The organism is Kitasatospora sp. NPDC049258, assembly GCF_040678895.1.
Classification (GTDB): domain Bacteria; phylum Actinomycetota; class Actinomycetes; order Streptomycetales; family Streptomycetaceae; genus Kitasatospora.
This window is the reverse complement of the sequence record NZ_JBFAQT010000003.1, coordinates 184,937-300,279: the sequence shown is the minus strand read 5'-3', so window position 1 is coordinate 300,279 and position 115,343 is coordinate 184,937. Positions and strand designations below refer to the sequence as shown.

The following is a 115,343-nucleotide window of genomic DNA, read 5'->3' as shown; positions in this document are numbered from 1 at the left end:
GGGCACGGTGTGCTCACAGCATCAGGCGATGCGGTCCAGGACGATCGGCTTCGGCGTGAAGGCGGTGCCCTCCGGCGAGATGGTGATGCCGCCGGCCAGCGCCTCCATGGCGTAGTCGTAACGCTCGGGGGTGTCGGTGTGCAGGGTCAGCAGCGGCTGGCCGGCCTTGACGGCCTCGCCCGGCTTGGCGTGGATCTCCACGCCCGCGCCGGCCTGCACCGGGTCCTCCTTGCGGGCCCGGCCGGCGCCCAGGCGCCAGGCGCAGACGCCGACGGCGTACGCGTCCAGGCCGGTGAGCAGGCCGGAGGCGGAGGCGGTGACCACGTGCTGCTCGCGGGCGACCGGGAGCGGGGCGTCGACGTCGCCGCCCTGGGCGGTGATCATGCGGCGCCAGTGGTCCATCGCGGAGCCGTCCCGCAGCGCGTCCGCCGGGTCCTTGCCGTGCACGCCCGCCGCGGCCAGCATCTCGCGGGCCAGCGCCAGGGTCAGCTCGACCACGTCGGCGGGGCCGCCGCCGGCCAGCACCTCGACCGACTCGCGGACCTCCAGCGCGTTGCCCGCGGTGAGGCCGAGCGGGGTCGACATGTCGGTGAGCAGGGCGACGGTGTTGACGCCGGCCGCCTTGCCGAGGCCGACCATGGTGCGGGCCAGCTCCTGGGCGTTCGGCAGGTTCTTCATGAAGGCGCCGGAGCCGACCTTGACGTCCAGGACCAGGGCGCCGGTGCCCTCGGCGATCTTCTTGGACATGATCGAGCTGGCGATCAGCGGGATCGCCTCCACCGTGCCGGTGACGTCGCGCAGCGCGTACAGCTTCTTGTCGGCGGGGGCGAGCCCGTCGCCGGCCGCGCAGATCACGGCGCCCGCACCGCGCAGCACGTCCATCATCTCGTCGTTGGAGAGCAGCGCCCGCCAGCCCGGGATCGACTCCAGCTTGTCCAGAGTGCCGCCGGTGTGGCCGAGACCGCGGCCGGAGAGCTGCGGGACGGCCGCGCCACAGGCGGCGACCAGCGGGGCGAGCGGGAGGGTGATCTTGTCGCCGACGCCGCCGGTGGAGTGCTTGTCGGAGGTCGGCACGCCGAGCGCGGCGAAGTCCATCCGGACGCCCGAGCGGATCATCGCGTCGGTCCAGCGGCTGATCTCACGGAGGTTCATCCCGTTCAGCAGGATCGCCATCGCCAGCGCGGACATCTGCTCGTCGGCGACCTCGCCGCGGGTGTAGGCGTCGATCACCCAGTCGATCTGGGCGTCGGACAGCTCGCCGCGGTCGCGCTTGGTCCTGATGACGGAGGGGGCGTCCATGGGTTCTCCAAGAGGGTGGGGCACGTACTCAGGGTGCGGGAGAAAGCGAAGAGTGTCGCGGGCAAGGCCCGGTCAGGGCCTTCCCGCGACACTCTACGCGCGTAACTGAAAGGGGTGCTAGAGCCGCTCCGGCCCGAAGGCATCGGGCAGGATCTCGGCCATGGTGCGCACCCCGGCGGGGAAGTCGACCAGCAGCTCGGGCCCGCCGTGCTCGTACAGCAGCTGTCGGCAGCGGCCGCACGGCATCAGCAGCTCGCCCGCGCCGTCGACGCAGGTGAAGGCCACCAGCCGGCCGCCGCCGCCGGCGTGCAGCGCGGAGACCAGCCCGCACTCGGCGCACAGGCCGAGCCCGTAGGAGGCGTTCTCCACGTTGCAGCCGGTGACCGTCCGGCCGTCGTCCACCAGGGCCGCCGCCCCGACCGGGAACTTGCTGTACGGCGCGTACGCGCGCGACATCGCGTCGCGGGCGGCGGCGCGCAGCGCCTCCCAGTCGGGTGCGGGTGCGGTGGTCACTTGCCCTGGCCCTTGCGGTAGATCTGGCCGTCCGCCTTCGGCGGCCGCAGCCGCTGCGAGGCCGCCGCGAGGACCACCAGGGTGATCACGTACGGGGTGGCCACGATCAGCGGGCGCTGCACCGAGTCGGTGGTGGCGTACCAGAGCGACAGGCCGCCGGCCACCACGATGCTGATCAGCGCCGGGGTGTACTTGCGGCGGTAGGACTGCCAGAGCGCGAGCACCGCCATCGCCACGGCGACGATGATCAGCAGCACGTGGACGTTGTCCGCGTCGCGCAGCTGGAGGCTGTCGGTGAAGCCGAACAGGCCGGCGCCCATGGCGAGACCGCCGGGCATCCAGTTGCCGAAGATCATCGCGGCGAGACCGATGAAGCCTCGGCCCTGGGTCTGGCCGTCCTTGTAGAAGTGCGAGGCGACCAGCGAGAGGTACGCACCGGCGAGGCCGGCGAACGCGCCCGAGGCGATCACCGCGAGGTACTTGTACTTGTAGACGTTGACGCCGAGGGACTCCGCCGCGGTCGGGTTCTCACCGCAGGAGCGCAGCCGCAGGCCGAAGACCGTGCGCCAGAGCAGGAAGTAGCTCAGCACCAGCAGGGCGGCGGCGATCACGATGACCACCGACAGGTTGGTGACCAGGCCGCCGAGGATGCCGGCGACGTCGGAGACCAGGAACCAGTGGTGCGCCTCGATCGTGTCCAGCCAGGGCGACAGCCCCGGGATGGTGATGTTCGGCAGCGACTCGGCCGGGGGCGACTGGTTGGCACCGGCGCCGAAGGCCACGTAGTCCTTGTAGTAGATCTTGTTGACGTAGGCGCAGATGCCGGGGATCAGCAGGTTGATGCCGACGCCGGAGACGATGTGGTCGACGCCGAAGGTCACCGTGACGATCGCGTGCAGCAGGCCGCCGAGCGCGCCGCCGGCCATCCCGGCCAGCAGGCCGACCCACGGGTTGACCAGGTAGCCGGCCCAGGCACCGCAGAAGGTGCCGGCGACCATCATGCCTTCGAGGCCGATGTTGACCACGCCGGCCCGCTCGGACCACAGACCGCCGAGACCGGCCATCGCGATCGGCACGGCCGAGCCGAGCGCCGCGGTGATCTGCCCGGAAGCGGTCAGGCCGTGGTTGCCGGTCAGGGTGGCGACCACCGAGACCAGCACCAGGGCGGCGGCGATCAGCAGCAGCACCACCGGCCAGGTGATCTTGTGCTTCTTGGCGGGCGCGCTGCCCGGCGACTTCGGCCGGGTCGAGGTTGCGGTGCTCACGCGGCCACCTCCTTCTTGGCGGCCGCAGCGGCCTGCGCGGCGAGCTCGGCGCCGACCTTCTGCTGCTGGCGCTTGAGGCCGTAGCGACGCACCAGCTCGTAGGCGACGACGACACAGATGACGATGGTGCCCTGCATGACGGCGACGATCTCCTGCGGGAAGTCACCCTGCAGCGGCAGCTGCACGGCGGTGACGTCCATGAACGCGAAGAGCAGTGCCGAGAAGACGATGCCGATCGGGCTGTTGCGGCCGAGCAGCGCGATAGCGATGCCGGTGAAGCCCAGGCCCTGCTGGAAGCTGGTGCCGTAGGTGTACGAGCTCTGCAGCAGGGTCGGCATGCCGATCAGACCGGCCAGCGCGCCGGAGACGGCCATGCTGATCAGCACCATCCGCTTGACGTTGACGCCGGAGGCCTTGGCGGCGCTCTCGGAGCGGCCGGTCGCCCGCAGGTCGAAGCCGAAGCGGGTGCGGTTCAGGGTGAGCTGGAAGCCCACACCGACGATCACCGCGATGATGAAGAAGCCCCAGAGGGTGCCGCCGGCCGTCTCGATCGAGAAGAAGTGGCTGGACTGCGAGATCGGCTTGGTCTGGATGCTGTTGGTGCTGGTGCCGGACTTCGGCGCGAAGATGCCGGGCACCAGCAGCAGGCCGACCACGGCCAGCGAGATCGCGTTCAGCATGATGGTCGAGATGACCTCGCTGACACCGCGGTAGACCTTCAGCACACCGGCGATCGAGGCCCAGATGCCACCGGCCAGCATGGCGGTGACCAGCAGCAGCGGGATCTGGATGAACGCCGGGAGCGCGATCTGGCTGCCGACGTACGCCGTGAACAGCGCGGCGATCCGGTACTGGCCCTCGACGCCGATGTTGAACAGGTTCATCCGGAAGCCGAAGGCGGCGGCCACGGCGGCCAGGTAGTAGGTGGTGCCCTTGTTGAGGATCTGCACCTGCCCGTCCGAGGCGGTGCCGTACGTGATCATCACGTCGAACGCCTTGAACGGGTCACGGCCCGAGCTCAGCAGCAGGACCGAGCAGATCGCCAGGGACAGCAGCACGGCGAGCACCGGCGCAGCCAGCCCGAGCACGATCCGCTCCAGGTCGAACCGCTGGGCGAGCTTGCCCTTGGCGGGGGTGGGACTGGTCATGTGGGTTACTCCCCCGCCTGCGGGTCGTCGGCGGTGTCGGTGGGCTCGGCCGAGGTGGTCTCGGCCGGGGTGTCCGCGGCCGTCTCGCTCTCGGTACCGGCGGCGGCGATGGCTTGGGCCTCGGCCAGGGCCTCGGCGTCCGACTCGATGTGGCCCTTGGCCGCACCGGTCATCGCGGTGCCCAGGTCCTCGGCGGTGACGGTGGCCGGGTCGGCGTCCGCGACCAGGCGGCCGCGGTAGATCACCCGGATGTGGTCGGAGAGGCCGATCAGCTCGTCCAGGTCGGCGGAGATCAGCAGCACCGCCAGGCCGTCACGCTGGGCGTCCCGGATCTGGCCCCAGATCTGCGCCTGCGCGCCGACGTCCACACCGCGGGTGGGGTGGGCGGCGATCAGAAGCTTGGGGTCGTGGCTCATCTCGCGGCCGACGATCAGCTTCTGCTGGTTGCCGCCGGAGAGCGAGGCCGCGGTGACCTCGATGCCGGGGGTGCGGACGTCGTACTCCTCGACGATCCGCAGGGTGTCCTTGCGGGCGCCGGCCGAGTCGAGCAGCACGCCCTTGGAGTTCGGGGTCTCGGTGACGTGGCCGAGGATCCGGTTCTCCCAGAGCGGGGCCTCCAGCAGCAGGCCGTGCTTGTGGCGGTCCTCGGGGATGTAGCCGATGCCGGCCTCGCGGCGGGCCCGGGTGAGCTTGCGGGAGATGTCCTGGCCGTCCAGCGTGACGACCCCGGCGTCCGGCACCAGCATGCCCATGATGGCCTCGACCAGTTCGGCCTGGCCGTTGCCCTCGACACCGGCGATGCCGAGCACCTCGCCCTTGCGGATCCGCAGCGAGACGTCGTCCAGGACCACGCGCTCGATGCCCTCGGCGTCCGCCTTGGCGATCCGCAGACCCTCCAGGCGGAGCATCTCGACGTCGGTGACGGTGGACTCGCGGCTCTCCGGGGAGGGCAGCTCGGCGCCGACCATCAGCTCGGCGAGCTGGCGGGCGGTGACGCTCTTCGGGTCGGCGTCGCCGACCGTGGTGCCGCGGCGGATGACGCTGATCGCGTCGGCGACCGAGAGCACCTCGTGCAGCTTGTGCGAGATGAAGATGACGGTGACGCCCTCGGCCTTGAGCTCCCGCAGGTTCGCGAAGAGCGCCTCGACCTCCTGGGGCACCAGGACCGCGGTGGGCTCGTCCAGGATCAGGATCCGGGCGCCGCGGTAGAGGACCTTGAGGATCTCCACGCGCTGCCGGTCGGCCACGCCCAGGTCCTCGACCAGCGCGTCCGGGCGCACGCCCAGGCCGTACTGGTCGGAGATCTGCTGGATCTTCGCCTTGGCCTTGGCTCCTATCCCGTGCAGCTTCTCGCCGCCCAGGACCACGTTCTCCCAGACCGTCAGGTAGTCGGCCAGCATGAAGTGCTGGTGCACCATGCCGATGCCGCGGGCGATCGCGTCGCCGGGGGTGTTGAACTCGACGAGCTCGCCGTCGATCTTGATGGTGCCCTCGTCCGGCTTCTGCATGCCGTAGAGGATCTTCATCAGAGTGGACTTGCCGGCGCCGTTCTCACCCATCAGCGCGTGCACGGTGCCGCGCTGGACGGTGATGTCGATGTCGTGGTTGGCCACGACACCGGGGAAGCGCTTGGTGATGCCGCGCAGTTCGACGGCAGGTGTCGCCGTCCCCGCGCTGGGGCTGCCGCCCGTGCTGGGGGTGGGGTCGGGAGCGCTGATGGCGATCTCCTGGGTGGTCGTCGGGCGCTTCGTTGCGCTGGAGAGATCAGGGGCGGGGACGGGAGGGGGCCCGGTGGGTACGCACTGCGTACCTGCCGGGCCCCTCCCCTGCGAGTCGGACGGCCGTCACCCCGCCGCCGGGCAGGCGGTGGCGGGGGACGGAAACCGGATCAGCTCTGCGGGGCGGTCGGAACCTTGGTGGCGCCGCTGGTGATCGCCTCACCGGCGGTCTTCAGCTTGGCCTGGATGTCGTCGATGTGGTTGCCGGTGGTGGCCAGCGAGACACCCTCGGCCTTGAGGTCGAAGTTCTTCACACCGGTGATGGTGTTACCGTCCTTGACCGACTTGATGTAGGTGTACACGGCGGTGTCCACGTTCTTCACCATCGAGGTGAGGATGTGGTCCTTGTACTTCGCCAGGGCGGGCTGGGCGGCCTGGTCGGAGTCGACACCGATGGCCCACTTGCCGGCGGTGGCCACGGCCTCGATCGCGCCGGAGCCGGAGGAGCCGGCGGCGGCGTAGATGACGTCCGCGCCCTTGTCGAGCTGGCCCTGGGCGGCTTCCTTGCCCTTGCCCGGGTCGTTGAAGCCGCTGAAGTCCGGCGGGGTGGTCAGGTAGGTGACGTCGACGACGATGCTCGGGTCGACGGACTTGGCACCCGCGGTGTAACCGGCCTCGAACTTCTTGATCAGCTCGGACTGGACGCCACCGATGAAGCCGATCTGGTGGGTCTTGCTCTTCGCGGCGGCGGCGACGCCGGCGAGGTACGAGCCCTCCTGCTCCGAGAAGGTCAGCGAGGTGACGTTGCTCGGCTGGTCGGCCGACGCGGAGTCGATGATCGCGAACTTGACGTTCGGGTTGTCCTTGGCGACCTTGTTGACCGCGTCCTGGTAGACGAAGCCGACCGCGATGACCGGGTTGTAACCGGCGGTCACCAGGCTGTTGAGGCGGGCTTCCTTGTCGGACTCGGCCTCACCGGTCTTGGCCTCGGCCTCGTTGACCTGGACGCCGAGCTCGGCCTTGGCCTTGTCGAGGCCACGGGCGGCGGAGTCGTTGAACGACTGGTCGCCACGGCCACCGATGTCGTAGGCCATACCGACCTTGATGGAGCCGGTGCCGGAACCGGAGGCGCCGGCGGAGGTGCTGTCAGTGCTCTTTGCGCCGCAGGCGGCGAGCGAAGCGATGCCCAGGGAACCCGAGAGCATCACCGCGGCGAGCTTGAGTGAACGGCGCAAGGGAGTATCTCCTTCTCACACACCCGTTTGGCGTGGTCGAGCGCCACCGTAACGCGCGTAGAACACGGTTGGGTTACGGCCTGCCGGGGCATTCGGGTTGTTATCAAAATGTGGTCCGACTTCAGGATGAATCCGGACATAGCGCCACAGTTGTTCAACCGAATGTCACTACCGAGTGATACCGGACAACCACCCTACGCCCAGCCGACCTCAACCGTCACAAACCGCGCCGGGCAAGGGCCGGGGCCGCCGAAGCGGCCCCGGCCCCCGATCGAACAAGGTCAGACCCGGCCGTGCTCCAGCGCGAGTGCCGAGAACAGCTCCACACCCACCGCGATCGCCCGCTCGTCCACGTCGAAGTCGCCCTGGTGCAGGTCCCGGACCCCCTTCTCGTGCGGCGCCCGCACGCCGAGCCGGGCCAGCGCGCCCGGGGCGTGCTCCAGGTACCAGGAGAAGTCCTCACCGCCCAGGCTCTGCTCGGTGTCCTCCACCACCGGCCCGGCCGACTCCGCCGCGAAGCGGGCCGTCATGGCGGCCTCCAGCTGGGCGATCGACTCGTGCTCGTTCACCACCGGGGGCACCCCGCGGTGGTAGTCCAGCGCCCACTTGGCCCGGTGGGTCTCGGCGATCCGGCCGATCAGCTCGTCCAGCGCCTCCGGGGCCTCGCGCCAGCCGGCCAGCTCCAGGCAGCGCACGGTGCCCTCCAGCTCGGCGTGCTGCGGGATCACGTTCGGCGCCGAGCCGGCGGCGATCCGGCCGAAGACCAGGCTGACGCCCCAGCGCGGGTCCATCCGGCGCGCCAGGGCGGCGGGCAGCTCGGCGGCCATCCGGGCCACCGCGGTGACCAGGTCGGTGGTCAGGTGCGGCCGGGCGGTGTGGCCGCCGGGGCCGTCCAGCCCGAGCAGCAGCCGGTCGCAGGCCGAGGTGATCGCGCCGACCCGCAGGCCGATCCGGCCGACCTGCACCTTGGGGTCGCAGTGCACCGCGAAGATCCGGCCGACGCCGGCCATCCCGTCCGCCTTGATGACGTCCAGCGCGCCGCCCGGCATGACCTCCTCGGCGGGCTGGAAGATCATCCGGATCGGCTGCCGCAGCTCCCCGGTGGCGGCCGCCCCGGCCAGCACCAGCGCGGTGCCCAGCACCACGGAGGTGTGCACGTCGTGGCCGCAGGCGTGGGCCCGGCCGGGGAGGGTGGAGCGGTAGGGCGCCTCGCTCTTGGCGTCCTCGATCGGCAGCGCGTCGATGTCGGCGCGGAAGGCCAGGAAGGGGGTGCCCGACCGGGTGCCCGCCGGCACGATGTCCACGATCAGCCCGGTACCCCCGGGGAGCACCCGCGGCTGGAGACCGGCCGCCAGCAGCCGCTCGCGCAGCAGCCGGGTGGTCCGGAACTCCTGGCGGCCCAGCTCGGGGTGGCGGTGCAGATCCCGCCGGAAGGCGATCAGCTCGGCCTCGTAGGCCCGTACCCGTGCGCGGAGGTCCGAGCCCGGACCGGCCGGAGCACGGTCGACGGCGGTGGCGAGGGCGGCCCGGCGGGCGGGCTGAGGATCGTTCACCTCAACAAGACTAGGCCGGTGGAGGGTTTTTGGCCCGACTTCCTCCGAAGTCGTCCCCGGATGGGTGCATACCGAACGCACTACTGGGTATGACATCTCGTTTCAGCCGCCTTCCCGGGTGGTCCCCGCCTGTGCAACGAACGCCCGGCCGGACGGACACGGTGATCGTCCGCACGGCGGTTTCGGCAACGGCTTCCCCTCCCCGTGGTCATGTCCGGGCAAAGCTTTCGGATGCGCTCTTGAGCTGCGCACATCAGTCCGAATAGACAGCTAGCGCACAGTCAACTTCCGTGCCGGCTGCGGTTCGTCCGCCGCCGGCCCGGTCCGTCATGCCCTCACGAAGGGCAGCTGACGGTCCATCGATCCGAGAAGTGGGGACCCGACGTGCCAGCAGCACGCAACCGGCTCTCCCGGAGCTTCGCCGTGGCACCCGCCGCGGCGCTGATCCTGGGAACACTCGCGATGGCCGCCCCGGCCACCGCCGCCACCCCGGCCGACGCGCCGAACGCCGCCCGGCAGCTCGCCGGGACGCACCCGGCCTGGGCCACCGCCCAGACCGACCAGGGCGCGGTGGCCGACGCCACCTCGGCCACGGCCCGGGTCTACCTGGCCGGCCGGGACGCCAAGGGCCTCACGGACCTGGCCAAGGAGCTCTCGGACCCGTCCTCGCGCTCGTACGGGCAGTACCTGAGCGCCGACCAGGCCAAGGCGCGCTTCGGCGCCAGCCCCGAGCAGGTCGCGGCGGTCACCGCCTGGCTCACCTCGGCCGGGCTCACGGTCGGCGAGAGCACCCCGCACTACCTCCAGGTCTCCGGCACCTCCGCCGCGCTGGCCAAGGCCCTCGGGACCGCCATCCACAGCTACCGCGCGCCGGACGGCAGCACCCGCCGCGCCCCCGCCGCGGACGTCACCCTGCCGGCCGGGGTGGCCGGCTCGGTGCTCGCGGTGGGCGGCATCAGCGACGCCGTCCACAAGGACGTCTCGCACGCGATCTCGGTCCGCGACGCCGAGGCCAAGGCCGACGCCGCGGCGGCCCCGTTCGCCGCGCGCGGCCTCGCCCCGGCCAAGAAGCCGGACGCGACGCTGCCGACCGAGCCGACCTGCTCCGAGGACGGCTACGGCTCCAAGACCGCCAAGGGCGCGCCGGAGGGCTACGAGAAGAACGAGCCCTTCGCGCCCTGCTCGTACACCCCGAGCCAGCTGCGCAAGGCCTACGGCGTCACGGAGGCGAAGGTGACCGGCAAGGGGGCCCGGGTCGCCATCATCGACGCCTACGGCCTGCCGAGCATGGAGCAGGACGCGAACCACTTCTCCACCGCGCACGGCGACCAGCCGTTCGCGCCGGGGCAGTACAAGGAGTACGTCACCCCCGCCCAGTGGGTGCACCAGGACGAGTGCGGCGGCGCGGACGGCTGGGCCGGCGAGGAAGCGCTCGACGTCGAGATGGCGCACGGCCTGGCGCCGGGCGCCCAGGTGGTCTACGTCGGCGCCAACTCCTGCTACGACGACGACCTGAACGCCGCGATGGCCAAGGTCGTCGACGAGCACCTGGCCGACGTGGTCTCCAACTCCTGGGGCGAGATCATGCACGGCACGAGCGGGGACATCGACCCCGCCGTGGTCGCCGCGGACAACCAGATATTCCAGCTGGGCGCGGTCCAGGGCATCGGCTTCACCTTCTCCAGCGGCGACTGCGGCGACAGCTCCCCGGGCGCCGCGGCGACCGGTGTGAACTGCCAGGCCGACTCCAACCAGGCGCAGGCCGACTGGCCGTCCGCCTCCCCGTGGGTCACCTCGGTCGGCGGCACCGCCCTGGAGCTCGGCGACAAGTCGGGCCGCTACGGCCACGAGGTGTCGATGGGCGACCAGCGCTCGGTGCTCTCGGCCGACCAGAAGTCCTGGAGCCCGTTCCCCGGCTTCTTCTACTTCGGCGGTGGCGGCGGCGTCTCCAAGGACTTCCCGCAGCCCTGGTACCAGCAGGGCGTGGTGCCCGACTCGATCGCGAAGAAGGCCGCCGACGGCACCGCCTCGGCGACCCCGCTGCGGGCCACCCCGGACGTCGCGATGAGCGGTGACCTGGTCGCCGCCACCCTGGTCGGCTTCACCGCGGGCGGGGTCTACAGCGAGGGCGGCTACGGCGGCACCTCGGTCTCCTCCCCGGAGTACGCGGCCATGATCGCCGACGCCATCGAGGTGCGCGGCGGCCGGGCGATCGGCTTCGCCAACCCGGCCATCTACGACCGGGCCCACAGCGGCGCCTTCCGGGACGTGGACGACTCGGCCGTGCACACCAAGTTCGGCAACGTGGTCGACCTCGGCGTGGTGAGCGGCTCGCTGCGGGTCCGGCTCTACAAGCTGGCCGCCGACTACGGCCTCAAGGCCACCTGCGGCTACGACACCGCCACCGGCGTCGGCACCCCCGGCAAGGACTACTTCAAGTCCTTCAAGCTGCCCCGCCACTGATCGACCCCGTTCGGACGGCCCCGGTGCGCACCCGCGCACCGGGGCCGTCCGGCGTCCGGGCCGGCGCCCTTGAGATGATCGGGACACAGGGCACCCGGACATCTCAAGGAGTGGCAATGACCGAGCGCAAGGTGGCCGTGGTCACCGGTGCCAGCAGCGGGATCGGCGCGGCGACCGCCCGCCGGCTGGCCGAGGACGGGTTCGAGGTGGTGGTCACCGCCCGCCGGACCGACCGGATCGAGGAGCTGGCCAAGGAGATCGCCGCGGCCGGCGGCGCCGCCCGGGCGTACCCGCTGGACGTGACCGACCGGACCGCCGTGGACGCCTTCGCGGCCGAGGTCGGCCCGGTGCACGTGCTGGTCAACAACGCCGGCGGGGCGATCGGCGCGGAGAGCGTGGAGGCCGCCGACCCGGCCGACTGGCGGGCGATGTACGAGGTCAACGTGATCGGCGTGCTGAACGTGACCCAGGCGCTGCTGCCGGCGCTGCGGGCCACCGGGGACGGCACCGTGCTGGTGCTCAGTTCCACCGCCGCGCTGGCCGCCTACGAGGGCGGCGGCGGGTACGTGGCGGCCAAGCACGCCGCCCACACCATCGCCGCGACGCTGCGGCTGGAGCTGGTCGGCGAGCCGATCCGGGTGATCGAGATCGCCCCGGGGATGGTGAAGTCCGAGGGCTTCGCGGTGACCCGCTTCCGCGGCGACGAGGCCAAGGCCGCCGCCGTCTACGCGGGCGTGGCCGCACCGCTCAGCTCCGCCGACGTGGCCGACACCGTCGCCTGGGCCGTGACCAGGCCCTCGCACGTCAACATCGACCTGCTGGTGGTCCGCCCGCGCGCCCAGGCGGCCAACCACAAGGTGCACCGGGAGCTGTGACCGGGGGCGGGGATGACCCGGCGGCGGGCCGCCGGGTCATCCCGGTCAGCTGACAGGAAGGTGTCAACGTCACAACTTGATAGCTCGTTCGAGTGAATTCTGCGCGCCCTCTGCCCAACTGATGAGCCCTCAACTACGGTGGTGCCGCTGCCAGGCCCGGCCTCCTACCGGTCGGCCCGTTCGCTTCCGCACCGGCAGTTCCCGCCATCCGTCGGCCCTAGTTTCGTCTCTGCCACCACGGTTCACCGGTGCCCCGGGCCGCCCGCCCGCGGACCGACACCCCCTTCCCGCCCTCACGAGGAGGACCCGCTGGCCAGCGACATCCCGCCGCAGCGTCTCGACGCGCGGACGGCACCGTCCTTGCTCGGGCTTCACCGCTTCAACGAGGCCGACGCCGGTGCCGCCGAGGAGGCCCTGCTGGCCTGCTGCGGCAGCCACCGCTGGGCGCTCCGGCTCACCGCCCACCGCCCGTACCCCGACATAGAGTCACTGCTGGCCGCCGCCAGCGAGGCCTCCTACGACCTGCGCCCGGCCGACCTGGCCGAGGCGCTGGCGGACGAGAGCTGGATGCCGCAGCCGCTGCTGGGCATGCGCGCACCCGGCAGCCAGGCCGCGCACACCGCGCTCCGGGCCGCGCACGCCGCGTACGAGGCCCGGTTCGGGCACGTCTTCGTGGTCTGCCTGGAGGGTGTGGTGCCCGAGGAGATGCTGGACACCGTGCTCACCTCGATCCGCACCCGACTGGCCAACGACCCCGACGAGGAGCGCCTGATCGCCGCCGACGAGCTCCGGCGGATCGCCCTGACCCGGCTGGAGCACCTGGTCGCCACCCACTCCGCGCCCGCGGCGCGCTGAAGTCGCACCGAGCTCCCGGCGGGCCCGCTCACCGCGGCCGGCCGTCCGGGCGCTGGGCGGCCCGGAGCTTGGCCAGCTGGGCCCGGACCACCTCCGGGTCGGGCTCGGCGGCCGGCTCCTTGTCCGTGCCCACCGTGGAGAAGACCGCCAGCGCGGTGCCGACCCGGGCCAGCAGGGCGTGCTGGGAGAGGGTGGCGGTACCCGATTCATTCGTCAGGGTGAACGCGGTGGCGGCGTCCGCTCCCTCCGGGGTGGGCGTGTCGGTCCGGGTCAGCCGGTGCCGGGTCTGCACGCCCCGGCCGGGTGCGGCTCCGCCGCCGGCGACCGAGGTGAAGCCGGTGCAGTGCGCCAGCACCTGCTCCAGCTCGCCCTGGAGCCGCTCGGCCCGCCCGGGCCCGAAGGCCAGCAGCCCGGCGTAGAGGGCCGCGTGCGGATCGCCCTTCCTGGTCACGCTGAGGTCCGCCTCCGCGGTGGGCCCCGAGGCCGCCTTGCCGGGGGCGACCGCGTCCAGCACCGGCTGGCAGGCGGGCCGGTCCGCGGTCTCCCGCTCCTGGTCAGGGGCGGTGTCCTGGCCCGGTGTCAGCAGGGTGACGGCGTACCCGGGGCCGAGCTCGGCATCGGTCACCACCGCGGCCCGCAGCCCGCCCGCGTCCAGCTCCCGGCCCGGCGCCGGCCGGTCCGCCACGGGTCCGGCGGCGGGGCCGACGGTGGTGCAGCCGGCTGCCAGCGCCAGCAGGACGCAGCAGAGCAGGCGGGGGGTGCGGTCGGGCACGGTCGGTCCTCCGGGAGAGGTGGGGCGACGGCGGACTCACGCACCGTAGCGCAGTCGCGCGGGCACCCAGAGTGACAATTCCCCGATTCGTTAGGCCGTGAGTGCCTGTTTGATCACACCTGAGGCCCCCGGGGGCGGTTGCCGACACGGCGTCGATAGGATGCTGGCGGCCGGTGGACCGTACCCGGCCGGGCTGACCGACACCGAAGCCGGCCGAGCCCCCAATCCGCTTCCGGAGGGTTTTCCGTGCCGGCTGGAACGCTGTACCGCGGCCGGGAAGGCATGTGGAGTTGGGTGGCTCATCGAGTCACCGGCGTCCTCATCTTCTTCTTCCTGTTCGCCCACGTCCTCGACACCGCACTGGTGCGCGTGTCCCCCCAGGCGTACGACTCCGTCATCGCCACGTACAAGACGCCGCTGGTGAACCTGATGGAGTACGGCCTCACCGCCGCCATCCTGTTCCACGCGCTGAACGGCCTGCGGGTCGTCGCCGTCGACTTCTGGTCCAAGGGCCCGAAGTACCAGCGGCAGATGCTCTGGTCCGTGGTGGGCCTGTGGGTCGTCCTGATGGCGGGTGCCTTCTACCCGATCCTTCAGCACACGCTTCGTACCTGGTTCGGGGGCTGATCGCGATGGCGAACGACATCACCGAGGACCTGGTGGTCCCCTCCGTCCATGCCCACACCGGCAAGGGCCTGGGCACCGGCAACCCCGCCGACGCATTCGTGGTCGAGCCCCCGCGGGCCCGCTCCGTGAAGACCCCTCGTCGCACCCGCACCAACTTCGAGATGCTCGCCTGGCTGTTCATGCGCCTGTCGGGTGTCGTCCTGGTGGTGCTGGTGCTCGGCCACCTGCTGATCAACATCGTCCTCGACGGCGGTGTCTCGAAGATCAGCTTCGCCTTCGTGGCCGGCAAGTGGGCCTCGCCGTTCTGGCAGTTCTGGGACCTGCTGATGCTGTGGCTGGCGATGCTGCACGGCTCGAACGGCATGCGCACCGTCATCAACGACTACGCGGAGAAGGACTCCACTCGTCTGTGGCTGAAGGCCCTCCTGGGTGTCACGACCGTCTTCACGGTCCTGCTCGGCACCCTGGTGATCTTCACCTTCGACCCCAACATCTAGAACGCGGCTCCTAGCGGCATCTAGTCGGTATCGAGACCGGACGAGGCTTAAGACCCCATGCAGATTCACCAGTACGACACCGTCATCGTCGGCGCGGGCGGCGCCGGCATGCGCGCGGCCATCGAGTCGACCCAGCGCAGCCGTACCGCCGTGCTGACCAAGCTCTACCCGACCCGCTCCCACACCGGCGCGGCCCAGGGCGGCATGTGCGCCGCCCTCGCCAACGTCGAGGAGGACAACTGGGAGTGGCACACCTTCGACACGGTCAAGGGTGGTGACTACCTGGTCGACCAGGACGCCGCCGAGATCATGTGCAAGGAGGCCATCGACGCCGTCCTCGACCTGGAGAAGATGGGCCTGCCCTTCTCCCGCACCGAGGCCGGCCGGATCGACCAGCGCCGCTTCGGCGGTCACTCCCGCAACCACGGTGAGGCGCCGGTGCGCCGCTCCTGCTACGCGGCCGACCGCACCGGTCACATGATCCTCCAGACGCTGTTCCAGAACTGCGTCAAGCACGGCGTCGAGTTCTTCAACGAGTTCTACGTCCTGGACCTGCTGATCAACGAGGGCAGGACCGCGGGAGTCGTCGCCTACGAGCTCGCCACCGGCGAGATCCACGTCTTCCAGGCCAAGGCGGTCGTCTTCGCCTCCGGCGGCACCGGCAAGATGTTCAAGGTCACCTCCAACGCCCACACCCTGACCGGTGACGGCCAGGCGGTGGCGCTGCGCCGCGGCCTGCCGCTGGAGGACATGGAGTTCTTCCAGTTCCACCCGACGGGCATCTGGCGGATGGGCATCCTGCTCACCGAGGGCGCCCGCGGCGAGGGCGGCATCCTGCGCAACAAGGACGGCGAGCGCTTCATGGAGCGCTACGCCCCCGTCATGAAGGACCTCGCGTCCCGTGACGTGTGCTCCCGCGCGATCTACTCCGAGATCCGGGCCGGCCGCGGCTGCGGCCCCGACGGCGACCACGTCTACCTGGACCTCACGCACCTCCCGCCGGAGCAGCTGGACGCCAAGCTCCCGGACATCACCGAGTTCGCGCGCACCTACCTCGGCATCGAGCCCTACACGGACCCGATCCCGATCCAGCCCACCGCGCACTACGCCATGGGCGGCATCCCGACCAACGTCGAGGGTGAGGTGCTGGCCAACAACACCGACGTGATCCCGGGCCTGTACGCGGCCGGCGAGGTCGCCTGCGTCTCGGTGCACGGCGCCAACCGCCTGGGCACCAACTCGCTGCTGGACATCAACGTGTTCGGCCGCCGGGCCGGCCTGGCCGCCGCCGCCTACGCGGACAAGGCCGACTACGTGCCGCTCCCGGAGAACCCGGCCGAGCTGGTCGAGGCCATGATCGACGGCCTCCGCGAGTCGACCGGTACGGAGTCCGTCGCGCAGATCCGCAAGGAGCTGCAGGAGTCCATGGACGCGAACGCCTCGGTGTACCGGACCGGTGACACCCTGAAGCGGGCCGTCACGGACATCGCCGGGCTCAAGGAGCGCTTCAAGAACGTCGCGATCCAGGACAAGGGCATGCGCTACAACACGGACCTCCTGGAGGCCGTGGAGCTGGGCAACCTGCTCGACCTGGCCGAGGTGCTGGCCGTCTCCGCGCTGGCCCGGCAGGAGTCCCGCGGCGGTCACTACCGCGAGGACTTCCCGACCCGCGACGACGAGAAGTTCATGCAGCACACCATGGCGTACCAGGAGGTTGCCGCCGACGGCACCACCTCGATCCGCCTCGACTACAAGCCGGTCGTCACGACCCGCTACCAGCCGATGGAGCGTAAGTACTGATGAGCACTCCGACTGTGGAGCAGCACTCGGCCGCTCTGGACGCGGCTGAGGCCGGCGGTGTCCAGCTGATCACCGTCACCCTGCGGATCCGCCGGTTCAACCCGGAGGAGCACCCGGACCCGGTGTGGGTCGACTACCAGCTGGAGATGGACCCGAAGGAGCGCGTCCTGGACGCGCTCAACAAGGTCAAGTGGGAGCAGGACGGCACCCTGACCTACCGCCGTTCCTGTGCGCACGGCATCTGCGGCTCGGACGCGATGCGGATCAACGGCCGTAACCGGCTGGCGTGCAAGACCCTGATCAAGGACGTCAACCCGGAGAAGCCGATCACGGTCGAGGCCATCAAGGGCCTCGCGGTCCTCAAGGACCTGATCGTCGACATGGACCCGTTCTTCCAGGCGTACAAGGACGTCATGCCGTTCCTGATCACCAACGGGAACGAGCCGACCCGCGAGCGGCTGCAGTCCGCCGAGGACCGCGAGCGCTTCGACGACACCACCAAGTGCATCCTGTGCGCCGCGTGCACCTCGTCCTGCCCGGTGTTCTGGAACGACGGCCAGTACTTCGGCCCGGCCGCGATCGTCAACGCGCACCGCTTCATCTTCGACTCGCGCGACGAGGGCGCCGAGCAGCGCCTGGAGATCCTGAACGACCGTGAGGGCGTCTGGCGCTGCCGGACCACCTTCAACTGCTCGGAGGCCTGCCCGCGTGGCATCGAGGTCACCAAGGCGATCCAGGAGGTGAAGCGCGCGCTCGTCACGCGTCGCTTCTAGCAGCTCCGCTTCCCGCAGCCGCTGCGTCGAGGGCCCGTCCGGTCGAACCGGACGGGCCCTCGGCCGTTGCTCCCCCGCCGTCAGCAGCTCCCGGCCGTCAGCGCCGGTCGCCGTCCCGGCCGGCGGCCAGCAGCGGGAGCAGCAGCGGCCCGACGAACAGCGCCACGGCCATGTACCGGAAGTGCGGGGCGGCGTTGGCCACGATCAGGTTGAGCTGGAGCCCGAGCAGGACGGCGCCGCCCACCGCGACGACGGCGAACGAGCCGCGCCGGCGGGCGTACACCGCGAGGGCCGCGTAGCCGAGGTAGCACCAGACGGCGCCGCGCCAGAAGAGCCAGTCCAGCTGGGGTGCCCGGAAGGCGTCGTGCAGCCAGATCGCGGCCCTCAGCATCGGCTGCGCCACCGGGTGCGGGCGCAGGGTGTCCGCGTACCGGCTGTGCTCCAGGTCGCCGCCGGGTGCGGTGAAGCCGAACAGGTCGGGCGAGGCCTTCGGGCTCTGCACCACCGTGTCGCCGGCCCGGGCCGCCGGGGCGCCCCAGATCGCCCAGGCGATGTGGCCGCGGCAGAGCCGGGCGTCGACCACGTAGTCCGGGTGGTCGAGGGCGATCCGGCTCCACATCGAGACCAGCTCGTCGCTGTGGGCGGCGGCCTGGTGGCGGTCCCAGCCCTCCCCCCAGTTGGTCAACGGGTCGATCGAGAAGCACTGGTAGCCCGCGGTGTCCCAGGTGGTCAGCGGCGCGACCGCGGCCAGCACGGCCTTGTCCTCGGTGCTGAAGGCCGCCGGGTCCCGGTGGTAGGCCACCGCGAGGTCGTCGTAGTTGAGCGAGTAGACCATGTACGCCGGGGGCCGGTGGATGCCCCAGATCGCCGAGTAGGCCCACAGGTTGAGGAAGAGCGGGATGGCCAGCGCGACGGCCGTCAGCAGCGCGATCCGGCGGCGCACCAGCGGGACGGCGGCCAGCAGCAGGGTCGCCACCACCAGCATCAGGCCGTAGCTGCTGTTGCGGAACAGGCCGAGGCCGAGCATCGAGAGGAAGAAGACCGCCAGGTCCAGCCGCAGCGCCCGGCCGCCGCGTCCGATGCTGCCGTCCAGCTTCCGGGACAGCAGGCGCAGCCCGGCGGCGAAGAGGAACACCCCGCAGATCGTGAACGGGACGTCCTTCCACAGGAAGACCACGAAGGTGCCGGTGGGCGGGAGGACGACGAGCGCCAGGGCGACCGGCGCGCTCCAGCGGGCGCGGGCGCCCAGCCGGGCCAGTGCGGAGACCGCGTAGCCGAGCCCGAGGGACATCCCGACGGTCTGCAGCAGCACCACCGGCGCCACGCTGTCGGTCAGCTTGAGGGACCAGAGGATGATCGCGTCGTAGAAGGCGGAGTGGTCGGCCGTCCAGTAGCCGGGGTCGGTGACCTGCCAGACGTACATCACGGAGTCGTAGCTCACGAACGCCGGGTAGGCGGCCAGCCACCAGAGCAGCAGCACCACCTGGCACAGGGCCGCGACCGCCAGTGGCATCCGCCGGCTCGGGCGGACCCTGCGGTGCTGGGCCACCGCCCGCTCCCGCAGGCCCGGTCCGCCGGTGCCCGGCGGACGTTCCAGCATGGTGTCGCCGGTCATCGTGCAGCCCCCTCCTGGTGCACCCCGGGCCGTGCTCGCCCTGGTGTCCCGCGCAGGCTACAGCAGCACCCGGGCCCGGCGTCAGGCGGTCGGAGCGGACTTTCCGGCGGAGGCCCGCAGGCCGCGGACACCGATGGCGCCGACGGCCGCACCGAGTGCGAACGACGTCACGGCGAGGGTCAGGTGCACCCAGAAGAAGGCGGTCGGCCGGGAGTGGTCGCCGTCGACGAACGCCTGGCCGCCGGAGTCCTTCCAGAGGTTCTTCACGAAGGTGGTCCAGATGATCAGGGACCAGACGCCGAAGGCGGTGAGGAACCAGGAGGTGCGGCGGCTGAGCTTCATGACGGTCCTTCGGACGGGGTGGGGCGCGGTCCGGGCCCCAGGGGGGAAGGTCCAGTATGCGCAGTCCGCCGGACGGATCAGTCACCGGCACCCGTTCGAAGGACCGGGGCGGCGCGGCGGGCCGGGCGGCGCCCGGCTGGGTACGGTCACCCAATGCAGAGCGTCCGTCACATCGCGTACAGCTGCGCAGCCGCGGCCCTCGGCCTGCTGTGCCTCGCTCCCGTCGCCGTGGCCGCCCCGCAGGACGGGCCGCCGCCTGAGCGCCCGCCGGTCGGCGGTGAGCTGTTGGGGAAGTCCGGCGTGCAGGTCGCGCCGTACGCCGGGGCACCCGCCCTGCCCGCGGACCTGACCGGCCAGTCCTGGGTGGTCGCCGACGCCGGCACCGGTGAGGTGCTGGCCTCCTACAACGCGCACCGGCAGCTGCCGCCGGCCAGCACCCTGAAGATGCTCTTCGCCGACGTGGTGCTGCCCAAGCTGGACCGGACGACGGTGCACCGGGTCGCGCCGGAGGAGCTGATGGCGATGGGGCCGGGCAGCAGCCTGGTCGGCATCAAGGAGGACTTGGACTACCGGGTGGACGACCTGTGGCGGGGCGTCTTCCTCAGTTCCGGCGCCGACGCCGTCCGGGTGCTCGCCGCGATGAACGGCGGGGTGGCGCAGACGGTGGCCGACATGCAGGCCCTGGCGCAGCGGCTGGGCGCCCAGGACACCCATGTGATCACGCCCGAGGGCTACGACATGGACGGCCAGCTCTCCTCGGCCTACGACCTGACGCTGTTCGCCCGCGAGGGGCTGCGCAACCCTGACTTCCGGATGTACTGCTCGACCCGGTGGGCGCAGTTCCCCGGGGCCTTCGACAAGGTGAGCGGGCAGCGCGGCAGCTTCGGGATCGCCAACACCGACCGGCTGCTGGGGCGCTACGAGGGGCTGATCGGGGTCAAGAACGGCTACACCACCAACGCGGGGGCGACCTTCACCGGCGCCGCCGAGCGCGGCGGGCGGACCCTGCTGGTCACCGTGATGCGGCCGAACAACAGCAGCCGGGTGTACGACGAGACGGCGGAGCTGCTCGACTGGGGGTTCGCGGCGGCCGGCAAGGTGACGCCGGTCGGCCGGTTGGTGGACCCGGCGGGGCCCGCGCAGGGCCCGGCGGCCTCGCCCTCGGCCGAGCCGGCCGAGGAGCCGCTCCAGCAGCCGATCCAGATCGCCCAGCCCCCGCAGGCCACACCCGTGCTGCCCGCCGCGGCGGCCAAGAGCGGCGCCGGGCTGACCGGCACGCTGGCCGGTGTGCTGTGCATGGCGCTCGGCGGCGTGGTGGCGCTGCGGGCCAGGGCGCTGCGCAGGCGGCGGGCGGCGGCGCTGGCCGCGGCGGCGGCGGAGCCGCTCGACGGGGCACGGGTGCCGGCCGGGGCGACGGCGATCGGTGGCCGCTGAGGCGCCCGGCGGGACCCGGGGCCCGCACGCGGGCCCCGGGCGGGGGTCACTGGGGGCGGCGGGCGCGGGCCGCGCGCAGGGCCCGGCGGGCGGCCCGGGTGGCGAACGGCGGGAGCACGTCGAGGGCGAGCCGGCGGGGGGCCGAGCGGCGCGGCGGAGCCGGCCGGGCGGGCGGGGCCGGCGGCTCGTAGGCGAGCCGGTAGACCCGGCCGCCGGCGATCATGTCCTCGTCCATCCGGTAGCCCTCGGCCACCCAGTCCCGCTCCAGCACCTCGCGCTGGGCCTCCTCCGGGTCGCCCCAGGTGCCGTAGAACTTCTCCGGGGTGAGCAGTATCGGGCGCAGGCCATGGGCGAAGACCGCCTCCCAGACCGCGGCCGAGACGCCGGGGGTGTGCTCGGCCCGGTAGTCGTCCAGTGCCACCAGGCCGTCCTTGGCCAGCGCCGCGCGCGCCACCTGGATGTCGCCCGCCACGTGCTCGTACAGGTGCGAGGCGTCGATGTGGATGAAGCGACAGCTGCCGTCGGGGATCCGGCCGTCCGCCAGGACGGACGTGGGGGCCTGGATCACGGTCGGCAGCAGGTCGTGGAAGGCCAGGTAGTTGTCCTCGAAGGCCTGCCTGGTGAGGGTCTTGCGGTAGGACATCGCCATCTCGGCCGAATTGTCGTCGTCGGGCGCATCGGAATCGAACAGGTCGCAGACGGTGAAGGTCTCGCCGTCCTGCAGATGGCTGCCGAGCAGGATGGCGCTGCGGCCGAGGTAGGCCCCGAGCTCCAGCAGGTCACCGGTTCGCCCGCGCTGGGTCTGCCGGGTGAGGAACCAGCCGAAGAGTTCTTGATCGGCTTTGAAGAACCAGCCCGGCACATCGTCCAGCGTTCGGGTGGCCGGGGCGGCGGCGGGGGTGGTGTCGGCACTGGTCACAGCTGTCTCCAGGCGTGCTGCAGGGGTGTGCTCGCCTCGACCGGGGCCCGGCGGGGGGAGCCGCTCGACTGTGACCGGGATCATAACCACTGCGTGGCCGGCGCGCAGTAGGACCATGTCATTGGTGTTCGGTTTCGGCTCAGTTCGCCGGGGCGTCGCCGGGGCGGGTGCCGGCGGCGGCCAGCGCGGCCCGCGCCTGGGCCTCGGCGCGGTCGCGGGCGGCCTCGGGATCGGCCAGTGCGGTCCAGGCCGCGCAGTACAGCAGGAGCCGGGTGACGAAGTTGATCCAGAGCAGCAGGGCCACCGGCACGCCGAAGGCGCCGTACAGGCTCTTGCCGGCCACCGAGCCGAGGTAGGAGGAGAGCAGCAGCTTGAGCAGTTCGAATCCGACCGCGCCGATCAGCGCACCCTGGAACAGGTCACGGCGGCCCTGGCCCGAGATCCGCGGGAACGGGCCGAGCAGGTAGGCGAAGAGCAGCAGGTCGGCGGCGACCGCGATCAGCAGGCCGACCACGGTGAGGACGGCCCGGCCGGCGCCGCCCGCCAGGCCGAGCTGGTCGGCCAGCCTCCGGGCCAGCGAGGTGGCGACGGCGGAGGCGCCGAGCGAGAACAGGCAGACCACGCCGAGGCCGAGCAGCACCAGGCAGTCCTTGGCCTTGAGCAGCACGGGGTTCCCGGCCTCGGCCGGGAGCCGCCAGACGTCCCGGATCGAACCGCGCATGGTGTCGACCCAGCCGAGGCCCGAGTAGAGCAGCACCACGCCGCTGATCACCCCGACGGTGGCCGCGTTGGCCACCAGCCCGGGCAGGTCGAGCGAGTCGGACAGGCCCGGCACCTGCTTGGCGATGTCGTCCTGGAGGTCTTGGACCCGGGAGTCGGAGAGCACCGCCACGGCGATCGCCAGGGCCACGGTGAGCAGCGGGAACAGGGCCAGGAAGCCGAAGTAGGTGACCGCGCCGGCCAGCCGGTTCCCCTTCAGCTCGGTGACGTGCGCGAAGGCGCGGTACGCGCGGGTGCGCAGCAGCCTGGCGACGACCGGGCCGATCACCGGCAGCTTGGTCAGGAATTCCAACGGTGCGCTCCCCGCCCGGCCGGGACTGTCACGGACGCCCCTGTATACCGTGCGCCGGGCGCCTGCGGGCGGGCGCCACCCCGGGGGTGTCACCCGCCCGGGCATCAGCGCCGGGCGAGCACCCGGCGGGCCTTGGCGAGCCCGCGCAGCCCCTGGAAGGAGAGGTAGCGGCCGTGGCTCAGCAGCTCGCCGCGCGCGCCCGCGGCGCCGCCGGGCGGCCGGTAGCCCGCCGGGCGCAGCGGCGCGCAGTGCTCGGCGGCGCGGCGGAAGAACTCCCGGCGGTCGCCGGGCGGGATCCGGCCGGGCTTGCTGACGATGGTGGCCAGGTGGTCGAGCATCCGCCCGTAGATCACCGGTCGCCAGTGCGCCAGGTCGGGGCGGCGGTCCAGGAAGTCGAAGACCAGGCGGTACTGGTCGAAGATGTCGAAGTGCCTGCGGCTCGCGGTGGCCAGGATGTTGCCGCCCTCCCGGCGCTGGCGGTAGTGCAGGCCGACCTCGTCGAGCAGGGTGATCCGCCCGGCGGCGAGCAGCGCCGGGAAGGTCCACGGGGTGTCCTCGTAGTACCCGGCCGGGAAGGTCAGGCCCTGCTCGGCGATGAACTCGCGCTTGTAGGCCTTGTTCCAGACCACCATCAGCAGGTCGAGCAGGTCGGGCCGGTCGGCCAGGGCGAAGACCTGCGGGCCGGGGCGGGTGAAGACCGCGGCGGAGCTGCTGCGGACCACCCGGCCGTCCCAGTAGGTGCGGGCGTAGTCGTAGACCAGGATGTCCGGGTCGTCGCCGGCCCGAAGCCGGTCGTCGAGGTGCCGCAGCAGGTCGGGGGTGAGGGTGTCGTCGCTGTCCAGGAAGAGGACGTACTCGCCGGTGGCGACCGCCAGCCCGGCGTTCCTGGCCCGGCCGAGGCCGACGTTCTCGGGCAGGTGGAGCACCGTGACCCGGGCGTCCCGCTCGGCGGCCCGGTCGAGCATCGCGCCGCAGCCGTCCGGCGAGCGGTCGTCCACCGCGATCAGCTCGAAGTCGGCGCCGGTCTGCTCCAGCACCGAGTCGAGGCACTGGGCCAGGTAGTCCTCCACCTGGTGGACCGGGACGATCACGCTGAAGCGGGGCATGGGATCACTCATTCCAGGACGGCGTCGAGGCCGGGCGCGACACGGGGGCGGCCGGTGCCGGGGACGGGCCAGCCGCACCCTAGCCCGCTCCGCCCCGCCGATGCACGTTCCGGACGGGCGCGACGATCCGCCGTAGCCTCCGGAAGGTAGGATCGCTGGCGGTAAGTGCCCGGTTCACCCGAAATCGGGCAGAGCGGTCGCACCACCTGATGAAAGGCTCTGCGCAGCCGATGGCACCCCGCCTCTCCGTCGTCGTCCCGATCTACAATGTCGAGCGCTACCTGGAAGAGTGCCTGGACTCGATCGCCGCCCAGACCTTCGGCGATTTCGAATGCGTCATGGTCGACGACGGTTCCAAGGACTCCAGCGCCGCCATCGCCGAGGCCTACGCGGCCAAGGACTCCCGGTTCCGGCTGGTCAAGCAGGTGAACAAGGGCCTCGGCGCGGCCCGGAACACCGGCTACCGGCACATCGGCGAGGGCACCGAGTTCCTGGCCTTCGTGGACAGTGACGACACCCTGCCGCCGAGCGCCTACGAGCTGATGATCGGCACCCTGGAGCAGACCGGCTCCGACTTCGCCACCGGCAACGTGCTGCGCTTCCGGGCGATCGGCTTCTATCCGTCGGGCGGCCACAAGAAGCCGTTCAAGGAGACCAGGCTCACCACCCACATCACCGACATCCCCACCCTGGTCACCGACCGCACGGCGTGGAACAAGGTGTACCGGCGCTCGTTCTTCGACGCCGCCGGGGTGCTCTACCCCGAGGGCATCCTGTACGAGGACGCCCCGGTCAGCGTGCCGCACCACTACCTCGCCAAGAGCGTGGACGTGCTCTCCGAGCCGATCTACCACTGGCGGGAGCGCGAGGTCGGCGAGATGTCGATCACGCAGATGAAGTTCAACCCCAAGGGCGTCATCGACCGGGTCAAGTCGATGGAGCTGGTCCGCGCCTGGCTGCAGGACCAGCAGGACCCGAAGTTCCGCCGCTACCTGCGCTCCTACGACGAGAACAACCTCGTCGAGGAGATCCCGATGTTCTTCTGGTCCGTGCTGGAGGGCGACCAGGCCTACCGGGACGCCTACCAGGAGTCGGTGAGCCGGCTGCTGCGCGCGATCGGGCCGTCCCAGGTCCGCAAGCTGCGCGCGCCGCTGCGGCTGAAGTACCACCTGACCGTGCAGAACCGGATGACCGAGCTGGTCGAGCAGCTGCGGTTCGAGAAGGACAGCAACGGCGCCGCGCCGGCCCGCGGGCTGCTGCGCCCCTACGCCGACTACCCGTTCCTGCGGGGCGGCCGCAAGAGCGTGCCGCCGGAGGTGCTGCGGCTGGACAACGCGCTGGTGATGCGCAGCCGGCTGTACGACGCGCAGTGGGAGGACGGCCGGCTGCGGCTGACCGGGCACGCCTTCCCCGAGCACCTGGGCGCGAGCACCAAGCACGACATGGTCAAGGGCCTGGTGCTGCGCGAGAGCGCGGGGCGCCGCGTGGTGGCGGTGCCGACCAAGGCGATGTACAGCCCGGAGGCGACGGCCAGCTCGCCGCACTCGCTGTACAGCTGCGACTGGGCCGGATTCACCGCCTCCATCGACCCGGAGCGGATGAAGCACCGCGGGCAGTGGAAGGACGGCTCCTGGCGCCTGCTGGTCGCGGGCGTCGGCAAGGGCGGCGTCTACAAGGGCCGGGTCTCCGGCGGCTGGAGCGACACCGCCGAGTACCCGCCGGTGCACTGGGTCGAGCAGGACGTGCGGATCGTCCCGTGGCTCAAGGACAACTACGTCAACCTGCGGGTCGAGCGGGTCCGCGCCCGGGTGGTCAAGGTCACCGGGGAGCGTGGCACGGTGACCCTGGAGGGCCTGGTCGGCTCCGGCGCGGACCTGGCCGACGCCCGGCTGCGGCTGAAGCACGCCGAGTCCTCGGACAACTTCCTGGTCTTCCCGCTGGAGCTCGGCGTGCCGGCCGGCCGGCAGGTGCCCTTCACCTCCAGCTTCCCGGTCGACGCGCTGACCGAGGTGCGCGAGGCCTGGGACGCGCTCGACCCGGCCTCCGCCGAGCGGCTGCGCGACCGCTGGGACGTGGAGGTGCTGCTGACCGACGGCAGCACGCTGCCGGTGGTGGTCGACGAGCGCTCGAAGCCCGAGCACCTGGACCTGCCGATCGGCGCCGGCGCCCGGGCGCTGTACTCCAAGCCGTCCCCCAGCGGGTACCTGCAGTTCGCCGACCAGGTGCTGCAGCCCGTGGTCGAGGAGATCACCGAGGCCGGCGACAGCGAGGGCTTCCTGCTCGGCGGCAGCTTCCCGCTGCCCGGGGTGCACCACTACGAGCTGGTGCTCCGCCACCGCTGGCGCGAGGAGGAGCACAGCTACCCGGTGGAGATCACCGACGGCCGGTTCAAGGCCGCGCTGCCGGCCGTGCCGACCGCGAGCTTCGCCGGCCAGGTGCCGCTGCGCAAGGGCACCTGGGAGGTCTTCTTCCGGCCGGTCGGCGCGCCGGCCGACAGCCTGTGGCCGCCGGCCCTGCTCGCCCCGTCCTGCCACGGCAGCCTGCCGCTGGAGGTCCAGGCGCGGGGCAAGCTGATCGCGCTGGAGCGCCGGCTGTACGACGGCCTGTCGCTGGAGTCGCACGACATACTGGCCCCCGAGGAGCGCAGCACCTTCCGGCAGCGCCAGCTGCGCGAGGCCTTCCCGGCGATGCAGCAGCAGCCGCTGACCGACACCGTCGTCTACCACGCGGCGCTGGGCAGCCGGTACGCCGGTTCGCCGCGCGCCGTGCACGAGGAGCTGGTGCGCCGCGGGGCGCCGCTGCGCCACCTGTGGACCACCGACGACCTGCAGACCGAGGCCCCGCAGAGCGCCGAGCCGCTGCGCCGGCTGTCCACCGAGTGGTACGAGGCGCTGGCCACCGCCAAGTACGTGGTGACCAGCACCCACCTGCCGCCGTTCTTCACCCGGCGGCCCGGCCAGGTGGTGCTGCAGACCTGGCACGGCACCCCGCTGAAGCGGATCGGCCACGACTTCGAGAAGGTCTGGTTCACCGACTCGGAGTACCTGGAGCACCTGGAGGCCGAGGTGCCGCAGTGGAGCCTGCTGGTCTCCGCGTGCCGCTGGTCGACCCCGGTGCTGCGCCGGGCGTTCCGGTTCGAGGGCGAGATCCTGGAGACCGGGTACCCGCGCAACGACCTGCTGTTCGCCTCGGACCGCGAGAAGACGGCCGAGCGGGTCCGCGAGCGCCTCGGTCTGCCCGAGGGCAAGAAGGTGGTGCTCTACGCGCCGACCTTCCGCGAGGACCGCCGCCGCCCGCAGGACGGCTACCAGCTCGACCTGCGGCTCGACCTGACGGCCGCCCGGGCCGCGCTGGGCGACGACCAGGTGCTGCTGGTGCGCGGGCACGAGGCGACCTGCGGCCAGGTGCCGGGGGCCGGCGACGGCTACGTCTGGGACGTGGGCAGCTACCCCGACATGGCCGAACTGCTGCTGATCGCGGACGTCCTGGTCACCGACTACTCCGCGGCGATGTTCGACTTCGCGAACACCGGCCGGCCGATGCTGTTCTTCACCTACGACCTGGAGCACTACCGGGACAACCTGCGCGGGTTCAGCTTCGACTTCGAGGCGCAGGCCCCCGGCCCGCTGCTGACCACCTCCGAGGAGCTGGTCGCGGCGCTCGGCCGGATCGAGGAGACGGCCGCCGAGTACCGGGAGAAGTACGCCGCGTTCCGCGAGGTGTACTGCGACCTGGACGACGGCCAGGCCGCGGCGCGGGTGGCGGACGCGCTGCTGAAGGGCTGACGGACCGACGATGCCCCGGGGATCGCCCGATCCCCGGGGCATCGTCGTCGGCACTCCCGCCGCCGGGCGCCGCCGGCCCGGTCCGCCGGGCGCGCCCTAGCCGAAGCGGTACCCGCGCCAGGGCCGCCAGACCTCGTCCGGGCCGAACCGGGAGAGGCTGAAGCCGGGCACCTCGAAGACCGCGCGAAAGCCCCGGGCCTGCTCGAAGGCCTGGTCCAGCACCGGCTCCGGGAGACCGTGCGCCACCGTCACGTGCGGGTGGTACGGGAAGGCCAACTCCCGTGCCAGCGGCCCCGACCGGACGTCCGCCTCGAGCGCCCGGCACTCCTGGGCGCCCTCCTCGACCCGGACGAAGACCACCGGGGAGACCGGGCGGAAGGTGCCGCTGCCCTGCAGCAGCATCCGGAACGGCCGGTGGCCGGCGGCGGCCGCCCGCAGGTGGTCCTCGATGGCCGGCAGGGCGCCGACCGGGACGGGCGTCGGCGGCAGCAGCGTGACGTGGGTGGGTATCGAGCGGGCCAGCGGATCACCGTGCCCGGCCCGGGCGTCCTGGATCTGCGCGCCGTACGGGTCCGGCACGCTTATGGACACGCCGATGGTGACGACCTCGTCGAGGCCGTCACCGTCGGGGGCGTACCGCACCGGCATCAGCGCTTGGGCGGCAGGAAGCCGATGCGGTCGTAGACCGTCGACAGGGTCTCGGAGGCGACGGCGCGCGCCTTCTCCGCGCCGAGGCCGAGCACCCGGTCCAGCTCGGCCGGGTCGTCCAGGTAGCCCTGGGTGCGGGCCTGGAAGGGCGTCACCCAGTCGGTGAACAGCTCGGCCAGCTCGGTCTTGAGCGCGCCGTACATCTTGCCCTCGAAGTGCTCGACCAGCTGGTCGATCGACTGCCCGCTGAGCGCGGAGTGGATCCGCAGCAGGTTGGAGACGCCGGCCTTGTGCTCCTCGTCGTAGGAGACCACCGTGCCGGTGTCGGTCACCGCGCTCTTGAACTTCTTGGCGCTGACCTTGGGCTCGTCCAGCAGGTTGACCAGGCCCTTGGCCGAGGAGGCCGACTTGCTCATCTTCGCCGTCGGGTCCTGGAGGTCCAGGATCTTGGCCGTCTCCTTGAGGATGTACGGCTTGGGCAGCGTGAAGGTGGGCGCGTAGCGGCTGTTGAAGCGCTCCGCGAGGTCGCGGGTGAGCTCCAGGTGCTGGCGCTGGTCCTCGCCGACCGGCACCGCGTCCGCCTGGTAGAGCAGGATGTCCGCGATCTGCAGGATCGGGTAGGTGAACAGGCCGACCGAGGTGCGGTCGCTGCCCTGCTTGGCGGACTTGTCCTTGAACTGGGTCATCCGCGCGGCCTCGCCGAAGCCGGTGAGGCAGTTCATCACCCAGCCGAGCTGGGCGTGCTCGGGCACGTGGGACTGGATGAACAGGGTGCAGCGCTCCGGGTCCAGGCCCGCGCCGAGCAGCTGGGCGGCCGAGATCCGGGTGTTCTCCCGGAGGGTGGTCGGGTCCTGCTCGACGGTGATCGCGTGCAGGTCGACCACCATGTAGAAGGCGTCGTTCTCCTCCTGCAGCGCCACCCACTGGCGCACCGCGCCGAGGTAGTTGCCGAGGTGGAAGGAGCCGGAGGTGGGCTGGATACCGGAGAGGACCCTAGGACGGTCCTTCACCGGACCGGTGACCGCTGCGTTGACCATGGGCGCCATTGTTCCAGCTTCACCGACCGCTCAGGAAACATCTGCCCCTGGAGGAAACGACAGTGTGACGGCACTCACCCTGATGCGCTCGATCCGCCGCCCGTCCAGCTTGGCCACGGTCAGCAGCGCACCGCCCTCCAGCGGCACCTGGTCCCCCGGCTGCGGCAGCCGGCCCAGCTCCCGCACCACGAAGCCGGCCACCGTCTCGTACGGGCCCTCGGGCAGGGTGACCCCGGTCTCCTCGGTGAAGTCGGAGAGGTTGAGCAGCCCGTCCAGCTCCACCCCGCCGCCGGCCAGCCGGCGGGTGGCGGTGGTGTCCTGGGCGTCGTACTCGTCCCGGATCTCGCCGATCAGCTCCTCGACCAGGTCCTCCAGGGTGACGATGCCGGCCGTGCCGCCGTACTCGTCCACCACGATCGCCAGGTGGTGGCCCTCCCGGCGCATCTCGCTCATCGCCTCCAGCACCCGCTTGGTGGCCGGCAGCAGCTTCACCGGCCGGGCCAGGTCGCGGACCCGGGCGGCCCGCTCGCCCCGGGCGCCGTAGAGATCGCGGACGTGCACGAAGCCGGTCACCGCGTCGTACGAGCCCTCCACCACCGGGTAGCGGGAGTGCGGCGCCGAGTCGGTCTCCGGGCGCACCTCGGCGACCAGCCGCTCGGCGTCCAGGAAGGTGACCTCGGTGCGCGGCACCATCACCTCGCGCAGCTGGCGCTCGCCGGCCGCGAACACGTCGGCGATCAGGGCCCGCTCGTCGCTGCCCAGTTCGGTGTTGGCGGCGACCAGGCCGCGCAGTTCCTCGGAGCTCATCGAGCCGCGGCCGGCGGACGGGTCGCCGCCGAACAGCCGCACCATCAGGTTGGTGGAGTGGCCCAGCAGCCAGATCACCGGGCGCAGCGCCACCGACATCACGTCGACCACCGGCGCGGCCAGCAGCGCGATCGAGTCGGCCCGCTGCAGGCCGATCCGCTTGGGCGTCAGCTCACCGAGCACCAGCGAGACGTAGGAGATCACCAGGGTGAGCCCGACCAGCGCGATGGTGTCCGCGACCGCCGGCGACAGCCCCAGGTCGACGAAGACCGGTGCCAGCTTGCCCGCCAGGGTGTCCGCGCCGAAGGCGGCGGACAGGAAGCCCATGCAGGTGACCCCGACCTGCACAGCGGCCAGGAAGCGGTTCGGGTCGGCGGCCAGGTGGGCGGCCCGGGCGGCCCGCCGGGTGCCGACCGACTCCAGTGCCCGGATCTGGCCCTCGCGCAGCGAGATCAGCGAGATCTCGGCGACGTTGAAGAGGCCGCCCAGCATGATGAAGACCAGGACGAGTGCGGCGTCCTCGATGGTTTCTGTCACGCGCCGAGTGTAGGAGAACGGCCGGGCGGCCCTTGGCCGCCCGGCCGTTCACCGGTGCTCGTGCGGGATCAGATCAGACCGAGCTCGGCGACCGCGTCGCGCTCCTCGGCCAGCTCCTGCACCGAGGCGTCGATCCGGGCGCGGGAGAAGTCGGAGATCTCCAGGCCCTGGACGATCTCGAACTTGCCGTCCTTGGTGGTGACCGGGAACGAGGAGATCAGGCCCTCGGGCACGCCGTACGAGCCGTCGGAGACGATGCCCATCGAGGTCCAGTCGCCGGCCGAGGTGCCGTTGACCCAGGTGAAGACGTGGTCGATGGCGGCGTTGGCGGCCGAGGCGGCCGAGGAGGCGCCGCGGACCTCGATGATCGCCGCACCGCGCTTGGCGACGGTCGGGATGAAGTCGTTCTCGATCCAGGCCAGGTCGGAGCCGGTGGCCTCGAAGCCGCTCTTGCCGGCGATCTCGGCCTGGAAGAGGTCCGGGTACTGGGTGGCCGAGTGGTTGCCCCAGATGGTGACCTTCTTGACGTCCTCGACGGTGACGCCGGCCTTCTTGGCCAGCTGCGCGACGGCGCGGTTGTGGTCCAGGCGGGTCATCGCGGTGAAGCGCTCGGCCGGCACGTCCGGGGCGTTGCGCTGGGCGATCAGGGCGTTGGTGTTGGCCGGGTTGCCGACCACCAGCACCTTGATGTCGTCCGCGGCGTTGTCGTTGATGGCCTTGCCCTGCGGGCCGAAGATGCCGCCGTTGGCCTGCAGCAGGTCGCCGCGCTCCATGCCGGCGGTGCGCGGGCGGGCGCCGACCAGCAGGCCGACGTTGGCGCCGTTGAAGGCCTCGGCGGCGTTGTCGGTGATGGTGATGTCACGCAGCAGCGGGAAGGCGCAGTCGTCCAGCTCCATGGCGACGCCCTCGGCGGCCTTCAGACCCTGCGGGATCTCCAGGAGACGGAGGTTCACCGGCACGTCGGCGCCGAGCAGGTGGCCCGAGGCGATGCGGAAGAGCAGCGCGTAGCCGATCTGGCCGGCCGCTCCGGTGACGGTGACATTGACGGGGGTGCGAGTCATTTCTGCCTACTCCAGCAAATCGCCGACGTGCCCCAGGCACGTCGGCGCGCTGGAGCCGAGGATGATCTCTCGACATCGAGAGAACCGGCTCAGGCTATCGCAACGGGCTCGCCCCGGGGGCGCGCGGGCGTGGCTGATGCGTCACACGGGCCCGCGCGGGGTGCCGCCGGGCCGGGCGGCACCGCCGGCCGGGTGTCCCGCCGTCAGGAGGTCCGACGGCGGGACACCTCGACCGCGGGACACCCCGGCGGGTGCCGCGGCGGCGGCCGGCCCGGGCGCGGCGCGGCCTCAGTGCCGCTGGCGTCCGATCAGCTTGCCGATGTTGTCGAGCAGCGGCAGGTGCAGCCACGGGTCGGGCTGCGCCACCAGGGTGAGCAGCACGATCACCGCGCCGAGGAAGGTCAGCACCGTGACATCGGTGAAGCGGCTGCGGACGGCGAGCAGCCCGACCTCGGGCAGCGCCAGCCGCAGCAGCGCCCCGAGCAGCAGCGAGGAGCCGACCGTCAGCACGCCGACCTTGAAGTCACCCGCGGAGGTGATGGCCAGGCCCACCGCGGCCACGGCCAGCACCAGCGTTATCGGCCACTGCCGGACCGGCAGGGCGTGGCCCCGGTCGAGCGCCGTGCCCGAGCCCTCCGGCGGCAGCGTCCCGGTGGTCCGCTGCGGCCGGCGCCGGGAGCGGCGCATCCCCTCACCCGCCACGGCGGATCAGCGGCCGGCGCGGCGCTCGGCCGCCTCGACGATGTTGTTGAGCAGCATCGCGCGGGTCATCGGCCCGACCCCGCCCGGGTTCGGCGAGATCCAGCCGGCGACCTCGGCGACGCCCGGGTGGACATCGCCGACGATCTTGCCCTCGCTGCGGCTGACGCCGACGTCCAGCACCGCGGCGCCGGGCTTGACGTCCTCCGGCTTGACCAGGTGCGGGACGCCCGCGGCGGCCACCACGATGTCGGCCTTACGCAGGTGGTAGGCCAGGTCGCGGGTGCCGGTGTGGCACAGCGTGACGGTGGCGTTCTCGGACTTGCGGGTGAGCAGCAGGCCGATCGAGCGGCCGACCGTGACGCCGCGGCCGAGCACCACGACCTCGGCGCCGTCGATCTCCACCTGGTGGCGGCGGAGCAGCTCGACGATGCCCAGCGGGGTGCACGGCAGCGGGCCCTGGATGCCGAGCGCGAGCCGGCCGAGCGAGGTGGGGTGCAGGCCGTCGGCGTCCTTGTCCGGGTCCATCAGCTCCAGGACGGTGTTCTGGTCCAGGCCCTTGGGCAGCGGCAGCTGGACGATGTAGCCGGTGCAGGCCGGGTCGGCGTTGAGCTCGCGGACCACGTCCTCCACCTCCTGCTGGGTGGCGGTGGCGGGCAGCTCGCGCTGGATCGAGGCGATGCCGACCTCGGCGCAGTCCTTGTGCTTGCCGTTGACGTACCAGCGGCTGCCCGGGTCGTCGCCGACCAGGACGGTACCGAGGCCGGGCACGACGCCCCGCTCCTTGAGGGCCGACACACGGACGGCGAGTTCGGACTTGATCGCGGCAGCGGTGGCCTTGCCGTCGAGAATCTGGGCAGTCATGGGTCCATTCTCCTGGATCGGCGGGCATGCCCGTCATGCGGGGAGCACGCGGCGCGGCCGGGCCCGTCCCGGCCGCCAGGGTTGCGGTTGCGCCACAGTTGTGTTCGCTCTGCGGACCCGGCTGGACAGCGCAGGGGGCGACACCAGACGATAAGCCCGGCCAATCTGTGCCGCCCGCGGCCTGGTGACACGCAGTCCGGGCCGATGCGGGGGACGACTCGGGGGACGACGACAGTGAGCAATCCGTACCAAACGCCGGATCCGTACGGGGGCTTCGGCCCGCCGCAACAGCCCCAGCAGCCGTACGGCACGCCGCCGCCGTCGCCGTACCAGCAGCCCGTGCCGCAGCCGGGCTACGGCTACCCCCAGCAGCAGCCCTACCCGCCGCAACCGGGCTACGGCCAGCAGCAGCCCTACCCCCAGCAGCCGACGGCCGAGCCGAACAGCATGGCGACGGCCTCCCTCGCGCTGGGCTTCATCGGCATCGTGATCTGCTTCTACGGGGCGATGCTCGGCCCGATCGGCCTCGGTCTCGGGATCGCCGGGCTGAACCGGGCGCAGCGCAGCGGCGTCGGGCGCACCCAGGCCATCGGCGGGATCGCGCTCAGCACCCTGGCGATCCTGATCGGCATCGCCGGTCTGGTCTTCTACGACACCCTGACCAAAAGCCTGACGTGATGCCCACCGCCATCTCCGGCCTGGCGGCCCGCTGGGCCGGTACCGCCGGGACGCTCAGGGGCGGCTGGCTGCGTGTGCTGGCGCGCGGCGGCGGTGCGCTGCTCGCCGCCGTGACGGTGGCCCAGCTGCACGACGCCCACGACCCCGGGGTGCTCTGCCCGCTGCGCCGGTTCACCGGCATCCCCTGCCCGGGCTGCGGCAGCACCACGGTCTTCATCGAGGCCGGCCACGGCCACCTGCTGGCCTCGCTGGCCGCGAATCCGGTGACGGTGGTGGCGGGTCTGGGTCTGCTGGTCGCGCCGCTCGGCGCCGGCCGCTGGTGGTGGGAGCTGCCGAACGGCCGGCGGAACGCGCTGATCGCCGCCGCCGCCGCGCTCTCCTGGGCCTGGCAGCTGCACCGGCTGGGCATCTCCCGGCCCTGAGAAAAACATTCCTGACAGGTATTGACCCACGCGGTGTCAGTATCTTCCGCTAATGTCCCACCCGGTCGGCACCTCAACTGCCCGTCCGTCGCAGGATTCCCTTCCTGTCCCGTCCCGCTGTCCCCTTCCTGCCCGGAGGCAGAGATGAGCTACCCGCCCGACCCGAACAACCCCTACGGCCAGCAGCCCCCGCCGCCGCCCGGCTACGGCTACCCGCAGCAGGCCCCGCCGCCGGCCCCCGGTTACGGCTACCCGCAGCAGGCCCCGCCGCCGGCCCCGGGCTACGGCATCCCGCCGCAGCAGGGCTACGCCTACCCGCAGCAGCCGGGTGGCGGCTACCCCAACGCCGGTGTGGTGCAGAACTTCTACGCGGGCTGGGGCAGCCGCGTGGTGGCGGCCATCATCGACCACCTGGTGATCGGCCTGATCCCGTGGATCGTGGTCTTCGTGGCCCTCAGGCCGTCGGTCACCACGACCTACTCGGCGACCGGCTACCCGCACACCGAGACCTCGGGCGGCGGCGGCTACTACGCCGGCATGCTGCTGGTGAACGTGCTGATCTGGGCCGGCATCGCCGCGATGAAGGCCACCGGCCAGTCGCTCGGCCAGAAGGCCGTCAGCATCCGGATGGTGCGCGAGTCCGACGGCCAGAAGCTGAGCTTCGGCGCGGCCTTCGGCCGTGAGGCGCTGCACATCCTGGACGGCTTCTGCTGCGTCGGCTACCTCTGGCCGCTGTGGGACGCCAAGAAGCAGACCTTCGCGGACAAGATCATGGGCACCGTGGTGGTCAAGGCCGGCTGACCGGTCGACCGTCAACGCCGAAGGCCCCGCACTCCGTTCGCGGAGTGCGGGGCCTTCGGCGTGGCTCAGTGGAAGAAGTGCCGGGTCCCGGTCAGGTACATCGTCACCCCGGCCGCGGCGGCGGCCGCCACGACCTCCTCGTCGCGGACCGAACCGCCGGGCTGCACCACGGCCTTGACGCCGCCGTCGAGCAGCACCTGGAGACCGTCCGGGAACGGGAAGAACGCGTCGGACGCGGCGTACGAGCCCTGCGCGCGCTCGCCGGCCCGCGCGACGGCGAGCTTGGCCGAGTCGACCCGGTTGACCTGGCCCATGCCGACGCCGACCGAGGCGCCGTCCTTGGCCAGCAGGATCGCGTTGGACTTGACGGCCCGGCAGGCCCGCCAGGCGAAGGCCAGCTCGGCCAGCTCGGCCTCCGACAGGGCCGCACCGGTGGCCAGCGTCCAGGTCGACGGGTCGTCGCCCTCGGCGTGGATCCGGTCGGCCTCCTGGAGCAGCACCCCGCCGGAGACCGGGCGGACCTCCAGCCGGGCGGTGGGGGCGTCGGGGGCGCGCAGCACCCGGATGTTCTTCTTGCGGGCCAGCACCTCGACCGCGCCGTCCTCGTACGCCGGGGCGACGACGACCTCGGTGAAGATCTCGGCGATCTGCTCGGCCAGCTCGACGGTGACCGGGCGGTTGACGGCGATCACGCCGCCGAACGCGGACAGCGGGTCGCAGGCGTGCGCCTTGCGGTGCGCCTCGGCCACGTCGGCGCCGATGCCGATGCCGCAGGGGTTGGCGTGCTTGATGATCGCGACGGCCGGCTCGGCGTGGTCGTAGGCGGCACGGCGGGCGGCGTCGGTGTCCACGTAGTTGTTGTAGGACATCTCCTTGCCGTGCAGCTGCTCGGCGCCGGCCAGGCCGCCGGTGCCGTCGCTGTAGAGCGCCGCGCCCTGGTGCGGGTTCTCGCCGTAGCGGAGCACGTTCTGGCGCTCCCAGGTGGCGCCGAGGAACGCGGGGAAACGCTCGTCGCTCGGTGCGTAGCCGGCCTCGAACCAGGAGGCGACGGCCACGTCGTAGGCCGCGGTGTGGGCGAAGGCGGCGCCGGCCAGCCGCTTGCGGGTGGCCAGGTCGAAGCCGCCGCCCTTGACGGCGTCCAGGACGTCGGCGTAGCGGGCCGGGTCGACCACCACGGCGACCGAGGGGTGGTTCTTGGCGGCCGCGCGGACCATCGAGGGACCGCCGATGTCGATCTGCTCCACGCACTCGTCCGGGGTGGCGCCGGAGGCGACGGTGGCCTTGAACGGGTAGAGGTTGACCACGACCAGGTCGAAGGGCTCGATGCCGAGCTCCGCCAGCTGGGCGCGGTGCGACTCCAGCCGCAGGTCGGCCAGCACGCCGGCGTGCACGCGGGGGTGGAGCGTCTTCACGCGCCCGTCCAGGCACTCCGGGAAGCCGGTCAGCTCGGAGACCTCGGTGACCGGCACGCCCGCGGCGGCGATCCGGCCGGCGGTCGAGCCGGTGGAGACGATCGCAACCCCGGCGGCGTGCAGGCCCTGGGCCAGCTCCTCCAGCCCGGTCTTGTCGTACACGCTGATCAGGGCACGCCGGATCGGGCGTACGTTCTCGGAGACGGGAGGAGTGGTGCTGGAGGCGGCGCTCATGCCGGGATCCATACCTTTCGGTCTTCGATGCGGTGACCTTCGCGGGCCAGTCGGCCCACGACGTCGACGAGCAACTGGCGCTCGACAGTCTTGATGCGCTCGTGCAGCGCTTCGCCGCCGTCCTGGTGGTCGGCGGCGAGGACCTCCACCACGCCCTGCGCGATGATCGGTCCGGTGTCCACCCCGCCGTCGACCAGGTGGACGGTGCAGCCGGTCACCTTCACCCCGTAGGCGAGGGCGTCCGGGACGCCGTGGGCGCCGGGGAAGGCGGGCAGCAGCGCGGGGTGGGTGTTGACGATCCGTCCGGCGAAGGTGGCGACGAACTCCGGGCCGAGGATCTTCATGAAGCCGGCCGTGACCACCAGGTCCGGGCGGCGCGCGGCGACGGCGGCGGTCAGCGCGCGGTCCCAGGCGGCGCGGTCGGCGTGGTCCTTGACCCGCTCGACGAAGCTCGGGATACCGGCCCGCCCGGCCCGCTCCAGGCCGGCGATCGCGTCCCGGTCGGCGCCCACGGCCAGGATCTCGGCGCCGTACGCCGGGTCGGCCGCGGCGTCGATCAGGGCCTGCAGGTTGGTCCCGGAACCGGAGACCAGGACCACCAGCCGGGCCGGGCCCGGGGTGCGGGGCGGGAAGACTTGGGCGGAAGCGGCGGCCACTGCGCGATTCTCCGTACGTCGTTGGCGCCCGCTGGTACATCCACCGTCGGTGGGGCCACTACGGGCGGCGCCAGGTCGAGCCGGCTGCCGGGCCCGCGGGGTGACCGCGCTGCCGCGACGGGCCCGGGGAACCCTTCCGAGCTGCTGACCGGCACCACGATAACGGCTGGTGAAAGGGCCACCGTAACCGCCTGGCAACGCTACGCGCGTAGTTGAGACGGGGATCTCGCCGGACCCACCGGAGCCAACCTGGTGGGGCGCCGCACGGCCGCGGCCGGGCTGCGGGATCATTGAGCGGCGGGCCGCCGGACGGCGACCCGCCCGGCGGTCACCGCCGCACCGACGAGTAAGGAATGGCTGACACCATGAGCGGAGACAGCACCGGCGAGCGCAACCCGTTCGCGCCGCCGCCTGCGGACGCCCCCGATCAGCCGTGGCAGCCCCGGCTCCCGACGGCGGCCCCGCCGAACCCGCCCCAGGAGGGCGAGGGTTCGGACGAGCAGCCGCAGGTCCCGCCGCCGCACCCGTGGAGCCCCGGCTACCGCGGCGGCTGGTCGCCGCCGCAGCCGGCGCCCAAGTTCGACCCGAACGACCCCGCCCAGCGGCGGGCCCGGTACGCCCTCAGCGCCGGTGTCGGCGGCCTGTTCTGCCTGCTCCTCGGCATCTTCTACGTCTCCCTGCTGCTCGGCGCGCTCGCCGTGTACTGGGCGGTCTCCTCGCTGCGGGCCGGGCGCACCGGCGCCGTCGCCCCGGCCGGTCCGCAGCCCTCCCAGCCGCAGGCCCCGGCCGCCCTGAGCGGCCTGTTCACCGGAGCGGTGGCGGTGCTCTTCACGCTCGGCTGGTTCGGCACGCTGATCTACTACAACGACTACGTGGTCTGCGTGCAGGACTCGCCGACCGCCGAGGCCAGCCACAGCTGCCGCACCAGCGACCCGGCGCCGACCTGGGTGGTCGCGCTGCTGGACCCCGAGTCGCTCTGAGCGCGGAGCAGCCCGTGACCGGTGACGAGGGCGGACCGCAGCCGGGCGACCCGACCCCGGTCGTCGGCGGGCAGACCGGTCTGGCGCACGGCCTGCGGCGCGGTATCGCCCGGGTGGGTGGTGAGCTCCGGCTGGAGACCTTCGGCGGCCTGGTGCCGGCCGCGCCGGCCACCGCGTCCCTGGCCGCGGACTGCTACGGCACCCGGTGGGCGTACCGGCACCACCCGGGGGCGGCCTGGGCCGCCGGCATCGCACCGAGCGCGGTGCTGCTCCGCGGCGCATGGCTGGGGCTGCGCCCCGGAAAGCCCCGCACCAGGTCCGGGAAGCTCGCGGCCGGGGCCGCCGGCGCCTTCCGCCTCTGGCTGCCGGCCCGCCTCGGCTACCCGGACTTCGGCACGGCCTTCGCCTGACGCCGCACCAGGGGCTGCGGACCGCGGGTGCGGGCCGGCTTGGAGCTCAAGCGCGACAGGGGAACGGCAGCCGCAGCTCGACGACCCAGGGACGGCCCACGTACCGGGCCGTGAGCCCGCACAACCCCGCCCCGCGGACGCCGGTGCCGGTCGGACCTCGGGATCAGGCGCGGCGGGAGAACGGCAGCCGCAGCTCGGCGAGCCGGGTGAGCACCCGGTGCAGGCCCGCCCGGGGGCGGGCCGTGTACCGGACGGTGAGCCGGCTCAGCCACTGCCACCAGCCCGGGGCCGTGCCGCGCAGGCAGCACCAGCGGGTCAGCAGGGCGCCCGGCAGCACGGCGCCGGCCAGCCAGAGCGCGACCACCGCGCCGGTCCGCCAGGGTGCCGGGCCCAGCTCGGACATCCGGCCGCCCGCGAGCGCACCGCCCGCGGCCCACCCGGCGAGCACCGCCGGCGCACCGGCCAGCAGGGCGGCGGCCAGCACGGTCGAGGCGGTGGCCCCGGCCGACCAGCGCGAGCCGCCCGCGCCGGGCCGCTCCCCCGCCGCCGCCCGGCCGAGCAGCAGCGCGGGCAGGACACCGGCCAGTGCCGGCAGGACGCACACCAGCAGCCACCCCGGGGCGCCGCCGGGCTGCGGCACCACCGCCAGCAGCGGGAACTCGGGCAGCGCGCCCAGGCTGGTCCCGGTCGGCGCCACCAGGGTGCCGGTACCGACCGCGAAGCCCGTACCCAGGGCGTAGCAGGCGGCCCACAGGAGCGCGTTCGGCATCAGCAGGGCGCAGGCCAGCAGCAGGCCGAGGAAGCCCGCCGTACCGCCGCCCAGGGTGTGCGCCGAGTGCCCGGCCCCGCCGAGCAGCACGGCCAGGGTCAGCAGCAGGCCGGCGCCGGCCAGCAGCCCGAGCGACCAGAGTCCGGCCGCCCGCAGCGCCGCGGCCGGTGCCCCGGCGGGCGGGCGCCACCGCGGCAGCCACTGCGGCAGCCACCGTGCCGGCCACTGCGCCGCCCCGGCCGGGGCGGGCGGCAGCGGCCGGCCGGCGCCGGCCCACAGGCCGGGCCCGAATCCGGCCGCCAGCACCGCGGCGACCATCGCCAGATCGGGCAGCGGCCGGGCCCGCAGCACCGCCTCCGCGGCCGTGCACTGGGCCACCGCGACGGCGGCCACCGCCAGGTAGCCGGCGGCCACCGCCAGCGGCGCACGCCAGCCCCGGCGGCCGCGCCGGCCCACCCGGAGCCCGGCCCGGTGGAGCACCAGGACGGTGACCGCGGTGAGCAGCAGCGGGGTGACGGTGACCGGGCCCGCCTCCCCGCCCCGGGCCAGCGGCGCGCCGTGGCCCAGCAGCCAGAGGCCGAAGGCCAGCCGGGCGGCGTCGGCGGCGGTGTCGTCCGAGTACGGCACCAGCACCCACAGGCCCAGCACCGGGACGGCCACCACGGCCAGCGTGAGAAGCGCCGTACGCGCCCCCATGAGCAGGTCGGCGAAGGCCGAGCGGGTGCCCAGTTCGCTCGGCAGGCCCAGGATCGGACGGCCCATCAGCTGCGTCATGGGCTTCATGCTCCCAAGCGGGACCGTTACGCCGTGTCAACGCGCAAACCTTCGCCGTGTCCCGGATTATCGGTACATGTGCCAAAACTCGCGCTGGAGCCGGATCGAGGAAACGCGGTGAACGCTCCCCCGACCACCGGAAAGCGGTCCAGGACCCCCGGCGCCGCGGCCCCCGACCGGGCCCGGGCGCCGCAGGGTGCCCGGCGGGATCCGGCCCGCCTGTTGCGGCTGCTCACCGCCCGTGAGGCGGAGCTGCTGACCCGGCTGGCGGGCGGCGAGGAGCTGGCCGTGATCGCCGCCGAGCTGGGGCTCTCCCCTGCTCTCGCCCGCACCCGGCTGCACCGGGCGATGCGGAAGCTGGGCGTGCGGACGACGGCGGAGGCCGCGGCGCTGGTGCACCGGGCGAGCGCCCCGCCCGTCCGCGCGCGCCCGGTGGCGAAGCCGGCCGCGGCGCCGGCGAAGCGGGCCCGGGCGGCCCGGGCGGCGAAACCGACGAAGGCCGCCGAGCCGGCCCGGGCCGCATCCACGGGCCGGGCGGCCCAAGCGGCCCGAGCAGTCCAGCCGGCCGAGCCGGCCCGGGCCGCCCCGCCCGTCCGGGCGGCCGGGGTCGACCCCGGGCCCGGGCCCGTCGCGTTCGCCGATTTCTGTCTCGCCGCCCACGACCGGCTGGTCCAGCAGACCTTCCTGCTGACGGCCTGCCGGCACCGTGCGGTGCACTGCGCCCACCTGGCCCTGGGCGCGGCCTCCCGGCAGTGGGCCGAGATCTCGGCGCTGCCCGACCCGGAGGGCTGGATCCGTGGCCGGGCCTTCGAGGCGGCGCTCTCCCCCTGGCGCCGCGGCGGCCCCCGGCGGGCGCACCTGTTCACCCTCCCGCACCGCCGGATCCGGGTCGGACCGGCCGGGGTCGGGCCCGAGGACCGGCTCACCCCGCGGGACAAGGCCCTGCTGAAGGCGCTCCGCAGGCTCTCCCGGCCGCGCCGCTGGGCGCTGGTGCTGCACGACGCGCTGGGTGTGCCGGTCGACTCGGTCGCGGTGCAGGTGGAGGCGAGTACGGCGGCCGCCGCCGGCCGGGTCCGGGCCGCCCGGGCGGCGCTGGCCAGGGAGGTGCCGGACCTGGTGGGCCCGGACCCGGCCGCGCCCGAGTTCGGCGACCGGCTCGGCGAGCTGCTGCACCGGGCGGCCGTGCACGGCTGCGCGACGCCCTGGAAGCCGTCCCCCCGGCTGCTGACGGTGGAGAGCCGGCTGCGGACGGGCGCGGTCACCGGCGGCGCCGCGCTGCTCACGGTGGCGGTCGGCGGTGCCGTGGTCGCCACCCTGCTGGGGATCGGCCCGGCCGAGCTGTTCCGCTCGACCCCGTCGGCCCCGCCGCCGCTGTGCTCGACGGCCGACACCGGCAGCGCCGGGCCGCTGCTGCCGGGCGCCGAGGCAGGGGTGCGCAGCCACTGGTGCGAGGTGGCCGGGGCCAAGCCGGTGGTGCTGGTCCGGGCGTCGCTGGTGTCTCCGTCGCCGGTGCCCGAAGCCGCGGCCTCGGTGGCGGCGGCCGCCGAGGTGCTGCCGGTGGCGGTCGGCTGCCCGCCGCTGCGGCCGTGCCCGACCGGTACGCCGTCCGGGCTGCCGAAACTCGCCGACCTGCTGCGCTGAGCACCCGCAGCGACCCCGCAGCGACCCCGCGGGGCACAACGCCGAGGGCGCCGCGGTCGGGTTCCGACCGCGGCGCCCTCGGGCGTGGCTGCCTTACTTGGCGATCAGCTCACGGGCCAGGCGAGCGGTCTCGGACGGCGTCTTGCCGACCTTGACACCGGCGGCCTCCAGGGCCTCCTTCTTCGCCTGGGCGGTGCCCGAGGAGCCGGAGACGATGGCGCCGGCGTGGCCCATGGTCTTGCCCTCGGGGGCGGTGAAGCCCGCGACGTAGCCGACGACCGGCTTGGTGACGTGCTCGGCGATGTAGGCCGCGGCACGCTCCTCGGCGTCGCCGCCGATCTCGCCGATCATCACGATGATCTTGGTCTCCGGGTCCGCCTCGAACGCCGCGAGGGCGTCGATGTGGGTGGTGCCGATGACCGGGTCGCCGCCGATGCCCACGGCCGAGGAGAAGCCGAGGTCACGCAGCTCGTACATGAGCTGGTAGGTCAGCGTGCCCGACTTGGAGACCAGGCCGATCGGGCCGGAGGTGGTGATGTCCGCCGGGATGATGCCCGCGTTGGACTGTCCGGGAGAGATCAGGCCGGGGCAGTTCGGGCCGACGATGCGGGTCTTGCTGCCCTTGGTGCCGGCGTAGGCCCAGAAGGCGGCCGAGTCGTGGACCGGGACACCCTCGGTGATGACGACCGCGAGGCCGATCTCCGCGTCGATCGCCTCGACGACGGCGTCCTTGGTGAACTTCGGCGGCACGAAGATGACGGTGACGTCGGCGCCGGTCTTCTCGATGGCCTCGGCGACGGAGCCGAAGACGGGCACCTCGGTGCCGTCGACGTCAACGGTGGTGCCGGCCTTGCGCGGGTTCACACCGCCGACGATCTGGGTGCCCGAGGCGAGCATCCGGCGGGTGTGCTTCATACCCTCGGAGCCGGTCATGCCCTGGACGATGACCTTGCTGTCCTTGGTAAGGAAGATAGCCATGATTCAGTCCTCTCCCTTACTTGTTGGCCAGCTCGGCGGCGCGGTCGGCCGCACCGTCCATGGTGTCCACCTGCTGCACCAGCGGGTGGTTGGCGTCGGTCAGGATCTTGCGACCCAGCTCGGCGTTGTTGCCGTCCAGGCGGACGACGAGGGGCTTGGTGACGGCCTCGCCCTTCTCCTCCAGGAGGGCCAGCGCCTGCACGATGCCGTTGGCGACCGCGTCGCACGCGGTGATGCCGCCGAAGACGTTGACGAAGACCGACTTGACGTCGGAGTCGCCCAGGATGATCTCCAGGCCGTTCGCCATCACCTCGGCGGACGCGCCGCCGCCGATGTCGAGGAAGTTGGCGGGCTTGACGCCGCCGTGCTGCTCACCGGCGTAGGCGACCACGTCGAGGGTGCTCATGACGAGACCCGCGCCGTTGCCGATGATGCCGACCTCGCCGTCGAGCTTGACGTAGTTGAGGCCCTTGGCCTTGGCCGCGGCCTCCAGCGGGTTCGCGGCGGCCTTGTCCTCGAGCGCCTCGTGCTCCGGCTGGCGGAACTCGGCGTTCTCGTCCAGCGAGACCTTGCCGTCGAGCGCGATGATCTTGCCGTCGCCGGACTTGATCAGCGGGTTGACCTCGACGAGGAGCGCGTCCTCGGCGATGAAGACCTTCCAGAGCTGCTGCAGAACCTCGGCGACCTGGTCGGCGACCTCGGCCGGGAACTTCGCCGCGGCGACGATCTCGGCGGCCTTCTCCGGGGTGCAGCCCTCGTTGGCGTCGACCGGGATCTTGGCCAGCGCGTCCGGGTTCTCCTCGGCGACGACCTCGATCTCCACGCCGCCCTCGACGCTGGCCATGGCCAGGAAGGTGCGGTTGGTGCGGTCCAGCAGGAACGAGACGTAGTACTCGTCCTTGATGTCCGCGGTCTGGGCCAGCATCACCTTGTGAACGGTGTGGCCCTTGATGTCCATCCCGAGGATCGCCTCGGCCTTGGCGACGGCGTCGGCCGGGTCGGCGGCGAGCTTGACGCCACCGGCCTTGCCTCGGCCACCCACCTTCACCTGAGCCTTGACGACGGCGCGGCCGCCGAAGCGCTCCGCGATGGCGGCAGCGTCTGCGGCGGTCTCGATGACATCGCCGTCAAGCACGGGTACACCGTGCTTGGCGAAGAGGTCCCTCGCCTGGTACTCGAACAGGTCCACGTGTTTGTCCTTGTTCGTGGTCGCGGATTGTGTCTCTACGAGCGTGCCACGGCAGGATCTTCGCTGCGGGTCGTCGGGGCTGCGCAGGTACGCAGAGTTACGGCCTTGCGGCCTGCACAGCGCCGGGCGCACCGTCAATCAACACGCGCGTCACGTCCGTGTGGCAGGTTATCCCCGTACGACGGGCGTGTTTCGCCCGGGGCCGACTCGGCTTTGGTGAGAACCGTCACAACGGGCCAGTTCGAGCGTGTCGCGCGGGGTTTTCGCAGCCCCCGGGCCGGGCCCGCGGTCACCGGCCTCGGCTCACTCGTTCGGGTGATGATGCTCAGTTGTCGGCGGGCACCGGCAGCGGCCGCTTCTCGATCGCGGCGGCCATGATGTCCGGGAAGGCGTCCGGGGTGCAGGCGAAGGCCGGGGCACCGAGCGCGGCCAGTGCGGCGGCGTGCGCGTGGTCGTAGGCGGGGGCGCCCTCGTCGGAGAGCGCGAGCAGGGCGATGAACTGGACCCCCGAGGCCTTCATCGCGGCCACCCGCTTGAGCATCTCGTCCCGGATGCCGCCCTCGTAGAGGTCGCTGATCAGCACCACGATGGTCTCGGACGGCCGGCTGATCCTCGACTGGCAGTAGGCCAGCGCCCGGTTGATGTCGGTGCCGCCGCCGAGCTGGGTGGCGAACAGGACGTCGACCGGGTCGGTGAGCTGCTCGGTCAGGTCGACCACCGAGGTGTCGAAGACCACCAACCGGGTGTCCAGGCTGTGCATCGAGGCGAGCACCGCGCCGAACACCGCCGAGTGCACCACCGAGGCGGCCATCGAGCCCGACTGGTCGATGCAGAGGATCACGTCCTTCTTGACCGCCCGCTGCGCACGGGCGTAGCCGACCAGCCGCTCGGGGACGATCGTGCGGTGCTCGGGCAGGTAGTTCTTCAGGTTGGCCCGGATCGTGCGGCCCCAGTCGATGTCGCTGTGGCGCGGCCGGTTCACCTTGGCGCTGCGGTCGAGCGCGCCGCCGAGGGTCGAGCGGGTGCGGTCGGCCAGCCGGCGCTCCAGCTCGGCCACCACCTTGCCGACCACCGCACGAGCCGTCTCGCGGGTGCTCTCCGGCAGCGCGTGCTTGAGCGAGAGCAGGGTGCCCACCAGGTGCACGTCCGGCTCCACCGCGGCCAGCATCTCGGGCTCCAGCAGCAGCCGGTCCAGGCCGAGGCGGGTGATCGCGTCCTGCTGCATCAGCTGGACCACGGTGGTCGGGAAGTACGCGCGGATGTCGCCGAGCCAGCGCGCCACCTGCGGGGCGGAGCCGCCCAGGCCCGCGGTGCGGGTGCCGGAGCGCGGCCGGCCCGGGCCCGGCTCGGCACCGGTGCCCCGGTAGAGCGCGGCCAGCGCGCCGTCCATCGCCGCGTCGCGGCCGGTGAGCGCGCAGCCCGTCCCGTCCGCCTCGCCACCGAGCACCAGCCGCCAGCGGCGGATGCGCTCGGCGGCCGGATCGGCCGGGGTTCGGTCGGTGGCGGCCTGGGCGGTGGTCATCTGACACTCCTTCGGGCTGTCGGTGGACGGTGCGGGACGCCGGGCCGGGTGGTCCCCTCCACCACCCGGCCCGGCGCCGGGATTCAGCCGGACCGGCGGTCCGCCTGGCGGGGGATCCGGACCGGGGCGGGCGGCAGGCCGAGCAGCCGGGCGAGGGCCGGCAGCGCCGCGTCGGCCCTGGCTTCGTCGAGCACTGCGGTGTCCGCGGCCGCGGGCCGGGCGGCGGAGCCGAGCGGGCCGGCCGCGACCCGCTCGCCGACGGTGCGCCGCACCCCCGCCTCCAGCGCGGAGAAGGTGCGCCGGAGCACCGGCAGCAGGTCGGTGAAGGCCTCCGGCCGGACCCCGACCAGCCAGTCGTCGAGCAGCGCCAGCAGCCTGGTGTCGTGCAGCAGCAGGGCGCCGCCGCCGGCCAGGAAGCCCTCCACCCAGCCGGCCGCGTCGGCCGGGGTGCCACCGGGCGAGAGCACCAGGCCGAGCCGGCGGCCGGCCTCCTCGGTGCCCAGCCGGCCGTCGTCCAGCAGCAGCCGGACGGCGCGGCCGCGCAGCAGCCCGGGGGCGCCGGTGGCCGGGCCGCCGGCGGGCTCGCGGGCGGCCAGCGCGTGCAGGGCCGCGGCCCAGCGGTCGGCGATCGGGTCCTCGGCGGCGTGCTCGGTGTGCTCGACATGCCCGGGGGCGCGCTCGGTGTGCTCGGCGGCATTTTCGGAGGCCAGCAGGCCCACGGCGGCGTGCACCGCGTCCAGGTGGGAGCGCATCGCGTTGGCGCCGTCCTGGTCCAGGCCGGTGCAGGCGGTCGGCAGGCCGACGCAGATCCGCTCGGCGAGGCCCCGGGCCACGTCGGCCAGGGCGGCGCCGTCGGTGCCGCGGACGTCGCCGTAGCGCAGCGCCCGGACCAGCGCGGGCAGCGCGGCCGCCAGCTGGGCGATGTCGGTGTCCAGCGCGGCCCGGTCGGCGAGCAGCCGCATCACCGCGGGCAGCGCGGCTGGCAGGGCGGCGAGCAGGCAACGCTCGGCGAGCGCGGTCAGCTCGGCCAGCTCGCCGGCCCGCTCCGCCGCCCCCACGGCCTTGCCGGTGGCGGCGCCCTCGACGGTGGTGCCCCACTGGGCGGCCTCCACCACCCGGACGGCGAACTCGGGCTCCCAGCGCAGCTGCCAGGTCTCCCGGAAGGTGCCGGTGGAGTTGACGGCCGACCGGCTCGGGGCGCCCCAGTCGATACCGAGCAGGCGCAGCCGGTGCAGCAGGGTGGAGCGCTCGGTGTCCAGCTCCCTGCGCAGGTCGAGGACGAGCTCGCGATCGGCCGGCTCGGGCTTCAGCCGCAGGCTGCGCTGGAGCCGGGCCAGGTCCCGCTGGAGCGGGACGGCGGGGGCCGAGTCGGGCACCTCGCCGAGGGCGTCGCCGACCACCAGCCGGTCGTGCACCAGGGCGAGGGCCACCTCGGAGCCGTCGCACATGACGGCCCGGACGGCGTCCAGCGTCTCGGTGAGCCCGGCGAGCGGTCGGCCGCGCATCGCGGCGAGCGTCTCGGCCAGCCGGACGGCCTCGATGACGTGCGCGGAGGAGACCGGGTGGTCCTCGGCCCGGAGCAGCTCGGCGACCGTGGTCAGCCAGCGGGCCACGGTGTCGCCCTCGGCGGTGAACAGGTGGTGGTACCAGCCGGGCGAGTCGATGCCGGCGCCGTAGCCGGTGTGCTGGGAGAGCCTGCGGTGCGTCCAGGGCACCCAGGTGATCTCGGTCTTCACCTTCTTCGGCAGGCCGGCCAGCAGCGCCTTGTCGTGCGCCACCGTCGGCAGCTCGCGCAGGGCCGGGACGTGCCAGGCCCCGCAGACCACGGCGATCCGCCGGTGCCCGGCCCGGTGCGCGGCCCGCAGCTGCTGGCGCATGTACGCCTCGCGCAGCGCGTCGCGGCGGCCGGTCGGGGTGCCCTCGCGCAGGGCGGTCATCGCCTCCGCGACCGCCTCGAACGGGGCGAGTGCGTCCGCGCCGGGGGCGCGGTGCTCGACCACGTCCTCCCACCAGCGCTCCGGGTCGTCGTGGCCGGCCGCGGCGGCGAGCGCGGCGATCGGGTCCGGTCCGGGGCCGTCGCCGGCGCCCTCGGCCTCGGCCGTACCTGTGCCCTCGCCCTCGCCCACGCCCACGCCGGGAGCGCCCCCCGGCGCTGCCGGCCCGGGGTCGGTGCCCGGCTCGGCGAGGGTGTGGGCGGCCGGCAGGTCGATGAAGCGGACCGGCACCTGGTGGTCGACCGCGTACCGCAGCGCCACCCACTCCGGCGAGAAGACCGCGAACGGCCAGAACGCGGCCCGGGCCGGGTCGTCCACCACGTGCGCGAGCAGCGCCACCGGTGGCACCAGGTCCTTCTCGGCGGCCAGCTCGACCAGCCGGTCGGCCTCCGGCGGCCCCTCGATCAGCACCACGTCGGGGCGCAGCTGGGCCAGTGCGGCGGCGACCGCGCGGGCCGAGCCGGGCCCGTGGTGCCGGATGCCGAGCAGCGTCGGTCCGTTGGTCATGTCGGCCTCCCTCCTGCGGAGAACTGCGGTCAGTTGGAGTGCTCGCGGGCGGCGCGGTAGAAGTCCTTCCAGCCGTCCCGCTCGCGGACCACGCCCTCGACGTACTCCCGCCAGACCGCCCGGTCGGCCACCGGGTCGCGGACCACGGCGCCGAGGATGCCCTGGGCCACGTCCCCCGCGCGCAGCACGCCGTCGCCGAAGTGGGTGGCCAGCGCGAGGCCGTTGGTGACCACCGAGATCGCCTCGGCGGTGGAGAGCGTGCCGCTCGGGGTCTTCACCTTGGTCCGGCCGTCGGCGGTGATCCCGGCGCGCAGCTCGCGGAAGACGGTGACGACCCGTCGGATCTCCTCGGCACCGCCGGGCAGCTCCGGCAGGTCGAGCGAGCGGCCGAGCTGGCCGACCCGGCGGGTGACGATGTCGACCTCCTCGTCCAGGGTCGCCGGGAGCGGCAGCACGACGGTGTTGAAGCGGCGGCGCAGCGCGCTGGAGAGCTCGTTGACCCCGCGGTCGCGGTCGTTGGCGGTGGCGATCAGGTTGAAGCCGCGGACGGCCTGGGTCTCGGTGCCCAGCTCCGGGATCGGCAGGGTCTTCTCGGACAGGATGGTGATCAGGCTGTCCTGGACGTCGGCCGGGATCCGGGTGAGCTCCTCGACCCGGGCGATCCGGCCGTCGGCCATCGCCCGCATCAGCGGGGACGGCACCAGGGCGTCCCGGCTGGGCCCGTGGGCGAGCAGCTGGGCGTAGTTCCACCCGTACCGGACGGCCTCCTCGGGCGTGCCGGCGGTGCCCTGGACGAGCAGCGTGGAGTCGCCGCTGATCGCGGCGGCCAGGTGCTCGGAGACCCAGGTCTTGGCGGTGCCGGGCACGCCGAGCAGCAGCAGCGCCCGGTCGGTGGCGAGGGTGGTGACGGCGACCTCGACGATCCGGCGCGGGCCGATGTACTTGGGGGTGATCACGGTGCCGTCGGGCAGCTCGCCGCCCAGCAGGTAGGTGGCGACGGCCCAGGGCGAGAGCCGCCAGCGCTCGGGGCGCGGGCGGTCGTCCTGCGCGGCGAGCGCGGCCAGCTCGGCGGCGAAGGCGTCCTCGGCGTGCAGCCGCAGGACTTCGGTCGACGTTTCGGTGGTCATCATCGGCTCCTGGCATACGGGCCGCCGGGCACAGCTGTCGCAGGGCACGGGCGGCTCAGAGGGGTGCGGGGACCATCGGCGCAGAGGTCGTACAGGCGTTCTCCACCTGCTGGAACCACCATGCACCGGGACACTGACAACCCGTCGGCACCGGGCGCCCGCGCCACCGCGGGCTACGGCCACCAGGGCTTGTGGCGCGCGGAGTTCGGGTGGATCCGCCGACACCGCGCGCCGTCCGGGAGCCTGCGCGGATCCGCGCGGCCGAGGGGTGTCCGGCCGAGCGCTGACGCCGGGTCGGTTGTCAGTGGCGGCGCCTAGCGTCCTCGGCATGGAGGAACGCTGGAGCACCGAACACGTCCTTTCCCTCGCACCCGACCAGGCCTCGCTGAAGGCCGCCGGCAAGCTCTCCGGGCCCGCTCCCTGGTCGGGGGCCGGCTGGGAGCAGGGGGTGCTGTGGGGGCTGTGCAAGGGCAGTGGCAGCACGCCCTACCGGGCGGCGGTCGAGCTGGCCACGCCCGCGTACAAGTGCAGCTGCCCGAGCCGGAAGTTCCCCTGCAAGCACGTGCTGGGGCTGCTGCTGCTGTGGAGCGCCGGCGCGGCGGAGATCGCCGAGGGGGCGGAGCGGCCCGACTGGGTGGCCGAGTGGATGGCGGGCCGTCAGGCCGCGGTCGAGCAGAAGACCGCCCGGCAGCAGGTCAGGGCCGAGACCGCCGATCCGGCGGCCGCGCGGCGGCGGGTGGAGCGGCGCACCGCCCGGGTCTCGGCCGGCGCCCAGGAGCTGCGGCTGCGGCTGGCCGACGGCGTCCGCCGGGGATTGGCCGACCATGCCGCGGGGGCGGCCGACTGGGAGCAGGTGGCGGCCCGGATGGTGGACGCCCAGGCGCCCGGGCTGGCCTCCAAGGTCCGGGAGTTGGCGTACACCCCGCAGCAGGGGCTGCTCACCGGGTACGCGCTGCTGCACCTGCTGGCCGGGGCCTGGGGCCGGGTCGACGAGCTGCCCGAGGAGCTGGCCGCCACCGTCCGCACCCGGGTCGGCTTCACCGCCGACACGGCCGAGCTGCTGGCCGGCCCGACAGTCCGGGACAGGTGGCTGGTGCTCGGCAGCCGGGACACCGCGGACGACCGGCTGACCACCCGCCGGCTCTGGCTGCGCGGCGCCAAGACCGGGCGCCCCGCTCTGCTGCTGGCCTTCGGCCGGCCGGGCCAGGCGCCCGAACTGGCACTGCCCGCCGGGCAGTCGCTGGAGGCCGAGCTGGCCTTCCACCCCGGTGCCCGGCCGCTGCGCGCGGTGCTCGGCCAGCGGTACGGCGCACCCGAGGCCGGGCCCGCCGAGCCGCCCGCCGGGCTCTCCCCCGCGGAGGCGGTGGCCGGGTACGGCGCGGCGGTGGCCGACGATCCCTGGCTGGAGTCCTGGCCGGTGGTGCTGAGCGAGGTGGTGCCGGTACTCGGGCCCGAGGGCTGGCAGTTGACGGACGGTCGCAGCGCGGTGGCGGTGCGCCGGGGCTCGGTGCCGGAGGCGGCGCTGTGGCGGCTGGCCGCGCTCTCGGCCGGGCACCCGGTGACGCTGTTCGGCGAGTGCGGGCCGGCCGGCTTCGCGCCGGTGACGGCCTGGGCCGGGCAGGGCCGGCCGGTGGGGGTGGGCCAGTGAGCCGCCCCGCCCGGCGGGGCCAAGGCCTTGACCCCGCAGTAGACCCCTCCCCGTACTCGGACCCGACCGGAGGCCGGCCATGACCACGCCCACCACCACCCTGGAGACCGCCGACGGCTGGGCGGAGCTGGAGACCGCCGCGCTGCTGGGCACCGACCGCCGGGCGCTGCCCGAGCCGGCCGGGCCGGCCGCCCTGCTGGCCGCGGCGGCGGCCGTCGACCGCACCGACCCGGCGGTCGCGCTGCTCGACCTGGCCGCGCTGGTCGCCGTCCGCCGCCGGGCCGGCGCCGTGGCGCTGCCGGCGCCCGAGCTGCCGCCGGCGGCCGCGCCGGACGCCCGTCCGGAGCTGCCCGAGGCGGCGGCCCGGCGGCTGGCGGTGCTGGTCGGCGGGCGCACCGCCGGCGCCGCGCCGGCCAACCTGGCCGAGCTGCTGCCGCAGTGGCTGGAGGCGGCGGTGGCGCACGGGTACCGGCTGCCGGGCTCGCTGGTGCCGCCGCTGCTGGACGCCGCCCGGGCCCGCAGCGAGCTGCGCGCACCCGCGGTCGCGCTGGCCGGGCCGCTGGGCCGCTGGCTGGCCGACCGGAACCAGGACTGGCGCTTCGTCCACCGGACGGCCGCCGAGCCGGCGGAGGCCGACGCGGGGCCGCAGGTCTGGCAGGAGGGCCTGTTCGCCGAGCGGGTCACCCATCTGGTCCGGCTGCGCCGGGAGCGCCCGCAGGACGCGCTGGAGCTGCTGGCCTCGACCTGGCCGACCGAGCGGGCCGAGGACCGGGTGCTGTTCCTGGACGCGCTGCAGGAGGGCCTGTCCGCGGCCGACGAGCCGTTCCTGGAGGCCGCGCTGACCGACCGGAGCAAGAACGTCCGGGCGACGGCGGCCGAGCTGCTCTCCACCCTTCCCGGCTCCGCGTTTGCCACCCGGATGGCGGAGCGCGCCCGTGCGGTCGTACGCCTCGAAGGGCGCCGACTGACCGTCAGCCCGCCCGCCGAGTGCGACGCCGGGATGCAGCGGGACGGCATACCGCCCAAATCGCCCACCGGACGGGGGGAACGGGCCTGGTGGTTCGGCGAGATCGTCGCCGCCGCGCCGCTGGCGCTGTGGGCCGCCGACACCGGCCTCGGCCCCGATCAGCTGCTGCGGCTCCCGGTCGGCGACGGCGGGACGGACTGGACGGACGACCTGCGGGAGGCCTGGGCCAGGGCCGCCGTCCGGCAGCAGGACGCCGACTGGGCCCGGGCCCTGCTCGGCCCGGTGCCGCGGCCCGGCCGGGCCGGGCGCACCGCGGGTTCACCCGCCCGGCTGCTCTCGGTGCTGCCCGCAGCCGAGCGGTCCGCCTGGACGGCCGCGTTCGTGCAGACCCACGGGCTGGGCGACGCCTTCCAACTGCTCGGCGCCTGCGCCACCCCGTGGACGCCGCCGCTGTCCACCGCCGTGGTCGCCGCCCTGGAGCGGGCCGCCGGCTCCGGCGCGTACCCGTGGAGCCACAGCGGTGTGCTGGGCATGACGGAGCGGGCACTGGCGCCCGAGGCCGCCCCGGCGGTGGCGGCACTGGCGGCGGACGCCGCCCCCGACACCGCCTGGGCGGAGACCTTCGACCGGCTTGCCGGGACGCTGCGGTTCCGGGCCGCGATGCTGGCCGAGCTGGTGGGCCGAGCCGGCTGAGCCGGTGGGCTTCACCGGCGTCAGCGGCCGTCGGCGGCCGTCAGCGGCTTTGGGCGGAGGTCAGCCCGCGTGGCGCAGGTTCGCCTCGACCCAGGCCACCACGTCCTGGGTCGGGGTGCCCGGGGTGAAGATGTCGGCCACGCCGAGCGCCTTGAGCTCGACGATGTCCTCGGGCGGCACGATCCCGCCGCAGAACACCTTGATGTCCTCGGCGTCGCGCTCGCGCAGCAGCTCCAGCACCTTGGCGCACAGGGTCATGTGCGCGCCGGAGAGGATCGACAGGCCGATGCCGTCGGCGTCCTCCTGGATCGCGGTGTCGACGATCTGCTCCGGGGTCTGGTGCAGGCCGGTGTAGATGACCTCCATCCCGGCGTCGCGCAGCGCCCGGGCGATCACCTTGGCACCCCGGTCGTGCCCGTCCAGCCCCGGCTTGGCGACCACCACACGGATCGGGCCTGACACGCCCATCACTGCCTCCTGGACCTCGTCGTCCACCACCCGGGCCGGCCTGGCCGGGCACGGGTGTGGCGTTAACCACTCTTAACAGACCTGAGGGGAGGGTAGCGCCAACCGCGCCCGGCGTCCGTTTCGCCTGTCGAGAGGAGGGGAAAATCACAGCACCGCCCACCCGTCACCCCCGCGCCGTCCGCCGCGGGGGCCCCGCGCCACCCTGCCCGGGGAGAGCCGTATGCACCGTCCGCCGCCACCCGAGGGCCCGCTGCCCGACCTTCCGACCCACTACCCCTTCCCGACCCACGGCCCGCTTCCGACCCACCACCCCCTCCCGACCGACCGCCCGCTTCCGCTCGGCCAGGCCCTTCCGTTCGAGCACGCCGCCGCCACCGTCCGGGGCGCCGGCGCGGAGGCCGCCGCGCTCGCCCACCACCTGATCCGCTACCCGACCGGCATCCCGGCCGAGCCCCGGCCGCACAGCTGCCCGGCCGCCGCCACGGAGCGCGCGGCGGGCACCGGCCGGCCGCAGCACGGTCCGGTACTGCTGCTGCACGGCCTGGCCGACAACCGCGCCGTGTTCGGCCCGCTCCGCCGCGAGCTGCACCGGCAGGGCTGGACCCACCTGCACGCGCTGAACTACTCGCCGCTGATCCGGGACGTCCGGGCCGCCGCCGTCCTGCTGGCCCGCCATGTCAGCTGGGCCGCCCGGGCCCACCAGGGCCGCCCGGTCACCCTGGTGGGCCACAGCCTGGGCGGGCTGATCTGCCGCTACTACGTGCAGCGGCTCGGCGGGGACGCGCTCGCCCCGACCGTGGTCACGCTCGGCACCCCGCACGAGGGCACCACCGCCGCGCTGCTGCCCATCCCGCTCCCGATCACCCGTCAGCTCCGGCCGGGGAGCCCGCTGCTGGCCGAGCTCCAGCTGCCCGCGCCGCGCTGCCGGGCCCGGTTCACCACGCTCCGCGGCGAGCTGGACGAAGTGGTCCGGCCCGGGCGAAGCGCCCTGCTGCACCACCCTGACCTGTGGTCCGACAATCTGACGATCCCTGGGGTCGGGCACATCGGCCTGCCCACGCACCCGCTGGCCGTCGAGGCGGTCCGGCGCGCCCTGGAGGCCGCGGAAGGAGGAGAACTGACGGAGCGACAGGCCTCCTGAGATGCACGCTTTGTCCTGAATCGGGGGAGAGGGCTACAGTCTCGGCTGTTTCTCCCGATTCCGCGGAGGCGGCAGCGTGACCCTCAACTCCCGTACCGGCGAACGCACCGGCGCTCGCACCGGCACCCGTGTCCGGCAGCGCGAACTGGCCCGCCGGGGCACCCGTACCGCCGTGCTCACGGTGGCCCTCCCGTCCGCGGCCACCCTCGGGGTGTTCAGCGCGGCCGCGGTGGCCGTGCAGCACGAGGGCGGGCACCCGCCGGCGTGGTCCGCCGCCGACGGGACGCCGACCGCCGCCCGCAGCGCACCGGCCGCCCCGGCACCGGCCGCCGACCCCGCCCGGGCCGACCGCACCGGCTCCAGACCCGGGCTGCCCGAGCCGGCGCAGCCCGCCGCCCCGCAGCAGGCACCCGCCGAGCGCCCGCACCACGTCCTGCCGGTCGACGCGCACGGCCTGAGCGCCGGGTTCGGCCAGGCCGGCGACCACTGGGCGGTCCGGCACACCGGCATCGACTTCCCCGTCCCCGCCGGCACCCCCGTCCGGGCGGCCACCGACGGCACGGTCACCACCCGCTGGAGCCCCGCCTACGGCTACCTGGCGACCGTCACCGACCGGGACGGCACCAGCACCTGGTACGCACACCTGCGCTCGTACCGGATCCGCAAGGGCCCGGTCCGGGCCGGGGACGTGATCGCCTACTCCGGCAACAGCGGCAACAGCACCGGCCCGCACCTGCACTTCGAGGTCCGCCCCGACGGCGCGGTACCGGTCGATCCGCTGCCCTGGCTGCTCGCCCACGGCCTCGACCCGCGCTGACCCGACCGGCACCGAGGCCGTCCGCGCCGAGCCGACCCGCGCCGAGGCGGAGAACGCCCCGAACTCCTCGAACTCCTCGAACTCCCCCGCGGCCGACAACCTTCCGCCGGGGCCCGCGCGTCTGTCCGCCGTGAGTCAAACAACCGAGGACGCCGCCTACGCGGCCTTCGTCGAAGCCGCCTGGCACCGACATCTGCGCACGGCGACGCTGCTCACCGGCGACCGGCACCGCGCCGAGGAGCTGCTCCAGGACTGCCTGGTCAAGCTCTACGTCCGCTGGCGCCGGATGTCCGCCGACGACCCGCACGCCTACCTGCGGCGGATGCTGGTCAACGGCAACGTCAGCTGGTGGCGGCGGCGCCGGCGCGAACTGCTCACCGACGAGGTGCCCGAGGCACCGGGCCCGAGCGCCGGGCCGTCCGCCCCCTCCGCCCACCGCGTCGACCAGCGTGAGGAGCTCCTGCACGCCCTGCGCGCACTCCCCGAGCGCCAGCGCGCGGTGGTCGTACTGCGCCATTTCGAGGATCTGTCCGAGAAGGACACCGCCGCCGCGCTGGGCTGCTCGGTCGGCACCGTGAAGAGCCAGAACGCCCGGGCGATGGCGCGACTGCGCGCCGCCCTGCGAGAGAACCAGGAGGCCACCCTGTGACCGAGGACGACGGGCGACTGTCCCACGCCCTGCTGGACCTGGCGGACCACCAGGTCACCACCGGCCCCGTGCCGGTCGCCGACCTGCTCCGCCGCGGCCGCCGGGCCAGGCGGCTGCGCGCCCTGACCGGCACCGCCGCCGCGACGGGCGCCGCCCTGCTCGCCCTCACGGTCGGCGTCGCCGCCGCACCCGCCGGCCCGGCCGGCCCGCTCGCGCCCGCCGTCACGGCCACCCCCGCGCCGGCATCGCACCAGGGATACCGGGTCACCCTGACCTACACCGTCGAATCCGGCCGCGTCGCACCGGACCACCAGCCACCCGGCGGCCACGCCGACCGGTACAGCGGCACCGTCGACCCCGGCTCCCACCGGGCACAGCTGGACGGCCCGCAGCGCTTCCGGTTCACCGACGGCGAGGAGTACGTCGAGCAGGCCGGCACCTGGCACGCGGGCACCGTGGTCTCCGCGCCCCGCGGCACCCTGCCGGTGGGGCAGCTGCTGACCGACGATCCGCAGGAGCTGCTGACCAGGCTGCGTGCGCTCGGCACGGTCACCCGCTCCGGGGGCGGCGGCGCGCAGGAGAGTTACACCTTCTCGTACCTCTCCACCACCTCGCCGTACACCGGGGAGCCGGCCGAGCTCACCGGTCACGTCCCCAACGCCGTGGTCGGCAGCGTGGAGCTCTCCGGCGGCAGGTACCGGAGCATCACCCTGCAGACCACGCTGACCGGTCCGGATCCGGCGAGCGCCGACCGGGAGCCGGTCACCCGGCGGATGGTGATCGTCTTCGCCGACGCCGGCGCGCCGGTGACGGTCGAGCGCCCGACACCCCCGCCGGCATGACGAACGGCCCGGGTCCGCGGCGGCGGAGCCGGGCCGATCACTCCGTCAGAGCTTCTCCACCGGCGCGTAGCGCAGCAGCAGCTGCTTGCGCCCGGTGCTCGCCCCGAAGTCGACCGTCGCCTGCGCCTTGTCGCCCACGCCCATGGTGGCCACCACGGTGCCGAGCCCGAAGGTGTCGTGGGTGACCCGGTCGCCGACCGCGAGGCTCGGCACGTCGCGCTCCGCCACCTTGCGGGCCGACTTGCCCCAGCCCGCCTTCGGCGAGCCCGCCGCGCCCCCGCCGCCCGGCGAGGACAGCCGGGAGGAGCCGGCCGAGGACAGCCCGCGGGCGGCCGGCACCGCCGCCGCACCCGTCCGCTTCCACTCCACCAGCGTCCCGGGGATCTCCTCCAGGAAGCGGGAGGCCGGGTTGTACGAGGGCTGGCCCCAGGCGCTGCGCAGCACCGAGCGGGTCAGGTAGAGCCGCTGGCGGGCCCGGGTGAGGCCGACGTACGCGAGCCGCCGCTCCTCCTCCAGCTCCTTGACCTGGTTGAGCGCCCGCATGTGCGGGAAGATCCCGTCCTCCATGCCGGTCAGGAAGACCACCGGGAACTCCAGGCCCTTGGCGGTGTGCAGGGTCATCATGGTGATGACGCCGCCGCCCTCCTCGTCGTCCGGGATCTGGTCCGAGTCGGCGACCAGCGCGACCCGCTCCAGGAAGTCGGCCAGCGAGCCGACCAGCGGGGTGCCGTCGCCCTCCTCGGCCTCGGGGCGCTCGCCCGGGTCCTTCTCGTACTCCAGGGCCACCGCGGCGAGCTCCTGGAGGTTCTCCACCCGGGTCTCGTCCTGCGGGTCGGTGGAGGCCTGCAGCTCGGCCAGGTAGCCGGTCTCCTCCAGCACGGCCTCCAGCACCGCGGCCGGGCCCGCACCGGACTCGACCACCTGCCGCAGCCCGGCCAGCAGCGCGTTGAACTTCTTCACCGCGTTGGCCGAGCGCGCGGCCATGCCGTACGCCTCGTCGACCCGCACCAGCGCCTGGGCGAAGCTGATCCGCTCCCGGGCGGCCAGCGCGTCGATCATCGCCTCGGCGCGGTCGCCGATGCCGCGCTTGGGCACGTTGAGGATCCGGCGCAGCGGCACGGTGTCCTCGGGGTTGGAGAGCACCCGCAGGTACGCCAGGACGTCCCGGACCTCCTTGCGCTCGTAGAAGCGCACCCCGCCGACCACTTTGTACGGCAGGCCGACCCGGATGAAGACCTCTTCGAAGACCCGGGACTGGGCGTTGGTCCGGTAGAAGATCGCCACCTCGCCGGGGCGGGCCTCGCCCTTGTCGGTGAGCCGGTCGATCTCGTCCGCGATGAACTGGGCCTCGCCGTGCTCGTCGTCGGCGACGTAGCCGACCACCTTCTCGCCCTGGTCGCCGGCGGTCCACAGGTTCTTCTTGCGGCGGTTGGTGTTGCGCTCGATGACCGAGTTGGCGGCGGTGAGGATGGTCTGGGTGGAGCGGTAGTTCTGCTCCAGCAGGATCGTGGTCGCGTTCGGGTAGTCCTCCTCGAACTGGAGGATGTTGCGGATCGTCGCGCCGCGGAAGGCGTAGATCGACTGGTCCGCGTCACCGACCACGCAGAGCTCGGCCGGCGCGATCTGCGCCAGCCTGGCGTCCGCCGGGTTCACGTACTCGCCGTCGACGGTCATCTTCGGCGCGTGCGCGGCGGCGCCACCGCTGAGCTCGCGGACCAGGGTGTACTGGGCGTGGTTGGTGTCCTGGTACTCGTCGACCAGGATGTGCCGGAAGCGGCGGCGGTAGTGCTCGGCCACGTCCGGGAAGGCCTGGAGCAGGTTGACCGTGGTCATGATGATGTCGTCGAAGTCCAGCGCGTTGGCCTCGCGCAGCCGCCGCTGGTAGAGGAAGTACGCCTCGGCGAGCTTCTTCTCGGTCGGGTTGGCGGCCTGGTCGGCGTAGGTCTCCTCGTCGATCAGCTCGTTCTTGAGGTTGCTGATCTTCGCGGTGAAGGACTTCGGCGGGAACTGCTTCGGATCCAGGTCGAGATCACGGCAGACCAGGCCCATCAGGCGCTGCGAGTCGGCCGAGTCGTAGATCGAGAAGCTGGAGGTGAAGCCCAGCAGCTTGGACTCCCGGCGCAGGATCCGCACGCAGGCGCTGTGGAAGGTCGACACCCACATCGCCCGGGCCCGCGGCCCGACCAGCTGCTCGACCCGCTCGCGCATCTCGCCGGCGGCCTTGTTGGTGAAGGTGATCGCCAGGATCTCGCCCGGCTGCACCCCGCGGGCGCCCAGCAGGTACGCGATCCGGTGGGTCAGCACCCGGGTCTTGCCGGAGCCGGCGCCGGCCACGATCAGCAGCGGCGAGCCGTGGTGCTCCACGGCCTGGCGCTGGGGGTCGTTCATCCCCTCCAGCAGCTGGGCCGGGTCGATCACGGTGCGGGCGGCGCCGTTGCGGTAGTACGCGTCGCGCTCGGCCTCGGCGGCGTGGTCGGTCCGGAAGAGGCCGTCCGGGATGGACTCCTCCTCGTGGTACGGGGCGTAGTCGTGCGGAGCCTCCTCGTACGGGGGCTCCTCGTACGGCGGGCCGTCGTGCGGCGGCTCGGCGGCGGCGGGGCGGCTCGACCCGACGGCTGGGTCCTCGAAGCCGGGGAGCGGGAGGTCGTCAAAGAGGCTACTCATGGCCCTCCGAGTCTATGACCCACCGCTGACAGCGTGGCCGATACCACCATTCCGTACGACGGGCATCCGCACCCGGACTGCCGAAACCCACTGGGTCCCGCCACCGAGAGGTGGCGGGACCCAGCCGGTTCAGCGCGACGACTGCGCGGCGCACCAGGTGCCCTACGCAGGGCCACCCTGGGCTACGGCCGGTCGAAGACCTCCACCTCCCCGGTCAGGCAGACCAGGCGGTCGAGGGCCTCTTCGAAGGTTCGCCCCACGAGCCAGTTCTCGTCCTGGAGGCTGCACACCGTGAGCCCCTCCGGCGAGACATAGATCCCGTCCGTGTACATGCAGGCGATGGGGAACATGTCCGCAGCGAACTGCCGACTCACTTCGTCGACCACTTCCCTGTCCGCAGCAAGGTCAGGGTCGAACCTGATCTTGTCCACATGAAAGTTCGCTCCCTCGGGTCCGACAGGTTCCACCGTCAGCCCGTACAGCGACTCCAGGACGGATCGAGCGTACTGGTGCATCGGGAGTCCCCACGCGTCGAACTCCCGCGCAAGCTCCTCCACGTCCACCTGCCGCCCCGGCTGCCAACCGGCGTGGCCGAGCATGGACACGGTGGCCTCGTCCAGGCTCGACGGGGAAAACCGGCTCACGTCACCCTCCCAATCCGGGGACCCAGAGTCCGCCCACACGTCGAAGCGTAGTCATGCATCGCCAGCATGGATCAACGACCGCCCCGTGCTCGGCGGCCCGCTTGGCGTCCTTGCCTATCACCAGGAGCGACCTCGACACGGATCCTGCGGGATCCACACCGTCCTTGTACATCTGCTGAAGGCATCCGATCTCGCCGCAACCCAAGTGCGTGGCACGGTCCGAGACGTGCCGCTCCAGCGCGGCAGGGATGTCGAGCAGAGTACGCGCTTCACTGCGCGCCCTCACGACGTAGAGTCCGCTGCTGGTCTCCTTGGTGATCTCGGTGACCACCTTCGCACGCTTCTGCCCCAGGGGCAGATCGCGTTCGGCGTCGGCCATCTGCTTCAGCGGGCACTGCTCGGCATCGGTGTTGTGCACCAGTACGGGCAGGGTTCCTGCCAGCACGTAGAAGGTGTGCAGCTCGGCGACCGTGAGGTTGTACGCGGTCTGGGGCAGCGTCTTGTAACTATGCGTGTGACTGACGGTGACGATGTCACCCGCCGAGCCCTGAAGCCGTTCCCCGGCCTTCACGTCCGCCGCGTCGGTCCAACGCGCCGTGGTGACGTCCCAGTAGGGGTGGTGAGCGGTGGACGTGAGCTTCTGCTCAGGGCTCCCGCCCCCTGCCTGCACAACCAGTTCGGTGAAGTCGACGTCATCGTGACCAACGATGGTCGCGAGGATCGGTTCAGCCCGACTCACACCGGTCTGCGGGTCCGTGGCGACAACGTGGTCACCGATCTGCAGCTGGTTGATGGCCTTCGTGCTGCCGTCGGCGAGTTGGACCTGGGTGCCGGCGGGGAAGCTGTTGCAGCCCTTACCGCTCGTGGCCGGCTCGTCCGCCTTCGCTTCGGGCTTGGGTCCGTCGTCGGCGTGGGTCGCCGCTTGTTCGGCCTCGGCGGCTTCGTGTTCGGTCTTGCGGGCGACGGAGAGGGCTTCCTCCGCGTCCTTGGCGATGCGTTCGGCGCCGCGGATGGCGTCGTAGGCCTTCTCGCCTTCCTTCCAGAGCTTGAAGGCCTTGATGCCGACCTTGACGGCCTTGAAGACCTTGCCCCAGGGGACGAAGTTGAGGGCGGTGTTGACACAGCCCATGACGTCGCCCTTGGTGAAGCAGTCACGGGCGTCGTTGAAGCCGATCAGGTCGCCGACGACGTCGACGATCTTGCTGATGAGTTCCTCGCGCTGCTGCTTGGCCTTGGCGAGGGCTTCGTCGGCGGCCTGCTTCTGACGCACTGCCGCTGCCGCGTCGGCGGCCGCTTTGTCCTTGGCCGCGCTGCTGGTGCTGGAGGTGCTGCCGCCGGAGGAGCTGTTGCCACCGCCGCCGTCACCTCCGCCACCGCCACCGCCACCGCCACCGCTGTCCTGCTTGGCGTAGTAGGCGGCCCAGGCGGCGGCGGACATGCAACGTCCGTTGTCGTCAGGGATGCAGGTGCCGGAGGGGTCGGAGTGGTCGATCGGGTTGTTGTTGGCGTAGGCGTAGCCGTTCCAGGACTGCGGGTCGCTCTCGTTGAAGATCGGGTCCGTGGAGAGGAAGCGGCCGGTCTTCGGGTCGTACTGTCGGGCGCCGAGGTTGGTGAATCCGGTGCCCTCCAAGGTGCCGCCGACGAAGCCCTTGTCGCCGGCCCAGACACCGACACCGGGCTGGGTGCCGCGGGCGTTGCCGAACGGGTCGGTGGGTCGGCGGGTGGCGGCGAGGGTCGCGGCGTCGAACTGGACGCCGTTCGTGCCGTGCGGGTCGGAGGCCTGGTAGTAGAGCTTGCCTCCGCCGAGGGCGGTGGTCCGGGTGACGGTCAGCCCGCCCGGCGCACCGTAGTAGCGGGTGTTGGACAGGGCGTGGGTGTTGGTGTCGAGGGTGACCTCGTCCGAACCCATGTTGAGGGTGACCTTGCCCGGGGTCCGGCGGATCAGCTGGCCGCCGCTGGCGTCGTAGACGTAGCTGGTGTCACCGGACCCTCCGGTGTCCTGGATCTTGGAGACCTTGCCCTCGTTGTTCCAGGTGAGGGTTTTGGTGCCGGTGGTGTCGGTGATCGAGGTGGTGTTGCCGGTCTCGTCGTACTGGTAGGTGGCCGTGGTGGCGGCGCCGTTCACCGTGGTCTTGGAGGTGAGCAGGGCGTGCGGTCCGCCGGTGCCGCCGCCGGTGTTGGGGGCGGTGGTCTTGGTGTTGGGGCCGGTGGCGAAGGTCTGGTCGACCGTCTTGTCCTTGGTGGTGACACCGGCGGGGTCGTGCTGGACGAACTTGGTGCGGTTACCGGTCAGGTCGTAGGAGTACGACTGCCAGTAGGGGGACGGGCCGCCGATCCGCGAGGTGGCGGTGCCGGCGGTGGGCTCGACCGGGTTGGTGCAGCCACCGATGCCCTGCACGGAGGGTGCGGGGGCGGTGGTGGTGGTGCCCTTGTCGGTCCAGGCGGCGTTCAGTCGGCCGAGGTAGTCGTAGGTGAAGCACTGCAGGTCTGTTGCGGTGCCGTCCTGGACGTCCTTGACGGAGGTGAGCGATCCGACCTTGTTGTAGGTGTAGTTGAGGAGGTCGACGTGGGTGGTGGTGGAGGTCTGCTTGTCCAGGGTGGACTGCACGACCCGGCCGGTCCCGGCGTCGTAGAGCTGGGTGGAGACGACCTGGGTGCCGTACTCACCGATGGTGGTGCGGGTCGGGTGGCCGAACACGTCGTACTGCATGTCCTGGACCAGGTAGTCCAGGCCGCTGGAGGTGGTGAAGTTCCCGTCGACGTCGTAGGAGTTGCCGACGGTCTCCGCCGCCAGACCACCCACCGCCGGCATGCTGACCTTCTTGGGAAGGCCCAGCACCGGGCTGTAGACCATCGACCAGCTGTAGGTCCCGGCCAGTTCCTTCTCGACCGTCGGGATCGTCATCGATGTGCCGGTCGCACGGTAGCCGATGTCGTAGCCGGTGATGGTGCTGGTGTAGGCCGCGCCGGTGGTGCCACCGACGTAGCGGATGGACGAGTCGGGCTTGCCCTTGGCCTTGGAGTCGTAGGTCCAGGCCGCGGTCTTCTTCGTCAGATCACTCGTGTCGGTGCCGTCGAACTGCCCAGCCCTGCGGGCCAACAGGTCGTAGGTGAAGCTCGTCGACCTGCCCCGCGCATCGGTCGCGGTGACCAGATGCCCCGCGTTGTCGTAGACGCTGGTCGAGGTGCCGGCATCCGGATCGCTCATGCTGGTCGCTTGGCCGAGCAGGTCGTAGGTGTAGGACCATTGGCGCCCGGTCGAGTCCTTGCGCCAAGTGGGCTTGCCCGCGACGTTGTAGCCGTAGGTGGTGGCGTCGTAGGCACCGGTCGGCGTGCTGGTCTTGTACTGCCGCATCTCGACAATTGCGCCGGTGGCGTCGGTGAAGGTGCTGCCCGCGTAGCCGCCGGAAGGCGGGGTGGTGTCGGTCCGGTCCGCGCCGAGGTAGGCGACGGTCGTCCGCCACTGCTCCTGCGCGTAGGACATGGTCTTCGCCGAGGTGACCCGGCCGAGGCCGTCGTACTCGTTCCAGGTCTGCTTGGGGACCTGGGAGTCCTGCGGCAGGAAGACCGTGGTGGTCGGCCCGGACGTGTTGTTGAAGTAGGACGGGGTGGCCTTGATCTGCCAGCCGTGGGAGTCGAACTCCGCCTCGGAGATCAGGCGGCCGACCTGCCCGTAGGCGGGCATGGCCTGGGTCTGGCGGATGCGGCCGAGACCGTCGTAGATCTCGATGCTGGTGGTGTAGGAGCCGTCCTCGCGGATGCTCTGACTGGTCACCGTCGAGGGCGCGTTGGCGCCGTTGAGGGCGTAGGAGAACTTCCGGTTGGGGGTCTGGGTGGCCTTGTCACGGCCCGGCTGCCAGACCGAGATCAGGCGGCCGAGGGCATCGTAGGCCTCCTCGGTGACGTGGTTGTTCTCGTCGACCGCCTTGGTGGGCGTGGCTCGGCCCGGGTCGACCGTGGTGGTCGACTTCCAGCCGAGCGGGTTGGTGACCTCCAGGCTGGTCGGCAGCTCGCCGGTGGCGGGGACGTAGACCGTGGAGGTCTTCGCACCGTCGCGGTGGGTGTCGTCGGTGCGGTTGGGGTCGATGGTCGCGCTCTGGCGGCCGTACTTGTCGAACTCCGCCTTGGCGGTGGTCCGGTAGTTGGCCGAGCCGTCACCGTTGTAGGAGGTCAGGACCCGGGTCTCGGTCTGGTTGGCCTCCGTGCCGATCGTCCCCGGCGCCTGACCGTCGTAGATGGTCAGCGTGTCGGCGATGGTGGTCGTGGTGGACGGCGTCGTGGAGCAGGCACCGGCCACCGTCAGGATGCGGGACGGCATCTCCACGAGAGCCGTGTTGGCACCGGTCGCGTACGTGGTGGTGGTGCACTGCTCCTGCTCCGCCACGTGCGCCAGGTCGCCCTTGACGTCGACGGTGTTGACGCGGCCGGCGTGGGTCTCGTCGTAGGTGACGTCGCGTTCGGTGGTGCGCCAGGAACCGTCCGAGAGGAGGGAGCGGTTCTTGACCTGGCCGGTGTTGAGGTAGCGCGCGGTGACCTTGGGCAGGTTGCCGGGCTGGGTGTGGGTGGCGGTGATGTTCGACATCCACGGGGTGGACAGCTCACCACCGACGACCTTCGCGTTCGCGGCCGCGGACTCGAAGGTCTGGGTCTCACGGACGAACCCGGCGAGCTCCTCCGCGTCGGTGATGCTGGAACCCCAGGTGTCGGTGACCTGGCCGCCCATGCCCCGCAGGAACGTCGCCACCGACTTGGTCTTCGCGCCGTCGCTTCCGCTACCGGTGGTCGTGGTGACGCTCTGGTAGCCACGGAAGTTGTCGTACGTGCGGGTGTCGTCGTCCGCGAACTCGGAGTCGTTGCGGTGCCAGGCGGCGCCGCCCCCGTACGTGTACTCGGTGATCTTCGCGACGGCGGAGGTGACCAGCGACTGCTCGCTGACCGAGGACACCAGGATCTTGTGGAACCAGTCGTCGACGGGCTTGGCACCCGGTGCGGAGCCCGGCGGGACCCACTTCACCGGCGAGCACGCCATCGTGTTGCTCTCCGGCGAGGCCGGCATCGTCCCGGCGGTGCGGGAGCACTCGACCGGCTTGTAGCCGATGTTGATCCGGCCACCGGTCTCGGTGACGATCTCGTCCATCCGCGGACGGTTGAACTGCGGCGCCACCGGCACCAGACCGTCCACCCGGTTGGCCATCTGCTTGGCCTTGAACGTCACCGGCGGCAGATCGACACCCGTCTGCCCGTTGCTGCCGGTCCGCCGGATCGAGGCCAGCCACAGCGTCGGCGAGGTGCCGTCACCCGGGTCCGAGAACACCTGGGTCAGCGCCCAGGAGTCCACCACCCGCGGCGCACCGCCGACGGTGATCGACGTCTCGACCTTGGTGAGGCGCTTGGAGGTCCAGAACGACGGACCGTAGTTGGTGCACTTGCCCGACGAGGCACACGCCTGGTCGACCGGGGTGTCCGGCCAGAACGACTGGTTCGCGACGGTGCGCTGGGCGTCCGTGCAGGTGATCGAACCCGACGCGAAGCACCGCTCCGAGGTCGTGAACGAGATCTTCTCCGCGGGCTTGAGGGCGCCCTTCGCGGTGATCTGCTCGGCGAGCTGCTGCCCGTAGGCGATCTCCGCCACCGTCGAGTAGCGGTCGTACGCGGTCAGGGTGCCGGTGCCGTTGTTCTGGCCACCGCCGCGGGCGTAGTAGTTGCCCTCCTTCGCGTACTTGTACGAGATCAGGTTGCCGTGGAGGTCGACGATGTAGTCGAGGTTCCACTGCCAACCCATCTGGCACCACGACGCCAGACCGGTGCCCGAGCCGTAGCACGGGTCTCCGGACTTCGGCGAGTACACCGGCACGGTGTTCACCGAGTTCGACGCCGGATCCGTCCCGTCGCCGCCCGGCAGGTGGTTGGCACCGAAGAAGTACTGGGTGCCGTCCGTGGTGACGACCTTGAAACCCTCACCGTTCCACGCACCGTTGTTCAACCCGGTCAGCGGCGTGATCTGGGTGCCGTCGTCGCCCTGCAGCCGCAGCACACCCGAGGAGTCGTCCTTCACCACCATGCCGGAGTGACCCGCCAGGTTCAGCGACAGCGACTGCCCCGCCCAGCACTCGTCACCCGACATGTCGATGCCGGCCTTCATGCACGGCTTGTACGACCGCGAGATCGAACCCGCCGAGTAGTCCCAGCCGTCACCCAGCCACGAGGACTGCGAGTTCGTCGACGCCGTCCGGCCGTCCACCGACGACGAGTCGTAGCCCAGGACCGTACTCGGCGCCGCACCACCCAACGCCGACGGCATGTCGAACGTGTACGAGTACGTGAAGTTTCCCGAGTTCGTGCCCGCACTCCACTGCGCCGACGGCGAGATCGGAGTGGCCGCGAACGAACCCATCGAACCCGCCGACGACGCCTCCGCCGCCAGCACCGTCGCACCCGAGGAACCGGCCGAAGCCGACTCCACGAACGCGGCCCGGACCACCGAACCGCCCTCCTTCGAGGCAGCGTTCGTCGCACCCGACGCGGCCGGGAGCTCGACCTTCGCGGTCACCTTCCCCGTCCGCGCGTCCACCGACGAATCCACCGGCGTCCGCTTCTGGCACTCCGCCTTCTCCGGCGTCTCCAGCGCACACGCCGGCAACTGCACCAGCCGCGCGCGATCCGCCCAGGTACCCGCACCCACCAGAGCGGCGACATCCACCGTCACCTGCACCGGCAGACCCGACTTCGCCGCAGGCGCCGCAGCGGGAGCCGCGTTCTCCAGGCTCACCACCGGACCGGCCTCACCCGCCGCCCGAGCCTTCGACTCCTCGACCAGCGCGACCTTCACCGACGGCAGCTCCGCCGGATCCGCACCGCCCTTCGCCGCGCCCAGGTCCGTCAGATAGACCGGCAGATCACCGGCCTTCACCTCCGCCTGGCCACCCGACGACGGAGCAGCCCCACCCGTCAGCTTCCGCGCCGCGAGCTGCTCGCCCGACACCTTCGGCAACTTCACCGTCGCCGAACCGGCCTTCACCCCCGGCCGCGCCGAGGACTTCCACTCCTTCGGAACACTCGCATCGGCCTTACCCGACCGCGAATCCCCCTTCCCCGAAACAGACTTCGTCTCACCCAACGCCGTATTCGGCGGCGTCCACACCTTCGGATGCGGCCGACGCTCCGCCAACGCCTCGGCGGACGGAGCAGCCAACAACGACATCAACACAGCCAGAAGCGTCAACAACCCCACGCCCCGCGACCGGCCCATCAGCCAGCGCCAGAGTGGGGAGCGCGCGTACCAAGCCCCCACGAACAAGCTCCCATATCGGTTCAGAACGCAGCACAAATGACGCCCCGACGATCGTCGGCACGTCAGATGCGGACAGCACACGGAGAGGTGCGCTGAGCGACATGAAATCTAGGGCTCGGTTAGCGCACGCCACTACTGGCGATCAAGGATTTTTACCAGAGCTTTGCATGAGGAATCCACTAAAAAGGGCAATGCATGACAACCCATCAGCCAAGGGGGCATCTGCCCAGCTCGGCGGCCAAATCGGAGCCCTGGCGGCACATCGCACGCCCCCATTCCACTTGAAGATCGCCACCAACTGCCGCTCTATCGAGCGCAGTTGGAAATTCAGCCGCAACAAATTCCAGAATGCGGGATAATTGTCATGGGCACCTAAATTACCCCGCTCCCGCGGCGCCGGGCATCATGAATTCTCCATACAGGGTATGGATCCACCTTTCATGGCATAGCGATCGGACGCGGGCGTCCCACCCTTAGGGTCGGAAATCGCCCAATTCGGAACCCCTCAGGTCGCCGTACGAACGACCACTAATCGGGCAAGGCAGCTCAAGTCGAGGTATCAGCTTGACCCTCATATCACCGACCCTGCATCGTTCCTGACCGAACGCCTGCGTGAAAGAGGCAGGCCTGTGGGAGGGAACCCCGGATCTCCATGTCCGCCGCAACATCTTCGAGTGGCCTTCCCCGGTCACGCAGAACCAACGGCAGGGGCCTGCTCGGCCGCGCCGCGATAGCCGTGACGACGGCCATCGGCCTCACCGTGCTGTCGTCGCCGATCACCATGGCCGCGACCGTGGACCCGACCCCGACCCCGTCCGGGAGCTCCGCGCCGGCCAAGGCCGACCAGCAGCCGACCGACAGCGCGGCGGGCAAGGCGATCCACGAGGCGCTCGCGCAGGCGAAGGCCACCGGGAAGCCCGTCACCATCGACGCGCTGACCACCGAGAGCAGCGAGAGCGTCGCCAACCCGGACGGGCACACCGTCACGGCGAACACCCACGCCCAGGACGTCCGCACCAAGCGCGACGGCGGCTGGAAGAGCCTCGACACCACCCTGCGGACCGGCTCGGACGGCACCCTCGCCCCGGCCGTCACCTCCCAGGGGCTGACCCTCTCCGGCGGCGGCACCGGCCCGCTGGCCACCATCACCACCACCGACGGCAAGAAGCTCTCGGTCAGCGCACCGTTCGCGCTGCCCAGGCCGACCGTGGACGGCTCGACGGCGACCTACGCGTCGGTCCTGCCGGACGTGGACCTGCAGGTCAGCGCCCTGCCCGACGGTGGCTGGCGGGACGTGATCGTGGTCAGGACCGCCGCCGCGGCCGCCGACCCGCGGCTGAAGAGCCTGCACTTCCCGGTGCAGACCACCGGCCTGAAGGTCGCCAACGACCAGGCCGGCAACGTCTCCGTCACCGACGAGAACGGCAAGGAGCGGATGCACGCTCCCACCCCGTTCCAGTGGGACTCGGCCGAGGTCGCTCCGCCCGCCCCGCAGCTGAAGGCCGCGAAGGCCGCGCCGAAGTCGCTGTTCGCCGCCCCCGGCGCCATCGAGCGCAAGTCCGCGACGGAGAAGTCCACCGCCAAGGACCCGGGTGACGGCGCGACCGTCTCCACCATGGCGATCAAGGCCACCGAGACCGGCATCGACCTCACGCCGGACCAGGCCACCTTCGGCAAGGGCGCCGGCCCCTGGTACCTCGACCCGACGGTCAGCGCCAACGCGACCCGTCAGGTCAACGCCCAGGTGCAGGAGAACCACAAGGACACCGCCAACGTCAACACGCTCAGCAGCCTGGGCATCGGCTACTGCGGCTACTCCGACTGCACCGGCTACGGCCGCTACCGGTCGTACTACCAGCTCGGCATCCCATCGGTCCTCTTCTCCGACGGCTCCCGCGGCACCGCCACCATCTCCAGCGCGACCATGTCCGTGCCGGTGAACAGCGCGGCCGCGCCGGGCACCAACTCGCCGATCAACCTGTACAACACCCCGCAGCTGTCCGGCACCACCACCTGGAACAACCAGCCGTGTGGCACCGGCAACATGAACGGCTGCGACAAGGTCGGCACGTACTGGATCACCGGTACCGGCACCATGAACTACGACGTCACGTGGTGGATGCAGCGCGCCGCGGACAACAAGTGGGCCAACTGGACCGTCGGCTTCGCCCCGGACAACGAGGGCGAGAAGCTCTACCGCCACCACCTGGGCGCCGACCCCAACATCGCGATCAACTACGACATCGCGCCGACCATCTGGTACCCGCGCACCACCCCCACCCCCGGCTACAACGCCGACCCGGTGATGGGTGACGCGCACAACGACTGCCAGACCCCGGGCGGCGCCGCCTGGTACCAGCCGGGCTGGGTGGGCGCCAATCAGAACGTCTACCTGCACACCAGCAGCTGGTCCCCGATCGGTTCGGGTCTCGACACCACCTTCCGGATGTGGGACGACAACGACGGCAACGCCGGGCAGACCCCGCACACCGGGCCGATCGGCAGCTACAACAACGACGCCGTGGTCTCGGTCGGCCTGCTCGCCGACGGCCACCAGTACGGCTGGACCGCCACCGTCACCGACGGCTGGCTCACCTCGGGCGAGACCCCGTGGTGCTACTTCCGCGTGGACAAGACCCCGCCGACCGTCGCCATCAGTTCCACCGACTTCCCGGCCAGCGGCACCCTGAACGTCGTGCCGAAGAAGAAGGTCCGGGAGGCCGGCACGTTCACCGTGACCGCGACCGACCCCGCCCCCATCAACGGGCTGAACGCCTCCGGTGTCGCCTGCACCCGCTGGACCACCGACCCGACCCCCGTCACCGGCTGGTCATGCAACGACGCCGGCGTCATCAAGGGCAGCACCGGCACCTTCAACTTCACGCCCACCACCTGGGGCACGAACATCCTGTTCGCCCAGTCGATGGACGTGGCCGGCAACTACAGCCAGCCCTTCCCGTACACCTTCTACGCCCCCTGGGACCCGGTGACCGGCGCAGCCGTCCCCGGTGACCTCAGCGGCGACGGCCGCGCCGACCTGCTCCAGGCCGACGGCGCCGGCAACCTGCGCGTGATGCCGGCCGACACCGACCCGACCCTCGCCCAGGCCGCCCCGCTCGGCCTCTCCCCGCTGAACGACACCACCCCCGTCGGCTGGCAGAACGTCCAGACCACCCACCGCGGCGCCCTGCGCTCGATGGGCGTCGACGACGCCTTCGCCTGGACCGGCGCGACCCCCGCGATGGCGAAGAACCTCTACCTGTACCAGAACAAGGGCGACGGCACCTTCAAGGACGCCAGCGTCCTGACCAAGCCCACCACCTGGGCCGACCCGGTCACCGGCGCCGCCCTGACGTCCGCGCCGGCCGGCTGGAACGCCGACTGGTCGAAGACCACCCAGATCGTGGCGCTCGGCGCGCTCAAGGCGCCGGTCAGCTCCGGTGACAGCATCGCCAGCAAGAACCAGACCTCGCTCCTCACGGTCGAGAACGGCAACCTCTGGCTCTACCGCGCGGACACCACCAACACGCTCGACGCCGCGGCCGTCAAGGTCTCCGGCACCGGGAACTGGGCCAACTTCGACCTGATCAACCCGGGTACCGCCAGCGGCACCGCCCAGCCCACCCTGTGGGCCCGCGACCGTTTGGACGGTACTCTCCGCGCCTACGACATCACGATCAAGACGGACGGCTCCGGAACGCTCGACCTGAGCGCCCTCGCCGACCCCAAGGGCTCGAAGGCCCGCATCATCGGTGGCGTGCCCGCCGGCCAGTTCCCGCAGGTCGGCGCCGCCGACGCCACGAAGGACGGCATCGCCGACTTCTGGGCGATCGACGCCAACAAGCACCTGCAGTTCTGGCCCGGCAAGACCAGCGGCGGCACCGCTGCCACCCCGGTCACCACCTTCGCCACCCCCAACGACCAGGGCGACACCCGGGCACCCGTGGACCGTATCGCGCTGTCCACCAGCACCGGAGGCATCACCCAGGACGCCTACGGCAAGAGCCCGGGCACCGTGAAGGGCGGAGTCACCTTCGGCACCGACACCGTCAACGGCAAGGCCACCACCGTCGCCAACTTCAACGGCTCCGATGGCGAGATCGGCTTCAACAATCTCAAGGTCAACACGCTGGAGTCCTTCTCGGTCACCCTCTGGGCCAAGCCGAACAAGGCGGACAGCGTGGTCATCAGCCAGGACGGCGGGAGCGGAAGCGACTTCCTGGTCTGGCCGTCCTCCAACGGCGACGGCAACGCCACCTGGCTCATGTCGATGGCTCAGTCGGCAGGCCACGCCTGGACCGCCGACTACGAGCACGTCGCCAAGGTGAACAGCGCCGCCCGCGTGCAGTTCGGCACGTGGACCAAGCTGACAATCAGCTACAACTCGAAGTCCGGCCAGATGTCGCTCTATGTCAACGGTGCACTTGCAGCCACCGGGACACACACGAACAAGCTCAACTCGGGTGGCTCGCTCGTGCTCGGCCGGTTCCGGAACGGTGGTGCCGCTTCGAACTACTACAGTGGCAGCATCGCCGACGTCGTGGTCAACGACTATTCCATCGACCCGGGCAGCGTGACCGGCCCGATCGTCTCGGACATCATGAAGTCGAAGTGCCTGGACGACCCCAACGGGGTCACCGACAACGGCACGCCGGTCCAGATCTACGACTGCAACGGCTCCATTCCTCAGCAGTTCACCGCCCAGGCCAACGGTTCCGTCGTCGTCAAGGGCAAGTGCCTGGACGCCTACGGCAGCGGCACCACCAACGGCACAAAGATCGTCCTCTTCGATTGCCTCGGCGGCGCCAACCAGGTCTGGCAGGTCCGTCCGGACGGCTCGATCTTCAACCCGATCTCCGGGCGCTGCCTCGACGTGCCGAACGGGAACGCGGTCAACGGGAACCAGATGCAGCTCTACGACTGCAACAACACCAGCGCCCAGCGCTGGTTCACCCGCACGGTTGCGTGACCTGACGAACCGACCGATCGAGGGCCCGTCGCAGACCCTTCGTAGCTAGCCACCGCCCGGCCCTCGGACACAGCTCGACCGTGTCCGAGGGCCGGCCTTGCTGTTCGTCGGGATGGTCCGCGGACGTTGATGCTTTCTGGGACTCACATTCCGAGACCCAATCCGATAGGAGCGGCCCCGATTGTCGAATTGGGACAAATTCGGTATCCCCGCACCGACCGGATCCGCGTTGCTCGGTGAGGTGCTGGTGAGCGGATACTACGATCACGCCGTCCAGTACCAGCTGGGTCGCGTCCTTACGGAGTCTGCGGTCTCGATCTTCGGTTCTCCGAATGTGGAAGCCGTGATCGCGGGAGACGAGGAACTGCTCGAGGGCTTCGTCCTCGTCGACAGCTGCTGGTCCCACGTACGCGCCGGCTGGACGAGGCTGTCCGAGGCCGGGCGGGCCAGGGCGGTGGAACACTCCGCCGTGCTCTCCAGTACCCACGAGAGCCGGGAAGCACGGAACCAGGTGCTGAAGAGCCTCAGCTCGGAAGGGGCCTTCTTGGCGGCGAGATCGGAGTTCGCCGGTCTTCTCGGCCACCTGGCGGACGCCTACCAAAGGTTTCCATCGGCGGATCGATCTGACTTACAGGTCGATTCATGAGTGAAGGCTGTGGCCGGAAGTGAATTCGCTTCCGGCCACAGCCTTCTGATGGAACCCGTTCGAGGACGGTCTCCTACCGCACAGCTTCCGCCCCTCAGACCAGCCGGCGGGCCGTCGCCCAGCGGGTGAGCTCGTGCCGGTTGCTGAGCTGGAGCTTGCGCAGCACCGCCGAGACGTGGCTCTCCACCGTCTTGACCGAGATGAACAGCTGCTTGGCGATCTCCTTGTAGGCGTAGCCCCGGGCGATCAGCCGCAGCACCTCGCGCTCGCGCTGGGTGAGCCGGTCCAGGTCCTCGTCCACCGGCGGGGTGTCGGTGGCGGCGAAGGCGTCCAGCACGAAGCCGGCCAGCCGGGGCGAGAAGACCGCGTCGCCGTCGGAGATCCGGAAGATCGCGTTGACCAGGTCCGTCCCGGTGATCGTCTTGGTGACGTAGCCGCGGGCGCCGCCGCGGATCACCCCGATCACGTCCTCGGCGGCGTCGGAGACCGACAGCGCCAGGAAGCGGACGCCGGTCGGGTCGGCCATCAGCGGCGCCGAGCGGCGCAGCACCTCGACGCCGCCGCCACCCGGCAGGTGGACGTCGAGCAGCACCACGTCGGGCCGGGTCTCGGCGACGACCTGGACGGCCGACTCGACGTCGTCGGCCTCGCCGACCACGTCGATGCCGGTGAGCTCGGTCCGGCCGATCTCGGCCCGGACCCCGGTGCGGAACATCCGGTGGTCGTCGACCAGCACCACCCGCGCGGTGCGCTCAGGTCCCGGTCCAGCTGCCACGGCCTCAGACATCTGCTCTCTCCATCTCCAGCTCGACCTCGGTACCGCCGTCCGGCGCCGGACGCACCTTCGCGGTACCCCCGTTGCGCCGCATCCGGCCGATGATCGACTCCCGTACGCCCATCCGGTCCTCGGGCACGCTGTCGGGGTCGAAGCCTGGCCCGTGGTCGCGGACGAACACGGACACCGTCCGCCCCTCCACCTCCGCGTACACCTGGACCGGTCCTCCGCCACCGTACTTGGCCGCGTTGACCATCGCCTCTCTCGCGGCCTGCATCTGCGCGGAGACCCGCTCGTCCATCGGGCAGTCGCCGACACAGACCAGCTCGACCGGCACCCCGTGCCGGTCCTCGACCTCGGCGACGACCTGCCGGATCCGCTCGGCGAGGGTGTCCGGGGCATCCTCGGCCGCGGCCTCCGGGCGGTAGAGCCACAGCCGCAGCTCGCGCTCCTGGGCGCGGGCCAGCCGGAGCACCTCCTTGGCGTCGTCGGCGTTGCGCTGGATCAGGGTCAGGGTGTGCAGCACCGAGTCGTGCACGTGGGCGGCGATCTCGGCGCGCTCCTGGGCCCGGATCCGGGCGGTGCGCTCGGCGCCGAGGTCCTGCCACAGCCGCAGGGCGTACGGGCCGACCAGCACCAGCACGCCGGCCAGCACCGCGACCGAGGCCTCGATCACCGAGCCGACGGTGGAGCCGCTGCCCTGGAGCACCAGGAACGCCACGATGCCGGCCACCACCAGCAGTACCCCGCCGACGACCCGGGTGTAGGCGCCGCGCCGGCGGGTGGCCTCCTCCAGCCCGAACCAGCGCTGCCAGCGCGAGTCGTCGGCCTGCCGCCAGACCAGCGCGACGCCGACGCCGATGATCAGCAGCGGCCAGACGTACGGCTTGGCGGTCTGGATGTGCAGGGCGCTGAGCAGCGCCATGATGCCGACCACCAGCAGCAGCAGCGCGAACAGCTGGCCCACGCCCGCCCGGCCGCCGCCCTTCTCGGGCCGGCCGCCGACCTGGGCACCGAGCTGGGCGCCGGCCGCGCCCGGGCCGACCGTCGGGGGCTCGCCGTGGAAGGTGCGCTGGAGCAGGTCGCGCAGCCGGCCGAGCCCGGCCCGGCGCTCCTTGCTGAGCTGGGCGGCACCGGCCTCGCCGGCGTCGACCCGGACGAAGCCGCCGTCGCGGTAGATCCAGCGGGTGGCACTGCCGGGGGCGGGCTCGCCGATGCCGATCGGCACCACGAACCAGAACGCGGCGTACAGCAGCACCCCGATGCCCTGGGCGAAGAACAGCAGGATGAAGGCGACCCGGACCCAGGTGACCGGCAGCCCGAGGTGCACCGCGAGGCCGTGCGCGACGCCGCCGAGCATCCGGCCGTGCGGGCTGCGGTACAGCCTGCGGTACGGCGGGCGGGCCCCGTCGGCAGCGGTCGACTCGGCGCCCGTCGGCGACGGGGTGTCAGGAACGGGGGGCTGGGATTCGATGCCGGGGGCTGCCACGCCACGAATGGTCACACGTATCCGGGCCCGGGCGCATCAGGGTACGGCCCTGAGTGCCCTCTCAGGGACAGTTCAGGGTCGGCCCCGGGCCGCGGGCGGTTGGGCGCGGCCCCTCGCAAGCAGCAGGATGGTGCCATGACCGACGAGCAGAGCACCGGGGCCCCGGACGCCCCGCCCCAGGGCGCGCAGCGGCCCCCGCTGACCCGCAGCGAGCGGCACCGGGTGGTGGCCGGGGTGTGCGGCGGGCTCGGCCGCCACCTGGACATCGACCCGGTGGTGTTCCGGGTGGTGGTGGCGGTGCTCTGCCTGACCGGCGGGCTCGGGCTGTTCCTGTACGGGCTGGCCTGGCTGATCGTGCCGCGCGAGCCGGCCGGTGCGGAGGTCGGCCGGACCGAGCTCCAGCGGGTGCTGACCGGGCGGGTCGACGGGCAGTCGGTCGGTGCGGTGCTGCTGACGGTGATCGGCACCGGGGTGTTCTTCTCCTCGATGGGCGACGGTGACCAGCTGTTCCCGCTGCTGCTGCTCGGCGGCCTGGTCTTCCTGGCGGTGCGCTACGACCCGGAGCGCCGCCGCCGGGGCCGCGGGCAGGACCGGCCGCCCGGGGCGGGCGGGCCGGGCGGGCCGTACGACCGGCTGGAGGAGGAGTCGGGCGAGCGGCTGGACTGGCGGGGCTGGCAGCAGCAGTTCGGCGAGGACGTGCGGGCGCAGTGGGAGGAGCGCCGGGAGGCGATGCAGCAGCAGTGGCGGGCGGTCCGCGAGGAGCAGGCCCGGGCCCGGGAGGCCGGTACGGTGCCGGCCGACTCGCCGCCGCCGGGGCCGAGCGGCTACCTGTGGGATCCACGCCACCCGGAGCGCAATCCGTACGGGCAGTCGGCGCCGGGGGGCGCCGCCCAGCCCTGGTGGCAGCGCACCGACCTGCCGGCGGGTGATCCGCTGCGCAAGTCCCCGGCCGCCCCGGCGGCGCCGTCCCCGGCTCCGGCGGCCTGCGTCCGCCGGCCGCGCTCCTTCCTGGCTCCGCTGGGCCTGCTGGCGGCGGTCGGTGCGGGTGCCGCGGTCTGGGCGGTCGGGGCCCGGCACGGGGACGGGGTCAAGGTCTCGGTGCTGCTGGCGGTGCCGCTGCTGGTGCTCGGGCTGACCATGCTGGTGGGGGCGAAGTTCGGCCGGGCCAAGGGCCTGGTGGTGCCCGCGCTGGTGCTGACGGTGGCGCTGGCGGGCGCGGGTACGGCGGTGGACACCCGGGTGCGGACCGGCTTCGGGGACCGCACCTGGGCCCCGACCTCGGCGGCCGACCTGCGCTCGGAGTACAGCCTGGGGGCCGGCAACGCGACCCTGGACCTGCGCGGGCTCGACCCGGCCGGCGGGACGCTGGCGACCGCGGTCCGGCTCGGTGCGGGTGACCTGCGGGTCACGGTGCCCTCGGACGTGGAGGTGCGGCTGCGGGTGGACAACCTGGTCGGCGACGTGCGGCTGCCGAACGACGAGCATCTGTCGGGCGGGGACAACAGCCGGGAGCTCGAGCTGCACCCGGTCGGCGGTCAGGCCTCCCGGGGCACGCTGGATCTGGAACTGACTCTCGGAGTGGGCGACATGAAGGTGGTTCAGGGATGAGGAAGCACCGGCTCGATCCGTTCTCGCTGATCTCGGGTGGGCTGTTCACCGTGATCGCGGCGCTCTACCTGGTCTCCTCGCTGGACAGCGACTCGGTCGACGGGAGGATCGTCATCCCGGTGACCTTCATCGTGCTGGGGGTGGCGGGGCTGGTCGGCGCGGTGGCGGCGATGTCGCGCCGCGGCCGTCCGGAGCCGGTCGAGGCGCCGGCCTGCGGCGCGGTCCGCACCGCGCCGCAGGACGGCGAGGGCTGAGGCCCGCACGATCCGGGCCCCCGGGAAGCACCGAGCCGGGCCGGGCATCCGCCCGACCCGGCCCCGGTCCCGTCCGGCTCAGCTCTGGACGGGGCCGAGCTCCAGCTGGTCGCCGTTCTTGGTCACGGTGTACTTGGGCAGCGGCTTGGTGGCCGGCCCGTTGACCACGGCGCCGGTGGCGGCGTTGAAGCGCGAGCCGTGGCAGGGGCAGTACATCTGACCGTTCTTCGGTGCGTCGACCGCGCAGCCGGAGTGGGTGCAGACCGAGGAGAAGCCGCAGTACTGCCCGGCGGTGGGCTGCACGATGTAGACGGCGTCGCCGCTGGCCGGGTCCTTGACCTGGGCCGAGCCGCCGACCGGGACGGTGGAGGCGGCCACGGTGACCTTGGCGCCACCGGCCGCGGGGCCGCCGCTGCCGCCGGCCGCCGGGCCCGAGGGCGCGGGGGTGGGCAGCGGGGTGGCGGAGGGCACCGGCTTGCGGTCGCGGCCGAAGGTCGCGGTGAGCGAGCCGGAGAGGAGTCCGGCGCCGCCGATAGCGACGGCCGCGATCCCGCCGTCCAGCAGGGCCCGGCGGCCGACGGCGTCCTCGTCCAGGCCCCGGGCGCGGTCCCGCCGGGCGCGGGTGGCCAGGTAGCCGTCGATGGACAGCAGCGGGGTGCCCGCCAGCAGCAGCGGGGTCCAGGCCATCAGGTAGGCGAGATCGTTGCCGTAGTAGTACGGCGAGACGTTCCAGCTGACGGTGAGCCACAGGGTCAGGCTGATCACCGCGCCCCCGGCGGCGGCGAGCCGCCCCCAGAGGCCGAACAGCGTGCCGAGGCCGACGGCGAGCTCGCCGAAGGCGATCAGCAGGGCGAACAGGGTGGGTGCGTCGAGCGCGGGGCCCAGCGCCCAGCCGATCGGGCTGGCCGCCTTGACCGCCTGGGTCTGCGCCACGAAGGAGGCCGGGTCGCCGGCGCCCGCCAGGTAGTGCGAGTCGGAGAGTTTGTCGAACGCGGCGTACACGAAGGTCACCCCGAGGAAGAGGCGCAGCGGCAGCGTCGCGTAGCGCGTGCCGGTCTCCTTCCACCGGGCCAGTTGTGCCGATCTGCCCGACCGCTCCGGTCCGCCATGCCCCGCCGTCATGCCGATGCCTCCCGCTCGTGTCCCGCCAACTACTGACAGGTCCGGTCCGATTCTGCCCGTTGTTGCCCGCGTTCCGTCGCAAGCCCCACCCATGGACCACCGTGGCCCTCACAGCAGACGGCCGCGCCGCCACTCCCTTAGGTACGGAAGCAGCGGCGCGGCCGTTCAGTTCAGCGGGAGATTACTCCCACTCGATGGTGCCCGGCGGCTTGCTGGTGCAGTCCAGGACCACGCGGTTGACGTCCTTGACCTCGTTGGTGATCCGGGTGGAGATCTTCGCCAGCACCTCGTACGGCAGGCGCGACCAGTCCGCGGTCATGGCGTCCTCGGAGGAGACCGGGCGCAGCACGATCGGGTGGCCGTAGGTGCGGCCGTCGCCCTGCACGCCGACGCTGCGGACGTCGGCCAGCAGCACCACGGGGCACTGCCAGATCTCGCGGTCCAGGCCGGCCGCGGTCAGCTCCTCGCGGGCGATCGCGTCGGCCTCGCGGAGCAGGTCGAGCCGCTCCTTGGTGACCTCGCCGACGATCCGGATGCCGAGGCCCGGGCCGGGGAACGGCTGGCGCTGGACGATCTCCTCGGGCAGGCCGAGCTCCTGGCCGACCATCCGGACCTCGTCCTTGAACAGCTTGCGCAGCGGCTCGACCAGCTGGAACTGCAGGTCCTCGGGGAGGCCGCCGACGTTGTGGTGGGACTTGATGTTGGCGGTGCCGGTGCCGCCGCCGGACTCCACCACGTCCGGGTACAGGGTGCCCTGGACCAGGAAGTCGACCGACTCGCCGCTCTCGCCGGCCTCGGCCACGATCTCGGCCTGGGCCTGCTCGAAGACCCGGATGAACTCCCGGCCGATGACCTTGCGCTTCTCCTCGGGGTCGCTGACGCCCTTCAGCGCGTCCAGGAAGCGCTCCTCGGCGTCGACGACCTTGAGCCGGACACCGGTCGCGGCCACGAAGTCCTTCTCGACCTGCTCGGTCTCGCCCTTGCGCATCAGCCCGTGGTCGACGTACACGCAGGTCAGCCGGTCGCCGATGGCGCGCTGCACCAGGGCGGCGGCGACCGCGGAGTCCACGCCGCCGGACAGGCCGCAGATCGCGCGCTTGTCGCCGACCTGCTCGCGGATCAGCGCGACCTGCTCGTCGACCACGTTGACGGTGGTCCAGTCCGGGGCGATGCCCGCGCCGCGGTAGAGGAAGTGCTCCAGGATCTGCTGGCCGTGCGTGGAGTGCAGCACCTCGGGGTGGTACTGCACGCCGTACAGGCGGCGCTCGTCGTCCTCGAAGGCGGCGACCGGCACCACGTCGGTGGAGGCGGTGACGGTGAAGCCCGCCGGTGCGGCGGAGCAGGCGTCGCCGTGCGACATCCACACCGACTGCTCGGCGGGGGTGCCCTCGAAGAGGGTCGAGCCGGTGCGGCTGACGTGCAGCGGGGTGCGGCCGTACTCGCGGGCGCCGCTGTTGTCGACGGTGCCGCCGAGGGTGATCGCCATCAGCTGGAAGCCGTAGCACATGCCGAAGACCGGCACCCCGGCCTCGAAGATCGCGCGGTCGAGCCGCGGGGCGCCGTCCTCGTAGACCGAGGACGGGCCGCCGGACAGGATGATCGCCTTCGGGTTCTTGGCGAGCATCTCGGCCACCGGCATGGTGCTCGGCACGATCTCGCTGTAGACCCGGGCCTCACGCACCCGACGGGCGATGAGCTGGGCGTACTGGGCGCCGAAGTCGACCACCAGGACGGTGTCGTTCTCGGCTACGGACTGGTCGGGAAGAGCAGAGGACACGGACGGCCTTCCGGCATCGGTATCAGAAGGTGTCGCGCGCCACACGCCCCTGGCAGGGTGGCGACGGCGACCGGCGGGGGTATGCCCCGAGTCTACCGGGCTGCTCGAACGCCCCCGGTTCACCCGCATGCCGTCCGGCCGTACCGTGACCCGGCGCGGCGGCGAATCGTTGCACCGGGCGACCGTCCGAGTGCTTGCGCACCTCCCAGGTGCGGCGGCGCCCGCCCGGTCGGCAGGACCACGCGTGGAACTCTCGTCCAGTCCACCGGCGCGCGTGGCGGGCCCGGCCCGCCGTGGGACCGCGCCCCGGTGCTGTGGCCGGAACAGCAGGGGACAGCGGACCCGGCCACGACTGACCGGCCAGGGGGTGGCGGAGCGGTGGCCGGGGACGCCCGGGCGCCGCCCGCCGCTCCCTCGGCAGGCCGGTCCGCCCCTGCGCGCTCCCCTGTGCGCCCCCCGGCTTGCAACTACTACGCAGAGTAGTCGACTGCGGGGCCCACGAACCGTCCGGCCGGGCGTCCCGACCGCTCCCCCGGCGTCCCCGCTGCGCGGAGCTGCGCGAAATTGGACTGTGCCGAACTGTGTCGAATCGGTTGCACAGTAAGGGCTCCGTCCAGCACGATGCTGGTTGTGGGGGTTGGCCTGGTCGCCGTCGAAGGCGGTGCCGGGCCGGCGGTCCGCAGCCATGGTCCGCCCTGCGGCGGTGCCGCCCGATGGATCACGCTGCGTGAGGGCGGGCGCCGCTTCGAGCCGTACGCCTCCGTGGGCGCCCCGGCGCCACCCTGAGCCATCCGACCCGACGGCGCTCTTCCCCCGGCGCCGTCAACCCAGCACCGGTGCCGCCCTGACGCCGCGTGCTGAACGACAAAGGGCCCCGTTCCCCCGCGGGGCCCTTTGCCCTTCCCGGGCCCCGCCGGGGGAAAGGGGGCGCGCCGTCGGACCGAGCGGTGCGCCGCCAGGGCGCGGGCTACGACCCGGCGGGCCGGCGGAAGGCCTCGTGCGGGTCCGCGGTCCCGGTGGCGGGCGGCGCGGGTGCCGGAGCCTGCGCCGGTGGCACCGGCGGCCGGAGCGGTCGGGCCGGCGCCACCGTCGGCTCCCCGGCCGGCGCAACGGCCGGCGGCGCAACAGCCGGCGGCACCACCGGCCGCGCCGGCACCGGCACCGGCACCGGCGAAGGGCCCACCGGCAAAGGGCCCACCGGCGAAGGGCCCACCGGCTCCCCCCGCACCGCGCGGAGCAGCGGCGGCAGCGCGAGCGCGCCGAGCGCCGCCCAGAGCAGGTTGGCCACCACCACGCCCGCCGGCACCAGGCCGAACGTGGTGTGCGTGCTGCCGCCCAGGTCGAGCCCCTGCTCGAAGACCGCCCCCACCGAGGCTCCGCGGGAGCGCCGCACCACGAGGTCCGCGCTCATCCCGGCCACCACCATCGGCACCGTGAGCAGCACCGCGTGCACCACCGCCAGCCGCAGCCGGTCCGCCACGCCCAGCCTGCGGCGGTACGCCGACCAGCCGAGCAGGCAGGCCGACGCCACCGCGAGCAGCAGCGCCCAGCGCCACTGGCCGCTCTGGCCCTGCAGGTCGAACAGCGAGGCCCGGAACTGCTCGGTCCGCTCCCCGGTGGACGCGGTCAGGCCGGCCACCGCGGCGCCCGAGCCGAAGCCGAGCAGCACCAGCCCGGCGTTGGGGACGAGCAGCAGCCACACCGGCTCGAACGGTCCGGTGTGGCCCACCGCCACCAGCACGGCGGCCACCAGCGAGGACACCCCCACCGAGCCGGCCAGCACCCGGCCGCCGACCCGGGCCGCGAGCAGCCAGCCGGTCAGCGCGGGCCGCCGCCGGGCGGCCGCACCGATCGCGTCCGCGCCGTGCACCAGGAACGCGAGCAGGAACGCCAGCAGCACCGTCCCGGCCACCGACCGGCCCAGGTCGACCCCGAAGGCCTCCCGCGAGTCCAGGGCCAGGCCGTACCGGCCCACGTCCGCGTGGGCCTCGCCCCCGAGCGCGCCCGGGTGGGCCGGGGGTGCCTCGCCGGTCGTGGTCCCGGCGAGCAGGCCGAGCAGCAGGGCCACCAGCCCGGCCAGGGCGGCCACCCGGGCGGCCGCCGTCAGGGCCTGCCGGGCCGTCGCCCCGCCGCCCGCGCGGGCCCGGCCGCGCCGAACGGCGGGCCCGAGGCCGAGCCCGAGCGCGACCAGCCAGAGCGCCAGGACGGTCATCGGCAGCAGCCTCAGGTCCGTCTCGAAGGTGTAGCGGGCGAGACCGTCGGAGACGGCGTGCAGCGGGCCGCCGAAGGCGGCCGTGGTCAGCGCCAGCGCGGCCCCGAACCGGTCGTCGAACGGGAAGCCGCCGCCGATCCCGTCCGCCGGCATCGCGAGCAGCAGCGGCAGCAGCACCAGGACGGCGGTGGCCGGCGCCAGAGCCCGCAGGGCGGGCAGCCAGTCCCGGCCGAACAGCGCGCCCCACAGCGCGGAGCGGCCCGCCGAGGGGTCGTACGGCACGCCGCGCCCCCAGCGGCCGAGCGGCGGGCGGCCGGCCGGCGCCGGCGGGGCGGTGAACTCCGGGGCGGCGCCGAGGCCGGCGTAGGCGCCGGAGCCGCCGACCTCGACCACCTCGCTGATCACGGCGGCCGGAGCGCCGAACGGCCGGTCGCAGGCGGCGCAACGCCGGGCCCCGCCCGCGGAGTTCGCGCCGCAGGACGTGCAGATGGCCATCCGTGCCCCCGGTCCTCGTCCGAGAGCCGTTTATCCCACCGGCCCTCGGACGGTGTCAAACGGCGCTGGTCGCCACCTCAGGGACGTTCCCGGGGCTCCGGTCCGGCACCGGCGGCCCGCTTGGCGGGCACCTGCGGCACCGGCAGCAGCAGGGCGCCGAAGGCCGTCGCCGGGACTGCGGGGCGGTGCGGGGCGACGGCGGGCACCGGGCGGTACGGCTCGTCCTGGGCGGGTCGCCCGTCCGGCTCGCCCTTGTTCGGCCACATCGACAGCGCGCGCTCGGCCTGCGCGGTGATGGTCAGCGAGGGGTTGACGCCGAGGTTCGCGGAGATGGTCGAGCCGTCCACCACGCTGATCCCGGGGTGGCCGAAGAGGCGGTGGTACGGGTCCACCACGCCGGTCTCCGCGGAGTCGCCGATCACGCAGCCGCCGATGAAGTGGGCGGTCAGCGGGATGTCGAAGATCTCGCCGGCGCTGCTCCCGGCGAAGCCGTTGATCGACTCGGCGAGCGCCTTGGCGGCCTGCTCGGCGGCCGGGATCCAGGTCGGGTTGGGGGCGCCGTGGCCCTGCCGGGAGGTCAGCTTGCCCTTGCCGATGCCGGACTTCTTCAGCGAGACGGTGAGCGAGTTGTCCAGCGACTGCATCACCAGGCCGATGATGGTCTTCTCGGACCAGCGGTGCTTGTTCATCGACTGGGCGAAGATCACCGGGTGCCGGGCCGCGGTGACCGCGTAGCGCAGCCAGCGCGGGCCGCGGCCGGCCCCCGGCACCTGCTGGACGCTGAGCGCGCCCATCGCGTTGGAGCCCTTGCCGTAGCGGACCGGCTCGATGTGGGTGTTCTCGTCCGGGTGGATCGAGGAGGTGATCGCCACCCCCTTGGTGAAGTCGACCCGCCCGCCGTCGCCGGTCGGGGAGGCGCCCGCCGCGTACCGCCGGTCGGTGGTCGAAGCGCCCACCAGAGCCTCGGAGTTGGTCCGGGTGAGCTCGCCGAGCCGGGCCGAGAGGCCGGGCAACTGGCCGCCGTCGCGCATCCGGTGCAGCAGGGTCTGGGTGCCGTAGGTACCGGCCGCGACCACCACCCGGGCGGCGGTGATGGTCCGGGCGCCGGCCTTGACCGGGTCCTTGGAGCGCGAGTCGGTGCGGCGCACGTCCACCGCGAAGGTGTCACCGACGGTGCGGATCCGGGCCACCGTGGTGAGCGGGTGGATCTCGGCGCCGCCCTGCTCGGCGAGGTGCAGGTAGTTCTCCACCAGGGTGTTCTTGGCGCCGTGCCGGCAGCCGGTCATGCACTCGCCGCACTCGATGCAGGCCTTGCGGCGCGGCCCGGCGCCGCCGAAGTACGGATCCTCGACCTCGGTGCCGGGGGCGGCCTTGACCGAGCCGTCGCCGTCGCTGCCGTCGCCGAAGAACACGCCGACCGGCGCGAGGTGGAAGGTGTCGCCCACCCCCATCTTCTCGGCGGCGGCCTTGAGGTGGACGTCGGAGGGCGTCACGGTCGGGTTGGTGCGCACCCCGAGCATCCGCTGCGCCTGGTCGTAGAAGGGCGCCAACTCCTGCTGCCAGTCGGTGATGTGCTGCCACTGGCGGTCCTCGAAGAACGCCTTCGGCGGGACGTACAGGGTGTTGGCGTAGTTCAGCGAGCCGCCGCCGACACCGGCGCCGCCCAGCACCAGCACGTTGGCCAGCAGGTGGATCCGCTGGATGCCGTACATGCCGAGGGCGGGGGCCCAGAGGTAGTTCCTGGTGTCCCAGGAGTTCTTCGGCAGCTCACCGGGGCCGAACCGGCGACCGGCCTCCAGCACCGCGACCCGGTAGCCCTTCTCGGTGAGCCGGAGGGCGGCGACCGAGCCGCCGAAGCCCGAGCCCACCACGACCACGTCGTAGTCGAGACCGCTGTCCGCCATCTGCCGTTGCTCCTTCGAAACGTCGTGGGGGGGGTGCGCCGAGCGGGGCCGGCTCCCCGGGCCGACCGCCGGCCGGCTACTTCAGCCGGAACGCCTTCATCGCCTTCAGACCGGTGGTCATCAGCGCCGCGAACCGCACGTCGTCCAGGCCCATCGAGGGCGCCAGCGGGAGCACGGTCTGGGTGGCGATGGTCTGCGCCTCGGTGTAGCGCAGGATGCCCTCCGCGCCGTGCCGCCGGCCGAGGCCGGAGTCGCCCATGCCGCCCATCGGCGAGGCCACCGAGCCGTACGCCGCCGCGTAGGCCTCGTTCACGTTGACCGTGCCGGTGTGCAGCCGGGCGGCGAGGGCCCGGCCGCGCCGCAGGTCCTTCGTCCAGACGCTGGAGTTGAGGCCGTACGGGGTCGCGTTGGCGGCGGCGACGGCCTGGTCCTCGGTGTCGAAGCGGTAGATCGAGACGACCGGGCCGAAGGTCTCCTCGGCGCAGACCGCCATCGCGTCGGTGACGCCGTCCAGGATGGTCGGCTCGTGGAAGAGCGGGCCGAGGTCCGGCCGGGCCCGGCCGCCGGCGACCACCGTGGCGCCGGCCTTGACCGCCTCCTCGATGTGCCGGGTGACGGTCTCCAGCTGCCGCTCGGAGACCAGCGAGCCCATGTCCGAGCCGTACGCCAGGCCGCCGCCGAGCCGCAGCGCGCAGGTGCGCTCGGCGAACCGGGCCAGGAAGCGGTCGGCGACCGAGCGGTGCACGAAGAGCCGCTCGATCGAGATGCAGAGCTGGCCGGCCGAGGAGAAGCAGGCCCGCACGGCGCCCTCGACGGCCTTCTCGACGTCCGCGTCGGCCAGCACCAGCATGGCGTTCTTGCCGCCGAGCTCCAGCGAGGCACCGACCAGCCGGCCGGCGGCCTGCTGAGCGACCTGGCGGCCGGTGCGGGTGGAGCCGGTGAACGAGACGTAGTCGGCGTGCTCGACCACGGCCGGGCCGATCACCGGGCCGTCGCCGATCACGATCTGCCAGCAGTCGGCCGGCAGCCCGGCCTCGATCAGCAGCTCGCGGGCCCACAGCGCGGTCAGCGCGGTCTGCGTGTCGGGCTTGTTGACCACCGCGTTGCCGGCCACGAAGGCGGGCAGGGCGTCCCCGACGGAGAGCTCCAGCGGGTAGTTCCACGGGGAGATCTGGCCGACCACGCCCTTGGCGCGGCGGGCCTCCACCGCCCGGGTGAGCACCGGGATCGCGCCGGAGCGGCGCCGGTCGCGCAGGTACGAGGGGGCCTTGCGGCCGTAGTGGCGGGCGGCCATCGCGGCCGCCATCACCTCCTCGAAGGCGTGCAGCCGGGCCTTGCCGGTCTCGGCCTGGATGAGGTCCAGCACCTCGTCCTGGCGGCGCAGCAGCAGGTCGTGGAAGCGCAGCAGGACGGCGGCGCGGCGGCGGACCGGCAGCGCGCCCCAGGCCTGCTGGGCCCGCCGGGCCAGCTGGTAGGCGACCTCGACGTCGGCCGGGGTGGACTGCGGGAGGCTGGCCAGCCGCTCGCCGGTGAGCGGCGCGGTGGTGTGCACCAGCTCCGGCTCACCGGTCGCGGTGACACCCTTGGCGAGCCGGGCCACCACGGCGGGCGTGATGGCCGAGGCGACCGTGCGCGCCGCGCCCGGCGCGGCGGGGTTGCGCCCGGCTTCGGCGCGGGAACCGGTCTGTCCGTCTGCCGTGATGTCCGTCATGAGCGCAGCCTAGGGCCTGGGCCGCGAGTTCGGTACCCGCCAGTAACAGGAAACTGTCTGCGACAGAGCTTTGAAGATCACCCCGCTCGCGGGGCGGCTAGCCCAGCACCGTGAAGTGGTTCAGCACCGTGGTGAAGCGCTTCTGGCTGTCGGTGCGGTCCTTGTCCGGACCGGCCGACAGGACGTCGTACGAGGTGCCGCTCTCGGTCTTGAACTCGGCCTCCTTCAGGTACCGCCGGGTGCCCGAGCTGTCCGCCGTCGTGTAGCTGAACTCCCAGACCGCGCCCGGGAAGCCGTTCACCTTGACCTCCGCCAGCTGCTCCCGCTTGTAGCCCTGCCGGTTCTTGTTGACGCTCTGCTCCATCTCCTGGAAGTGCTGGAGCGGGCTCAGCGACTGGCCGACGGTGACCGCGAACTGCAGGTAGTGCACCTTGCCGTCCGGGCTGTAGTAGATCTCGCTGCCGTCCACCGTCCGCACCCAGGTGCCGCCGGTGGAGGGCAGCAGGAAGCGGAACCCGGCCGGGTCGTCGACCCACTGGTAGCCGGCCGGCGCCGGGTCCGGGGCGGCCAGGCCGGTCGGCGCGCTGTCCGCGCCGGCCGAGGTGCCGCCACCGCCGCGCTGGTGGTCCAGCACCACGTACGCGCCCCCGCCCACCAGCGCGGCGGTGACCAGCGCGATCAGCGCCGGGCGCAGCCGGCGCCGGCGGCGCGGCGCCGCGGGCGGCGCCTCGACGGCCGCCGACTCGGCCACGGGCACCACCGGGACGGTCGGCCCGGTCGGCTCCGCCGGCGTGGCGGGCCGGTCCTGGGTCCGATCGACCACCGGCACCAGTCCGGTCGGGACCTGCTCGGGCACCCGGCCCCTGATCCCCACGGTGTGCCCGGCCACCACCTCGTTCAGCATCCGCAGCGCCTCGTCCGCGCCGGGCCGCTGCGCCGGGTCCTTGGCCAGCAGCGCGGCCAGCACCGGGCCGAGCGCACCGGCCTTGGCCGACTCCGGCAGCGGCTCCTCGACCACGGCGGTCAGGGTGCCCAGCGGGCTGTCCCGGCGGAACGGCGACGTGCCCTCCACCGCGGCCCAGAGCGTGGCGCCGAGCGCCCACAGGTCGGAGGCCGGCCCGGGCCGCTCACCCTGGGCGCGCTCCGGCGCCAGGTAGTCCGGCGAGCCCACCAGGTCGCCGGGGCGGGTCAGTTCCACCGCACCCGCACCCTCGAACTTGGCGATCCCGAAGTCCAGCAGCACCACCCGGCCGGTGTTGTGCTCCAGCAGCACGTTGGCCGGCTTGACGTCCCGGTGCAGCACCCCGAGCTGGTGGCCGCGGTGCAGGGCGGCCAGCACCTGCACGCCCACCTCGGCGGCCTCCTGCGGGCGCAGCTCGCCGTCCTGGCTGATCACGTCGGCCAATGAGCGGCCGTCCACCAGCTCCATCACGATCCAGGGGCGGCCGTCCTGCTCCAGCACGTCGTGGATGGTGATCACACCGGGGTGCTTGATCCGGGCGGCGGCCCGCGCCTCGCGCTTCATCCGGGTCTGCAGGATCTCCAGATCCTCCTCGGACAGATGGCTGACGGTCAGCTCCTTGACCGCGACGTCGCGGTCCAGCATCTCGTCCCTGGCCCGCCAGACGGTGCCCATCCCACCCCGGCCGAGGCGCTCCCCCAGCGCGTACCGTCCGGCCAGCAGCCGGCCCGTCCCCACCCCTGCCGACTGGTCCTGTCCGCCCATGGCGACCGCTCCCCCTCCTCAGTCCACCGTCACCCTGACGGAGGTTCCGGTGCACCGCAGACTCACCGCCCGGACATCTTCGGGCCCAGCCTAGGCGTACCCCGGCGGGGCCGGAATCCCCGGCCCGGCCCACCCGGCCGATTCGCGGCCGCCACCCGCTCAGCCGGCCACCAGCACCACCGCGGCGAGCGCCGCCAGCAGGGCCACCAGCACGCCCCCGAGCAGCAGCGGCCCGAGCAGCGCCGGCGGTACCAGGGAAGCCCGGTGACGGTGCGTCAGTTCGGTGCTCGGCCCCTCCTCGGCCCGGCGCCGACCCCCCGGGCGCCGGTACGGCAGCACGGGGCCGGCCGGCCGGCGGACCGGGAGCAAGGGCGCGAAGGCCACCGATTCGGGTCCGAACGGTTCGGGTGCGCCCGCCAGCAGCTCCCGCAGCTCCTCCTGCACCTGCGCGGCGCCGGGCCGGGCGGCGGGATCGGCCGCCAGCAGCCGCTCCACCAGCGGCCGCAGCGGCCCGCAGCCGTCCGCCGGGTGCGCCCGGCCGTCCCGCACGGCGGTCAGCAGGGTCGGCAGGTCGTCCTCGGGGAAGGGCCCGTACCCGGTCAGCAGCCGGTACAGCAGCACGCCGAGCGCCCAGCAGTCCGCCGCCGGGCCCGCGTCCGGCGGCCAGCGCTCGGCCCGGGGGCCGAGCAGCACCGCCCGTGCCTCGTACACCCGGCGGGGCACCGGCCCGCCGAGCGCCGAGCACAGCGTCTCCTCGGCCACCCCGAGCAGCAGGCCGCCGAGCATCGCGGCGCCGTCCTCGCAGACCAGCACCGAGGCGGCGGTGACGTTGCCGTGCGGGAGCCCGGCCTCGTGCAGCGCGCGCAGGGCGCCGGCCAGGTCCGCGGCAAGCTCCGCCACCCGGTACGGCGGCACCGGCCCGTGCACCGCCAGCTCGGCCAGCCGGGCGCCCGGCAGCCGCTCCTCGGCGACCCAGAGCAACTCCCCTTCCGCCACCGCCTCGACCCCGGCCAGCAGCCGCGGGTGACGGGGTGCCCCGGCCACCTCCGCCGCCACCCGGTGAGCTATTCGCGCGCCGTACTCCGGGTCCGGCTCGGCTCCCGGCCGACCGGGGATCAGCAGCTCCGGCAGCTCGAGCGCGTGCAGCAGCACCTGGCCCCCGGTCCGCAGGTCCTGTGCGGCCACGCCGACCTCCGGACGGTCCGTCACCCGGTACCGCCCGGCCACCACCTGCCCCGGGGCCGCTCGCATCGCATGTTCCTCTGGAAGGGGGTCGGGCTGCTCGTACCGGTCAGGGTACGTGGCCCCGCCCTGGGTAGGCTCCGCCCATGGACTGGACCGACCTCATCGACGCCGGCTTCGACCTGCTGGGCCACGGCGGCACCGACGCCAGGGCCGCCGCGGTGCGCGGCGTGGAGGCCACCGTGACACCTGGCGAGCAGCCGGTCGCGGCCACGGCCGGCCGCCACCCGGACCACTTCCGCAAGGGGGTCCTGGTGCTGACCACCCATCGGCTGCTCTTCCTCAAGGACGGCAAGCCCCCGCTGCCGGTTGCGCTGGCCGCGGTCACCGACACGACGGTCACCAGGACCAGGCTGAACGGCGAGGTGCTGCGGGTGGTCGCGCTCACCGGCTCGCACCGCTTCGAGGAGGTGGCCAAGGCCGAGTTCTTCGCCCAGCAGATCCGTGAGGCGGCCCTCGCCGCCCGGCGGGCGGCCGCCGAGCCGCCCACGGCCGCCCCGGCGGCGGTGGGCCCCGGGGCCGACCTGCTCGACCAGTTGGAGCGGCTGGCCGCGCTGCACGCGGCGGGCGCGCTCACCGCGGAGGAGTTCGGCCGGGCCAAGCAGCGGCTGATCGGGTGAGCCCGCGCGGCGGGGCCCCGCCGGGCGTGTCGTCAGGCCGGCCGGGGCGCCGTCAGGGCGCCGGCTGGAAGCTCTCGAAGCCGACCCGGCGGGCGTCCGCGTTGGCGGCCGAGCCCCAGTCGGCGTCCGGCACCGTCCAGTAGAGCGCGTAGCCGTACTTGCCGTCGCCGGTGACGAAGCCGCGGTTCAGCGAGTGCATCCGGGTCTTGCTGCCGAAGGTCCACTCCCAGTCGGCCGCGTTGGTCCACTGCCGGTAGGTGATCGCCTTCAGATCCACGCGCTGGTAGTTGCTGCCGCCGTTGCCGTCCTTCTCGCTGCTCACCCAGTCGTCGTACGCGCTGCCGTGGGCGGGGCTCGTCCAGTCGACCATCAGCTTGACGCCGTTGCCCTTGAACTGGCGGCTGGTCGCGTCGTAGTCGGGGCCCTGGTCGGTCAGCCAGTCCGGCAGGTTGATGCTGAAGCCCGACGGGTCGCGGTAGGTCCGGTACCCGGCGGGGGCGGGCGGGACGGCGCCGGCACCGGTGCCGGTGCCGCTCCCAGCACCGGTGCCGGTACCGGTACCGGTGTTCGGCTGGCCCGTCCCGGAGGCGGACGCGGCGGGCGAGCCCGCTCCGGCGGCCGGGGCGGAGGCGGGCGGCGGGGTGGTGGCGGCGCTCTGGCCGCCGGCCCCGGCGGCAGGGCTCTGGGCCGCCGGGCTCTCCGGGCCGGCCTGGGTGCCCGGAGCGGCTCCGGCCGCGGTCCCGGGGCCGCTCCGGGCGGCCGCGCCGTCGGTGCCCTTGCCGCCCCCGCGCATGGCCAGTGCCACCACGGCTATCAGGGCCAGCACGAACACCACCGCGCCGACAGCCAGCTTGAGCCGGCGCCGGTCCTTGGCGGCCGCGGGGACGGGGGGAAGCACCTCGGTGACCGGGGCCGGGGCCGCGGGGGCCGCGGGCACGGTCAGCGGCGGCGCCGGGATCGGCGCCGGGGCCGAGGCCGACCGGCTGCCCACCCGGACGGTGCCGAGCAGCCCGATCGCACCGGCCCGGCCGTCCTTCGACGCGTCCTCGGCCACCGGCTTCGACCCGGGCTTCGCCCCGGCCTGCTGCGCGGGCACCACGGCGGCGGCACCCGCGGCGGCCGCGGCGGCCGGCTTCGAGCCGGACTTCGGCGCGGACGCCGACCCGGGCCTCGACCCGGGCTTCGACCCCGACGTCGACTCGGCCTTCGCCCCGGACTTCGAGGCCTGCTCCGGCTCCGCCGCCGAGGACCCGTCAGCGGGCTTCACCGGCACCGCCTGCTGGGTGGTGGCCTCGGCCCGGGCGACACCGGCGGCGACGATCCGCTTGAGCCTCGACCGGGTCTCGGAGGCGTCCAGCCGCAGCGCCGGATCCTTCTCCAGCAGCCCCTCGATCACCGGCCACAGCGGCCCGGCCTTCTCGGAGGCGGGCAGGTCCTCGGTCATCACGGCGGTCAGGGTGGCGAGCGCCGAGCCGCGGTCGTACGGCGGCTTGCCCTCGACCATGGCGTACAGCGTGCCGCCCAGCGACCACAGGTCGGACGGCGGGCCGGGCTTGTGGCCCTTGGCGCGCTCGGGCGAGATGTACGAGGGGGCGCCGACCAGCATGCCGGTGGAGGTGATCGAGGTGTCGCCCTCGACGCTGGCGATGCCGAAGTCGGTGAGCACCACCCGCCCGTCCTCGCCGATCAGCACGTTGGACGGCTTGACGTCCCGGTGCAGGATCCCGTGGCTGTGCGCGGCGCCGAGCACGCCCAGCAGGTCGAGCGCGATCTCGGCGGCACGGACCGGGGTGAGCGGGCCGTCCTCCTTGATCACCTCGGCCAGCGAGCGGGACTCGACCAGCTCCATCACGATCCAGGGCCGCTCGTCCTCCTCGACCACGTCGAAGACGGTGACGGCGGCGGTGTGCCGGATCCGGGCGGTGGCCTTGGCCTCGCGCAGGGTGCGGACGATCAGGCGGTGCTTCTCCTCCTCGTCCACCCCGCCGTGCATGCGCAGTTCCTTGACGGCGACGATCCGGCCGAGCATCTCGTCCTCGGCCCGCCAGACCGTGCCCATGCCGCCGCTGCCGAGCACCGCCTTGAGCCGGTAGCGCCCGGCCAGCAGTCGGCCGGTGGACTCCTGCGCCTGGGTCATCGGTGCGCTCCCCCATGTGTTGCTGGCCCGCGTGCTGCTGCCGGTCGAAGTGACGGCGCATCGGCCCCGCGCGGGCACAACCCGGGGACGTCGCCCGCGCACCCGGCGCCCGGATCCAAGACGCCAAGTCTCCATCATCCCCTGTTCCTTCGGTCGCCGACCACCCGCCCCAGGGGTTGGCCATGAAGATCCGTACCGGAAGCGGGCATTCCGTACCCGACCCGTGACCGGAAACAGCCGCTCAGGGGGTGTGCCGCGCACAGAGTCTCCCCTAGGAAGGCACCATCACCACACCTGACGACCGGTCCGACGAAACAGGGCCCCCGCCGAGGCGGAGGCCCTGTCGGATCGCACGAACCGTCAGCCGTGGTGCAGCGCCGGGTTCACCGTGACCTCGACGCGCTGGAACTCCTTGAGCTCCGAGTAGCCCGTGGTGGCCATCGCGCGGCGCAGCGCGCCGAACAGGTTCATCGTGCCGTCCGGGGTGTGCGAGGGACCGGTCAGGATCTCCTCGGTGGTGCCCACGGTGCCGAGGTCGACCCGCTTGCCGCGCGGCAGCTCCTCGTGCACGGCCTCCATGCCCCAGTGGAAGCCCCGGCCCGGCGCGTCGGTGGCCCGGGCCAGCGCGGCACCGATCATCACCGCGTCCGCGCCGCAGGCGACCGCCTTGGCCAGGTCGCCGCTGTAGCCGACGCCGCCGTCCGCGATCACGTGCACGTAGCGGCCGCCCGACTCGTCCATGTAGTCCCGGCGGGCCGCGGCCACGTCGGCCACGGCGGTGGCCATCGGGACCTGGATGCCGAGCACCGTACGGGTGGTGTGGGCCGCGCCGCCGCCGAAGCCGACCAGCACGCCGGCCGCGCCGCTGCGCATCAGGTGCAGGGCCGCGGTGTAGGTGGCGCAGCCACCGACGATCACCGGCACGTCCAGCTCGTAGATGAACTGCTTGAGGTTGAGCGGCTCGGCCGCGCCGGAGACGTGCTCGGCGGAGACCGTGGTGCCGCGGATCACGAAGACGTCCACGCCCGCGTCGACCACGGCCTTGGAGAACTCGGCGGTGCGCTGCGGGGAGAGCGCGGCGGCGGTCACCACGCCGGAGTCGCGGACCTCCTTGATCCGCTGCCCGATCAGCTCGGCCTTGATCGGCTCGGCGTAGATCTCCTGCAACCGGCGGGTCGCGGCGGCCTCGTCGGCCAGCTCGGCGATCTCGTCCAGCAGCGGCTGCGGGTCCTCGTACCGGGTCCACAGGCCTTCGAGGTTCAGCACCCCGAGGCCGCCCAGGTTGCCGATGGCGATGGCCTGCGCGGGCGAGACCACGCTGTCCATCGGCGCCGCCAGGAAGGGCAGCTCGAAGCGGTAGGCGTCGATCTGCCAGGCGATCGAGACCTCCTTCGGGTCACGAGTACGGCGGCTGGGGACGACGGCGATGTCGTCGAATGCGTACGCCCGGCGGCCGCGCTTGCCACGCCCGATCTCGATCTCAGTCACTTCGAGCCCTTCTGCTGCTTCCATCTGCCTGCCGGGTCACCCCGGCCGCCCCCCAGTATCCCGTACCGGCCCGCCCGGGCGCGGCACCCGGCCGAGGGGCGGACCGCGGGCCGCCCGCGGGCACGCCGAAGGGCCCGCCACCGCACGCGGTGACGGGCCCCGAAGCCGGCCGGTCGGATCAGCGGCTGGTGTAGTTGGGCGCCTCGACGGTCATCTGGATGTCGTGCGGGTGGCTCTCCTTGAGGCCCGCCGAGGTGATCCGGACGAACCGGCCCTTGCTCTCCATCTCCGCGACGGTGGCGGCACCCACGTAGCCCATGGTCTGGCGCAGGCCGCCGACCAGCTGGTGCAGCACCGCCGAGAGCGGGCCGCGGTAGGGCACCTGGCCCTCGATGCCCTCGGGGACGAGCTTGTCGTCCGAGGCCACCTCGGCCTGGAAGTAGCGGTCCTTGGAGTACGAGCGGCCCTGGCCGCGGGACTGCATGGCGCCCAGCGATCCCATGCCGCGGTAGGACTTGAACTGCTTGCCGTTGATGAAGAGCAGCTCGCCCGGGGACTCCTCGCAGCCGGCCAGCAGCGAGCCCAGCATCACGGTGTCGGCACCGGCGGCCAGCGCCTTGCCGATGTCGCCGGAGTACTGCAGGCCGCCGTCGCCGATCACCGGCACGCCGGCCGCCTGGCAGGCGAGCGCGGCCTCGTAGATCGCGGTGACCTGGGGGACGCCGATGCCGGCGACCACCCGGGTGGTGCAGATGGAGCCGGGGCCGACCCCGACCTTCACGCCGTCCACGCCGGCGTCGATCAGCGCCTGGGCGCCGTCCCGGGTGGCGACGTTGCCGCCGACCACGTCGACCGCGACGGCGGACTTGATCTTCTCGATCCAGGCCAGCGCGTTGTGGCTGTGGCCGTGCGAGGTGTCCACCACCAGGAAGTCCACACCGGCGCCGACCAGGGCCTGGGCCCGGTCGAAGGCCTCGGCGCTGGCGCCGACGGCGGCGCCGACCAGCAGCCGGCCCTCGGAGTCCTTGGCCGCGTTCGGGTACTTCTCGGCCTTGACGAAGTCCTTGACGGTGATCAGGCCCTTGATCCGGCCCTCGTCGTCGACCAGCGGCAGCTTCTCGATCTTGTGGCGGCGGAGCAGCCCGATCGCGTCCTCGCCGGAGATCCCCACCTTGCCGGTGATCAGCGGCATCGGGGTCATGATCTCGCGGACCTTGCGGGCCCGGTCCGACTCGAAGGCCATGTCGCGGTTGGTGACGATGCCCAGCAGCTTGCCGTCCGGGTCCGCGATCGGCACGCCGCTGATCCGGAACTTGGCGCACAGCGCATCGGCCTCGGCCAGCGTGGTCTCCGGGCCGACCGTGATCGGGTCGGTCACCATGCCGGACTCGGAGCGCTTCACCAGGTCGACCTGGTTGACCTGGTCCTCGATCGACAGGTTGCGGTGCAGCACGCCGACGCCGCCCTGGCGGGCCATCGCGATTGCCATCCGGGACTCGGTGACCTTGTCCATGGCGGCGGAGAGCAGCGGAATGTTCACCCGGACGTTGCGGGACACCCGAGAGGAGGTGTCGACCTGGTTGGGCATCACCTCGGAGGCCCCGGGAAGCAGCAGGACGTCGTCGTACGTGAGCCCGAGCATCGCGAACTTCTCGGGTACGCCTGCGGCGTTGTAAGACATCTGAAGGGACCTTCCGTGGCGTGGCCGTCGATCTCGGGCACGACCGGCGAGGGTTACCGGCCGGGTGGCTCTCTCAGCTGGGCGGACGACCGCGGTACGGCCACGTCCCACCCGCGCGCACCGGCACAGGGCTTGGCCACCAAGACGCCGGGCGGCTGGAGGAACCTCCAAGGGATCCCCGAGCGCACCCACGGAACTTTGGCAACCTGACCAGGTGCCGATACCCCATGGTACTGGTGTCACGAGCGATCGACTCGCGCCCCCTTGACAACAAGGGGATCAGGAGGACTCTTCCGCCAGTGCCCGCAGCCGGCTGAGCGCCCGGTGCTGGGCGACCCGGACGGCGCCCGGCGACATCCCCAGCACCTCCCCGGTCTCCTCCGCGGACAGCCCGGCGGCCACCCGCAGCAGCACCAGCTCGCGCTGGCGGGCCGGCAGGTTGGAGAGCAGCTCGCGGATCCACGCGGCGTCGCTGCTGAGCAGCGCGCGCTCCTCCGGGCCGAGCGACTCGTCGGGGGTCTCGGGCAGGTCGTCCTGCGGGATCACGGTGGAGCCGGGGCCGCGCATGGCGGCCCGCTGCAGATCCGCGATCTTGTGCGCGGCGATGCCGTAGACGAAGGCCTCGAACGGGCGGCCGGTGTCGCGGTAGCGCGGCAGCGCGCACAGCACGGCCACGCAGACCTCCTGCACCACGTCGTCCACATGATGCCGGGCGCCGCCCGGCAGCCGGACCAGCCGGCCCCGGCAGTAGCGCAGGGCGAGCGGATGGACGTAGGCCAGCAGTGCGTCGATCGCCGGGCCCTCGCCGCGCACGGCGGCCGCGACCAGCGAAGCGACCAGTGGAGAGGTGCCGGCGCCGAGCACCGGGGCTCTGACCTCGACCGCGTCCGCGTACGACGGGTCGACACCCTGGCCGTCGGGGACGGCCTCGTCGGCCTGGGCCGGCTCGGGCTGGGTCTCGCCCGAAGCGGTGGCCTCGTCGTCACGCATCGGTCCATGGTGCCTGGTCGGAGCGGAAAACGCGGCACCGCGTCCGGACTTGTGCATCGGAACGTTATGCGTCGCCACTGTGCGCACCGTGCCGCCTCCCGCCCCACTGGCTGCCGCCCGCTGCGGCAACTCTTGCTTCCGCAGCACCTGTCCGCTGGTCCCCGAGGTGCTCCACTACTCCATGGTGCAGCCTCGGGACGACAACGTCACACGCCCGTACGGTTACCGTGTCGGATACCCAGCCGCACGCGGCTCAGCGGACCAGGCCCCAGCGGAAGCCGAGGGCCACCGCGTGCGCCCGGTCCGAGGCGCCGAGCTTCTTGAACAGCCGCCGCGCGTGGGTCTTCACCGTGTCCTCGGAGAGGAACAGCTCCCGGCCGATCTCGGCGTTGCTCCGACCGTGGCTCATCCCCTCCAGCACCTGGATCTCACGGGCCGTCAGGGTCGGGGCCGCCCCCATGTCGGGGCTGCGCAGCCGCCTGGGGGCGAGCCGCCAGGTCGGGTCGGCGAGCGCCTGGGTGACGGTGGCCCGCAGCTCGGCGCGCGAGGCGTCCTTGTGCAGGTAGCCGCGGGCCCCGGCGGCCACCGCGAGCGCGACACCGTCCAGGTCCTCCGCGACGGTGAGCATGATGATGCGCGCGCCCGGGTCGGCGGACAGCAGCCGCCGGACCGTCTCCACCCCGCCGAGGCCGGGCATCCGGACGTCCATCAGGACGAGGTCGGAACGGTCGGCCACCCAGCGGCGGAGGACCTCCTCACCGTTCGTCGCAGTGGTCACCCGGTCGACACCGGGCACGGTCGCGACCGCCCGGCGAAGCGCCTCCCGGGCGAGCGGGGAATCGTCGCAGACGAGTACGGATGTCATGACCGTCCTCCGCAGCAGATCCGCGTCACGTTGAGCCTCCTGGCTGGTACGAACACTCTCCGACACGGCCGATTGGCGACGGACCTCGTACGGATCGCCGGGTGTCCCCGCGATCGTTCCCGACGTCCAGCGCCCGCTAACCGCCTCCGCACATCCAACGACCGTCACTCGAATGAGTTACGGCCTTCAGGGCCATCTCCACCACTGTACGTGGCCGGACCGTTACCGATCAGCCACCTCGCGGTGCACACGCCGCACTTTTGTGCTGATCACGCGCGGTGCACGCGCCACGCGCGCCACGGAGCGAAGGACGGCGCACCCGGGGCCACCCGGTTGTCAGATCGCGACCACTCAAACGTCCTGCCCCTTTTGCCCGTATTTATAGCTTATGGAGGGTCATTGACTGTTGTGCCGGACTGTGGATGACTTGTTCCAGTAGGTGCCGTAAGTCATATTTCCAGGTGTCCGTACCGGTCCATCGCCGCCTCGCCGAACCGACGGGTCCGAGTCCTTGAAGGGAATGAGCCATGGCAGATTTCTCCCGCCTCCCCGGCCCCAACGCAGACCTCTGGGACTGGCAGCTCTCCGCCGCCTGCCGCGGTGTCGACAGCTCGCTCTTCTTCCACCCCGAGGGCGAGCGCGGGGCGGCCCGCAGCTCGCGCGAGGCCAGCGCCAAGGAGGTCTGCATGCGCTGCCCGGTACGGGCGCAGTGCGCGGCGCACGCCCTGGCCGTCCGAGAGCCGTACGGGGTCTGGGGCGGGCTGACCGAGGACGAGCGCGAGGAGCTGCTCGGCCGGGCCCGCCACCGGCTGGCCGAGGTGCAGCTGACCAGACCGGCCGGCCTGCGGCACTGACCGCGCGTCCCGAGAATTGCAGAAACGTTTCTTCCGAACGGCTCGACAGCTCGGAGCCGTGAATCCGCTGGAGCCCTGACCGGGCCGCCGGTGCTCAGCGCACGGCGGCCGCGTCCGTGAGCCGGTCCAGCATCAGCGCGACCGCCGGCACCTCGGCCAGGTCCGGCAGGGTCAGCGCGACGACCTGCCGTACCGCGGGCCCGCCCGAGGCCGCCCGCACCGGGACGGCCGCCACGCCGGGGTGCCGCACCGAGTCCAGGGCGAGCCTGGGCAGCACCGCGACACCGAGACCCGCAGCGACCAGGCCCACCACCGCGGGGTAGTCGTCGGTGGCGAAGTCGATCCGCGGCGAGAAGCCCGCCGCCTCGCAGAGTTCCACCAGGTGGCCGCGGCACTGCGGGCAGCCCGCGATCCACTGCTCGTCCGAGAGCTCCACCAGGTCCACCGGGCGCCGGGCCCCCGCCAGCGGGTGGGCGATCGGCAGCAGCCCTACCAGCGGGTCGTCCAGCAGCGGGCGGACCACCAGGTCCGACCAGTCCGTCGCGGCCGCCGAGGCGGCGGCCTCCAGGGTCGCCTCGGCCCGGGCCTCGCGCGCGGTGGCGTGCGGGGACGCCTGCGGCACCCCGCCCTGCGAGTCCGGGTAGCGGAAGGCCAGCGCCACCTCGCACTCGCCGCCGCGCAGCATCGCCAGCGACTCCGGCGGCTCGGCCTCCACCAGCGACACCCGGACCCCCGGATGGGCGGCGCGCAACTGGGCGACCGAGGGCGGCACCAGGGTGGAACTCGCGGTCGGGAAGGACACCAACCGCACCCGTCCGGCCCGCAGGCCGGCGATCGCGGCCAGCTCCTCCTCGGCCGCGGACAGCCCGGCGAGGATCCCGGTGGCGTGCTTGACCAGCACCCGGCCGGCCTCGCTGAGCTGCATCCCCCGGCCCGAGCGGACCACCAGCGGGGTGGCCACCGCCTTCTCCAGCGCCTTCATCTGCTGGCTCACCGCGGGCTGGGTGCAGCCCAGCTCGCGCGCGGCGGCGGAGAAGGAGCCGGTCCGGGCGACGGCGCGCAGGACGCGGAGGTGGCGGGCTTCGATCATGCCTCAGTTATAAGGCAGGCTTTGCTTCAGGTAAAGCTGCACTGATGGCAGCCGTGCGGCGTGGTCCACCGTACCGGGCCGGGTGCCACGCCCCGGACGGCCCGGAACGCCGGAGGCCCGGCCGCGCCGAAGGGGCGCGACCGGGCCTCGGGGTCTGGCGACCGGGGTCAGTGCGAGTGGCCGTGACCGCCGTGCGAGTGGCCGTGGCCGTTGCCCTCGTCCTCTTCCTTCTTCTCCACCACGAGGGTCTCGGTGGTGAGCAGCAGGGAGGCGATCGAGGCGGCGTTCTCCAGCGCCGAGCGGGTGACCTTGACCGGGTCGATGACGCCGGCCTTCACCAGGTCGCCGTACTCGCCGGTGGCGGCGTTGTAGCCGAAGCCGGCCTCCAGGTCGGCGACCTTGGAGGTGATGACGTAGCCCTCGAGGCCCGCGTTCTGGGCGATCCAGCGCAGCGGCTCGGCGAGCGCCTTGCGGACGACCGCGACACCGGTGGCCTCGTCGCCGGTCAGGCCGAGGCCGTCCTCCAGCACCTTGGCGGCGTGCACCAGGGAGGCGCCGCCACCGGCGACGATGCCCTCCTCGACGGCCGCGCGGGTCGCCGAGATGGCGTCCTCCAGGCGGTGCTTGCGCTCCTTGAGCTCCACCTCGGTGGCGGCGCCGACCTTGATGACGCAGACGCCGCCGGCCAGCTTGGCCAGGCGCTCCTGCAGCTTCTCGCGGTCCCAGTCGGAGTCGCTGGCGGCGATCTCGGCCTTGATCTGGCCGACCCGGCCGGTCACCGCGTCGTGGTCGCCGGCGCCGTCCACCAGGATGGTCTCGTCCTTGGTGACGGTGACGCGGCGGGCGGTGCCGAGCACCTCCAGGCCGACCTGGTCGAGCTTGAGGCCGACCTCCTCGGAGATGACGGTGCCGCCGGTGAGCACGGCGAGGTCGCCGAGGATCGCCTTGCGGCGGTCACCGAAGCCGGGGGCCTTCACGGCGACGGCGTTGAAGGTGCCACGGATCTTGTTGACCACCAGGGTGGACAGCGCCTCGCCGTCGACGTCCTCGGCGATGATCAGCAGCGGCTTGGAGGTGCCGCCCTGCAGGATCTTCTCCAGCAGCGGGAGCAGCTCCTGGATGGAGGAGATCTTGCCCTGGTTGATCAGGATGTACGGGTCGTCGAGGATCGCCTCCTGGCGCTCGGCGTCCGTGACGAAGTACGGCGACAGGTAGCCCTTGTCGAACTGCATGCCCTCGGTGAACTCGAGCTCGACACCGAAGGTGTTGGACTCCTCGACGGTGATCACACCGTCCTTGCCGACCTTGTCGATCGCCTCGGCGATCAGCTCGCCGACCTGGGCGTCCTGGGCCGAGAGGCCGGCGACGGCGGCGACGTCGTCCTTGCCCTCGATCTCGCGGGCGATCGAGAGCAGGTGCTCGGAGACGGCGGCGACGGCCTTGTCGATGCCCTTCTTCAGGGCGGCCGGGCCGGCGCCCGCGGCGACGTTGCGCAGACCCTCGTTGACCAGGGCCTGGGCCAGCACGGTGGCGGTGGTGGTGCCGTCACCCGCGACGTCGTTGGTCTTGGTGGCGACCTCCTTGACCAGCTGCGCGCCGAGGTTCTCGTACGGGTCGTCGAGCTCGACCTCGCGGGCGATGGTCACACCGTCGTTGGTGATGGTGGGGGCGCCGAACTTCTTGTCGATGACGACGTTGCGGCCCTTGGGGCCGATCGTCACCTTGACCGTGTCGGCCAGCTTGTTCACGCCGCGCTCCAGCGAGCGGCGGGCGTCCTCGTCGAACTGCAGGGTCTTCGCCATGATCCCGATTCCTCAGAAAGTGCCGGTGTACGTGAGCCAACAACCACGCCCCGGGCCCCTGTCACTTGCTGACACGGATCCGGGGCGGGCTGGAACGTCTTACTTCTCGATGATGGCGAGAACGTCGCGAGCCGAGAGGACCAGGTACTCCTCGCCCTGGTACTTCACCTCGGTGCCGCCGTACTTCGAGTAGAGAACGATGTCGCCGACGGCAACGTCGAGCGGAAGGCGCTGGCCGTCCTCGAAGCGGCCCGGGCCGACGGCCAGGACGACGCCCTCCTGGGGCTTCTCCTTGGCGGTGTCCGGGATAACCAGGCCGGAGGCCGTGGTGGTCTCGGCGTCGAGCGGCTGGACCACGATGCGGTCCTCGAGCGGCTTGATGGCAACCTTGCTGCTGGTGGTCACGTCCGAGCTCCCCTTCGGAGATTACGGGGTTGTCTAACAGGTAGGTGGCGATGTCCGCAGGCCTGCCGTCGCGGGGGTCAGACATGGTCCATCGCGTTAGCACTCACCCTGGGGAGAGTGCCAGGAATGACCTTAGGCGCCGGTTAGCACTCAGTCAACCAGAGTGCCAATGGCGCGGCCTGGCGTTCGAATCCGACCGAGTACCGGTACTCATGTACGAGCGGCCCGCCGCCGGGCAGACTGCGGTGATGCCCGCCTCGCAGCCGATACCACCACACCCCGGTGCCAACGGACCTGACGCCGCGTCGGACAACACCGGCCGACCTGCGCCGCGGCGCGCGCGACCGCACCCGGGGCCGGACGACGGCGTCGGCGGCCGGCCGGCACTCGGTCTGCTGGTGCTCGCGCTGGACGTCTGGCTGGCCGGCCTGGCGGCGCTCTTCCTGCTGCTCTCCAGGGCCGGCCACCCGTTCCCCTGGGTGGCGTACCCGGCCTCCGGCGAGCCGGTCGTGCACCGCTCGCACTCCGGCCGCGCCCCGCTGCTGATCGCCGCGGCCACCGCCGCCGTGCTGGCGTCGAGCGCGCTGGTGCTCGCGCTGCACCGGCGCCGGGGCGCGGCCGCCGTCCAGGCCGTCCTGCTGGCCGGGGTGCTGGCGGCGACCCTGGCGCGCTGAGCCGCCCGGGCCCGCCGGGCCGGGGCCGGACGGAGCCGGACGGGCCCCGGGCCGGCTTGATCGCCGACAATGGGGCGGTGGAGATCGAATCGTTCCGGGCCCTGCTGACCGACCAGGGCCAGGCCCTGCTGACCGAACTGCGCGAGTTCACCCAGGCGGAGGAGCTCGCGCTGGCCACCCGGCTGCGCCGGGAGTACCCGGCCGAGCTGGTCCGGGCCGCCTTCGAGCAGGCCCGGCTGCGGCAGCGGGCCCGGGCGAAGTTCGGCCCGGACGCGGATCTCATGTACTTCACCCCGGACGGCGTGGAGCAGGCCACCCGGCGCAGCGTGGCCGAGTGGCGGGCCGGGCGGTTCGCCGCGCTCGGCGTGCGGCGGCTCGCGGACCTGTGCTGCGGGATCGGCGGGGACGCGATCGCGCTGGCCCGGGCCGGGGTCGCGGTGCTGGCGGTCGACCGCTCGCCGCTGACCTGTGCGGTGGCGGAGGCGAACGCGGCCGCGCTGGGCCTGGCCGAGCTGGTCGAGGTGCGCTGCGCCGACGTGGCCGAGGTCGACGTGACGGGCTTCGACGCGGTCTTCACCGACCCGGCCCGGCGCACCGAGCGCGGCCGGGTCTTCGACCCCCAGGCGTACTCGCCGCCGCTGTCCTGGGCGATCGAGGCCGCCCGCCGCACCCCGTTCGGAGCGCTCAAGGTGGCCCCGGGCATCCCGCACGAGCTGGTTCCCGAGGGCACCGAGGCGGAGTGGGTCTCGGACCACGGCGAGGTCAAGGAGGCGGTGCTGTGGTTCGGCACCGGGGCCGCCGAGCCGCACCGGGCCACCCTGCTGCCCGGTGACCACAGCCTGGCCGGCGGCCGGCTGGCGGACCCGGAGGCGGGCCCGGTCGGGCGCTACCTGTACGAGCCGGACGGCGCCGTGATCCGGGCCCACCTGGTGGCCGAGGTGGCCGGGCTGATCGGCGGCCGGCTGATCCACCCGATGATCGCCTACCTGACCGCCGACCGGCTGGTGGAGACCCCGTACGCGCACGCCTTCGAGCTGACCGACGTGCTGCCGTACAAGCCGAAGGCGCTGAAGGCACTGGTGCGCGAGCGCGCCGTCGGCACCGTGGTGATCAAGAAGCGCGGGGTGTCGGTGGTCCCGGACGAGCTGCGCCGGCAGTTGCGGCCGGCCGGACCGAACTCGCTGACGGTGATCCTGTGCCGGACCGACGACGGCCCGCTGATGATGCTGGGTCAGCCGGTCGGCGGCTGAACGTAGTCCTCCAGCCGGGCCACCGCGAAGCCCTGCTCCTGGATCCGGGCCAGCAGCTCGCCGAACATCGCGGTCATGGTCTCGCCCTTGAGGTCCTTGGGGCCGCGGAAGTGCGCCAGGATGATGTCGCCGGGCCGGAGCTTCTTGTCGGTGGCCTGGTACTGCATGTCGTGGATCTGCATCGACTCCCGCCAGAGCACGATCCCGCGCGGCCCGCACTGCTGGACGGCGGTGTTGAGCGCGGCGGAGTTGGCGCCGTCGCCGTACGGCGGGCGGAACAACAGCGGGGCGGTGCCGTACTGCTGGGTGAGCGCGGACTGCGCGTCGCAGACCTCGCTGTGCAGCTTGTCGGGGGCCAGCTTGCTCATCACCGGGTGGTCCACGGTGTGGTTGTGGATGTGGTTGCCCAGCGCCTGCAGCGGCTTGAAGTAGCCGTAGTCGTCCTTGACGATGTCGCGGGTCAGGAACATCGAGACCGGGACCTTCAGGTCGGTCAGCATCTCGACGAACTTCGGGTCCTTCTCGGCCCCGTCGTCGAGGGTGACGAAGACGACCTTGTCGTGCGTCGGCACCTCGCTGAAGACCGGCACCGGGCCGGTCCTGGTCAGCTTGATCGGCTTGTCGGCGGGCGCGGCCGGGGCCTGCGGCAGGGCGGTCAGCCCCCACTTGGCCCAGCCGGCACCGCCCGGTGCGGCGCCCTGGCCGGTCGGGGCGGCGGTGGACGGCGCCGGAGCCTTGGCCGGGGAGCCGGCGGTGCCGGGTGTCGACAGGCTCGCCGCCCCCTGGCCCGCCCCTGAGCTGCACCCGCTCACGGCCGCCAACAGCGCCAGCACCGCCAGGCCGTACGTCCTCTTCACCGCGCTCCCCCGTCGTCCAGCGAACTCTCAGGAATGAACGCTACTCGACGTGTTGACGGGTGAAGGACCATCGGTGCACCGGCCTGGCGAGCAGTTCGGCCGGCGGCTCGGGCACCGGTCGCGGCTCGCCCGACCACCAGGTGATCAGCAGCACCCGGTCGCCCGGCGCGGTCAGCAGCTCGGCCCGCTCCACCCCGGCCGCGCAGCGCACCGCGGGCAGCGCCTCGGCCAGCACCCAGGCCGCCAGCTCGGCGGCCCGGCCGTCGGCCGCCCGGGCCTCCCACATCTGAGCGAGGGTCACCTGGTCAGGGCCTGGTGGGCGTGCGCGTGGACGTCGCCGTGCCCGGCGCCGGGCACCGAGACCTCGGTGACCGGCAGCGAGGAGTCCGCCGACAGGTCGAAGGCGGAGGGCGCCCGGTTGCGCCAGACCATCTCGGAGCCGAGCGCGGCCACCATCGCGCCGTTGTCGGTGCACAGGCCCGGGCGGGGCACCCGGAGCACGATGCCGGCCTTGTCGCAGCGCTGCTGGGCCATCTCGCGCAGCCGGGAGTTGGCGGCCACGCCGCCGCCGATCATCAGGTGGTCGACGCCGCTGTCCTTGCAGGCCCGTACGGCCTTCCGGGTGAGCACGTCGGTGACGGCCTCCTGGAAGGAGGCGCTGACATCGGCGATCGGCACCTCCTCGCCGGCCCGGCGGCGGGCCTCGACCCAGCGGGCGACGGCGGTCTTCAGACCGGAGAAGGAGAAGTCGTAGGCCGGGTCGTTGGCGTTGCTCAGGCCCCGCGGGAAGGCGATCGCCTTCGGGTCGCCCTCGCGGGCGGCGCGGTCGACCACCGGGCCGCCCGGGAAGCCGAGGCCGAGCACCCGGGCCACCTTGTCGAAGGCCTCGCCGGCCGCGTCGTCGATGGTGGCGCCGAGCGGGCGGACGTCGGTGGTGATGTCCGAGCTGAGCAGCAGCGAGGAGTGGCCGCCGGAGACCAGCAGCGCCATCGTCGGCTCGGGCAGCCTGCCGTGCTCCAGCTGGTCCACGCAGATGTGCGAGGCCAGGTGGTTGACCCCGTACAGCGGCTTGTCCAGCGCCCACGCGTACGCCTTGGCGGCGCTGACGCCGACCAGCAGGGCGCCGGCCAGGCCCGGGCCGGCGGTGACGGCGATGCCGTCCAGGTCGGTGGCCTTCACCCCGGCGGTGTCCAGCGCGCGCTGGATGGTCGGGACCATCGCCTCCAGGTGCGCGCGGCTGGCGATCTCCGGGACGACGCCGCCGAAGCGGGCGTGGTCGTTGACGCTGGAGGCCACCGCGTCGGCGAGCAGGGTGGTGCCCCGGACGATGCCGACACCGGTCTCGTCGCAGGAGGTCTCGATGCCGAGGACGAGCGGTTCGTCAGCCATGGTCGGGGTCCTTCGGATCGTGCTTCGGTTCGTGATTCGGATCGTTGTTCGGTTCGTGCTTCGGTTCGTGCGCGGGGTGGTCGAGGCGCATCACCAGCGCGTCGACGTCGGCGGGCTGGTAGTAGCCGCGGCGAACGCCGACCGGCTGGAAGCCGAAGCGCTCGTACAGCTGCTGCGCGCGCAGGTTGTCCACCCGGACCTCCAGCAGCAGCTCGGTGCAGCCGCGCCGGGCGGACTCCTCCACCAGATCGGTGAGCAGCGCGGCCCCGAGGCCGGCGCCCTGGTGGCCGGGCGCCACCGCGATGGTCTGGACGTCGCCCTCGACGCCGACCGCCATCAGGCCCGCGTAGCCGACGATGCCGCCGTCTGCGGCGGTGGCGACGGTGTAGTGCCTGGTCCCGCCGGGGTGCGCCTCGGCCAGCTCGGACCAGTACATGGCGGGCGACCAGGCGTCCTCGGGGAACAGTCGCAGCTCCAGCGCCATCACCGGTTCGATGTCCCACCAGCGCATCGGCCGCAGGCTGACGGCGGTGCTCACGCCGGGAGCACCGCCTTGTACCCGGCCGGCACCTGGGCGTCCGGGCGGCGCAGGTAGAGCGGCACGTTGGGCAGCAGCTCGCGGCCGGCCGCGAGCTCGGTGACGGCGAAGTCGGCCAGCGCGCCGGCCGAGACGTGCTCGGGGCCGCGGGCGCCGGGGAAGGCGTCCGGGTAGAGCAGCGCGCCGGCTCCGACGGCCTGCGCCGGTGCGGTGAGCTCGGCCGGGCGGTCCACCGACGGGCCGGCCAGGCGGGCGCCGTCCGCGTCGTAGGAGGCCCAGTAGACCTCCTTGCGCCGGGCGTCGGTGGCCACCGTGAACGGGCCGGTCAGCCCCTCGGCGCGGGCCTGGTGGGCGATCGCGTCCAGGGTGCAGACCCCGTGCACCGGCAGGCCGAGCGCGTGGCCGAGCGCGGCGGCGGTGACCAGGCCGACCCGCAGGCCGGTGTACGGGCCGGGGCCGACGCCGACCGCGAGGTGGGTCAGCCGGTGCTTGTCCACGCCCGCCGCGCGCAGCACCTGCTCGATGGTCGGGAGGAGCAGCTCGCCGTGGCGCCGGGCGTCCACCTGGTACGACTCGGCGAGGACGGTCCCGCCGTCGTGGACGGCGGCCGTGACGGCGGGGGTGGCGGTGTCGAACGCAAGCAGCAGCACGGGTCCAAGGTTAGAGGGTCGACCGGGTGGCCCGTCCGTTCGAGGTCCGCCGCGGCGGGGAACACGCGATCGGATCGATCCGAAAAGCCCGGGCGGACCTGGCACGATGGGCCCTGTACCGGTCCCGGGCGAGCAGTGGGAGCAGATGTGGCGAAGCTGGGTGCTGGATTGGTGGTCACCGGCCTCACCCTGGGGGCGATGGCTGCGGTCGGCCTGCTCGCCTTCCAGGCGAGCGGCGCCCAGGACCGCGCGCTCGCCGCCGGTTTCGTGCCGCCGGTCGCGCCGCTGACCTCGCCCCAGCCGACCGCGCCCCCGGCGCCCCCGCTGCCCGCCAACTCCGGCACCGGGCTGCGGGTGGTCTACTCGCTCGGCGCCCGGCAGGTCTGGCTGGTCGACCCGCGGAAGAACCCGCAGGTGACGGCCTCGTTCGCGGTGGTACCCGGCGCGGTCTCGCCGCCGGTGGGCAGCTATCCGGTGTACAGCCGCACCGCGGCCGGCACCGGCACCGACGGCCGGAAGATCGAGCACGTGGTGCGCTTCTCGCAGCAGGGCGCGGTCTTCGGCTTCAGTGCGGCGATCGACCCGGCCCCGGCCCCGAGCGGCGCCGCCGGTGCGTCGCCCTCGGCCCATGCCTCGGCCGCCGCGTCGGCGTCCGCCGACCCGAACGCCAAGACCGGCGGCATCCGCTCCAGCCGGGCCGACGGCCAGTTGCTGTGGGACTTCGCGCCGACCGGCACCACCGTGGTCGTCGTCCCCTGAGCGGCTGACCGGGTCAGCGGCCCGGGTCAGCGGCCCGGGTCGGCCGGTGCCCCGCGCCGGCCGTGGCTCAGGCGGCCCGCGGCCGCTCCAGCTCCGGTGCCTCGGGGCGGCGGAGCTCCTCCTCGGCGGGCTGCCGCTCGGGCGGCGTGGAGACCGCGGCGGCGGCCGCGCAGGCTGCCAGCAGGGTGCTCATGGACACGGCCGTGGGCACGGGCTCCGCGGCGGCGGGGGTGGTGCTCGTCATGGCGGGAGGCTCCCTAGTTAGGCATACCTAACCACAGCGCATCCATCCCATCACGCCCGGCGGCCCGGCCGCAACACCTTGCCGACAGCCTGTCGGGAAACTCCGCTACTCCTCACCCAGCCGGGCGAGGTCGACCCCGTCCCAGCGGGTGCCGAGCCCCGTGAGGGTGACCAGGCGCGGATCGCTGTCCTCGGTGGCGCTCGCGCCCAGGGCGCGATCGATCCGCAGCTCCAGCCGGTTCTCCGAGAGGTCCTCGACCTTGCCCTCGCCCCACTCGACCACCACCACCGACTCCGGCAGCGAGACGTCCAGGTCGAGGTCCTCCATCTCGTCCAGCCCGCCGCCCAGCCGGTAGGCGTCCACGTGCACCAGCGCCGGGCCGCCGACCAGCGAGGGGTGCACCCGCGCGATCACGAAGGTCGGCGAGGTGACCGCCCCGCGCACCCCCAGGCCGGCGCCCAGCCCGCGAGTCAGGGTGGTCTTGCCGGCGCCCAGCTCGCCCGACAGCAGGACCAGGTCGCCGGGCCTCAGCAGGCCGGCCAGCTCCCGCCCGAGCCGGTTCATCCGCTCGGGGGTGGCGACGGTGACGGTGGTCTGGGTGCCCATGGCGCGTGCGATGCCTCTCGTCCGGGTGCGCCGCCCTTCGACGGCGGCTCCCGCTACGGTGCCACACCGCGCGGCGGTGCCACGCACCGCTCAGTCCAGCAGGCTCCGGACGCCCTCCGGCAGCGGCGCCGCGTGCGCGAAGTCCGTGGCCCGGCCCAGCAGCGCGGCGAGCTCCCGGTCGACCACCTCGGGGCGCTCCAGCATCACCAGGTGGCCGGCGTCCGGGACGAGCACCAGCTCCGCGCCGGGCAGCGCCGCGGCGATCGCCTCGCTGTGCTCGGGCGGGGTGAGCAGGTCCTTGGTGCCGGCCAGCACCAGGGTGGGGATGCCGTCGAGGGCGGCCAGGGCGGCCGTCTTCTCGTGCGCCGAGAAGGCCGGGTAGAACTCGGCGACCACGTCGATCGGGGTCGCGTCCAGCAACTGCTCGGCGAACCGGGCCACCGACGGGTCCACGTCCTTGGTGCCGAAGGAGAACCGGCGGTAGAACACGCCGGCCACGTCCGCGCCGAAGCGCCGGGTGGCCTCCACCAGCTCGACCTGGCGGCCCAGCAGCCGCACCACCCCGGGCGCGACCCGGCGCATCAGCCGGGCCCCGACCAGCGGCAGCCCGAAGGTCACCGAGTCCCAGTCGCCCGCCAGGGTGCCGACCAGAGCGACCCCGGCCACCCGCTCCCGGAACAGCTCGGGGTGCTGCTCGGCGAGGGCCATCACGGTCATTCCGCCCATCGAGTGACCGACCAGCACGATGGGGCCCTGCGGCACCACCGCGTCCAGCACCGCCTTGAGGTCGGCGCCGAGCTGGTCGATCGAGGCGCTCTCGCCGGCCAGGTACGAGCGGGAGCGCTCGGAGCGGCCGTGGCTGCGCTGGTCCCAGAAGACCAGCCGGAGGTCCTCGCGGAGCACCGACCGCTGGAAGTGCCAGCTGTCCTGGCTGAGGCAGTAGCCGTGGCAGAAGACCACGGTGAGCGGCGGGGCGGCCGGGCCGGGCGGCAGGCCGAAGCTCTTGCGGCTGCCCGCCCGCACCAGCGCGCCGGAGCCGGCCAGCAGGCCCGGCAGGCCCGTGCGGTCCACCGGCCCCTCGCCGCGCCGCCGGGCGAACCAGCCGCGCCGCGCCGTCGGGCTCTCCTCGGGGAGCACCTGGACCGGCTCCGGCCAGCCGGCGCCGTCCAGCTCCACGTACAGCTCGGTGCCGTCCGGTGCGGGGACGGTGCGGGGCCGGCCGCGCAGCGAGCCGAACGGCGCGGCCGCGTCCAGCTCCTCGCGGGCCCGGCGGCGCATCGAGCGGCCGACCGTCAGGCGCTCCACCGCCACGCCGGCGGCCGCCCCGGCCGCCACCACGCCCAGCGAGATGCCGATCAGTCCGGCCCGGCTCACCCCGGCCGAGGCCGATCCGGCGGCCTTGGCCACCGCGGCCACCGGGTTGCTGCTCGCGCCGGGCTCGGTCATGAAGTGGTGCTACCCACGTAGCGGCGCGGTACCCGGGCGCCGATCCGGGTGATGATCTCGTACGAGAGGGTGCCGCAGGCCCGGCCCCAGTCCTCGGCGGTCGGCTCGCCGTGCTCGCCGGTGCCGAACAGCACTACTTCCTCGCCGACCGCGGGGGTGTCCCCGCCGAGGTCGACCACGAACTGGTCCATCGCCACCCGGCCGGCGACCGTCCGCCACTTGCCGCCGATCAGCACCGGCCCGGTGCCGCTGGCGTGCCGCGGGATGCCGTCCGCGTACCCGACCGGCACCAGGCCCAGGGTGGTCGGGCCGGAGGTCGTGTAGTGGTGGCCGTAACTGACGCCGTGCCCGCCGGGGACGGTCTTCACCAGCGCCAGCCGGGCGGTCAGCGACATCACCGGGCGCAGCCCGAAGTCGGCCGGGGTGCCCACCTCGGGCACCGGCGACAGCCCGTACATCGCCAGGCCGGTGCGGACCAGGTCGTAGTACGAGTCCGGCAGCAGCAGGGTGGCCGGCGAGTTGGCCAGGTGCCGCACCTCGGGGCGCACCCCCGCCCGCTCGGCGTACGCCAGGGCGGCCTCGAAGGAGTCCAGCTGGGCCTGGACGGAGGGGTGGCCGGGCTCGTCGGCGGCCGCGAGGTGCGACCACAGGCCGACCACCTCGATCAGACCCCCGGCCTGCGCCCGCAGCGCGGCGGCCACCAGGTCCGGCCAGTCGTGCGGCTGGCAGCCGTTGCGGCCCAGACCCGTGTCGGCCTTCAGGTGCACCCGGCCCGGCACCCCGGTCTCCCGGACGGCCGCCAGCAGCTCCTCCAGGGCCCACTGCGCGCTGACCGAGATGTCGACCTGGGCGCGCAGCGCCTGCTGCCAGGGGCCGCCGGGCGTCCACAGCCAGCACAGGATCCGGGCCTGCTCCGGCCCGATCCCGGCGGCGCGCAGCGCCAGCGCCTCCTCGGGCATCGCCGTACCGAGCCAGCCGACACCGGCCGCGACGGCCTCCCGGGCACAGCGCACCGCGCCGTGGCCGTAGGCGTCCGCCTTGACCACGGCCATCAGCGCGGGGCCGGCGGTCCGGGCGCGCAGCGCGTCCAGGTTGCCCCGCAGGGCACCCAGATCGATGGTCGCCTCGGCCCGCGCGCCCTGCGCGAGGACGGCCGTACCGGTGGTGTTCGCAGTTGTCATCGCGTATCAGTCTCCCAGACCGCCGCCGGTGCCCCGTGAACGGCCCGCGGGGACATGGCGCCAGACCTGCGAGGACGCGGCCGGGGCCGGTGCGGGTTCCCGTCAGCCGGCGTCCCGGCGGACCGCCCGCCAGGCGCCCCGCAGCGCCCCCGCCACCTCCATCGCGGTGACCGGTGCGCCGTCCCGGGCCGCCCGCCGCCCGGCCAGGCCGTGCAGGTACGCCGCGCCGGACGCCGCGTCGAGCGGGGAGAGCCCGCTCGCCAGCAGCGACCCGGCCAGCCCCGAAAGCACGTCCCCGCTGCCGGCCGTGGCCAGCCAGGGCGTGCCGGTCGGATTGACCCGGACCGCGGCCGAGCCGTCGGCGACCACCGTGGTCGAGCCCTTCAGCAGCACGGTCGCGCCGTACCCGGCCGCCAGCCGCCGGGCGGTCGCCAGCCGGGCCGCCCCGAGGCTCTCCGCCGAGGGCGGCGCCCCGCCGTCCAGCCCGGCGAGCAGCCGCGCCGCCTCGCCGGTGTGCGGGGTCAGCAGCACCGGCGCCGTCCGCCCGGCCAGCGCGGCCGGCCCCAGCCCGGCGAGCTCGGTCAGCGCGTCGGCGTCCACCAGCACGGGGACGCCGGTGGCCAGCGCCTGGGCCAACGCCTCCCCCGCGCCGTGCCCGCCGCCCGGTCCCACCACCCAGGCCTGCACCCGCCCGGCGCCGGCCGGTCCGCCGCCGGTGACCAGCGCCTCGGGGAACCGCCGCACCACCTCCTCGGCCGCCGTCCCGGCGTAGCGCACCGCGCCCGCGCCGCCGCGCAGCGCGCCGGCCACCGCCAGCAGCGCCGCCCCGGGGTAGCGGGCCGAGCCGGCCGCGATGCCGACCACCCCGCGCCGGTACTTGTCGCTCTCGGCGCCGGGGTGCGGGAGCAGCGCCGCCAGGTCGGCGTGCTGAAGCGCCGTCACCGGCGCCCGGGGCAGGGTCAGCCCGATCTCCACCAGCCGCACCACGCCCGCGTAGGAGGCCCCCGGATCGACCAGCAGCCCGGGCTTGTGGGTGCCGAAGCAGACCGTGACGTCGGCCCGCAGCGCGACGCCGGCGACCTCGCCGGTGTCCGCGTCCACCCCGCTCGGCACGTCCACCGCGACCACCGGCCCGCGCCGGGCCATCCCCGCGTACGGCTGCGCCTCGGGCCGCAGCCCGCCGCGGCCGCCGATCCCGACGATGCCGTCCAGCACCAGGTCGGCCCGCTCGAACTCGGTCCGGTCCTGCGTCACCCCTCCCCCGGCGGCCCGCAGTGCGGCCAGCGCGTGCGCGTGCACCCGCTGCGGCGACAGCAGGACGGCGCGCACCCGCGCCCCGCGCCGGGCCAGCCGGGCGCCCGCGTACAGCGCGTCGCCGCCGTTGTCCCCGCTGCCGGCCAGGACCAGCACCCGGCTGCCGTAGACCCGGGGCAGCAGGCCCGCGCAGGTCACCGCGAGGCCGGTGGCGGCCCGCTGCATCAGGGTGCCCGCCGGCAGCCGGGCCATCAGTTCGGCCTCGGCCGCTCGGACCTGCTCGACGGTGTGTGCGTGGCGCATCTCGCTGCCTCCCGGGGCTCAGCCTTCGGCGATCACCACCGCCGACGCTACGCCCGCGTCATGACTGAGCGACACGTGCCACGACCGGACGCCCAGCGCGGCCGCCCGCGCCGCGACCGTCCCGGTGACCCGCAGCACCGGCCGCCCGGACGGCTCGGTGTGCACCTCGGCGTCGGTCCAGCGCAGGCCCGCCGGCGCACCGAGCGCCTTGGCCAGCGCCTCCTTGGCCGCGAACCGGGCCGCCAGCGAGGCGCCGCCGCGCCGCTGCCCCGAGGGGAGCAGCAGTTCGGCCTCGGTGAACAGCCGCTCCGCCAGCTGGGGCGTGCGCTCCAGGGAGGCCTCGAACCGGTCGATGGCCGCCACGTCGATCCCGACGCCGATGATCACGCTGAACTCCTCCGTCGCAACCGCCCGTGGCCCGGACCTTACGGCACACTTTCGGGTGAGAACCCCTCCGATCCCCCGCCTGCCCCGGTCCGTGCACCTACCGTGTTGCGCGGCAACCCCCGGCAGGAGGGATAAGGGCCATGGTCGCCATGCCAGCCGTCGAGCACCCGCTGTCCGGGGACGACCTCCTCCGGACGTTCCTGGAGCTGGACACCCCGGCCGGCTTCAAGGCCGAGCTGATCGAAGGGGAGATCGTCGTGACCCCACCGCCGGACGGATCTCACGAGACCGCGTTCGCCCTGCTCAACCGGCAGTTCATGCGCCAGGCCGGGATCGACCTGGATCTCGCGGGCACCAAGGGCCTGGTCACACCCAAGGGGCGGTTCATCCCGGGCGGCACCATCAGTCCGGTGGGGCACTTCGAGTCCACGGATTCCTGGGCCGATCCCTCCGGGGTGCTGCTGGTCTTCGAGATCACCTCGACCAACCCCGGCAAGGACCGCGAGGCCAAGCGCCTCGGGTACGCCTGTGCCGACATCCCCTGCTACCTGCTGATCGACCGCGACGAGGGGCACGCCACGCTCTTCACGGACCCGGCTGACGGGGACTACACCGCCCACATCCAGGTCCCGTACGGCAAGCCGCTCGACCTGCCGGCGCCGTTCTCGTTCGCGCTGGACACGGCGCCCCTGCGGTGACCGCAGGGGCGCCGCCGCCCGCTACTCGACCGTGACGGACTTCGCCAGGTTGCGCGGCTGGTCCACCTCGTGGCCCTTGGCGGTGGCCAGCTCGCAGGCGAAGACCTGCAGCGGCACCGTCGAGACCAGCGGCTGGAGCAGCACCGGGGTGACCGGGATGCGGATCAGGTGGTCGGCGTACGGGACGACCGCCTCGTCGCCCTCCTCCGCGATCACGATGGTGCGCGCACCGCGGGCCCGGATCTCCTGGATGTTGGAGACGATCTTGTCGTGCAGGATCGACCGCCCGCGCGGCGAGGGCACGACCACCACGACCGGCAGCCCCTCCTCGATCAGCGCGATCGGCCCGTGCTTGAGCTCGCCGGCCGCGAAGCCCTCGGCGTGCATGTACGCCAGCTCCTTGAGCTTGAGCGCGCCCTCCAGGGCGACCGGGAAGCCGACGTGGCGGCCGAGGAAGAGCACCGACTTGGCGTCGGCCAGCGACCGGGCCAGCGCGCGCACCGGCTCCATGGTCTCCAGGACCTGCTCGACCTGCTTCGGCGCGTCCGAGAGCTCCTGGATGACCGCGGAGATCTCGTCGCCCCACTTGGTGCCGCGCACCTGGCCCAGGTACAGCGCGACCAGGTAGCAGGCCACCAGCTGGGTCAGGAACGCCTTGGTGGAGGCGACCGCGACCTCGGGGCCGGCGTGGGTGTAGAGCACCGCGTCGGACTCGCGCGGGATGGTCGAGCCGTTGGTGTTGCAGATCGCCAGCACCTTGGCGCCCTGCTCGCGGGCGTGCCGCAGCGCCATCAGGGTGTCCATGGTCTCGCCGGACTGCGAGATGGCGATCACCAGGGTCCGGTCGTCCAGGATCGGGTCCCGGTAGCGGAACTCGGAGGCGACCTCGACCTCGCAGGGGATGCGGGTCCAGTGCTCGATCGCGTACTTGGCGATCATGCCGGCGTGGAAGGCGGTGCCGCAGGCCACGATGACGACCTTGTCGACCTCGCGCAGCACCTGGTCGGGGATCCGCAGCTCGTCCAGGTGGAGCCGGCCGTCGGTGCCGATCCGGCCGAGCAGGGTGTCGGCGACGGCCTTCGGCTGCTCGGCGATCTCCTTGAGCATGAAGTAGTCGTAGCCGCCCTTCTCGGCGGCCGAGGCGTCCCAGTCCACGTGGTACTCGCGGACCTCGGCCGGGGTGCCGTCGAAGTTGGTGACGGTCACCGCCCCGTGCCGCAGCTCGACCACCTGGTCCTGGCCCAGCTCGATCGCCTCACGGGTGTGCGCGATGAACGCCGCGACGTCCGAGGCGAGGAAGTTCTCGCCCTCGCCGCGCCCGACCACCAGCGGCGAGTTGCGCCGGGCGCCGACCACCACGTCGGGGGCGTCCGCGTGCACCGCGACCAGGGTGAAGGCACCGTCGAGCTGGCGGCAGACCGCCCGCATGGCCTCGGCCAGGTCGCCGTCGTAGGCCTCCGCGAGCAGGTGGGCGACCACCTCGGTGTCGGTCTCCGAGCGCAGCGTGTGGCCGCGCTCGGCGATCGCCGCGCGCAGCTGCGCGAAGTTCTCGATGATCCCGTTGTGGACCACCGCGACCCGCTCGGCGTCGTCCAGGTGGGGGTGGGCATTGGCGTCCGTCGGGCCGCCGTGGGTGGCCCAGCGGGTGTGGCCGATGCCCGTGGTGCCGGCCGCGAGAGGGGTCTCGGCCAGCGACTTCTGGAGATTGACGAGCTTGCCCGCCCGCTTGTCCGTGACAAGGCTCCACTGCCCGTCGGAGCCCTGCGTCTGCACCGCCACACCGGCCGAGTCGTACCCGCGGTACTCCAGCCGCTGCAGACCTGCGATCACTACGTCCAGGGCCTGCTGGGGGCCCACATATCCAACAATTCCGCACATGTGCGCCAGCATATGCGGGCATCCGTTCCCATCGGTTCACGGTGGCCGTCCCGACGGGTGACCGACACCACAGCACCCGCCCGGCCCGGCACGGCCCACAATGGAGCACGTGCTGACCGAACTCTGTACC

General features: G+C 73.0%; 92 protein-coding genes and 1 pseudogene (1 of these 93 cut by a window edge). 33 read left to right on the top strand and 60 right to left on the bottom strand.

All coding sequences use genetic code 11. From position 1 onward, the window contains the following. Nucleotides 1-21 precede the first annotated feature (21 nt). The 7 genes from AB0K43_RS04660 to AB0K43_RS04630 all read right to left on the bottom strand — a co-directional run bounded on the left by AB0K43_RS04660 (nt 22) and on the right by AB0K43_RS04630 (nt 8,620). Nucleotides 22-1,299 (bottom strand): thymidine phosphorylase, encoded by a 1,278-nt coding sequence (locus AB0K43_RS04660; RefSeq protein ID WP_363635714.1) that lies wholly within the window; start codon nt 1,297-1,299, stop codon nt 22-24. A gap of 117 nt (nt 1,300-1,416) precedes the next feature. After that, entirely contained in the window at nt 1,417-1,812 is a 396-nt protein-coding gene (locus AB0K43_RS04655; protein WP_363635712.1) for a cytidine deaminase, read from the bottom strand. After that, nucleotides 1,809-3,077, bottom strand: a complete 1,269-nt coding sequence (locus AB0K43_RS04650; protein ID WP_363635710.1) for an ABC transporter permease — start codon at nt 3,075-3,077, stop codon at nt 1,809-1,811. The genes AB0K43_RS04655 and AB0K43_RS04650 overlap by 4 nt, the downstream gene beginning before the upstream one ends. Further along, entirely contained in the window at nt 3,074-4,225 is a 1,152-nt protein-coding gene (locus AB0K43_RS04645; RefSeq protein WP_363635708.1) for an ABC transporter permease, read from the bottom strand. The genes AB0K43_RS04650 and AB0K43_RS04645 overlap by 4 nt, the downstream gene beginning before the upstream one ends. Before the next feature lie 5 nt (nt 4,226-4,230). After that, the gene (locus tag AB0K43_RS04640) at nt 4,231-5,838 is read right to left on the bottom strand and encodes an ABC transporter ATP-binding protein (RefSeq protein WP_363635706.1); all 1,608 of its coding nucleotides are present in this window, start codon (nt 5,836-5,838) and stop codon (nt 4,231-4,233) included. Nucleotides 5,839-6,113: 275 nt separating this feature from the next. Next, nucleotides 6,114-7,178 (bottom strand): BMP family ABC transporter substrate-binding protein, encoded by a 1,065-nt coding sequence (locus tag AB0K43_RS04635; RefSeq protein WP_363635704.1) that lies wholly within the window; start codon nt 7,176-7,178, stop codon nt 6,114-6,116. A gap of 281 nt (nt 7,179-7,459) precedes the next feature. Continuing rightward, entirely contained in the window at nt 7,460-8,620 is a 1,161-nt protein-coding gene (locus AB0K43_RS04630; protein ID WP_363635795.1) for an amidohydrolase, read from the bottom strand. Nucleotides 8,621-9,115: 495 nt separating this feature from the next. Here AB0K43_RS04630 and AB0K43_RS04625 point away from each other — a divergent pair, with 495 nt between their 5' ends. From AB0K43_RS04625 to AB0K43_RS04615, 3 genes are all read left to right on the top strand, one after another. Beyond that, nucleotides 9,116-11,194, top strand: a complete 2,079-nt coding sequence (locus AB0K43_RS04625) for a S53 family peptidase (RefSeq protein WP_363635702.1) — start codon at nt 9,116-9,118, stop codon at nt 11,192-11,194. Nucleotides 11,195-11,310: 116 nt separating this feature from the next. After that, nucleotides 11,311-12,069 (top strand): SDR family oxidoreductase, encoded by a 759-nt coding sequence (locus AB0K43_RS04620; RefSeq protein ID WP_363635700.1) that lies wholly within the window; start codon nt 11,311-11,313, stop codon nt 12,067-12,069. 360 nt (nt 12,070-12,429) lie between these two features. Further along, complete coding sequence (locus tag AB0K43_RS04615) at nt 12,430-12,924, top strand: 2-oxo-4-hydroxy-4-carboxy-5-ureidoimidazoline decarboxylase (protein WP_363635698.1); 495 nt, start codon at nt 12,430-12,432, stop codon at nt 12,922-12,924. Nucleotides 12,925-12,952: 28 nt separating this feature from the next. Here AB0K43_RS04615 and AB0K43_RS04610 read toward each other — a convergent pair whose 3' ends face one another. Next, nucleotides 12,953-13,696, bottom strand: coding sequence for a hypothetical protein (locus tag AB0K43_RS04610; RefSeq protein ID WP_363635696.1), 744 nt, complete (start codon nt 13,694-13,696; stop codon nt 12,953-12,955). Between the two features lie 246 nt (nt 13,697-13,942). On the opposite strand from AB0K43_RS04610, the gene sdhC reads away from it, so the two are divergent. From sdhC to AB0K43_RS04590, 4 genes are read left to right on the top strand one after another with little or no spacing between them, the layout of a single operon-like run. Continuing rightward, the gene (gene sdhC, locus AB0K43_RS04605) at nt 13,943-14,323 is read left to right on the top strand and encodes a succinate dehydrogenase, cytochrome b556 subunit (RefSeq protein WP_363635694.1); all 381 of its coding nucleotides are present in this window, start codon (nt 13,943-13,945) and stop codon (nt 14,321-14,323) included. Between the two features lie 5 nt (nt 14,324-14,328). Further along, nucleotides 14,329-14,820 carry a succinate dehydrogenase hydrophobic membrane anchor subunit gene (locus AB0K43_RS04600; protein WP_363635692.1) on the top strand — a complete coding sequence of 164 codons (492 nt, stop codon included), beginning with the start codon at nt 14,329-14,331 and terminating at the stop codon, nt 14,818-14,820. Between the two features lie 57 nt (nt 14,821-14,877). Then, nucleotides 14,878-16,620 carry a succinate dehydrogenase flavoprotein subunit gene (sdhA, locus tag AB0K43_RS04595; RefSeq protein ID WP_363635690.1) on the top strand — a complete coding sequence of 581 codons (1,743 nt, stop codon included), beginning with the start codon at nt 14,878-14,880 and terminating at the stop codon, nt 16,618-16,620. Then, nucleotides 16,620-17,393 (top strand): succinate dehydrogenase iron-sulfur subunit, encoded by a 774-nt coding sequence (locus AB0K43_RS04590; protein ID WP_363635688.1) that lies wholly within the window; start codon nt 16,620-16,622, stop codon nt 17,391-17,393. Before sdhA ends, AB0K43_RS04590 begins: the two co-directional genes overlap by 1 nt. 97 nt (nt 17,394-17,490) lie before the next feature. Here the strand turns inward: AB0K43_RS04590 and AB0K43_RS04585 are convergent, their stop codons facing one another. Both AB0K43_RS04585 and AB0K43_RS04580 read right to left on the bottom strand, forming a co-directional pair. Further along, nucleotides 17,491-19,008 carry a DUF6020 family protein gene (locus AB0K43_RS04585; RefSeq protein WP_363635686.1) on the bottom strand — a complete coding sequence of 506 codons (1,518 nt, stop codon included), beginning with the start codon at nt 19,006-19,008 and terminating at the stop codon, nt 17,491-17,493. An 81-nt stretch (nt 19,009-19,089) separates the two neighbouring features. Further along, nucleotides 19,090-19,350, bottom strand: a complete 261-nt coding sequence (locus tag AB0K43_RS04580; RefSeq protein WP_363635684.1) for a hypothetical protein — start codon at nt 19,348-19,350, stop codon at nt 19,090-19,092. Between the two features lie 153 nt (nt 19,351-19,503). Between AB0K43_RS04580 and AB0K43_RS04575 the strand changes: the two genes are divergently transcribed. After that, a complete protein-coding gene (locus AB0K43_RS04575; RefSeq protein WP_363635682.1) occupies nt 19,504-20,784 on the top strand; it encodes a serine hydrolase in 1,281 nt (426 codons plus the stop codon). Between the two features lie 46 nt (nt 20,785-20,830). Here AB0K43_RS04575 and AB0K43_RS04570 read toward each other — a convergent pair whose 3' ends face one another. The 3 genes and pseudogenes from AB0K43_RS04570 to AB0K43_RS04560 form a co-directional block, all read right to left on the bottom strand. Beyond that, nucleotides 20,831-21,703, bottom strand: coding sequence for a class I SAM-dependent methyltransferase (locus AB0K43_RS04570; RefSeq protein ID WP_363635680.1), 873 nt, complete (start codon nt 21,701-21,703; stop codon nt 20,831-20,833). A gap of 139 nt (nt 21,704-21,842) precedes the next feature. After that, entirely contained in the window at nt 21,843-22,775 is a 933-nt protein-coding gene (locus AB0K43_RS04565) for a YhjD/YihY/BrkB family envelope integrity protein (protein ID WP_363635678.1), read from the bottom strand. A gap of 254 nt (nt 22,776-23,029) precedes the next feature. Continuing rightward, nucleotides 23,030-23,881, bottom strand: a pseudogene (locus AB0K43_RS04560) (glycosyltransferase); the annotation flags it as partial. A gap of 230 nt (nt 23,882-24,111) precedes the next feature. On the opposite strand from AB0K43_RS04560, the gene AB0K43_RS04555 reads away from it, so the two are divergent. Continuing rightward, the gene (locus AB0K43_RS04555) at nt 24,112-27,666 is read left to right on the top strand and encodes a bifunctional glycosyltransferase family 2 protein/CDP-glycerol:glycerophosphate glycerophosphotransferase (protein WP_363635676.1); all 3,555 of its coding nucleotides are present in this window, start codon (nt 24,112-24,114) and stop codon (nt 27,664-27,666) included. A gap of 96 nt (nt 27,667-27,762) precedes the next feature. On the opposite strand, the gene AB0K43_RS04550 is transcribed toward AB0K43_RS04555, so the two are convergent. The 6 genes from AB0K43_RS04550 to AB0K43_RS04525 form a co-directional block, all read right to left on the bottom strand. Continuing rightward, nucleotides 27,763-28,308, bottom strand: coding sequence for a 2'-5' RNA ligase family protein (locus tag AB0K43_RS04550; RefSeq protein ID WP_363635674.1), 546 nt, complete (start codon nt 28,306-28,308; stop codon nt 27,763-27,765). A gap of 5 nt (nt 28,309-28,313) precedes the next feature. Beyond that, nucleotides 28,314-29,351, bottom strand: coding sequence for a tryptophan--tRNA ligase (gene trpS, locus AB0K43_RS04545; protein WP_363635672.1), 1,038 nt, complete (start codon nt 29,349-29,351; stop codon nt 28,314-28,316). A 30-nt stretch (nt 29,352-29,381) separates the two neighbouring features. Beyond that, on the bottom strand, nt 29,382-30,695 hold the full coding sequence (locus AB0K43_RS04540) for a hemolysin family protein (protein WP_363635670.1): 1,314 nt from the start codon (nt 30,693-30,695) through the stop codon (nt 29,382-29,384). Nucleotides 30,696-30,763: 68 nt separating this feature from the next. Further along, nucleotides 30,764-31,756 carry a malate dehydrogenase gene (locus AB0K43_RS04535; RefSeq protein WP_363635668.1) on the bottom strand — a complete coding sequence of 331 codons (993 nt, stop codon included), beginning with the start codon at nt 31,754-31,756 and terminating at the stop codon, nt 30,764-30,766. 288 nt (nt 31,757-32,044) lie between these two features. Further along, nucleotides 32,045-32,443, bottom strand: coding sequence for a DUF3017 domain-containing protein (locus AB0K43_RS04530; RefSeq protein ID WP_363635666.1), 399 nt, complete (start codon nt 32,441-32,443; stop codon nt 32,045-32,047). A 21-nt stretch (nt 32,444-32,464) separates the two neighbouring features. After that, entirely contained in the window at nt 32,465-33,319 is an 855-nt protein-coding gene (locus tag AB0K43_RS04525; RefSeq protein WP_363635664.1) for a bifunctional methylenetetrahydrofolate dehydrogenase/methenyltetrahydrofolate cyclohydrolase, read from the bottom strand. Nucleotides 33,320-33,553: 234 nt separating this feature from the next. On the opposite strand from AB0K43_RS04525, the gene AB0K43_RS04520 reads away from it, so the two are divergent. The 3 genes from AB0K43_RS04520 (at nt 33,554) to AB0K43_RS04510 (ending at nt 35,220) form a co-directional block, all read left to right on the top strand. Next, on the top strand, nt 33,554-33,997 hold the full coding sequence (locus AB0K43_RS04520) for a DUF4190 domain-containing protein (protein ID WP_363635662.1): 444 nt from the start codon (nt 33,554-33,556) through the stop codon (nt 33,995-33,997). Then, nucleotides 33,997-34,419, top strand: a complete 423-nt coding sequence (locus AB0K43_RS04515) for a DUF2752 domain-containing protein (protein WP_363635660.1) — start codon at nt 33,997-33,999, stop codon at nt 34,417-34,419. Before AB0K43_RS04520 ends, AB0K43_RS04515 begins: the two co-directional genes overlap by 1 nt. 144 nt (nt 34,420-34,563) lie before the next feature. Next, on the top strand, nt 34,564-35,220 hold the full coding sequence (locus AB0K43_RS04510) for an RDD family protein (RefSeq protein ID WP_363635658.1): 657 nt from the start codon (nt 34,564-34,566) through the stop codon (nt 35,218-35,220). 65 nt (nt 35,221-35,285) lie between these two features. Here the strand turns inward: AB0K43_RS04510 and purH are convergent, their stop codons facing one another. After that, the gene (purH, locus tag AB0K43_RS04505; RefSeq protein ID WP_363635656.1) at nt 35,286-36,866 is read right to left on the bottom strand and encodes a bifunctional phosphoribosylaminoimidazolecarboxamide formyltransferase/IMP cyclohydrolase; all 1,581 of its coding nucleotides are present in this window, start codon (nt 36,864-36,866) and stop codon (nt 35,286-35,288) included. Beyond that, the gene (gene purN / locus AB0K43_RS04500) at nt 36,863-37,522 is read right to left on the bottom strand and encodes a phosphoribosylglycinamide formyltransferase (RefSeq protein WP_363635654.1); all 660 of its coding nucleotides are present in this window, start codon (nt 37,520-37,522) and stop codon (nt 36,863-36,865) included. The genes purH and purN overlap by 4 nt, the downstream gene beginning before the upstream one ends. A gap of 365 nt (nt 37,523-37,887) precedes the next feature. Between purN and AB0K43_RS04495 the strand changes: the two genes are divergently transcribed. Both AB0K43_RS04495 and AB0K43_RS04490 read left to right on the top strand, forming a co-directional pair. Then, nucleotides 37,888-38,502 (top strand): hypothetical protein, encoded by a 615-nt coding sequence (locus tag AB0K43_RS04495; RefSeq protein ID WP_363635652.1) that lies wholly within the window; start codon nt 37,888-37,890, stop codon nt 38,500-38,502. A gap of 14 nt (nt 38,503-38,516) precedes the next feature. Then, entirely contained in the window at nt 38,517-38,912 is a 396-nt protein-coding gene (locus tag AB0K43_RS04490) for a hypothetical protein (RefSeq protein ID WP_363635650.1), read from the top strand. A 163-nt stretch (nt 38,913-39,075) separates the two neighbouring features. Here AB0K43_RS04490 and AB0K43_RS04485 read toward each other — a convergent pair whose 3' ends face one another. Beyond that, entirely contained in the window at nt 39,076-40,455 is a 1,380-nt protein-coding gene (locus AB0K43_RS04485; RefSeq protein ID WP_363635648.1) for a DUF6350 family protein, read from the bottom strand. Nucleotides 40,456-40,572: 117 nt separating this feature from the next. Here AB0K43_RS04485 and AB0K43_RS04480 point away from each other — a divergent pair, with 117 nt between their 5' ends. Further along, nucleotides 40,573-42,096, top strand: a complete 1,524-nt coding sequence (locus AB0K43_RS04480) for a LuxR C-terminal-related transcriptional regulator (RefSeq protein WP_363635646.1) — start codon at nt 40,573-40,575, stop codon at nt 42,094-42,096. A 93-nt stretch (nt 42,097-42,189) separates the two neighbouring features. On the opposite strand, the gene sucD is transcribed toward AB0K43_RS04480, so the two are convergent. The 5 genes from sucD to AB0K43_RS04455 form a co-directional block, all read right to left on the bottom strand. Then, entirely contained in the window at nt 42,190-43,074 is an 885-nt protein-coding gene (gene sucD / locus AB0K43_RS04475; protein WP_363635644.1) for a succinate--CoA ligase subunit alpha, read from the bottom strand. A gap of 16 nt (nt 43,075-43,090) precedes the next feature. After that, nucleotides 43,091-44,263, bottom strand: a complete 1,173-nt coding sequence (gene sucC / locus AB0K43_RS04470; RefSeq protein ID WP_363635642.1) for an ADP-forming succinate--CoA ligase subunit beta — start codon at nt 44,261-44,263, stop codon at nt 43,091-43,093. A 325-nt stretch (nt 44,264-44,588) separates the two neighbouring features. Then, a complete protein-coding gene (locus AB0K43_RS04465; protein ID WP_363635640.1) occupies nt 44,589-45,785 on the bottom strand; it encodes a VWA domain-containing protein in 1,197 nt (398 codons plus the stop codon). A gap of 83 nt (nt 45,786-45,868) precedes the next feature. Continuing rightward, nucleotides 45,869-48,286 carry a DUF5682 family protein gene (locus AB0K43_RS04460; RefSeq protein ID WP_363635638.1) on the bottom strand — a complete coding sequence of 806 codons (2,418 nt, stop codon included), beginning with the start codon at nt 48,284-48,286 and terminating at the stop codon, nt 45,869-45,871. Between the two features lie 29 nt (nt 48,287-48,315). Continuing rightward, nucleotides 48,316-49,413 (bottom strand): AAA family ATPase, encoded by a 1,098-nt coding sequence (locus AB0K43_RS04455; RefSeq protein WP_363635636.1) that lies wholly within the window; start codon nt 49,411-49,413, stop codon nt 48,316-48,318. A 328-nt stretch (nt 49,414-49,741) separates the two neighbouring features. Between AB0K43_RS04455 and AB0K43_RS04450 the strand changes: the two genes are divergently transcribed. Beyond that, entirely contained in the window at nt 49,742-51,061 is a 1,320-nt protein-coding gene (locus AB0K43_RS04450; RefSeq protein ID WP_363635634.1) for an SWIM zinc finger family protein, read from the top strand. Nucleotides 51,062-51,140: 79 nt separating this feature from the next. Next, nucleotides 51,141-52,721 (top strand): DUF5691 domain-containing protein, encoded by a 1,581-nt coding sequence (locus AB0K43_RS04445; protein WP_363635632.1) that lies wholly within the window; start codon nt 51,141-51,143, stop codon nt 52,719-52,721. 60 nt (nt 52,722-52,781) lie between these two features. Here AB0K43_RS04445 and AB0K43_RS04440 read toward each other — a convergent pair whose 3' ends face one another. After that, nucleotides 52,782-53,189 carry a cobalamin B12-binding domain-containing protein gene (locus AB0K43_RS04440; RefSeq protein WP_363635629.1) on the bottom strand — a complete coding sequence of 136 codons (408 nt, stop codon included), beginning with the start codon at nt 53,187-53,189 and terminating at the stop codon, nt 52,782-52,784. A gap of 220 nt (nt 53,190-53,409) precedes the next feature. Between AB0K43_RS04440 and AB0K43_RS04435 the strand changes: the two genes are divergently transcribed. The 4 genes from AB0K43_RS04435 to AB0K43_RS04420 all read left to right on the top strand — a co-directional run bounded on the left by AB0K43_RS04435 (nt 53,410) and on the right by AB0K43_RS04420 (nt 56,638). Further along, a complete protein-coding gene (locus AB0K43_RS04435; protein WP_363635627.1) occupies nt 53,410-54,330 on the top strand; it encodes an alpha/beta fold hydrolase in 921 nt (306 codons plus the stop codon). Nucleotides 54,331-54,406: 76 nt separating this feature from the next. Then, nucleotides 54,407-55,147 (top strand): M23 family metallopeptidase, encoded by a 741-nt coding sequence (locus AB0K43_RS04430; protein WP_363635625.1) that lies wholly within the window; start codon nt 54,407-54,409, stop codon nt 55,145-55,147. A gap of 130 nt (nt 55,148-55,277) precedes the next feature. Next, the gene (locus tag AB0K43_RS04425) at nt 55,278-55,796 is read left to right on the top strand and encodes a SigE family RNA polymerase sigma factor (protein WP_363635623.1); all 519 of its coding nucleotides are present in this window, start codon (nt 55,278-55,280) and stop codon (nt 55,794-55,796) included. Then, a complete protein-coding gene (locus AB0K43_RS04420; RefSeq protein ID WP_363635621.1) occupies nt 55,793-56,638 on the top strand; it encodes a hypothetical protein in 846 nt (281 codons plus the stop codon). The genes AB0K43_RS04425 and AB0K43_RS04420 overlap by 4 nt, the downstream gene beginning before the upstream one ends. Nucleotides 56,639-56,683: 45 nt before the next feature. Here AB0K43_RS04420 and pcrA read toward each other — a convergent pair whose 3' ends face one another. The 3 genes from pcrA to AB0K43_RS04405 form a co-directional block, all read right to left on the bottom strand. Then, entirely contained in the window at nt 56,684-59,302 is a 2,619-nt protein-coding gene (gene pcrA / locus AB0K43_RS04415) for a DNA helicase PcrA (protein WP_363635619.1), read from the bottom strand. A 182-nt stretch (nt 59,303-59,484) separates the two neighbouring features. Next, nucleotides 59,485-59,946: an SUKH-3 domain-containing protein gene (locus tag AB0K43_RS04410; RefSeq protein WP_363635617.1), complete on the bottom strand. Its 462-nt coding sequence runs from the start codon at nt 59,944-59,946 to the stop codon at nt 59,485-59,487. A gap of 1 nt (nt 59,947) precedes the next feature. Next, complete coding sequence (locus AB0K43_RS04405) at nt 59,948-66,247, bottom strand: polymorphic toxin-type HINT domain-containing protein (protein ID WP_363635615.1); 6,300 nt, start codon at nt 66,245-66,247, stop codon at nt 59,948-59,950. Here AB0K43_RS04405 and AB0K43_RS04400 point away from each other — a divergent pair. The 3 genes from AB0K43_RS04400 to AB0K43_RS04390 all read left to right on the top strand — a co-directional run bounded on the left by AB0K43_RS04400 (nt 66,246) and on the right by AB0K43_RS04390 (nt 72,852). Beyond that, nucleotides 66,246-66,833, top strand: coding sequence for a hypothetical protein (locus AB0K43_RS04400; RefSeq protein ID WP_363635613.1), 588 nt, complete (start codon nt 66,246-66,248; stop codon nt 66,831-66,833). The two genes, AB0K43_RS04405 and AB0K43_RS04400, sit on opposite strands and share 2 nt — an antisense overlap. A 1,140-nt stretch (nt 66,834-67,973) precedes the next feature. After that, nucleotides 67,974-72,206, top strand: coding sequence for a ricin-type beta-trefoil lectin domain protein (locus AB0K43_RS04395; RefSeq protein WP_363635611.1), 4,233 nt, complete (start codon nt 67,974-67,976; stop codon nt 72,204-72,206). Nucleotides 72,207-72,387: 181 nt separating this feature from the next. Continuing rightward, nucleotides 72,388-72,852 carry a hypothetical protein gene (locus tag AB0K43_RS04390; RefSeq protein WP_363635609.1) on the top strand — a complete coding sequence of 155 codons (465 nt, stop codon included), beginning with the start codon at nt 72,388-72,390 and terminating at the stop codon, nt 72,850-72,852. Nucleotides 72,853-72,946: 94 nt separating this feature from the next. On the opposite strand, the gene AB0K43_RS04385 is transcribed toward AB0K43_RS04390, so the two are convergent. Beyond that, complete coding sequence (locus tag AB0K43_RS04385) at nt 72,947-73,639, bottom strand: response regulator transcription factor (RefSeq protein ID WP_363635607.1); 693 nt, start codon at nt 73,637-73,639, stop codon at nt 72,947-72,949. After that, nucleotides 73,632-75,011: a PspC domain-containing protein gene (locus AB0K43_RS04380; RefSeq protein ID WP_363635792.1), complete on the bottom strand. Its 1,380-nt coding sequence runs from the start codon at nt 75,009-75,011 to the stop codon at nt 73,632-73,634. Before AB0K43_RS04380 ends, AB0K43_RS04385 begins: the two co-directional genes overlap by 8 nt. Nucleotides 75,012-75,251: 240 nt before the next feature. Here AB0K43_RS04380 and AB0K43_RS04375 point away from each other — a divergent pair, with 240 nt between their 5' ends. Next, complete coding sequence (locus AB0K43_RS04375; RefSeq protein ID WP_363635605.1) at nt 75,252-76,724, top strand: PspC domain-containing protein; 1,473 nt, start codon at nt 75,252-75,254, stop codon at nt 76,722-76,724. Then, on the top strand, nt 76,721-76,978 hold the full coding sequence (locus AB0K43_RS04370; RefSeq protein WP_363635603.1) for a hypothetical protein: 258 nt from the start codon (nt 76,721-76,723) through the stop codon (nt 76,976-76,978). The genes AB0K43_RS04375 and AB0K43_RS04370 overlap by 4 nt, the downstream gene beginning before the upstream one ends. Before the next feature lie 78 nt (nt 76,979-77,056). Here the strand turns inward: AB0K43_RS04370 and AB0K43_RS04365 are convergent, their stop codons facing one another. The 7 genes from AB0K43_RS04365 to AB0K43_RS04335 form a co-directional block, all read right to left on the bottom strand. Continuing rightward, a complete protein-coding gene (locus AB0K43_RS04365; protein ID WP_363635601.1) occupies nt 77,057-78,100 on the bottom strand; it encodes a Rieske 2Fe-2S domain-containing protein in 1,044 nt (347 codons plus the stop codon). Between the two features lie 181 nt (nt 78,101-78,281). After that, entirely contained in the window at nt 78,282-79,877 is a 1,596-nt protein-coding gene (guaA, locus tag AB0K43_RS04360) for a glutamine-hydrolyzing GMP synthase (protein WP_363635599.1), read from the bottom strand. A gap of 967 nt (nt 79,878-80,844) precedes the next feature. Continuing rightward, nucleotides 80,845-82,584 carry a hypothetical protein gene (locus AB0K43_RS04355; RefSeq protein ID WP_363635597.1) on the bottom strand — a complete coding sequence of 580 codons (1,740 nt, stop codon included), beginning with the start codon at nt 82,582-82,584 and terminating at the stop codon, nt 80,845-80,847. Nucleotides 82,585-82,661: 77 nt separating this feature from the next. Then, the gene (locus tag AB0K43_RS04350; protein ID WP_363635595.1) at nt 82,662-84,488 is read right to left on the bottom strand and encodes a GMC family oxidoreductase; all 1,827 of its coding nucleotides are present in this window, start codon (nt 84,486-84,488) and stop codon (nt 82,662-82,664) included. A 76-nt stretch (nt 84,489-84,564) separates the two neighbouring features. Further along, a complete protein-coding gene (locus tag AB0K43_RS04345) occupies nt 84,565-86,199 on the bottom strand; it encodes a succinic semialdehyde dehydrogenase (protein ID WP_363635592.1) in 1,635 nt (544 codons plus the stop codon). A 97-nt stretch (nt 86,200-86,296) separates the two neighbouring features. After that, nucleotides 86,297-87,925, bottom strand: coding sequence for a serine/threonine-protein kinase (locus AB0K43_RS04340; RefSeq protein ID WP_363635590.1), 1,629 nt, complete (start codon nt 87,923-87,925; stop codon nt 86,297-86,299). A gap of 159 nt (nt 87,926-88,084) precedes the next feature. Then, a complete protein-coding gene (locus AB0K43_RS04335) occupies nt 88,085-89,176 on the bottom strand; it encodes a protein kinase (RefSeq protein ID WP_363635588.1) in 1,092 nt (363 codons plus the stop codon). Between the two features lie 77 nt (nt 89,177-89,253). On the opposite strand from AB0K43_RS04335, the gene AB0K43_RS04330 reads away from it, so the two are divergent. Next, entirely contained in the window at nt 89,254-89,787 is a 534-nt protein-coding gene (locus AB0K43_RS04330; RefSeq protein WP_363635586.1) for an SHOCT domain-containing protein, read from the top strand. 52 nt (nt 89,788-89,839) lie between these two features. Here the strand turns inward: AB0K43_RS04330 and AB0K43_RS04325 are convergent, their stop codons facing one another. The 5 genes from AB0K43_RS04325 to AB0K43_RS04305 form a co-directional block, all read right to left on the bottom strand. Continuing rightward, entirely contained in the window at nt 89,840-91,924 is a 2,085-nt protein-coding gene (locus tag AB0K43_RS04325) for a serine/threonine-protein kinase (protein WP_363635584.1), read from the bottom strand. A 360-nt stretch (nt 91,925-92,284) separates the two neighbouring features. Continuing rightward, the gene (locus AB0K43_RS04320; RefSeq protein ID WP_363635582.1) at nt 92,285-93,412 is read right to left on the bottom strand and encodes a GuaB3 family IMP dehydrogenase-related protein; all 1,128 of its coding nucleotides are present in this window, start codon (nt 93,410-93,412) and stop codon (nt 92,285-92,287) included. Between the two features lie 178 nt (nt 93,413-93,590). Continuing rightward, entirely contained in the window at nt 93,591-95,093 is a 1,503-nt protein-coding gene (gene guaB / locus AB0K43_RS04315) for an IMP dehydrogenase (RefSeq protein ID WP_363635580.1), read from the bottom strand. A 279-nt stretch (nt 95,094-95,372) separates the two neighbouring features. After that, nucleotides 95,373-96,083, bottom strand: coding sequence for an RNA polymerase sigma factor ShbA (gene shbA, locus AB0K43_RS04310; protein WP_363635578.1), 711 nt, complete (start codon nt 96,081-96,083; stop codon nt 95,373-95,375). 253 nt (nt 96,084-96,336) lie between these two features. Next, nucleotides 96,337-96,948, bottom strand: coding sequence for a response regulator transcription factor (locus AB0K43_RS04305; RefSeq protein ID WP_014136228.1), 612 nt, complete (start codon nt 96,946-96,948; stop codon nt 96,337-96,339). Between the two features lie 527 nt (nt 96,949-97,475). On the opposite strand from AB0K43_RS04305, the gene AB0K43_RS04300 reads away from it, so the two are divergent. Beyond that, nucleotides 97,476-97,802 (top strand): WhiB family transcriptional regulator, encoded by a 327-nt coding sequence (locus AB0K43_RS04300; RefSeq protein WP_033817678.1) that lies wholly within the window; start codon nt 97,476-97,478, stop codon nt 97,800-97,802. Nucleotides 97,803-97,896: 94 nt separating this feature from the next. Here the strand turns inward: AB0K43_RS04300 and AB0K43_RS04295 are convergent, their stop codons facing one another. The 3 genes from AB0K43_RS04295 to groES all read right to left on the bottom strand — a co-directional run bounded on the left by AB0K43_RS04295 (nt 97,897) and on the right by groES (nt 101,099). Continuing rightward, nucleotides 97,897-98,892 carry a LysR family transcriptional regulator gene (locus AB0K43_RS04295; RefSeq protein WP_363635576.1) on the bottom strand — a complete coding sequence of 332 codons (996 nt, stop codon included), beginning with the start codon at nt 98,890-98,892 and terminating at the stop codon, nt 97,897-97,899. A gap of 167 nt (nt 98,893-99,059) precedes the next feature. Next, nucleotides 99,060-100,694 carry a chaperonin GroEL gene (gene groL / locus AB0K43_RS04290; protein ID WP_363635574.1) on the bottom strand — a complete coding sequence of 545 codons (1,635 nt, stop codon included), beginning with the start codon at nt 100,692-100,694 and terminating at the stop codon, nt 99,060-99,062. Nucleotides 100,695-100,793: 99 nt separating this feature from the next. Continuing rightward, nucleotides 100,794-101,099: a co-chaperone GroES gene (groES, locus tag AB0K43_RS04285; protein ID WP_014136232.1), complete on the bottom strand. Its 306-nt coding sequence runs from the start codon at nt 101,097-101,099 to the stop codon at nt 100,794-100,796. A gap of 248 nt (nt 101,100-101,347) precedes the next feature. On the opposite strand from groES, the gene AB0K43_RS04280 reads away from it, so the two are divergent. Then, nucleotides 101,348-101,773 (top strand): hypothetical protein, encoded by a 426-nt coding sequence (locus AB0K43_RS04280; RefSeq protein WP_363635572.1) that lies wholly within the window; start codon nt 101,348-101,350, stop codon nt 101,771-101,773. A gap of 77 nt (nt 101,774-101,850) precedes the next feature. Next, a complete protein-coding gene (locus AB0K43_RS04275; protein ID WP_363635570.1) occupies nt 101,851-103,023 on the top strand; it encodes a class I SAM-dependent methyltransferase in 1,173 nt (390 codons plus the stop codon). On the opposite strand, the gene AB0K43_RS04270 is transcribed toward AB0K43_RS04275, so the two are convergent. Genes AB0K43_RS04270 through tsaB form a run of 5 tightly spaced genes read right to left on the bottom strand, consistent with a single transcriptional unit; the run spans nt 103,005 to nt 106,457 of the window. Beyond that, nucleotides 103,005-103,880, bottom strand: coding sequence for a polysaccharide deacetylase family protein (locus AB0K43_RS04270; protein ID WP_363635568.1), 876 nt, complete (start codon nt 103,878-103,880; stop codon nt 103,005-103,007). The two genes, AB0K43_RS04275 and AB0K43_RS04270, sit on opposite strands and share 19 nt — an antisense overlap. 40 nt (nt 103,881-103,920) lie before the next feature. Then, nucleotides 103,921-104,181, bottom strand: coding sequence for a hypothetical protein (locus tag AB0K43_RS04265; RefSeq protein ID WP_363635566.1), 261 nt, complete (start codon nt 104,179-104,181; stop codon nt 103,921-103,923). Continuing rightward, a complete protein-coding gene (gene tsaD, locus AB0K43_RS04260) occupies nt 104,178-105,269 on the bottom strand; it encodes a tRNA (adenosine(37)-N6)-threonylcarbamoyltransferase complex transferase subunit TsaD (RefSeq protein ID WP_363635564.1) in 1,092 nt (363 codons plus the stop codon). Before tsaD ends, AB0K43_RS04265 begins: the two co-directional genes overlap by 4 nt. After that, the gene (gene rimI, locus AB0K43_RS04255) at nt 105,262-105,780 is read right to left on the bottom strand and encodes a ribosomal protein S18-alanine N-acetyltransferase (protein WP_363635790.1); all 519 of its coding nucleotides are present in this window, start codon (nt 105,778-105,780) and stop codon (nt 105,262-105,264) included. Before rimI ends, tsaD begins: the two co-directional genes overlap by 8 nt. A 23-nt stretch (nt 105,781-105,803) precedes the next feature. Further along, nucleotides 105,804-106,457 (bottom strand): tRNA (adenosine(37)-N6)-threonylcarbamoyltransferase complex dimerization subunit type 1 TsaB, encoded by a 654-nt coding sequence (gene tsaB / locus AB0K43_RS04250; RefSeq protein WP_363635562.1) that lies wholly within the window; start codon nt 106,455-106,457, stop codon nt 105,804-105,806. A 147-nt stretch (nt 106,458-106,604) separates the two neighbouring features. Between tsaB and AB0K43_RS04245 the strand changes: the two genes are divergently transcribed. Next, a complete protein-coding gene (locus tag AB0K43_RS04245; RefSeq protein ID WP_363635560.1) occupies nt 106,605-107,216 on the top strand; it encodes a hypothetical protein in 612 nt (203 codons plus the stop codon). A 67-nt stretch (nt 107,217-107,283) separates the two neighbouring features. Here the strand turns inward: AB0K43_RS04245 and AB0K43_RS04240 are convergent, their stop codons facing one another. From AB0K43_RS04240 to AB0K43_RS04215, 6 genes are all read right to left on the bottom strand, one after another. Further along, nucleotides 107,284-107,460: a hypothetical protein gene (locus AB0K43_RS04240; RefSeq protein ID WP_363635558.1), complete on the bottom strand. Its 177-nt coding sequence runs from the start codon at nt 107,458-107,460 to the stop codon at nt 107,284-107,286. Nucleotides 107,461-107,565: 105 nt separating this feature from the next. Continuing rightward, nucleotides 107,566-108,066, bottom strand: coding sequence for a tRNA (adenosine(37)-N6)-threonylcarbamoyltransferase complex ATPase subunit type 1 TsaE (gene tsaE, locus AB0K43_RS04235; protein ID WP_363635556.1), 501 nt, complete (start codon nt 108,064-108,066; stop codon nt 107,566-107,568). A gap of 90 nt (nt 108,067-108,156) precedes the next feature. Further along, entirely contained in the window at nt 108,157-109,512 is a 1,356-nt protein-coding gene (locus AB0K43_RS04230) for an alpha/beta hydrolase (protein ID WP_363635554.1), read from the bottom strand. Further along, nucleotides 109,509-110,693, bottom strand: a complete 1,185-nt coding sequence (gene alr, locus AB0K43_RS04225) for an alanine racemase (RefSeq protein ID WP_363635552.1) — start codon at nt 110,691-110,693, stop codon at nt 109,509-109,511. Before alr ends, AB0K43_RS04230 begins: the two co-directional genes overlap by 4 nt. 102 nt (nt 110,694-110,795) lie before the next feature. Then, nucleotides 110,796-112,250 carry an NAD(P)H-hydrate dehydratase gene (locus AB0K43_RS04220; RefSeq protein WP_363635550.1) on the bottom strand — a complete coding sequence of 485 codons (1,455 nt, stop codon included), beginning with the start codon at nt 112,248-112,250 and terminating at the stop codon, nt 110,796-110,798. A gap of 18 nt (nt 112,251-112,268) precedes the next feature. Beyond that, complete coding sequence (locus AB0K43_RS04215) at nt 112,269-112,637, bottom strand: holo-ACP synthase (protein ID WP_363635548.1); 369 nt, start codon at nt 112,635-112,637, stop codon at nt 112,269-112,271. 140 nt (nt 112,638-112,777) lie between these two features. On the opposite strand from AB0K43_RS04215, the gene AB0K43_RS04210 reads away from it, so the two are divergent. After that, on the top strand, nt 112,778-113,335 hold the full coding sequence (locus tag AB0K43_RS04210; RefSeq protein WP_363635546.1) for a Uma2 family endonuclease: 558 nt from the start codon (nt 112,778-112,780) through the stop codon (nt 113,333-113,335). A gap of 21 nt (nt 113,336-113,356) precedes the next feature. Here the strand turns inward: AB0K43_RS04210 and glmS are convergent, their stop codons facing one another. Then, on the bottom strand, nt 113,357-115,213 hold the full coding sequence (glmS, locus tag AB0K43_RS04205) for a glutamine--fructose-6-phosphate transaminase (isomerizing) (RefSeq protein ID WP_363635544.1): 1,857 nt from the start codon (nt 115,211-115,213) through the stop codon (nt 113,357-113,359). Between the two features lie 100 nt (nt 115,214-115,313). On the opposite strand from glmS, the gene coaA reads away from it, so the two are divergent. Next, nucleotides 115,314-115,343 carry the beginning of a type I pantothenate kinase gene (coaA, locus tag AB0K43_RS04200; protein ID WP_363635542.1) on the top strand. The gene runs 963 nt beyond the window's last position, so the window shows 30 of its 993 coding nt (coding positions 1-30); its start codon is at nt 115,314-115,316; the stop codon falls past the right edge of the window.

Coding starts and splice junctions, on each gene's coding strand:
- AB0K43_RS04585 (WP_363635686.1), bottom strand. CDS start 19,008: ATGACCGGCGACACCATGCTGGAACGTCCGCCGGGCACCGGCGGACCG.
- AB0K43_RS04280 (WP_363635572.1), top strand. CDS start 101,348: ATGCCCGCCTCGCAGCCGATACCACCACACCCCGGTGCCAACGGACCT.
- trpS (WP_363635672.1), bottom strand. CDS start 29,351: ATGGTCAACGCAGCGGTCACCGGTCCGGTGAAGGACCGTCCTAGGGTC.
- AB0K43_RS04335 (WP_363635588.1), bottom strand. CDS start 89,176: ATGCGAGCGGCCCCGGGGCAGGTGGTGGCCGGGCGGTACCGGGTGACG.
- AB0K43_RS04530 (WP_363635666.1), bottom strand. CDS start 32,443: ATGCGCCGCTCCCGGCGCCGGCCGCAGCGGACCACCGGGACGCTGCCG.
- AB0K43_RS04330 (WP_363635586.1), top strand. CDS start 89,254: ATGGACTGGACCGACCTCATCGACGCCGGCTTCGACCTGCTGGGCCAC.
- AB0K43_RS04345 (WP_363635592.1), bottom strand. CDS start 86,199: ATGACGGACATCACGGCAGACGGACAGACCGGTTCCCGCGCCGAAGCC.
- sucD (WP_363635644.1), bottom strand. CDS start 43,074: ATGGCTATCTTCCTTACCAAGGACAGCAAGGTCATCGTCCAGGGCATG.
- AB0K43_RS04575 (WP_363635682.1), top strand. CDS start 19,504: ATGCAGAGCGTCCGTCACATCGCGTACAGCTGCGCAGCCGCGGCCCTC.
- AB0K43_RS04535 (WP_363635668.1), bottom strand. CDS start 31,756: ATGACTCGCACCCCCGTCAATGTCACCGTCACCGGAGCGGCCGGCCAG.
- AB0K43_RS04370 (WP_363635603.1), top strand. CDS start 76,721: ATGAGGAAGCACCGGCTCGATCCGTTCTCGCTGATCTCGGGTGGGCTG.
- glmS (WP_363635544.1), bottom strand. CDS start 115,213: ATGTGCGGAATTGTTGGATATGTGGGCCCCCAGCAGGCCCTGGACGTA.
- pcrA (WP_363635619.1), bottom strand. CDS start 59,302: ATGAGTAGCCTCTTTGACGACCTCCCGCTCCCCGGCTTCGAGGACCCA.
- AB0K43_RS04325 (WP_363635584.1), bottom strand. CDS start 91,924: ATGACCCAGGCGCAGGAGTCCACCGGCCGACTGCTGGCCGGGCGCTAC.
- AB0K43_RS04405 (WP_363635615.1), bottom strand. CDS start 66,247: ATGCCGTCGGCGTTGGGTGGTGCGGCGCCGAGTACGGTCCTGGGCTAC.
- AB0K43_RS04220 (WP_363635550.1), bottom strand. CDS start 112,250: ATGCGCCACGCACACACCGTCGAGCAGGTCCGAGCGGCCGAGGCCGAA.
- AB0K43_RS04495 (WP_363635652.1), top strand. CDS start 37,888: ATGAGCGGAGACAGCACCGGCGAGCGCAACCCGTTCGCGCCGCCGCCT.
- tsaD (WP_363635564.1), bottom strand. CDS start 105,269: ATGGCTGACGAACCGCTCGTCCTCGGCATCGAGACCTCCTGCGACGAG.
- sdhA (WP_363635690.1), top strand. CDS start 14,878: ATGCAGATTCACCAGTACGACACCGTCATCGTCGGCGCGGGCGGCGCC.
- AB0K43_RS04450 (WP_363635634.1), top strand. CDS start 49,742: ATGGAGGAACGCTGGAGCACCGAACACGTCCTTTCCCTCGCACCCGAC.
- AB0K43_RS04600 (WP_363635692.1), top strand. CDS start 14,329: ATGGCGAACGACATCACCGAGGACCTGGTGGTCCCCTCCGTCCATGCC.
- AB0K43_RS04305 (WP_014136228.1), bottom strand. CDS start 96,948: ATGACATCCGTACTCGTCTGCGACGATTCCCCGCTCGCCCGGGAGGCG.
- AB0K43_RS04580 (WP_363635684.1), bottom strand. CDS start 19,350: ATGAAGCTCAGCCGCCGCACCTCCTGGTTCCTCACCGCCTTCGGCGTC.
- AB0K43_RS04340 (WP_363635590.1), bottom strand. CDS start 87,925: ATGGGCGGACAGGACCAGTCGGCAGGGGTGGGGACGGGCCGGCTGCTG.
- AB0K43_RS04445 (WP_363635632.1), top strand. CDS start 51,141: ATGACCACGCCCACCACCACCCTGGAGACCGCCGACGGCTGGGCGGAG.
- AB0K43_RS04510 (WP_363635658.1), top strand. CDS start 34,564: ATGAGCTACCCGCCCGACCCGAACAACCCCTACGGCCAGCAGCCCCCG.
- AB0K43_RS04240 (WP_363635558.1), bottom strand. CDS start 107,460: ATGACGAGCACCACCCCCGCCGCCGCGGAGCCCGTGCCCACGGCCGTG.
- AB0K43_RS04460 (WP_363635638.1), bottom strand. CDS start 48,286: ATGACCAACGGACCGACGCTGCTCGGCATCCGGCACCACGGGCCCGGC.
- AB0K43_RS04590 (WP_363635688.1), top strand. CDS start 16,620: ATGAGCACTCCGACTGTGGAGCAGCACTCGGCCGCTCTGGACGCGGCT.
- AB0K43_RS04375 (WP_363635605.1), top strand. CDS start 75,252: ATGACCGACGAGCAGAGCACCGGGGCCCCGGACGCCCCGCCCCAGGGC.
- alr (WP_363635552.1), bottom strand. CDS start 110,693: ATGACAACTGCGAACACCACCGGTACGGCCGTCCTCGCGCAGGGCGCG.
- shbA (WP_363635578.1), bottom strand. CDS start 96,083: ATGCGTGACGACGAGGCCACCGCTTCGGGCGAGACCCAGCCCGAGCCG.
- AB0K43_RS04365 (WP_363635601.1), bottom strand. CDS start 78,100: ATGACGGCGGGGCATGGCGGACCGGAGCGGTCGGGCAGATCGGCACAA.
- tsaE (WP_363635556.1), bottom strand. CDS start 108,066: ATGGGCACCCAGACCACCGTCACCGTCGCCACCCCCGAGCGGATGAAC.
- AB0K43_RS04525 (WP_363635664.1), bottom strand. CDS start 33,319: ATGACTGCCCAGATTCTCGACGGCAAGGCCACCGCTGCCGCGATCAAG.
- AB0K43_RS04210 (WP_363635546.1), top strand. CDS start 112,778: ATGGTCGCCATGCCAGCCGTCGAGCACCCGCTGTCCGGGGACGACCTC.
- AB0K43_RS04355 (WP_363635597.1), bottom strand. CDS start 82,584: ATGGCCATCTGCACGTCCTGCGGCGCGAACTCCGCGGGCGGGGCCCGG.
- AB0K43_RS04400 (WP_363635613.1), top strand. CDS start 66,246: ATGTCGAACGTGTACGAGTACGTGAAGTTTCCCGAGTTCGTGCCCGCA.
- AB0K43_RS04645 (WP_363635708.1), bottom strand. CDS start 4,225: ATGACCAGTCCCACCCCCGCCAAGGGCAAGCTCGCCCAGCGGTTCGAC.
- guaB (WP_363635580.1), bottom strand. CDS start 95,093: ATGTCTTACAACGCCGCAGGCGTACCCGAGAAGTTCGCGATGCTCGGG.
- purH (WP_363635656.1), bottom strand. CDS start 36,866: ATGAGCGCCGCCTCCAGCACCACTCCTCCCGTCTCCGAGAACGTACGC.
- rimI (WP_363635790.1), bottom strand. CDS start 105,780: ATGCGCTGGTGGGACATCGAACCGGTGATGGCGCTGGAGCTGCGACTG.
- AB0K43_RS04515 (WP_363635660.1), top strand. CDS start 33,997: ATGCCCACCGCCATCTCCGGCCTGGCGGCCCGCTGGGCCGGTACCGCC.
- AB0K43_RS04300 (WP_033817678.1), top strand. CDS start 97,476: ATGGCAGATTTCTCCCGCCTCCCCGGCCCCAACGCAGACCTCTGGGAC.
- AB0K43_RS04465 (WP_363635640.1), bottom strand. CDS start 45,785: ATGACCACCGCCCAGGCCGCCACCGACCGAACCCCGGCCGATCCGGCC.
- AB0K43_RS04485 (WP_363635648.1), bottom strand. CDS start 40,455: ATGACGCAGCTGATGGGCCGTCCGATCCTGGGCCTGCCGAGCGAACTG.
- AB0K43_RS04620 (WP_363635700.1), top strand. CDS start 11,311: ATGACCGAGCGCAAGGTGGCCGTGGTCACCGGTGCCAGCAGCGGGATC.
- groL (WP_363635574.1), bottom strand. CDS start 100,694: ATGGCGAAGACCCTGCAGTTCGACGAGGACGCCCGCCGCTCGCTGGAG.
- AB0K43_RS04385 (WP_363635607.1), bottom strand. CDS start 73,639: ATGTCTGAGGCCGTGGCAGCTGGACCGGGACCTGAGCGCACCGCGCGG.
- AB0K43_RS04555 (WP_363635676.1), top strand. CDS start 24,112: ATGGCACCCCGCCTCTCCGTCGTCGTCCCGATCTACAATGTCGAGCGC.
- AB0K43_RS04455 (WP_363635636.1), bottom strand. CDS start 49,413: ATGACCACCGAAACGTCGACCGAAGTCCTGCGGCTGCACGCCGAGGAC.
- AB0K43_RS04660 (WP_363635714.1), bottom strand. CDS start 1,299: ATGGACGCCCCCTCCGTCATCAGGACCAAGCGCGACCGCGGCGAGCTG.
- AB0K43_RS04230 (WP_363635554.1), bottom strand. CDS start 109,512: ATGACCGAGCCCGGCGCGAGCAGCAACCCGGTGGCCGCGGTGGCCAAG.
- AB0K43_RS04295 (WP_363635576.1), bottom strand. CDS start 98,892: ATGATCGAAGCCCGCCACCTCCGCGTCCTGCGCGCCGTCGCCCGGACC.
- AB0K43_RS04350 (WP_363635595.1), bottom strand. CDS start 84,488: ATGGCGGACAGCGGTCTCGACTACGACGTGGTCGTGGTGGGCTCGGGC.
- AB0K43_RS04440 (WP_363635629.1), bottom strand. CDS start 53,189: ATGGGCGTGTCAGGCCCGATCCGTGTGGTGGTCGCCAAGCCGGGGCTG.
- AB0K43_RS04435 (WP_363635627.1), top strand. CDS start 53,410: ATGCACCGTCCGCCGCCACCCGAGGGCCCGCTGCCCGACCTTCCGACC.